This window comes from Arachidicoccus ginsenosidivorans (genome assembly GCF_007971385.1).
Lineage (GTDB): Bacteria > Bacteroidota > Bacteroidia > Chitinophagales > Chitinophagaceae > Arachidicoccus > Arachidicoccus ginsenosidivorans.
In genome coordinates this window covers 115,343-230,685 of record NZ_CP042434.1, presented here as the reverse complement: position 1 = coordinate 230,685, position 115,343 = coordinate 115,343, and the positions used below count along the sequence as shown (strand labels likewise).

Genomic DNA, 115,343 nt, shown 5'->3' with positions numbered 1-115,343 from the left:
AAGCCAAGTTGAGCGCAATTGTAGGATTGAGGGCAGTGAAAAAGCGAAAATGAAATTGTGTACATTATATGGAAGTGCCATTAAAAATGTAATCTGGCTGGAGCGGCATAGGGGCAATACAGTATAAATCGCCCTGCATTACTAAAATGGTAATAATTGGATAATAGTAAACAAAAGCGCATTCGCATAAGTTGATGTTGTTTTGCAGCTGAGCGTTTGACAAGTTGTTAAGGAAAGAAAAGATCTGTCGTAGACACCTAAGGTAAGCGGATTGAAAAGAGGCGAGCGCCACCGCCTTTAAAATCCAGGCATGGCTTGACATGCCAACTTATTTGTGGCGGCTTCAAATCTGACAATTAACCTATGAATTTGTAAGATTATATCATATAAAACACAGCACACCTGTAAAGGTCAAATATTACATTACTCTAATTTTCTCTATTTAAACACTAAAGCGTAAATTATGAAATTTACAATTGACAGCAAAAAGCCATCAGCTAAACTTTATTGCCATAGCAAGGCGGTGAGCAGGGGGCTATGGTTGATTTGCTTTTTGACGATTTATGTCACTGGTTTTGCCCAAGGCGGCGTGACTGGCAAAGTTCAGTCGGCAGTGGATGCAAGTCCACTTTCAGGCGCGACCGTTCATGTTGTCGGTGGTCGAGCCAACACCCTTACCCAAAGCGACGGAGGTTTTGTTATTCAGGCAAAACAAGGAGACTCTTTACTGATTACCATGATTGGTTATCTAAGTAAAACAGTACTGGTCACTGAATCCTCCATTGGTATTATCCGCTTACAGGAAGTAGAAAATGATCTTTCAAACGTCATTGTTGTTGGGTACGGCACGCAAAAAAAGGTAAATCTGACAGGAGCTGTAACTACAGTTGATATGACAAAGAAAGAAGGTCAGCCAATTACCAATGCCAGTAATGCCTTACATGGTGTGCCTGGTTTATTTGTTAACCTTTCCAATAGTCAACCGGGCGTGGACAGAGCCACGATCCGTATCCGTGGAATCGGCACCTTAAACGACAATGATCCACTGGTATTGGTAGATGGTATTGAGTATGATTTTAATGAACTTAACCCGAATGATATCGCATCCGTGACCGTACTTAAAGACGCCTCTGCTGCCATCTATGGTTCCAGGGCTGGCAATGGGGTTATTTTGGTGACCACAAAGTCAGGGCGTGGTAAATCTAAAATTAATTATAATTTCTATCAGGGAACACAAAAGGCCACCTATCTACCTGATGCTATCTGGGATCCGATAGCCTATATGAAATTAAAAAACCAGGCCCTGATCAACGAAGGTAAAGACGCAGTAGATTATTCTGACGCGGAAATCGCAGAATATGAGGCCGGCATGAAAACTGATCCGATTACCTATCCTTCCAGTAACTGGTTTGATATTGCATTGGGCCATGGCAGGATTCAAAAACATGATGTCAGTGTTTCAGGGAGTAGTGATAAGGCCTCTTATCGATTATCGCTGGGCGTTCTTGATAGAAATGGTATTATGTTTGGTCCGGGTAACCATGAGAAAAAATACTCCCTTGGCCTGAATACCAGTTTCCACGTTACCAAAAGGCTGACTGTTGGCATGACACTGGATGGATATTACAGAAATTATACAACGCCATTTTATACGAGTTTCTGGAGTTATCTGATGCGTGCACTACCGATTTTAACAGATACGCTCTCTGATGGCCGCTATGGTAATTCATGGATGCGAACGCCTGGTAGAAACAACTGGGAAAACCCACGTATGATAGCCTATACCGGTTATGGACATAAAACCGTACAGCGCTTTGTGGCTACTGTTTTTGCCAATTATAAACTTCCTTTTGATATTACCTATAATGTCAAATATGGTGTAGATAAATATGACGGTTTGCTGGAACAGTTTACCCCGCAAGTCAAGACCTGGAATCCCAAAGATCCTACGGCTTTTATCAACTGGAATAGCCCTTCAACGGCGCCCAGGTCTTCTAATACAGATTACAACAATCTGAATCTCCATTTTTATCAGACCCTTGACTGGGACAAGAATTTTGATAAGCATCATCTGACGCTTATGGTTGGAACCAGTTATGATAATTTCGAGACGAAGAATTTTGACGCCTCCATGACCGGGTATCTGGATGCAACCCTTACAGCCCTGGATGCTGGTACCGAGCGTTATGCCACAGGAGGAAACAGTACAAGAGATGTTTTAATCTCTTATTTTGGCAGGGTTAATTATGATTACGATGGAAAATATCTGTTGGAAGGTATTATCCGTACAGACGGCTCTTCCCGGTTTGCAGATGGCCGGCGCTGGGGGGCTTTTCCCGGAATCTCTGCTGGCTGGCGGCTGGATAAAGAAAATTTCTTTCCCTGGAAAAATACAATTAACCTGGCAAAACTTCGACTTTCCTATGGTAAGGTTGGTAATCAGGCGGTTCCTTTATACAGTTATGAAAATTCCATTAATCTGGGCAGAAATTATAGTTTTGGCGGCCAGCTGGCCTCAGGAGCTGCAGCAACCGCCTATACGGATCCCACCATTACCTGGGAGACAACGACCAATTATAACCTGGGGCTCGATCTGGAAATGCTCAATCACCGGTTAACTTTCTCAGCGGATATTTATAAAAAAGGACTTCGGATATTTTGCGTGCAGTAGATATTGCTGATCAAGTAGGTGGCCTTACAGGCCCACAGCAAAATATCGGGGTGATGGATAATAAGGGCATTGAGCTGACACTGGGTTATCATGATCACGCCGGTTCATTTACTTATGGTTTTAATGGCAATATCTCTTTTAATAAGAACAAAGTCGTTGATATTCATGGCCAGATACTCTATAAATATAGCACCAATCTGGCGACCATTACCAAGGCAGGGCTACCCATTGATTCCTATTATCTGTTAGATGCCATTGGTATATTCCAAAGTGACGCGGAAGTGGCTGCCAGCCCCTTCCAGTCAGTAACCACCAAGGCAGGGTATATTAAATACCGCGACGTGAATAATGATGGCGTCATCAATGCGGATGACCGGGTCATTATTAAATCCTCATCAGCCATGCCAAAGTATACTTATGGCTTCAACCTGGACTTTGGCTATAAAGGTATCACCTTGAGTGCCTTTTTCCAGGGGGTAGGGGGTTTGAAAATTTATCCGGAAGGCAACATGGTATTACCCTTTAAAAATGGCGCCGATGCTACCTGGGAGTGGGCCACTGATAGCTGGACACCGGAAAATCCAAATGCAAGATTACCTATTGTTACCACCAGTACAGATGGGGATGATAATTTCAAGGCCTCAGATTTCTGGTTAAGGGATGGTTCTTATCTTAGGATGAAAAATATTCAGCTGGCCTATGAGTTGCCACAAAAATGGTTAAATCGTGTGAAAATTACAGGCCTTTCTGTGTATATCAATGCAGAGAATTATCTGACCTTCTCCAAATTCAAGGACTATGATCCTGAGACGACTTTAAATGTTTCCTCATTATATCATTACCCGATGCTCAAGACCCTGAGTGCAGGTGCAAGGATCACTTTTTAAGTAGTAGGTGGTATATATAAGATTCATCAAAAAATTAATAGCAATGCAAATTAAAAATATAATGCTGATAACAGCAGTTGCTTCACTAATACTGTTTGGTTGTAGCAAAAGTCTGCTGGAAACATCGCCAGATAATAAATACGTAGAGGGGAACTTCTGGAAATCAGAGGCAGCCGTAAATGCCGCACTGACCGGTTGTTACGCCGTACTGACTTATTCAGGGCTCTATGGAGGGGATGCTACTCCTTTATGGGAAGAGACAGCCTCTCCTAATGCCTATAATTATGGTAACTCCATGGGTTTTAACGCAATTGCAGAGGGTACGCAGGAATCCTCCAGTTCCGGGATTATTCCTACGCGTTATCACGACTGCTATTCCGGTATTGGTCGCTGTAATACTTTTTTAGCCCATGCAGGTCAGGTGCCCTTGGATCCAGATACTTATGCCCGTATGAGAGGAGAAGTGCATTTTTTAAGGGCTTTATTTTATTTTAATCTTGAGAATTATTATGGTGGAGTGCCGCTTATTTTGGATCCACCCGATGTCGCTACTCAGGGCGAGTTGCCCCGTACGCCCAGAGAAGAGGTTGTAAAACAAGTACTCAGCGATCTGGACAGCGCTGCCGTTTTGCTGCCGCTCAAATACAGCGGGGCAGACATCGGTAGAGCGACCAAAGGAGCAGCCTTGAGTTTAAAGGCCAGGGTACTACTTTACGAGGCCAGCCCTTTGCTGAATACGGATAATAGCCAGCAAAAATGGCAGGAGGCCGAGGCCGCAGCCGAGGCGGTAATCGATCTGGCTCCCGCAGCCGGTTATGGTCTTTTTGACAATTACAGAGCACTATTTTTGCCGGAAAATGAAAATAACAAAGAAGTCATCTTTGATGTTCAATTTATCTATCCGGATCTAGGCACCTCCTTTGATTTAATTGGTCGTCAGTATAATTCCAATGCGCCCTTGCTAGATCTGGCAGAAGCCTATGAAATGAAAAATGGTCTGGCCATTGATGCGCCCAATTCTGGGTATGATAAAACTAGTCCCTATGAGAACAGAGATCCCAGGCTGTATGCGACAATTGTGTTTCCTGGGGATACTTTTATGGGCAAATTGGTTACCACATCCAGATTCGCCATCACTGGCTTTGGTATGAAAAAATATACAGTCTATGATAAGCAGCCTGCTTCTTCTGATGTTTCCGATCTGAAAGGGGGCCAATCTTATACCAATTTTATTGTTCTTAGATATGCGGGCATTCTTCTGATGTATGCAGAGGCCAGAAACGAAGCCACTGGCCCTGATGAAAAAGTACTGGCGGCGATCAATCAGGTCCGGGGCCGTGTGGATATGCCACCACTCACAGGGACCTATACAAAAGATTCCTTACGTAAGTTAATTCATCTGGAAAGGCGCATTGAGTTTGCTGGTGAGGCGCTGTATTATAATGATATCAGGCGCTGGAAAACAGCAGAGCAACAACTTAATCAAAAAATATATACCTATAATCATAGTCCGATAGAAACCAGAACATTTGATCCGGCCAGAGATTATTGGTGGCCAATTCCTCAGGTGCAAAGAGATTTGAATCCAAATTTGGACCAGGCGCCCGGTTACTAATAGTTGGATATTTCTGGGATCCTTAATAGGAGAATGATTAAGACAAGGACCTGTTTCAATGCATTTGGGGAGAAACCTGCCTATGGATCTGTGACAGATCCATAGGCAGTAAGGTTATATCTTTTCATTATTGTTTTTCATTATTGAATGGGATATCATAAAATGTAAACCAACCTTAAATAATGCAGCGGACATCCATAAATAATTGTATATTTAATCCACCATACAAGGACAAGCAAGTAAAATATGGTCAACATAAAATAGCAAACGCAATAAGAAATAAGCGACATTCGGTTAAAGCGTTGTGTTGCACAGCTTAGGTAGTTTATAAAATGTGGTATGGCGCAATTTGAAAAAAATCGAAACCCGCGCCAGGAGATCTTAATGTATTCTAATGTCTTCTGATGTTGCGAACCTGGGTAATACCGCGGCTGCGCCTGCGGTCAATAAATGTAATCGTTTTATTAAAATAAGTTATATAAAATAAGAAACAACTCAAGTTAGGTTGTGCTAGCTTATATAAAAATTAAAAACATGGATTCAAGAAGAGAATTTCTGAAAAAAGCGATGCTGCTTTCAGGGGCAGCCGGTGTGGCAACGGCTGTACCGGCCTCCATCAAAAAGGCACTGGAGATAGATCCAAAGGAGGGAAGTGATTTTTATGAGGCCGAACACATTGTCATCTTAATGCAGGAGAACCGGGCTTTTGATCACTGTTTTGGAGCGCTTAGAGGTGTTCGCGGATTTAATGACCCCAGGGTAATTACCCTGGGAAATAACAATCCCGTCTGGCTGCAAAGCAATAAAAAAGGGGAAACTTATGCTCCTTTTCGTTTTAGCATTGAGGATAGCAAAATTACCTGGATGGGGTCTATTCCACATTCCAGGGCCAGTCAGGTAGATGCAGATAACCTAAGTAGGTATGATGGTTGGCTGGAGGCTAAAAAATCGGGTAATCCGCAGTACAGAGACATGCCTTTGACCCTGGGGCATTATATCCGGGAGGATCTGCCCTTCAACTATGCAATGGCAGATGCTTTTACGATTTGTGATCAACATTACTGTTCTGCTATGACCAGTACCTGGCCAAACAGGTTATATCTGTGGGGAGGTACGATTCGTGAGGAGAAAAACAGCGATTCAAAAACATTTATCCGCAATGATATCCCTGGGGAGAAGCCAGATGGAAAACCATGCCCGAACATTTAGAAAGGCAAGGGATCTCCTGGAAGGTATACCAAAATGATTTGTCCAGCACAGGTGGTTACAAAGGCAACGAAAGAGCCTGGCTTTCTAATTTTGGGTGTAATCCTTTAGAATTTCTGGCGCAGTATAATATCAGGTACAGACCTGATTATCTCAAAACCGTACAAGAGAGGGCTGAGAAATTGCAAAAAGAAATCAAGGAATTGCAGTCGAATCTAGCTAATCTACAAGAAAATTCAGATAAATGGGATGCAGCCAGAGCGACCATCGCAAAGAAAAATGAAGTGCTGGCAGATGCCCGTGAGCAAATAGGTCGATGGACCAAAGGTCGCTTTGAAAAGCTGACTGATTTTCAAAAAGGACTCTACCGCAATGCCTTTGTTATTAATGACGCAGACCCCGATTACCGCCGTCTGATTCATCTGGATTATAATGATAACGGCCAGAAAAGGGATGTAGAAGTCCCGGCAGGGGATGTGCTCTATCAATTTAGACAAGATGTAGATAAGGGCAAACTACCCACCGTTTCCTGGTTAGTCCCTTCGCAAAATTTCTCAGATCATCCCAGTGCACCCTGGTATGGAACCTGGCTGACTTCTGAGATTCTCGATATTCTGACAAAAAATCCTGAGGTCTGGAAAAAGACAATCTTTATTTTGACCTATGATGAAAACGATGGCTACTTTGATCATGTACCACCGTATGTAGCCCCTGATCCTGAAAATCCCCTGACAGGTAGCGTTACTGCTGATATAAAAGAAACCGCGGCAGAACAGGTCCGTTTAGAAAATGAACTCCGGGACGGTATCTCAAAAAAAGGCGCACGTGGGGGACCGATCGGTCTGGGCTTTAGGGTACCTATGATAATTGCGTCTCCCTGGACTAGAGGCGGTAAGGTCTGCTCACAGGTACTAGACCATACTTCCTCTTTGCAATTTATCGAAAAGTTTATTCAGCGCAAATTTGGAAAAACTATTTATCAGGATACAATTACCGATTGGCGAAGGGCCATTTGCGGTGACCTGACTGCTGTGTTTACTAAATTTGATAAAACAGATAAACAACGATTGCCCTTTTTAAACCGAAATCAATTTGTGCAACGGATCTATAACGCTAAGTTTAAGGATGTTCCCAAAGGCTATAAAGCCCTGAGTGCTGAAGAAATGGACGTATTTAAAAATAATCCCACAAAATCCAAATGGAAACCACTGCAGGAACCAGGTGGACGACCTTCCCTTCCTTTGCCTTATGAACTCTATGCAGATGGTCATATAGATAAAGCCAGTAAAGTCGTTTCCATAGATATGCAAGCCGGTAATAAAATCTTCCAAGATAAATCCTGCGGAGCGCCATTTATGGTATATGCGCATGGAGGCTACCTGAGTATGGAGGCAGAGAAGAATCACTCCAAAGTCTATGAGCCCGTACGTGTCTGGCATTTTTCACTTACAGCAGGGAGCCGGCTTCGCTATGAGTGGCCATTAAATCATTTTCAGCAAGGCAGTTATGATCTCAGACTTTATGGTCCCAATGGTTTTTACCGTGGACTTAGCGGCAATCAAAAAGATCCTGACCTGGATCTAGAGTTGCAGTATGAACCCAAACGTCTAATGGTACACTCCTTGACAGGTAATCTGGTCTTAAAGCTAAGCAATAAAGACAAACATTTCTCGCATGAACTGGTGATCATCGATAAAGCCTATGGGAAAGCCCCATTGAAAAAAAGATTACCAGCAGGCGCGACAACTGATCTGGTCATTAACCTAAAATCTTCTGATGGCTGGTACGACTTTGTTGTAAAAGTAACCGGCAATGATCTTTTTGAGCGACATTACGCCGGCAGGGTGGAAACTGGTAAACTTTCAATTGCCGATCCACAACTCAGCGGATCATCCACTACTTAGCAAACAACATGCGTAATATAATTTACGCCACTTTGTTTTATAATTGGATATAAACCTAACAAAATGAAACGTTTATCTAACCTACCTCATTTCCCAGGACGCTTACCAGGGAAGACACCTAAAGCAAACAAAAGCCGCATATCAATTTATGCGGCAGGTTTGCTGCTTTTACTAATGGGACTTATATTGACCAGTAGTTGCAATACAAATTCCCAAAATAAGCCTTTAGATGGCTTTGACGCCCAGGCCCATCGTGGTGGTCGCGGGTTGATGCCGGAGAACACCATTGCCAGCGAAAAAAACGCAATCGATTATAATTGTACCCTGGAAATGGATCTGCAAATGTCTAAAGACAGCCAGGTAGTTGTTTCACATGACGCCTACTTTAATGCAGATTTTAGTCTGGATCCAGCCGGAGAAACGATGACTCAAAAAGATGGCAAAAGCAGGCTGCTGTTTAATATGCGTTACGATTCTATCCAAAAATACGACGTAGGGTTAAAGCCTTATCCCAATTTTACCAGGCAAAAGAAAATACCGGCCATACGGCCTTTATTATCTGTACTGATTGATTCTGTGGAAGCTTACGGTAAAATCAAAAATCACACTAATCATTATAATATCGAGCTAAAAACCAGCCCTAAGGCAGACAGTGTTCATTACCCAGATTTAAAAACCTATGTTTTAAGCGCGATGCATACAATCAATAACAAGGGGATTGCATCGCGGTCTATGATACAGTCCTTTGATGTCAGAGCTCTAAGGATGGTGCATGATTCCTTCCCTCATATTGCCACATCTTACTTGGTGGGCAAAAATGATACAAATTCTGTTCAAGGTTATATCAATGCCTTGGGCTTTACACCTACTGTTTTTAGTCCTGATTATCATATTGTTACACCAGAAATGATACAAGGATTCCATCAGCAGGGTGTAAAAGTCATCCCTTGGACGCCCAACACACTGGATGAAATGCAAAAACTTACGGACATGGGAGTGGACGGCTTGATTACCGATTTTCCTGATCTTTATAGCCAGTTAAAACATTGAAAAGAAAATATAAAACATTGGTAATTAATAAAGAAAGGATATTTTTTAATGCCTTTGAATTGCACGAGGTTTAATAATATAGTGGATTTTTAGGTTGCTGTAAAACATATATAAATAAAAAAAATGCACTGGATGTCAAATTTATTTCTACCATGTGCCCTTAAATTGTGTTGTTATCAATTTTCGTCACTTGTTAAATTTGAACATTATGCAGAACTTTTTAACAGCAACGCCCAGCCAGCGACAGGCACATATGAATATAGCCACCCTGCGCTCTGGTATTCCACACAATTTATTAGAACATGATTGGTGGCAATCCTTTGTACTCCAAAATTTATTTGAATTGCCATTTGCCTCCTTTTTAACCCTTAATGGCAGCCGCAGCCTTTGTGATCAATGAAGGACTACTCCGGTGTTGAGTAAAAGCATCGATTTAGTCTTGGCGCATGAAGCCGTAGGGAAACTCCCTCAGAAAAATCCTTCCCGTAATTATATTAAAAACCTCAGAAGACTTGGTTGTGCCTTTGTTGAAAAGGTACTCTGCAAGCAATTGGCTTATCGTCTTTACTGTAATTTACGCAATACCGGCATAAGTGTAGAGGTTCGGGCAGAACTGCTGCCCGCTGATGCACCGGATAAACCCTCCAGGGCTATTTATATTTATTATCCCTCCTTGTACAGCGGCTCTCATAATGCCAGAGGGGTCGTGAAAATCCATTGCAGTATGCTCTCTGCTGCCCTTCATCCTATTTGAAGTACACAACAGGATCTGTTATCCACCTATGCAGGTCCCATGACGGCGCAGTCTCCAAATGTACCTTTTGCTGTTAGGACGGTAAGCCCCATGCATTGTTTATTGGAGAAAATGTTATTACTCCATGAATTATACAGGATCCCTGAAATTCCCTCCAGATACATTCCTGGTACCTCCAGACACCTGTATGATATCGTTCATTTGTATGACAAACTACAAGGGGAAGGTGTAAAAATTGATTGGAATTTACTCAATAAGCTAAGGATGCATCGCAGTCGCTGGCTTGGCAGAGCCACCACGGTTTATAGGGAAAGTTGTCACCGAAAGCTTTGTTTTATCCCGCCATTCAGGCTGCTGGGGCCGCTTATGGATGATTACCGGCGCCTTCGCAAAGAGGTTATTTTTGATCCGTCCTGGGAATTTCCGGTACTCATCGGGAGAATTCAGCAGATCAATGCAAGTTTAAACGGTATTCAATGGCCTTATCTTGAAAATGACCGGCATCTGGCGCTGCTGACTAAAACAGCTTAAGCGGTTTAAATGGACAAAACGATTGAAAAAAGTCTTTTTTGTCGTTACATCGGGGAGTCACCTTTTTAAAAGGGACTCCCTTTATTATGGACTGTTTATCATAGTAGATTTGCCCACCCAAAATACTTTGTTTATTTTTGCCTGGTTAAGGGGCAAAAAAGCGTATGACAGAAATAACAACAAAACGCCTGTTTTAGGTCATCTCACCTGCTGCTAAAATCGGAATCTGATGACCTTAGCAAAAAGCTCCTTGGGATCAACGATCTGTTCAATTTAACGACCTATACCATTTATGAAAAGCAGATTTTTATTGACGGGCATGACTTTAGCTGCACTGGCCCTGCTCAGCCTGGCAGGTTGTAAACCGGCAGCCTTATACCAATATAGTGCTGCCAAAAACAGCATCAGTGCTAAAAGTATCTATGCCGATATGCAGCGTGCTGCGAATTGGCAGATGGATTCCATTAAACATAAAGGTTGGCGCCATCCAATGGGAAATTGGACCAGCGCTGCTTTATATACCGGCCTGCTCGCCTGGCAGGAGGTCTCCAAAGACTCTGCAACACTGGCATTTTTAAATCAGGTAGCAGATTCTTTGCAGTGGAAACTTAAATCAGGAGCAGATCGTTATCATGCAGACAACTATTGTATTGGACAACTCTACTGCGGGCTCTATGAATTGCATAAAGATCCTGTTAGAATCGCCGACTTAAAGGCACTTGCAGATACACTTAAGACCAGGCCTCATACAGAATCTTTGGCGTGGAAAAATAATATTTCCCTAAGAGAATGGGCCTGGTGTGATGCGCTTTTTATGGGACCGCCACCAATCGCTATGTTGGCTCATGTTACAGGTAACCGCAATTATATGAACCTGGTAGATAAACTTTGGTGGAAGACATCTGATTATCTCTATGATAAAAAAGAACGATTGTTTTACCGGGATAGCCGTTATTTTGACAAAAAGGAAAATAATGGGGCAAAGGTTTTCTGGTCCAGAGGCAATGCCTGGGTGATGGCGGGTCTGGCCAGAGTGCTTCAATATATGCCAGAAGATTATTGGGATAGGCGCTATTGGGTCGCTCAATTTAGGGAAATGGCCAGTAGAATTGCCGGGTTGCAGCAATCTGACGGTACCTGGCATGCCAGTTTATTGGATCCGGGTAGTTATCCTGGCAAAGAGACCAGTGGCACTGCTTTTTATTGCTATGCGATGGCCTGGGGAATCAACCATGGCGTGCTGGATGCCAGTTTATATACTTCCACGGTAGATAGAGCCTGGGAAGCATTGGTAGGATGTTTGCATCCTAATGGGATGCTGGGGTTTGCCCAGCCCATCGGTGCTGCGCCGGGTCATGTTAATTATGATGATACCGAATTGTATGCAGTGGGCGCCTTTTTACTCGCAGGCAAAGAAATGATCACCTTACATCAAGCATCAAAAGAAAAATAGGTTTCCTTAAATTTAAAAATGGTTTAAAAAGGCAGCCAAATTATTTTTTGTTGCTATATAATGTAAGTTGCTATCTGATCAAAAGGGTTATTTACCGATGAGTCCTGAGATGATATTTACACTAAGCGCAATGATTGCCGCATTAAAGGCAAATGAGAATAAACCGTGAATCATGGCAATGCGCCTGATGCGCCGATCTGTTATCTGTACATCAGATACCTGAAAAGTAGTGCCTAAGGTAAACGAAAAATAAGCAAAATCCATAAAGTCCGGCCAGGCGGGTGTATCATCCTCTGGATGGCTCGGAAAGTCAAGCCCGCCTGCATGCCTGTCTTTTCTACTCATATCTCTTGCATAAAATAAATGGGCATATCGCACGGCGAAAATTGTATGAACCAAGACCCAGGATAAAATCATGCAGCTGACGCCGCTTATTAGATTCAAGGCTTTATATACTTCATCTGATCCGGCGCTGAGCAGCATCTGTATCACTGAGAATATTGAAAACAAGGCGGCAAATAATGACAATACAAAAATATAGGCACGGCTGCTATCCTGGTGCTGCGCTTCCTGCCTGATGTCTTTTGAGGCTACCGGAAGCATGGACCACCAGATCAGCACCACCTGACTTAAGCAGAAAATATCCCAGCTAAATACAACATGAGAGGCTTTGGGAACCGGGATCAAAAAGAAAAATAAGACAGCCAGTACTAGACTGATGATCAGTTTAACCGTTCCGGAAAGTCGACTGATCATAGGGGTATGTGTGTTTTTTGATCCCTTATTTTGTTGGTGCTTAGCCATAGGAGAACAGGTTGTCTTTTATAAAGTTAGGCTTTTTTAGCCCCATGGGTTCAAAAAGAAAATAAAAATGTCCTGATTAATAAATTTTAATCTCATCCGTAAAGAGAAATCCACGAAAAACAGGAGCCACTACTCTTATGTACCGGGCTTTATTTCCCTGAAGATTAAAGTGATAATTTTCAAAACGCAGCCGGGTTTGGGTGGTGGGCGTGGTGGTTTTTATAATCCCTGCCGGTTGAAAGTTTTTGTTGTCATTTGACAAAAAAACAGCAACCTGAATAGGCATATAAACGCCCGGGCCTGTGAGTTGCATAAAACGGATATCCAGGCTATGTAGGTCCGTAGGGAGGTTCATGTCTACTGTTACGTCCATCTGTTTTCCTAAAAAGCCCTGCCACCGGTCATCGCTGTAAGTGAGTGTACCGGTTATACCATCCGTTAAGGTGCTGTTGCCTGCGCCAGGATAGCTTTTAGCATAGGGCGAATTATAATAGACAGTTTTGCCGATGGCCCGGTGATAATCTACTGTAAAGCTGTCGATTTTGATATTTCGAACCGTACTGTCCAGAACTGCCGCCTTTACGAGCGCATGGCCTTTTATGGGAAAAGGTGCTGTGTATAATATGCCATGTGTTAAGGGATCTGAACCATCTGTAGAATAATAAATAGCCGGACGGTTGTATTCACTGGAAAGGGTAACCATCATTTGCCTCTTTTGCTTATCTATGTATTCATCATGCAGCACGGTTGGATCTGGTCTGTGATAATGCACAAATGCTCGCTGTAATAACAGATACTGGCCTTGTATTCTTTTTAAAAAATCCTGGTAATGCTGGCTTTTATGGGGAGTCCATCCAATCTCCGCCAGCGCTAAGGCTCTGGGGAACAGCATATAATCGGCATGCTTTTCGGTGGGTACCCATTCTGTAAATAAATTTGCCTGCACACCCAGCATAAAGGGCTTTTGCCGCTCCGTTAAGCTGTCCTTGGGAAGTGGATTAAAATGATAGACCTTGGATAGAGGAATATAACCGCCAATGGCCTCCGGCTCGCTCATGGGGTCAGACTGGTAATGGTCCAGATATAAGTATTTGCTGGGCGCCTCAATGGCGTAATGCCCCTGCCTGGCAACTTCAATAGCGGTATGTGGATTACGCCAGACCATAACGGCGGCTCCAGGGGCGAGTCCTCCCTGGGTAATTTCATCCCAACCCAAGAGCTTACGGCCATGACTGGCTAAAAATTGTTCTAATCGCCGGATGCCATAACTCTGCAGCCCCGCCAATGTTTTGATATTCTCTTTTTTCATAAGAACCTTACAATCCTGGCAATCCTTCCAGGACTTTTTAGAGGCCTCATCGCCACCAATATGAATATAGGTAGAAGGAAATAGCTGCATTACTTCTGTGAGTAAATTTTCCATAAAGGTATAAGTCGCCTCACTACAGACATTGAGTTCATGAACACCATGAGCGGATCCGGTGGCTGATAAAAAGGGATAAGCGTGTAAAAGTTCTTCTGCGTGTCCCGGAAATTCTATTTCCGGGATGATATTAATGCCTCTGGCACTTGCGTAGGCTACAATATCTCTTACTTGCTGCTGGGTATAATACCCGCCATAGCTGCCTGGCTCGCCTTCTTTACTGTATTTTCTACCGGCTTTACTCCAGGCTGTCTGCGTGCCCTCCGGCCTGAAGGCAGCCTTTGAAGTCAGTAGGGGATATTTTTTAATCTCCAGCCGCCATCCGCCGCCATCGGTCAGGTGCCAGTGAAAATTATTCAATTTGTAAAGGGCCATTAGATCCAGCAGTTTTTTGATATACGCTGGAGGGAAAAAATTGCGGCTGACATCCAGCATCAGTCCTCTATAGGCAAACCTTGGATAATCCTGAATGCTAACTGCCGGCAATTGGTTTGACTGCCATTGTAGCTTTTCTAATTGCAAGAGGGTAAATAGGCCATGAAGGGCACCTGCTTTGTCTACCGCCTGAATCTGGATGGTTTTATCGCTAACCTTTAAAGAGTAAGCCTCAGCTATGTGCAAATTCAGATCATTTTGATGAGCAACACCAATTGAATCTAATATGATTTTAGATAACCTTGCGGCAGATACTTGAATAAATTGAATAGCAGGCTGGTGTTTGTTGACTTTTGATGTATTTTTTAAAATGACCGATGTAGCGGGTAAATGCCAGCTTGATGCCAGCAAATCAGCTGCCGCTTTCCACTGTGTTGGTGCCGTTATCCGCAGTTGATTGGTAATGTTAAATTTACCAGGCTGCGCTTTTAACCTGACAGCTTTAGGCACCAGGTCATAGTTGGGAAAACTACTTAGATCGCGCTGCGCCCAAGAAAAGCTGCCTAGTAAAATCATGAGTATCATAAGCCAGGATTTTTTCCAATAGCCATAGCTAAATGGTTGAATATCAGTTTTATTTATAGAAGGCATAGGGCTGCTTAAAATGAAAAAAGGTGCTAATAATTTGCTGAAAAAAGTTTTATAAGGCTCAAGAGGGTTAAAATTAGTAATTTTAAAGGGATAAAACAGCAGTAAAATACATTAGAATAATGAATCAGGACAATTACTGATGCACCATTGCAAAAAGGATAAGTCAAACAGCAAATGGTGATTGCCAGGACACAACATGCCTTACTTTAAAAAAATAATTATGAATCATTTACAAAGAGCGGCCAGATTTAAGGAATTACATTACCGACCTGGTATCTTTGTCTCGGCCAATGCCTGGGACGGCGCTTCTGCTCGTCTTTTAGAGAAAATGGGCTTCGATGCAATAGCTACCACCAGTGCCGGTATGGCTTTTGGCCTAGGTAAGCCAGATAAGGCCACAGAGATATCTAGAGAAGATGCACTTAAAAATGCCCAGCTGATTTTGGAAAATACCAATTTGCCGGTTTCTGCAGATCTCATGAACGGTTTTGGGGACAGCCCAGAGGAGTGCGCCATTACTATTAAGCTGGCCGCAGCAACTGGACTGTCAGGCGCTTCAATTGAGGATGCCAGCGGGAAACCGAGCCAGCCCATTTATGATTTTGAGCTATCTGTTGAAAGAATCAAAGCAGCTGTAAAGGCGGTCAGGGTATTAAACAAACCTTTTATGCTGACTGCAAGAGCTGAAAATTTTTTAAATGGCAATTTTGATTTAAAGGACACGATTGAAAGACTGGTGGCTTATGCTGAGGCGGGGGCTGATGTTTTATTTGCACCTGGAATCAAGACGCTAGAAGATATTGAGACAGTGGTAAAGGCTTTACAGCCTAAACCGATCAATGTGCTTCTGAATATGGAACAACAAGTATATGGACTGAAACAACTTGAAGCGATTGGTGTTAAAAGAGTGAGCCTTGGCTCCGGTTTGTTCAGGTTGGCTTATGGGTATTTACAGGAAGCCGCCAGTCATTATCTGCCTAAGGACAAACAAGCTGGATTTGCACCAGTGGTACAGCATGGTGAATATAATGCGCTTTTGAGCCAAGAAATAAAGCAAGAAACAAAGTAATATAAGCTTTGAGGTGCAGTGAGATCGTGGACGGTTGGTTTATATAACAGATTGATGTTTGTATCTTAAAAAAAAGGTCCGCTCCCTTAGCAATGGCTGGCAGAAATTTTAGGATTAATGAAAGGGTAAAACAGGCTCAAAATCGTTATTTAATGCGTTTGATTTTTGATTGAACTAGTCTTGGTATAGACTTTGTTATTAGTCACTGGCTGAATGTACGCTTCATGAGAGAAATGCCTGATCAGCCAAATAATCAGGCCCTAACAAAACATGGATGCATCGCATCAGATAATTTTAAACTTAAATATATAATAATCAAAAAACAACAAATGAAAAAGATCAATGGATTAATTGTGGCCGTTTGCGCCAGTTCTTTCATGTTTGCTTGCGGTTCCAATAACCAACAGGCAGATGCAATTACTGCGGATTCAACAACCATTGCTGGGCAAGTGGATACAGCAGCAGCTGCCACAGCGGCCGAGGTAGATACCGCTGCCGCCGCAGTAGGCGCGGCCGCTTCTGATGCAGCAGCAGCTACCGCTGATGCTGCTGATAATGTCGCTGATAAAGCTGAACAAAAAGGAAAAGAAGCGAAAGCCGCTGCGGATAATGCAGCAGAAGATACCAAATCGGGTGTTAAAAAAGCTTGGGATGGTACAAAAAAAGTAGCATCTGACGTGGGCGAAGGCGCAGCCAAAGGAGCTAAAGCTGTTGGAAAAGGCGTTAAAAAAGGAGCTGAAGCTGTAGGGGACGCCGCCTCTGATGGTGCTAAAGCCGTCAAAGATGCTGTCAAAGGCAAGGACGATAAATAAATAGCCAAAATTTAAATACTGGGCAAATGCAAATGATTTGTTTTCGCTCTGCTGTTTGCACAAAAAGATAAACCCAATTTTATTTAAATTGGGCGAAATTGGATAAGAAAAGGCCCGCAATTGCGGGCCTTTTCTTATCCAATTAGGCAGCGGAAAATTAATACAATAACAATTGTTAGGTTTTCTTGTCCGAGTCCAAAATATGGTTTATTTTAGTGTGTGGATTAATGGTAATAATATCGAATCTAAAAATAGGATTTTATGGAGACAGCCATCCCATTTATGCTTGTACCCTTTAAGGAACAAGATTATGCAGATTACCGTGCTTTGACCAGCAATCCAAAGATCATGGAGATGATTACCGGCAGGCCCTTGAGTGAGCAGGAAAGCCGGGCGCATTTTGACCGTTTATTGCAACAAAACCAGGTGGCAAAGGGGTTTGGCAATTTTAGAATTATTAGCGAGGAAAATAATGCGTTTATGGGGTTGGCCAAACTGGTCCGACAGCAATTGGAGGACAAAGAGGTGGAAATTGGATTTTTGCTGATGGAACAATTTCAGGGTAAAGGCATTGCATCAGCTGCTACCAGGCAACTCATTGATTTTGCCCGAAAAGACCGCAGTCTTTTAAGGGTTAAAGCCATTTTAGATCCATTAAACAGCGCTTCCAGAAAGATATTGGTGCGCGAAGGGTTTGTTTCTGAGTTTGTTGGAGAAATCGATGGATTACCAGGGGAAGTAATGAGTCTGGTTTTATAGACGGGAACCATTGCTAAGAAAAACCCAAAATAAGGCGAAGAGGACTTCCTTGGTTCAATTTAGGATTTTATTGCCACCAATTATTAGCACAGTAATGTAAATTGTGGCTAGAATCCATGCAAAGCTTAATTAATATTCAAAAGATCTCCCTGCTATATTGTACACTGCTGATAACGGTATTTAGTTGTACTGCCCAGGGAACAAAAAAACAACATATGGAAAATGTAAAAGAGCATACAGGCGCACTTTCAGGACATGAAAACAATCCTTATTATTCAAGAACAGATACCAGTGAACTACACGTTACAAATGATGAGTGGAAAAAAATTCTGCCTCCTGACTTATATAACGTAGCCAGAGAGCAAGGAACAGAAGCTCCTTTTAAAGGAAAATACTGGAACAGCGATCAAAGAGGAACCTATTATTGTGCGGTATGTGGCAATAAACTTTTTGACTCAGATGCTAAATTTGCCAGTTCCTGTGGTTGGCCAAGTTTTTTTGAGACCGACAGGAAGGACGCCGTCATTTATAAAGAAGATTATTCCCATGGTATGCACAGAATAGAAGTAGAGTGCGCCAGGTGTCACTCACATTTAGGCCATATCTTTGATGACGGTCCGGCGCCGACCCATAAAAGGTATTGTATGAACTCGGTTTCTCTGGACTTTGAACCCCACCATTAGCATTAAGTCTAAGCTTTATTGTTGAATGCGATTAGCTAATGGCAAGACTGTCCTAAGGATTGAGATGGTGACTATTAGCTCGGGTCTTTGTATTCATCGTATTCATCTGGCAGTCACCTTGGATAATTTACATTGACTGGCCGACCATTTTGTTATATTATATAGCAAAATGGTCGGCCAGTCAACATTTGGGAGGCAGTCTGGTAAAGCCTGCTTATAGGCCTCTGAGCTCCAGAACAAAAATCTTTGAGCCGTTAAGCAAAATCACGGCTTTAATTTGGCTGTAGTTTTGTCTGGTAATAAAAATAAATTTTTTATACCATAAAAGAATAAAACATATGGATATAGCATCTTTAAACAAAACAGTGGTTAAAAGATTCAATAGCGCATTCATGGAAAAGGCGGATCTGAAGGTTTTGCCAGAAATTGTGGCTGATGATTTTATCAACCATACAGCGGCCAAAATGGTCAGTAGTGACGTGGCTGGGCTTATTCGTTTTATTGAGATCCTGCATGGTGGGTTTTCAGAAATAAAAGTTGACATCCATGAGATGATCGCAGAAGGCGACCTGGTGGCAACTAGAAAAACAATCCATGCGGTGCATACCGGGATGATTTTTGGCCATGCACCTACCGGAAAAGCAGTAACGTTTAGCGTGATGGATTTTGTTAAGTTGCGCGGTGGTAAATATATAGCACACTGGGGGCAAAATAATGTAATGGAGGTAATTGGTCAGCTGTAGGGTAATTTACTAAAGCAGATTCCGCTCAATAGGCTATTAACCTTGGGTTTGAAAATAAATATTTATAGCTTGAAGTTATGCTGCATTTGCCTTGCCAATAAAAAATGGATTACGACAATTAGCGGCAAATATATGTTTGGGTGTAGACTGTTTAAAATGATATTACGGGCACTTTCTTACCTTTGGTAGAAATTAGCCGTCATGGAGGAAGAACAAATACACAAAAAACTAGGCGCAGCACTAAGTAATATTGATAACCAAGTAAACGATTCAGATAATTCTAACAATGAGAATCCATTAGGTTTTAGGCTTGACCAATGGGCGGGTATATTGGAACAGGTCAAGCAGGACGCTTTGGGATATCTTTTAAGAATGAAAGGGCAGCCTGTTAGCATTGATCCGCAATTACCGTTGCCTGAAAAGCTGCCTTTATCAGATACCGGAATGGGCATAGAGCAGGTAATAAAACAGTTTAAAGAAAACTGGACGCCGCATTTAGTGGGGGCCTCTTCTTCGCATTATGTAGGTTTTGTAACAGGAGGTGTAACGCCAGCGGCGCTGGCAGGCGACTGGTTTACAACCGTCTGGGATCAAAACACTCAAGCCGTGTCGGGGCAGGGTGATGTCTCCGCCAGACTCGAGCAAGTGACCATAGAACTGGTCAAAGAATTGCTTGGGTTACCAGACGCTTTTATGGGCGGCTTTGTTACTGGAGCGACTATGTCTAATTTTACATGCCTTGGAACGGCAAGGCAGTGGTGGGGTGCGCAAAAGGGAATCAATATTGCCATGGATGGGATCACAGCGCATATACCGGTTTTAACCGCCACTGCGCATTCATCCAGTATAAAATGTCTATCGATGCTAGGTATCGGCAGCAGGAATTTAATTCAGGTTAAAATTACGCAAGGGGATAGAGAGGTGATGGATATGGAAGATCTTGCAATAAAAATAAAGGCACTGGATGGCGCGCCGTTTATATTGATCTCTAGTGCCGGTACGGTGAATACAGTGGATTTTGATGATTTTAATGCGATAAATGCGCTCAAAAAAACGCACAATTTCTGGTGGCATATTGATGGGGCATTTGGTGGATTTGCTGCTTGTAGTCCCAAGTATAAGCATTTGGTGGATGGTTGGCAGGCAGCTGATTCTATTACAGTGGACGGACATAAATGGCTCAATGTGCCCTATGATAGTGGTATTTTCTTTATTCGTAAACGCCATCATTTATTATCTTATGAGACATACAGAAATTCTAATGCACCCTATTTGGGTGAGGTAGAAAATGGCGCCTTATTGGAGACAATGAACTTCCTGAATTTTCTGCCAGAAAATTCCAGACGCTTCAGGGCGTTGCCAGCCTGGTTCTCGCTAATGAGCTATGGTAAAAAGGGTTATCAGCAGATCGTAGAAAACAGCGTGGAAAGGACCAGGGAGCTTTCGGCGTGGATTGAAGGGCAATCTAAACTGATGCTGGTGGCACCCACCCGGCTCAATAATATCTGCTTTACGCTAAGAAAGCAGGATGATCCAAAAGTGGAGCAGTTCTTATATCAATTGAACAAAGACGGAAAAGTCTTTATGAGTCCCACTTTGTATCGTGGAAAAAAGGCCATAAGGGCCTCTTTTGTTAATTGGCAGACCTCAAAGGAGGATATTGATTTTATTAAGTCTGCGCTTGAAAAAACGTTGGAACAATTTTAATTTTACCTCCATTTACATTTGCTCAATCTAAAAATATAGAAATACATGCAACTAAAAAATATCACCGTTTTTTGCGGATCCAGTAGCGGCAAGGATCCGATCTTTTATGAGACGGCTTATAAATTAGGCGCTGTGCTCGCCTCCAAAGACATTGGCTTGGTTTATGGCGGTGCTAAAGTGGGTCTTATGGGTGCCGTAGCAAATGGTGTATTGGAAGCCGGAGGCAAGGCAATAGGCGTAATTCCTCAATTTTTAAAATCCGTTGAGATAGCCCATGAACAACTCACTGAATTAATTGTAGTCGAATCTATGCATCAAAGAAAAGCAAAAATGGATGCATTATCTGATGGGATTATTGCTTTGCCAGGTGGGTTTGGCACATTGGAAGAATTATTTGAAATGCTGACCTGGGGACAGCTCGGGCTGCATAAGAAGCCCGTAGGTATTCTCAACATAGAGGGGTTCTACGATTCATTAATGGCGCTTACTTCCCAAATGGTTACCGCAGGGTTTTTGAAGCAACAAAATCAAGAAATGTTGCTGGTAGATAATTCCATTCCTGGGTTACTGGATAAAATGCATGCGTATGAACCCCCACTTGTAGGTAAATGGGTGGAGGACCAATCGGCAGACATTCTAGATAAAATGTGAAAAGGAAAAGAATACAAAAGGATGTTGGGGTAAGAAGTAGTAAAATATGCTAAATAATTTTGCTTTAATTGTAAAATAATTAGTTTTAATTGATTTTTGTTTAGTATCTTTGCCTAAGAATAAGGCACTAAAACTGATTCGCCGGTTAGGTGCCTTAAATATAGCAGCGTTCAATATAATTTCATCAATAATTCTGGATGTATTGCGACACTACTTGGTAAGGAAAGTAAATAAGGTCCTATGCTTTGGTTGGCAATAAATTCAATTAAAAAAATAATTATGGAACAATTAAATCAGACGCCAAATATTCAAAATTCAGAAAAAAGGATCCATCACGGCCAAAATATAAAGCGTATTCGCCTTTTATTTGACTTGAGCCAGAAGGAGTTGGCCTGCCAGCTGGGTGGCACTTGGACCGCGAAAAGGGTTTCCAGGTTAGAGTGTTCTGAAAAAGTGCAGCTTGGGTGTCGTCGACAACTGGCAAAAGTTTTTGAAGTAGATATTGATCTATTTAATGAATTTGATCAGGCTGCTGCTCGCATGGCCATTGCACATATTATGAGAACCAGAAAAAAGATGAAACAAGCAGGCTTGATGGATGAGCAAATATTACTGGAAGAGATAAATGACTTGTTAGATAGTGCTGCCTTTTCAATACACCGGGAAAGTCAGAATATGCAGTTATTATTAAGGTTACTACAAGGAGCCAGGCAAAAAACGGAGGCTTGGAAGGACCGTAACAGTAGTGATAGCGAATGGGAAGTAAATGAGCCCCGCATGATTAATTGGCGCGTAGCTTAGTACAGTCGCGCGACATGCGTCTTGTTAGACAAATTAAATTATAAGGAACTGAGAACCTGCATTGCAGGTTCTCTTTCTAATTTGTCGAAATTTTTAAATACGGCAAAATAAAATAAAAGAAGGTTGTAATTAATTTTTTGAAGCAGGTTCGGTCGCCTCTATTGCGGCTAATAAATAAACGAGCGGTGCATTCCAATTAATGGCAACTTCATTAACACTATAAGCCTGATCATTGTCTATATAGGACAGATCAGCCTGCTCAGAGGGATAGCCTTTGACGCCGTCCTGCCTTCCTGGATTGGGACCGCCTACCAGCCAGCCTGGCACAGGTGCCTCTACCTTATCTGAAATACTGATCCTGTGATGTGGATGTAAGGGGGAGAGGGAACCAAATCCGGTTACAAAACAGTATCCTGTCGGGTTTTTGCCCAATAGGTAATCCAGATTACTAATGGCCGCTTGCCGGTAGTCAACCTTACCCGTAAGTCGGTATGCCTCCATCAGGATCCAGCCCTGATTGGCGCAGTTACTATTACTTCCCCAATTAAAATCTGTCTTTCTGCCTCCCATCACCGTATTAAAACCAGCATTGACCTGATGGATTAATTGATCTGCCAGGTAGATAATGGCCTGTTTGGCTTGTTGTTGAAGTGCAATTAACTGAGTGCGCTTTTGCAAGTTCCAGACAGTTTCATTTAGAAGGTTGGAAAAGTTGCTTTTGGTCAGATAGATACAGCCAATAGCGGCTACCTGACTCCAGGAGGGAATTGAAATATGTTGGGGGGTATATTTTTGCACTGCCGTCAGATATTTAGGATCTAGCGTACTTTGCAGCATACTGCATGCGGCCAGATACCATTCATCACTTAAGTTTTTATCACCGTAAGCGCCGGTTGTAATGTCGGGATTGAATTTTTTGTTCATGGCGTCCTGGTCATAGCGCACTGCCGGATTTGCCTCAGCCCACTTCCAGGCAAGCTGCGCGGCCTCTTGCAGGCTGTCAGTCAGCCCCGGTAAATGCGCTTTATAGGGCGCAAGTATTCTTGCTGCATTAGCCATGACGGACACGAAGTCCAATGTAGCCGCTGTTGATTTTTGTACGACATAACGCTTGTCGTGATCCTTGGCAGGCATTTCCATTTTGTCAAAACTGGCTGAGCTCAGTTTATGATAAACACCTCCATCTGCGGGGTCCTGCATGCGCAGCATCCAGCGCAGGTTATATAAGAGTTCATTTAGGATATCCGGTAATACCGCTGAAGCGCGTGGTATATCAAGCGCAGTTCCCTTAAATAATGCTGGATAATCTTCAAAAGCGCAAAATAAAGTATTCATCGTAATGCCCGAGTTCACTATATATTTATTATAGTCGCCAGCGTCATACCAACCGCCAGGAGCGCTGATAACAGCTCCCTTTGGTCTGGAACTGCTAGATGCAGATGGGTGGATATATACCATCGAGTCTGGATGACCTTCCTGCCTTGCCCAGATGCCTCCATAGGTATCTGAAATCTGCATTGAGGCGCGGTTATAATAATAGGCTTTCAGGCTGGCACTCAGCAGCGCTTTAAAAGGGTGTACAGCGATGGTAAAAGGGTAGGAGGTCCCTTGGCCTGGAATAGACAGATAATAATGACCAGTCTTCGTGAATTTTGTAAAATCTGCCTCCAGATTCTTTTTTCCACTATAGATATCTTTACCGGTAGGATGTAGCTGACCTGTAAAAACGGTATCCGCATTTTGATTCAGGGCAATAATATAAAAAGCAGGGATACGTTGTCCCGGGAATAGATCGCTGTCCAAAATAGCTGTTTTGTGATCATATTTGCCGTAACCAATTTGATTAATCCGGATTCCTCCAGTGGGTTGATCTGCAGTTAAGAATTGCGCTAATGACGCAGCTGGTTGTGTGAGAAGGAGCGCAAGGGTTAAAAAAGCAACCATGGGCCAGTTTATTATTTTTCTGTACCGGATTAAAAACAGACCGTTGCTTGGTATTGAGAGCTGGTGTATAGTCGAGCCCAGATGTAGACCATTTGCCGCCTTCTGAACTTCTTTTTTAAAGAGGTGATCCGTTTGTCTATGCCTGAGGCCAACGCTTTCACCTGGCTTAGGCCTTTTTGATCCCCTTACTTCGCTTAAAAACCCTTCCATGCGCATTTCCCGACAGATTTCTTTTTTTGTAGTAGCTAACTGGAAAATCAATAGATTTACCAGTTAAATTCTTGTACGTTCAGCTACTGCAATTTAAGAAAATCCGTTCAATTTCCTCTGTTCAAAGCTAAAATTATTATAATCCTACTTTCCCGGGAACCCAGTATGGCTCCGCATGGATCTGTCGGCGCTCGATGCCCAATCTGAGCAATTCTTTTTTGATCTTTTGAATATATAAACCATTGCCTGCCAGAATAAACTGCGCATGTGCCCATCTGCTTATGCTTTGGCTATCAAATATGGTAAATCCCGGGACATAAATGTTGGGTTCGTTGTCTGAACGCTGTACCAGTTCGTAACTGGTCAATCCCAGACAGGCGGGCATTTCTTGGTGGTGCTGCCCTAAATGAAGCAGGGTTGAGAAATGCTTGCCCAGGGCTTGGAAATGTTCCTGTAGAATACAGGCCAACCCTAAAGTGCTTTCATCACCGAATAAATAATAATTTGAAGCAGATTCTGTTACTTTCCTCCCCCTGGCCATACTGACAGGAATCTGTTGTCCAAGCTTAAGATCAGCGAAGAAACGGGCTCCAGGTCCATTGCCATGAATATGAGCCAGGATCTGGAATATATTTTCCTCTGCATCAATGTAGGAAGGCGTATAGTTTCTAAAGGCGTTTTGACTGACTCTGAAGGCAATGGCATAACCAGGTTTAAGGTTTAATTTCTCCAGGTTGCCTTTAAAGACGACAGAACGTATTTGCTCATTGATCCAGTCTGCGCCGACGACTTCAAAAACGGGCATCTTGGATCCCAGGGCAGTCTCCATTAGATCTGCCATCCATTTAGGTACGTTAGGCATAAAAAGCGCATTTTAAATTTTGACGGCAGTCCTAAAGCCAATTGCCGGTACCAAAAGTAATTGTACATCCGGCCGCAATTTTGCTTTTATTACTACTGCAATCAATATTGTTGATTTTAGATGATGCAAAGTAATAAGGGAACGGGCAAATAAAATAGGCCTATAACTTGGAATCTTAGTATTATTCTCGGATTTGTTTTCTGAATTCCAGTGGTGTGAGCTGGCAGTGTTTTTTAAATAGCTTACCAAAATGCACCGGATCATCATAACCCACCAAAAAACATATTTCTTTAATACTGAGATCTGTTTTATATAGATATCGCTTGGCCTGCAAAATACTGATCTGCTGAATGTGTGCTGTCACTGATTTGCCTGTCAGGGCTTTAATTGTATCACCAAGATGTGTTGTGGAAATATTCAACTGATCGCTATAAAAGCCGGGTCTTTTATGTTTGACATAATGCTCCTGCAAAAGTGATTTAAAGCCCAGCTCGATAAGACTGGCTCTGTCTGTGGCTTTGGTGGTACATGGACAACTATCCTTTAATTTGCCTGCGGTCCATTGCAAAAGACTGCTAAATAATCCCTGGACCGCAGCGGTTTGTTCGGTGCCACTGGCCTGTTCATACATATTGGTCAATAAGGATAGTAGTTGCATTAGCTCCTGATATAGGCTACTGGTGTCGTCAATGGGTAAAGGCGCACGAAAGATGCACTCCAGCGTTTTGGTCAGTTCTGCGTTCATCAAAATCGGGTCAAAAGCAATACTCCAGCCTGAAACATTCAGGCAATGTTCAATCTGATGAACCTGACCTGGAAAGACCATGACCAGCACAGGTGCTTTTAAAGCGTATTTTTCAAAGTCCAGTAAAAAACTACTGGAGCCCGTTGTTGCAAAATTAAATATTGCATGGGTGTCCCTGTGCGGCTCAAAGATATCATCCTCCCGGTTGAGATCCTCATTGTCGTACTGATGTAGTAAAATACCCGCCTTCGCCATGGGCGGCAAATGATGCTCTTTTAATATCTGCTTTTTTTTAGGCACTAATAGTTATTTTTCTGACGACCGGTTTGCCAAACGCATAGGGGATAATACCCTTTTAATAAGACCCTGCAAAAATAACTAAAATCTATTTGCAGGCAAACACGAACAGGATGAACGGCAAACAGATTTACTTGTTCCCAGGCTATAGATATTATCTATAAGTTGTAAAATAATCCTGATCAGTGGATGTGACGTGATGTTACAGAGATTTTCTGACATAGACCGTGGGGGAGTGTCATTTGCCCGTTTATTTTGTCCATTTACCGATAAGCGGAGAAATTTGCACCATTAATAATCTTCCTTTATTAATTTTACCATCTCAAAGGAAAGGAAAAATAATAGCGTGACACTTAATGTACGTGAGATTGTGGCTTAGATGTACAGAAATCCAAAAAAATTGTCGGGATTTATTATCGGGAATTAAAAAGCGTAGAGGGTAGAATGTAGCGCTGTTGTTATTAAAAATAATTTTTAAGAGCAGATTTGTCCAATTCCATTTAGTTGATTCGTTTTCATTTAATATAGTATAAAATAATCCAGTCATGCAGGCAATATTAGGAGCCGGCGGTGCCATTGGTACTGAGCTGGCAAAAGCACTTAGGATTTATACCAGGGAAATTCGCCTGGTTAGCCGCCATCCACAAAAAGTGGGGGCAGAAGATTTATTATTCCCCGCCGATCTTACGAAACGAGAAGAGGTGTCAGAGGCCGTAAAGGGAGCGGAAGTTGTTTATCTTACGGCAGGCCTTCCTTATGATTATAAAATCTGGCAAAGAGACTGGCCTGTAATTATGGAAAATGTCATAGAGGCCTGTATTAAGCAGGGTAGTCGTTTGGTGTTTTTTGATAACATTTATATGTATGACGGGGATAATCTTAATCAGATTATGGAAACACACCGAATTGCACCCAGTAGTAAGAAAGGTAAAGTGCGGGCTGAACTGATTCATATGATTTGGGATAATGTAAAACAAAAAGGACTAATAGCCCTTATTGCCAGATGTGCTGATTTTTATGGACCAGGTGTGAAAAATAGTATCCTTGGTGAGATGGTGATCAAGCCGCTGAAGCAAGGCAAACCTGCCAATTGGCTGGTTAATGAACACTACCGCCATAGTTTTACTTATACCGTGGACGCTGCCAGTGCTACTGCACTACTAGGCAATTGCCCGGAAGCCTTTGGCCATACCTGGCATCTGCCTACTGCCAAAAATCCGCCCTCAGGCAGGCAGTGGATTGAAATGGTCGCCAGTGAACTGGGGGTAAAACCCAAAAAACGTATTGTTGGTAAAACAATGACGAGTCTGTTAGGTATTTTTATGCCGATTATGCGGGAATCCAGAGAAATGCTCTATCAGTATGATAAGGATTATGTATTTAACAGTGATAAATTTGAAAAACGCTTTGCCTTTCAGCCAACTTCCTATGAAGATGGTATTAAAGAGATTATTCGCTTTGAGCCTGTAGCCCCAGTAATGGAGCGCAAGCGAATGAGTGCATAAAAATGCGCGCAATTCAACACGCACTATAGTCTTTGTTTACTTTTGATGGCCTTTGCCAAAATGTATGCGTTACATTTTAGGCAAAGGTCTTTGTTTATTGATCAGGTCATAATTAATCATAGCTCCTGCTGTAATGCCTGAAGCCATTGCTTGGGCAAGTGACCTAAAACGGTTACAATTATCGCCAGCCGCATATAAACCTTTGGTGGCTGTCCTACCAGCCTCATCTACTTCAATATGGCCAGAAGGCGTTAAATTATACCCTAAAGCAGCTTGCTGTTCCAAAGCCTGTCTGATTGGTGGCATAACATATAAAGCCTTCAAAGGGATACTACCAAGCTTTCCCGAAACGTCCCTTATGGTGACTGCTTCAAGATTGCCTGCCTGATGTTGAAGTCCCGTGACCTTTTCGGTGATTAGGCGGATTTTGTGCTGGTGGATAAAATCCAGCGCAGCAGGATTAAAAGAAAAGCCTTCCACCGTAAATATCGTAAGATTGCTGGTCCATTGCATCAGCATGTTGATCATATGCAGCGCTTCATTACTTGCGGCCAGGATGCCTGTTTGGCCTCCTTTGAATTCAAAACCATGGCAATATGGGCAATGAATAGCAGATTTGCCCCAACAGTCCAGAAGGCCTGGTATATTGGGTAGCGAATCTTTAAGTCCGGTTGCCAGCAGCAGATTTTCCGCCATGAATTCAGCGCCCTTTTTTGTTGTAACCGTAAACAGTGCCTTGTCTTTTTTAAAGGATATTGCATTATCCTCTATCAGTTCAATGGTACTATAAAGTTTTAATTGCGCACGGGCAGTTGCATGCAACTGCGCCGGAGCGATGCCGTCACTGCCAAGCAGATTGTGTGCATGAGGGGCAAAACGGTTACAGGGTTTGCCAGCGTCAATAAGGACCACCTTTCTTAGTGCTCTTCCTAGTGTCATGGCGGCTGACATACCACTATAACTGCCACCGATAATAATCACTTCGGACAGGGTTTGGGGTTTGCGCATATTCATTTTATTTTTTTGATACTTGGCAAAGTTAGGGAATAAAATTTAAATGCAACTGCGTTGCATAAAATAAATATTTTTATGAAAGGAGTGTGTTGGGAAGGGTAACTTAAGTTCATACAATAAAAGGAGAAAAATCGTGGTCGAGAAGGCATTCAAGGCAAACGGTTGCGTGGTCTGTATTCAATATATTTCTGTATTTTCCCACTGAATTATTTTTTACAATAAAATTTCAACCTGAATTAGATGCGTTTGTATAAACATATCCTCTGTTCCTTAGTTGGCTGTCTGGTATTCATGACTTTAGCGGTGCAGGTCGTGTCTGGACAACAGACAATCTTGAAAAACACGTATAGAGATACAACCGCATTGCTGGCAGCGGTGGGGCCGGTAAAAATCCCTGCTGCCCAGACGCTTTATGATGCAGGCAATAATGGAATAGCTCTTGAGTTGCCAGTCAGCCCTGAAGGCTATCATCTGGTACTGAAAGGTACAGATCATTCCCCCATTATTTCTGATAAGGGCATAGTTTATGCGCCTATTGCGGATACGAAGGTGTCCATATATTATCAGTTGGTGGGTGATAAAGACACTGATTTTCAGTTGGATCTATCCAAATCTGTTTTGGTGCCTGCTGTGCCCAATACAGCGGTGAATGCAGCACTTGAAATAAATACCCAGGCTCCTTTTGTCATACCAGCTTTAAAAGCATGGCGGGGCGGCCAGGGGAAATTTACCTTAACCAATCATTCCAAAATTGTATTGCCGCCGACTGAAAAAGAAATTCTGGGCAGCTTATCCGGCCAGATTCAAAAGGAAATTATGGATGTAACAGGACTGCAACTGGATATAAAAGTCGGAAAACCTGGAAAATCAGATATCTACCTGAGCATTACAAGCCAGCAACCTCGTTTAGGGGATGAAGGCTATCAAATGGAAATAGGCGATGTTTTACGCATAACGGCGCCAAAGTTTAAGGGCCTATTTTGGGGTACCAGAACTTTATTACAATTACTGGATCAGCATCTGGAAATTGTTCAGGGAATGGCCGTGGATTATCCTACCTACCGGGTCAGAGGCCTGGTGCTGGATTGCGGCAGGAAATTTTTCTCCATGGAGTTCCTGCGCAATTATGTAAAACTATTGTCTTATTACAAAATGAATGATTTTCAAATTCATTTAAATGACAATGGATTCAAAAAGTATTTTGGAGACAATTGGGATAGCACTTATGCCGCATTCAGGTTGGAAAATGATCGATATCCAGGACTCACCGCAAAAGATGGTCATTATACGAAACAAGAATTTCGTGAGCTGCAGGTCCTTGGTCGGCAGTATGGCGTCCTTATCGTACCAGAGATTGATGTGCCGGCTCATGCCTTATCGCTGACCCATGCAGTTCCGGCCATAGGTTCAAAAAAATACGGCATGGATCACTTGGATCTCCATAATCCATTGACGGATACTGTAGTGCATAATATATTCAAAGAGTATTTAGATGGACCGAACCCCGTTTTTACCGGACCAGTAGTAGATATTGGAACCGATGAATATGCCAAAGCGGATGCAGAGGCGTTCCGCGCCTTTACTGATCGCGTCATTAGCTGGATACAGGACTATGGTAAACAGGTCCGGCTATGGGGCGCACTTACCTGGGCAAAGGGAGAAACGCCGGTTCGGGTTAAAGGCGTTACCATGAATACATGGTATAACGGATATGCCGAGCCCAGAGCGATGAAAAAATTGGGTTATCCCCAGATCAGTACGCCTGACGGTTGGCTGTATATTGTACCTGCTGCAGGATATTATTATGATTACCTCAATCTGCATCACTTATATGATCACTGGATCCCGGCACAAGTAGGAAACGTCCGATTCGAACCCGGCGATACTGCCATTATTGGAGGCGCCTTTGCTGTGTGGAATGATATAGTTGGCAACGGCATAACTGCTGAAGACGTCACGGACAGAGTTTTTCCCGCACTCCAGGTCTTGAGCCAGAAAATGTGGGGAGGTGAGGATAAGCCATTGGATTTTAAGACTTTTGATCAAAAGCGAAAAACGCTGGGAGAAGGCCCTGGTTTAAACCTTAGAGGCAAAGTAGGAACTTACGTCGATGGTAAAGGGGGAGATTTGCCTGTTCAGAGAAATTGGTTATCAAAGCTGAATACTAAAGATTTTAAAAGTGTCGAAAAACAAAAGATCTCACAATTGCAAACCACTGCCGCTGTTTTAAAACAATCTGGTCTAAAACATGTTTGGCAATTTAATAACGTATCTGACAGGGTAACTTTGCCTACGGAGGAAATCGGTTATGATTATACCCTCTCTTTTTATTTATACCGGCAAGCAGGTAACACCAGCGCAAATCCAGATGAAACCTTATTTAGCAGTAAACATGCAAGTGTCGTTTTAAACCAAAGGGGCACCGGTCATCTTGGTTTTTCAAGAGAAGGGTATGCGCTGAGTTTTAATTATCAGGTGCCGAAAGAAAAATGGGTACATATTGTTATAACCGGAACCAATAAAGGAACTGCTTTGTTTGTCAATGGTGCACCTCAGGATAGTTTATACAATCACTTTTTGCAATTTAATGATAAGGATAAGTCCAAGGTTCGCAAAGTAGAAACCTTAATGTTTCCCTTAAGACATATTAGGGGTTTTACAGGGAAAATAACCGGGCTTGCGATTTACAATAAAGCCTGCAGTAAGGAACAAATTGCTGCCATGAATTAGCCTGGCTTTCAAAGCAGCCTTAATTTTATTATCTTTGTGATAATGAAGCAAGTAGAGATTCAGGGGAGTCATATTTTTGATATCGCTTCCTTTTACGAGGAAATTAACCGGGTTTTTATGCAGCAAGAGGACTGGAAATTGGGTCAGACCCTTGACGGGTTTAATGATTTGCTTTACGGTGGATTTGGGTTATTAAACCCGTCAGAGGAGATCTCCCTTATTTGGAAAGATATTCAGTCAAGTAAAGCTGCCCTAGGTTTAGAAACGACTCGTAAATATTATTTAGGCAAGCTTGCTCCCAAAAGTCCTTTCAATAAAAATCATTTTAAAGCGGCCTTGCAACAGTTGGAGGCTGGACAAGGGAAAACCTATTTTGATCTTATCATTGAAATTATTGAGGCGCATCCGAATATTCACCTGACCACTGCCTGAAAACTGATGAATGTCGTCCAAAATTAAAAAATCTGTTTCGCCTTAAATAAAATATCTACACGAAACCTAGCTTTGGGTTATGAGATGATCTTGCTGCTGCCGAGGCCTGATCGAAAGCAGCCCTTCGTAGCAGTTTTTTGCCATATGGATGCATCCCAAAGGGGATTGTGCCAGTAGTTATCTAAATTGAGATAGAGAACACACCTTTTATTAGCCAATAATTATCTGCTGCTTTTCTATATAAAGAGCTTTGTTTCAGATAGAAAGTCCATTGCCTTACAATAAGAAAATGAGAAGGGGCTTACTGTGCCATAGAAATTTACAATAATCAGCAGGGATTAAAAAGATAGTTTCATTTCAGTTCTTTTAGTTTGTGATATTATATAAAAGAAAGCGAATAGTTATTGAAGTGAAAATAAAAAATATAAAAAATAATTAATCAAAATAGAGGTTAAGCAATGGTTAGGTGACCTATAATCACGGTTAATCGTGTTGATTGTACATATATAGTATTTTAAATTATTGTAAATGAGGTATTTGTAGTGATTAATTGTTCTTTTTGTAAATGAACTAATTTTTTACCAGTAATAAAAAGGAACTAATGAAATACGATAAGTCTTCATATTGATTTCACTTTGCTGTTTTAGGGACAAAATAGTCGATATGAAAAGGTGACTACGTAACAATTAGTTAATCTTAAGAAAACATGGAGGATAAAATCGAAAGACACCTTTGCCCGACTTAAAACAGTTAGTGATGCCGTATTTAAGTGCACAAAGTAATGTCCTCAAATCCGAATTGAAAAAATATTAAACATTAACATTAAACATTAAACTAGAGCAGTATGAAAAAAAGATCGGGGAAAATTGGGTTTGCACACATTATGGCATGGGTCATAGGGTGTTGCTGTCTGTTGATATTGGCACCTGACCGCTTATTTGCCCAGACGAGTCCGGGAATAAACGGTCAGGTGCACAGTGATGTGGGGAGCGTGGTAGGGGTGCAACAATTGTTTTATACAATCAAGATAGTTCTTTTCACCGCCAAATGGTGGCTGATGAGACTGGCCGTTTTGCCTTTTACAATATTCCCCAGGATCATTATAATATCAGAGCCAGATTTGTCGGGTTTAAGGCTGCGGTTGTTTCTGATATTCCTTTCTCGGCCGACAGTACCTTACATGTAGAAATCGTGCTGAGTGCAGAGAATAATAGCCTGGATGAGGTCGTAGTGGTCGGTTATGGAAAACAGAAAAAAGCCAATTTGACAGGTGCGGTTGCCCAGGTTAGCGGTAAAGTACTGGAAGACCGGTCGTTGCCTAATATCAGTCAGGGATTACAGGGAATGGTTCCCAACCTGAATCTGGTACCTCAGGATGGCAAGCCCACCCAATCACCCAGCTTTAATATCCGGGGTAATACTTCCATTGGTCAAGGGGGAAGTGCACTGGTGCTTATTGATGGAGTCCAAGGGGATCCAAGTCTGTTAAATCCCAATGACGTCGCTTCGGTAACTGTGCTTAAAGACGCCGCCTCTTCTGCTATTTATGGCGCCAGGGCAGCCTACGGCGTAGTATTGATTACAACCAAAACGCCTAAAAAAGACAGAGTAAGTATCAATTATAGTGCGGATTATTCTTCCAAACAACCAACGGTTGTGCCAGATATCGTAGATAACGGGTATACTTATGCAACCATGTTTGATTCAGCCTGGAGTGCGTGGAATGATTACGCTCAGACTGCCCAGAATATTAATAAGACACAGCCCTTTTCTAAAGCCTATTTAGAAGAATACAAAAAAAGAAATGCCGATCCTTCCTTGCCTAAGGTGGAAACGGATCAAAATGGGAATTATGTCTATTATGGCAATACGAATTGGTACGATCTATTGTACAAGGATTATCTGGGTGCGACCAGTCAGAACCTATCAATTTCTGGGAGTAGCGAAAAGACCAGTTTTTACCTGACCGGACGCTATTATGGTCAGGGAGGGTTATTTAGATATAATTCTGATGATTATCATCTCTATAATCTGACAGGAAAGGGTACCGTTCAGGTGTTGCCTTGGTTACAGATTACGGATAATTTTCAGTTTTCCAGCAGATATTACCACAATCCCTTAAATGTAGGGGAAGGAGGCAGTATCTGGCGTAACCTGGCAGATGAAGGGCATCCTTCTTCCATGCTCTTTAATCCAGATGGCACCCTGACTTTTTCGGCGGCCTATACGGTCGGTGATTTTGTCTATGGTAAAAACGGGATCGATATGACCAAAACAGTGATACGCAACACATCGGGATTTGTGGCTGCTTTTTTAAATAATCAATTGCATATTCACGGGGATTTGACCTTTGAAAATACCAGAGAAGATCAAAAACAGATCCGGGTAAGAGTCCCCTATAGTACGACCGAAGGTGTGATTGCCTATGTGGGTACAGCTTATAATGATCTAAATCAGGATCAATATAAAACTGATTATCTGGCCACTAATATCTACGGGGATTATGAGACGCATTTAGGGGATCATTACCTGAAAGCCATGGTTGGATATAACTATGAACAGTCGGTTTATAATGCCTTTTCTGCCGGCAGAAACGGACTGATCTATGCAGATGCCACGGATTTAAATCTGGCGCTTGGTCAGAGTATAAATACGGGTGGAGGATATGAAAATGGGCTATTCTGGGTGGCTTTTACCGGTTGAATTATTCTTATAAGGACCGGTATTTACTTGAATTAGATGGTCGTTATGATGGTTCAAGTAAATTTCCTAGTGATCAACAATTTGCCTTTTTCCCTTCCGCTTCAGCTGGTTGGCGGCTGTCCAAAGAAGCTTTTTGGCATATATCTCCTAAAGCGATTTCTGATTTGAAAATCCGGGCCTCCTATGGTTCGTTAGGGAATGGTAATATTGCGTCCTATAATTATCAGGAAAGGTTTAATATTAGTCAATCCGGCAGGGTAATAGACGGGGTATTAGGCCAATATACCAGTGCTCCAGGAGTGATTCCCGCAGGACTTACCTGGGAGACTGCTACAACGGCAGATCTTGGATTGGACGGCACTTTGCTCAGTAATCGATTAAATATTACCGGTGATATTTATACCCGTAAAACCACCAACATGTTTACGGTAGGGCAGACATTGCCAGCTGTATTTGGCGCTACAGTTCCCAAAGGAAACTATGCCGATATGACGACAAAAGGTTGGGAAGCTTCCATTACCTGGGCGGATGCCTTTAAGCTGCATGACCGGCCATTTGGTTATAGTATTGGGGTATGGATGTCAGATTATATAGCTAAGATCGACAAATACAACAATGAAACCAGAAAACTATCCGATTATTATGCCGGTGAGACGGTAGGAGAGATCTGGGGTTACGTCAATGACGGTTACTGGACCGCAGACAATGTAGGAGATGCTAAGGCCGCTCAGGCTTTGTTCAAGGCGTCCAATTCAGGAACCTGGTTGCCAGGCGATATTAAATTTAAAGATCTGAATGGGGATGGAGTAATTAACAATGGAGATAACACAGTAGATAACCCTGGCGATATGAAAGTTATTGGTAACAGCACTCCTCGTTATAACTTTGGCATTACCTTATCAGCAGACTATGCAGGGTTTTATGCCAGCTTGTTTTTCCAAGGAGTTCTAAAACAAGACTGGTGGCCAGGCAGTGAGGCCGATCTTTTCTGGGGGCAATACAACAGACCCTATAATTATGCCTTCAAATCGCAGCTGGACGACATTTGGTCTGCGTCCAATCCCAATGCTTATTTTCCAAGATATCGCGGTTATGTCGCTCAGAACGGTTCTGGGGAACTACATGCTACCCAGTCTAAGTACTTGCAAAATGTCCGGTATATACGACTGAAAAATGCACAAATAGGCTATAACCTACCTAAAGATTGGATGAAACGCATGCATATCCAAAGCGCAAAAATATATTTATCAGGAGAAAATCTTTGGACCGCTTCGCCACTCTATAAATATACCAAGGCAATGGACGTAGAGGGTATTCATGGCTCAGATAGAGTGCTCACTAGTGGCACCAGCGGTAATGGCAATAATTACCCAATTCTGCAAAGCCTGACAATAGGCATGAGTGTTAATTTTTAAAGCTCCCTAAAAAAATGAAGATGATGAAAAGTAAAAATAAAATATATCTATGCTTGCTGGGATTGATTCTTGTTGGTTTCAGCTGCACTAAGCAGTTAGATCAGACCGCCGTGAGTACTGCCACGAAAGATGCAGTCTTCAGCAGTGAAGACGGTTTAAAACTATACACACTTTCTTTTATAATATGCTGCCTGGCATCAGTGATATTTATAAAACGGATGCTTCTCTATCTGATTTCGGAGCTACTAGTAGTGTTCCTGATTATATCCGGGAAGGGGCTTATTCATCCAGGCAAGGTAGTGGCTGGAGTTGGGGGATTTACGCAATGTGAACTATTTTATTCAGAACTGCAATAATCCGGCAGTACCAGCGGAAATACGCAATAATTATATTGGCCTGGCAAAGTTTTTTCGAGCTTACTTTTACTTTGATAAACTGGTGCGATTTGGGGATGTGCCCTGGTATAATAAGCCCCTGGATGTAGGTGATACAACTTTGTTGTATAAAGGCAGGGACAGTCGCACCGTGATTATGGACTCCATTATTGCTGATCTTGATTTTGCCGCCAGTCATATTACAGACATTTCAGATGCCTCCAGAAGTCAGGTGACCAAAACAGTTGTCTGGGGCTTTAAATCCAGGGTTTGTCTGTTTGCCGGTACATTCAGGAAGTATCAGACGACCTACAAACTTGGCAGCAGTGCGGATAAGTACCTGAAAATGGCTGCCGGCGCAGCTGACTCGGTGATCAAAAGTGGTATATATAGTTTAAATACAGCAGGGGATCAACCCTACCGTAACCTCTTTATCAGCGAATCGCCAGTCTCCTCTGAGATTATGTTAGCAGATGTAAGTAGTGTCTCCTTAGCCAAATACAATGATGCTAACTGGTATTTTACCAGTGCCACCTATGGCAGTCGCTTTAGTTTTACCAGGACTTTTATAAATACCTATTTGATGCGGGATGGAAAACCTTTTACGGATCTGCCAGGACATGATACAATGGTTTTTGCTTCTGAGGTGAAAAATAGAGACCTGCGATTGCAACAAACCATCCGGATGGGAGACTATCAAAGAATCTCCGGTGGAAATAAAGTAGCAGCACCTCCTGCCTTTTCTTATACTTATACTGGCTATATGCCAATTAAATGGACCTTGGATGATATGTATTATGACGGTGGTAGCCTAAATACCAATTCTGTTACTCTGATGCGCTATGCAGAGATTTTACTGAACTATGCAGAAGCCAAGGCGGAGCTAGGTACTTTGACGGATCAGGATTGGCAGCTAACCGTAGGTGCATTAAGAGCCAGGGCCGGAATCACAGGTGGACTCGACGCCAAACCCACCGCTATAGATGCTTATATGCAAAAGACCTATTTCCCAGATGTCAGCGATCCTGCAATTCTGGAGATTCGAAGGGAACGAGGAATTGAACTTTGCCTGGAAGGATTTAGAATGGATGATCTGATTCGATGGAAGCATGGAGAATTATTAGAACTTCCCTGGAACGGTTTTTATGTACCGGCTTTAAATAAGCCGCTGGATCTCAATGGAGACGGTGTATTGGATGTATCTTTTTATACTACAGCACCTTCCAGTAAGCTCAGTGGTGTAACTTACATAGATGTCTCCAAACAACCTCAGACGCTTTCTAATGGCACTAAGGGTGAATTGCACTGGCTGGATAATGTCCCAAGGGTTTGGCATGATTACCAATACCTTTATCCCATCCCTTATGCAGATTTGCAGGTCAATCCAGATCTGAAGCAAAATCCTGGGTGGGAGGAGTAAAGAGAGGTAAAAGCGACAGATTCAAAAAAATCGGCTGTCTGTATTATGTTTTAAAACAGATCAGATACATAGTGTTTGAGCAAGTGAAGATTTGATTTAGGTCGACTTATCGCTATATTAAACCTTGTATAAAGTTTAATATAGCGATAAGTTTTCCAATCAAGTGCATGGTTCCAGGGGCACGTTAATTTTGATTCGTCCCCCTGAAATTGACCATAAGTATCCCTAAGTTAACGCTCTACGAAATCCATCTGGAAATCTAAACAGAAACCTAAGGCGCTGGAAATTTTCGCTTCTATTGCAATCTTTATTTAACTTTAAAGGCAATGAATATAATCTTCATTACAAAAAAGCATCGGGCAGGAATAGATGCGATTTAATTTTTTTAAACTGTTCTCAAATTGGGAGAAGGTGGATAAATATAAAAAAAATAATATCTAAATAAATAAAAATGAGTAAAGTTATACTGCAAAACAAAAGTAAATCCGTCAAACATTGTAACAGGGGTATCATTCTGATGGCAGGAGCCGTTATGGCCTGTTTATTATTGGGGCTGGCTACACCTACGCTCCATGCGCAGACAATGCGTATTGCCAGTTATAATATTCGCAATGAAAATACCTACGATACAGGCAATCTCTGGAAAGACAGGGTAAGTCATGTGGCGGCCTTAATTAAATTTCATGAATTTGACATTTTTGGCGTACAAGAAGCCCTTGAGCATCAGTTAGAAACATTGCAAGCTGTGCTGCCAGGTTATGCCTATTATGGAATTGGCAGAGATGACGGGAAACTTGCAGGAGAGCATGAATCTATTTTCTACAGAAAAGACAAATTTAATGTGCTGGACAAAGGCGATTTTTGGTTATCAGCAACACCGGATGTTCCATCCAAGAGCTGGGATGCACCTTGTTGCAACCGGATCTGTAGTTGGGTTAAGCTAAAAGTGAAAGCCTCAGGCAAAACTTTTTATGTATTCAATGCCCATTATGATTATGAAAAAGACTATGCCCGCAATCAGAGCAGCATTCTGATGCTGAAAAAAATTAAACAAATTGCCGGTGCCAGCCCCGTTATTATGGTAGGAGATATCAATGGTGACAATAATAGCAGTTGGTATAAGACGCTGGAAGCCTCCGATAAATTGGAGGATAGTTACGTGTTGGCAAAAGATCCATATACGCCCAGAGGATCTTTTAATGAATTTGGTAAATATGAGGATGGACAATTTATTGATCACATTTTCTGCTCAAAAGAATTTACGGTAAGTAAATGGGGCGTTTTAAGTGACACATACGGCAAACTTAAATTCCCAGCAGATCATTGCCCTATACTGGCCGTGCTAACTTTGAAATAAACAAAAGAAGGTAGTATAGAGGGATTGGTAAGGTTACTCGGACTTTAAAATAACCCACCATGTTCTAAGTGGCTGATTTTTAAAAATTACAAATAAAAGGATCAATGCAAGGACTCAAAAGCCAGCATGGGTCCTTTTTTCTGTGTTGGATAATGAGTATGTTGTAAGGCTATTTGTTCAGGTTTAATAAAAGCCTTTCCAAATAGGGCTAATATTTTATGTTTTGGGCAATCAATAAATCAAGATGCTAAAGTCCAATATATTTATAGAGTAGATAGGGTGGGAGTTCCAAACAGCTTTACTATGCGGTAATCGGAATAGCAATTTGCTGTTTGCGTCTTGTTCGTACGCAATGGCTTTTAAAAATTTTCTTCGCTGAAACCCTTATAAACATTGATAGTTCAAAAATAATTTCAGAAAAGATATCAAATAAGTTTGGTAGAGTAAAAATTCCGCTTACCTTTGCAATCCCGAAACGGAAAAAGCAAACTGAATCGGTCAGCTCTTACGGTAAGATTAGTCTCTAAGCAAATGGTTAACAATAAGTTGTAAGACGTGAGCTGAAAAGAAAAATAAAAAAATCTACTTAAATAAATTTGGTTAGTAAAATAGAGTTTACTACCTTTGCACTCCGCCAGACGGTAAAGATCGTCACTAAAAAAAGCGGTGCCAATCTGCTGAGCAGCAGGGCTGTTAACGGAGAGGTTAATAGGAAAAAGGGAGCAGGGGGATTAAGTAACCGATACGATAAACCGCAGGGTTTATAGTATAGCAAAATAGGGGTAAAGTGGAAACGCTTTATTACTATAAAGATCTTTGAAAGGAAATTAAAAATAACAGTAAGGAAGACACTACGAAGCGTTGAAAAAGACAACAAATTTTGACGCCTATTTTTCGAGAGAAATTTAGTCAGTTCAAACAATACATTAACAATGGAGAGTTTGATCCTGGCTCAGGATGAACGCTAGCGGCAGGCTTAATACATGCAAGTCGAGGGGTAACAGTGAAATAGCAATATTTTAGCTGACGACCGGCAAACGGGTGCGGAACACGTGCGAAACCTTCCCTTATCTGGGGAATAGCCCGAAGAAATTCGGATTAATACCCCATAATATATCAGAGTGGCATCACTAAGATATTAAAACTCCGGTGGATGAGGATGGTCGCGCGTATGATTAGGTAGTTGGCGGGGTAACGGCCCACCAAGCCTACGATCATTAGCTGATGTGAGAGCATGATCAGCCACACGGGCACTGAGACACGGGCCCGACTCCTACGGGAGGCAGCAGTAAGGAATATTGGTCAATGGACGCAAGTCTGAACCAGCCATGCCGCGTGAAGGATTAAGGTCCTCTGGATTGTAAACTTCTTTTATAGGGGGCGAAACACTTTATATCTATAGAGCTTGACGGTACCCTATGAATAAGCACCGGCTAACTCCGTGCCAGCAGCCGCGGTAATACGGAGGGTGCAAGCGTTATCCGGATTTACTGGGTTTAAAGGGTGCGTAGGCGGACTTGTAAGTCTGAGGTGAAATCTCCGAGCTTAACTCGGAAACTGCCTTGGATACTATAGGTCTTGAATGTCGTTGAGGTCAGCGGAATATGTCATGTAGCGGTGAAATGCTTAGATATGACATAGAACACCTATTGCGAAGGCAGCTGGCTAAGCGAAAATTGACGCTGATGCACGAAAGCGTGGGGATCAAACAGGATTAGATACCCTGGTAGTCCACGCCCTAAACGATGATTACTCGACGTGCGCGATACACAGTGCGCGTCTGAGCGAAAGCATTAAGTAATCCACCTGGGAAGTACGTTCGCAAGAATGAAACTCAAAGGAATTGGCGGGGGTCCGCACAAGCGGTGGAGTATGTGGTTTAATTCGATGATACGCGAGGAACCTTACCTGGGCTAGAATGCGAATGACCGTACCTGAAAGGGTATTTTCTAGCAATAGACATGAAGCAAGGTGCTGCATGGCTGTCGTCAGCTCGTGCCGTGAGGTGTTGGGTTAAGTCCCGCAACGAGCGCAACCCCTATCATTAGTTGCCATCAGGTAAAGCTGGGAACTCTAATGAGACTGCCGTCGTAAGACGCGAGGAAGGAGGGGATGATGTCAAGTCATCATGGCCTTTATGCCCAGGGCTACACACGTACTACAATGGGAGGGACAAAGAGCAGCCACTTGGCGACAAGGCGCGAATCTCAAAAACCCTTTCTCAGTTCGGATCGCAGTCTGCAACTCGACTGCGTGAAGCTGGAATCGCTAGTAATCGTATATCAGCAATGATACGGTGAATACGTTCCCGGACCTTGCACACACCGCCCGTCAAGCCATGAAAGCTGGGTGTACCTAAAGTCGGTAACCGAAAGGAGCTGCCTAGGGTAAAACTGGTAATTGGGGCTAAGTCGTAACAAGGTAGCCGTACCGGAAGGTGCGGCTGGAATACCTCCTTTTTAGAGCGACGCGTCTACTTGCTTAGCGAGTAGAAGTATGGTTTGACTTATTGTTATTTTTTTTCCTTTTAAAATTATTAGTTCTTTAAAACAGATAGCACTGACGGCCAACTTAAAAAGGCTCAAGATTGGCGACACAGTCTCGTAGCTCAGTTGGTTAGAGCGCTACACTGATAATGTAGAGGTCCCCAGTTCAAATCTGGGCGGGACTACAAAGAATTCGGATGATTTCTGAAGTGCTATGCTGAAAGGTATAGAAATGGGGGGTTAGCTCAGTTGGCTAGAGCATCTGCCTTGCACGCAGAGGGTCATCGGTTCGACTCCGATATCCTCCACATTTAAAAAAGAGGGATTAAGAGATAAAAGCCGCGCAATTAAAAAGGCGCATAGTTCTTTAAGATAGATTAGATGTGTTACCGGGTTGTTTGATTAAAGGGTTAATCAAAGAAAAACAACAGCGGTGGTGGAATCAGATTCACAACACAAACAGATGTGCTGGAGTAACGGATGGGCTTATCAATAAGTTTTACGTTATGTTGAGAGCAGATAAAGATCTTTGACATATTGGGAAAGCAAAAACAATAAGAGTAACGAGACTCTATAGCGATATAGAGACTCAAACACATAGTGGTGGTAACATCACTACAATTTCTAAATTTTTTAAAGCGAATAAGGGCGCATGGTGGATGCCTAGGGTCTGAGAGGCGAAGAAGGACGTGGTAAGCTGCGATAAGCTGCGGAGAGTTGCACACGAGCGTTATATCCGTAGATTTCCGAATGGGACAACCTGGTATGTTGAAGACATATCACTCTGCAAAGAGAGCCAACCCGAGAACTGAAACATCTAAGTACCGGGAGGAAAAGAAAATAAGACAATGATTCCCTAAGTAGTGGCGAGCGAACAGGGAAGAGCCCAAACCAGTGAGGCGTGCCTCACTGGGGTTGTAGGACTGCATTTAGAAAGTATTATCAAGCAGAAGTATCTGGAAAGTTACATCATAGAAGGTGAAAATCCTGTAAGCGGAAATTAATACGGACGAGCAGTATCCTGAGTAGCGCGGGACCGGAGGAATCTTGCGTGAATCTGCCAGCACCATCTGGTAAGGCTAAATACTCCTCAGACACCGATAGTGAACCAGTACCGTAAGGGAAAGGTGAAAAGTACCCCGAACAGGGGAGTGAAATAGTACCTGAAACCGTGCGCCTACAAGCGGTCGGAGCATCATTAAGATGTGACGGCGTGCCTTTTGCATAATGAGCCTACGAGTTACTCCTCACTGGCGAGGTTAAGTTCTTAAATAACGGAGCCGTAGCGAAAGCGAGTCCGAATAGGGCGTTCAGTCAGTGGGGGTAGACGCGAAACTTTGTGATCTATCCATGGGCAGGTTGAAGTTTTGGTAACACAAAATGGAGGACCGAACCCGTTGACGTTGAAAAGTCTTGGGATGACCTGTGGATAGGGGTGAAAGGCCAATCAAACTGAGAGATAGCTCGTTCTCCCCGAAATGTTTTTAGGAACAGCCTCGGATAAAAAGAAGTGTGTTAGAGGTAGAGCTACTGATTGGGCTAGGGGGCTTCATCGCCTACCAAACCCTGACAAACTCCGAATGCTAACACATATCTCCGGGAGTGAGGCTACGGGCGCTAAGGTCCGTGGCCGAGAGGGAAATAACCCAGATTAGCGACTAAGGTCCCCAATCCACGTCTAAGTTGAATAAACGCGGTGGGACTTCTATAACAGCCAGGATGTTTGCTCGGAAGCAGCAATTCATTTAAAGAGTGCGTAACAGCTCACTGGTCGAGAGGTCCTGCACGGAAAATAATCGGGCATCAAGACGTGAACCGAAGTCCTAAAATTGCACTATGAGTGTATATTGGTAGGGGAGCATTGAAAACTGCGTTGAAGGTGATGGGCGACCATTGCTGGAGTGTTTTCAAAAGAAAATGTAGGCATAAGTAACGATAATTAAAGTGAAAAACTTTAACGCCGAAAGTCTAAGGGTTCCTGATCAACGTTAATCGGATCAGGGTTAGTCTGGTCCTTAGGAAAACCCGAGAGGGGTATCTGATGGAAAGAAGGTTAATATTCCTTCACCTGCATATCAATGAAAGTGACGGATCGCCGTGGCACTTGCGTCCTGACGGAATAGGTCGCTGAGCAGAACCTTCGGGGAAGCGAAAGTGTAAAAGTGGTTCCAAGAAAAGCGAGATATGCAGCCAGTACCGCAAACCGACACAGGTAGACGGGATGAGTATTCTAAGGCGCTCGGGTGAGCCGTGGAGAAGGAACTAGGCAAATTAATGCTGTAACTTCGGGATAAAGCATACCATAGCGATATGGTCTCAGTAAATAGGTTCAACCAACTGTTTAACAAAAACATAGGGCCCTGCAAAATCGAAAGATGACGTATAGAGCCTGATACCTGCCCGGTGCTGGAAGGTTAAGGAAGGATGTTAGCCTCAGGGCGAAGCTTCTGACTGAAGCCCCAGTAAACGGCGGCCGTAACTATAACGGTCCTAAGGTAGCGAAATTCCTTGTCGGGTAAGTTCCGACCTGCACGAATGGTCTAATGAGTTGAACACTGTCTCCTCCACGAGCCCGGTGAAATTGTAGTATCGGTGAAGATGCCGGTTACCCGCCACGGGACGAAAAGACCCCGTGAACCTTCACTACAACTTTGCATTGATTTTGAGCAACCGATGTGTAGGATAGTTGGGAGACTATGAAGCATGCACGCCAGTGTGTGTGGAGTCAACGTTGAAATACCAACCTTCTGTTGCTTAGAACCTAATCCTGAATAAGGAGACATTGCATGGTGGGTAGTTTGACTGGGGTGGTCGCCTCCTAAAAAGTAACGGAGGCTTGCAAAGGTACCCTCAGTACGGTTGGTAATCGTACATAGAGCGCATTAGTATAAGGGTGCTTGACTGTGAGGCAGACACGCCGAGCAGGGACGAAAGTCGGCTAAAGTGATCCGGTGGTTCTGTATGGAAGGGCCATCGCTCAAAGGATAAAAGGTACTCCGGGGATAACAGGCTGATCTTACCCAAGAGCTCATATCGACGGTAAGGTTTGGCACCTCGATGTCGGTTCGTCACATCCTGGGGCTGGAGAAGGTCCCAAGGGTTGGGCTGTTCGCCCATTAAAGTGGCACGTGAACTGGGTTCAGAACGTCGCAAGACAGTTCGGTCTCTATCTGTGGTGGGCGCTAGTAAATTGAGAGGACATGACCTTAGTACGAGAGGACCGGGTCGTATGTACCGCTGGTGAATCAGTTATGCCGCCAGGTGTAGTGCTGAGTAGCTACGTACAGCCAGGATAAACGCTGAAAGCATCTAAGCGTGAAACCTTCCTCAAGATGAGTTTACTTTTAAGGGTCGTCAGAGACGATGACGTTGATAGGCTATAGATGTAAAGGTGGTAACATCAAAGTCGAGTAGTACTAATTGCCCGTAAGCTTTATTTTTTAAATCTATAAATGCATGGAAATGGTATTTATAGTTGCTCTAAAGTTGAGCTTTTCCAATATGACCTTATTTAAGTGTGTAGCTAATGGTTAAAACCATGAGCTGAAGACAGCACACGACCGATTTATGGTGGTTATTCCGAGGGTCTTCACCTCTTCCCTTACCGAACAGAGAAGTTAAACCCCTCATGGCCGATGGTACTTGGGTATAATCCCTGGGAGAGTAGGTAGCTGCCATATTTATTTAAGAAAGTCTCAATAAGCAATTATTGAGACTTTTTTATGCCCATATGCGAAGGAAGGAGTAGGGATAGTTGGTAGGTGTGGGTGTTTTGTCTATTATACTACCCGATATTTGCTTGTCAGGATGTTATAAGTTTTTTCGGGCGTAATTGCTGTGGTTGCTTTTTGAGTTTCCTAAAGGTTGCTTCGGAAACGGTTGCGTAAATAATCATAGTTTGCTTATGAACTTTCGGTTAACTTAGCCAGCAGTTTATTTTTAGTTTAATTACTCAGCTTTAACGTCAGACCCTAAATACACTTAATTTAAGATGTTATTTTAGATTTTACAGCTATTCCCGTCATTTAGTGCTTACTGTTGGTTGCAGAGGCATTGAGATTGGATTGAGGTTTTATGAACTGAGTTTTTGATAAAAATAGACACATATATAAGACTATACACACATCAAAATCAAATTTATGAATCCCAAACGTCTTCCTTCCTTGAGTTGGTTGGTACTGACAGCACTTGGGCTGTTGCCATTATCAAACCTTAAGGCCCAACAAGGAGCAAAATCCAGCATATACCACATGGGCTGGATTGATTTTAATAAGAATGGTAAAATGGACGTCTTTGAAGATCCGGCCCAGGCAGTGGATAAAAGGGTTGAGGATTTACTCTCGCAGATGAATCTAAGTGAGAAGAGTTGTCAGATGGCCACATTATATGGTTACAGGAGAATCCTGAAGGATTCTCAACCCACGCCTGAATGGCATAATGAAATCTGGAAGGATGGCATTGCTAATATAGACGAGAATTTAAATAATGTACCCAATCATACAGGTAAACATACGAGTTTCGGGTATCCACACAGTGTCCATGCTACCTCGATGAATAATGTACAGCGTTGGTTTGTGGAGGATACCCGGTTGGGTATACCAGTGGACTTTACAAATGAAGGCATTCATGGTTTATGCTCTGATGGCGCCACTCCATTCCCTGCACCCATTTCTATAGGAAGTACTTGGGATAAACCTCTTGTGCATATGGCAGGAGATGTAGTGGGAAGGGAGGCAAAAGCCTTGGGCTATACCAATGTTTATGCACCAATTTTGGATCCCTCCAGAGACCCCAGGTGGGCAGGGTGGTGGAAACCTATGGAGAATCGCCTTTTTTGATTGCCTCGCTGGGAACTGAGATGGTCAAGGGTATCCAACAAAATGGAGTCGCTTCCACCTTAAAACATTTTGCTGTTTACAGTGTTCCTAAAGGTGGAAGGGATGGAGAAGTCAGAACGGATCCACATGTGGCACCTAAAGAAATGCATGAAATCTTTTTATATCCTTTTAGAAAAGTTATTGAAAATGCGCACCCATTGGGCGTAATGAGTAGTTATAACGACTGGGATGGAGAGCCTATTACGGGAAGCCATTATTTTCTGACAACCCTGCTTAGGCAGCAATTTGGATTTAAAGGATACGTGGTTTCTGATAGTAAGGCAGTAGAGTTTCTCTATGAAAAGCACCATGTCGCCCACGATTTTGAAGATGCGACCAGAGAAGCAGTAGAGGCAGGCCTGAACGTCTGGACCAATTTTAATCAACCAAAATACTATATCAATAACGTTCGTAACCTGGTAAAAGCTGGTAAATTGGATATTGCTACAGTAAACGACCGGGTGCGTGATGTGCTTCGGGTAAAATTTGAATTAGGCTTATTTGATCAGCCTTATGTAGCAGATCCAGCAGCAGCTGACCAGATCGTTCAAAATAAACAGGCAGATTCCATTGCGCTGGCATTAAACCAGGAGTCAATTGTACTTTTAAAAAACAAAGCCAACCTGTTGCCGCTAAAAACAGGACAATATAAAAAAATATTAGTGACTGGAGCGTTGGCAACTGATGGTAGTTATGCTACCAGTCGGTATGGTCCTAATAACAATAAAGTGACCACCGTACTGGAAGGGATCCAGCAATTTATACAAAATCAGCATGTTGGAACTGAGGTGAGTTATACCTTGGGTGCCAAGGTGCTCAGCCATGACTGGCCAAAGTCAGAGCTTATTGCCTCCCAACCAGATGCAGATGAAAAGGCGGCCATTGAGAAAGCTGTTCAGGCGGCTAAAAAATCGGATGTGATAATAGCCGTGCTTGGTGAAAATAATAAAACAGTAGGTGAGGGTTATTCCAGATCTTCGCTTGGTTTGCCCGGAAAACAACTGGATTTATTACGCGCCTTAAAAGGCACTGGCAAACCCATTGTTTTAGTGTTGATTACCGGTCAACCGCTGACAATTAACTGGCCTAATGAAAATATCCCGGCCATTATGACGGCCGGCTTCCCAGGCCCGCAAGGCGGAACGGCAATTGCTGAGGCGTTATTTGGGGCCTATAATCCGGGTGGCCGTCTCTCCATGACCTGGCCTAAGTCCGTCGGACAAATTCAGTTTAATTTCCCTTTTAAAAATGGTAGCCAATTAGATCAGAATGGCCCACATAAAAAAGAGGGCTACGGACATAGCAGGGTCAATGGTCCGTTGTACCCTTTTGGTTACGGGCTTAGCTATACCAGCTTCAAATATAATGATTTGCAAATTTCTCCAGAAGATAAGCACACCCAGGGAAATATCCATGTCACCTGTAAGGTCACTAACAGCGGATCTGTAGCAGGTGATGAAGTCGTACAGCTCTATCTAAAGGATCTCTATAGCAGTGTTACCACCTATAATTCTGTATTAAGAGGCTTTCAAAGGGTGCACTTAAAGTCCGGAGAAACCAAAACGGTAAGTTTTGAACTGGTGCCTGATGATCTGTCACTTATTAATCGTGATATGCACCGTGTTGTTGAACCGGGAGATTTTGAAATTCGGATTGGCAGTTCCAGTGAAGATATTCGCCTGAAACAAACCATTACGGTAAATGAATAGTCATCACCATTTTAAAAAGTGTATTGATTTGACAAAAAATCATGATTTGTCCCAAAAGTGTTGACCAGCGATGATCTTCATCTCAGGGGAACCTTCTTAACGGATCTTCGTTTCTTATAAACAAAAACAATAAAGCGTCTGGCAATATCTCCTGGAAATGGAAGGTAAATGTCGGGCGCTTTTGATTAAGTATGACTTTAGTGTCAATGTGTAAACTCATAAAAGAGCCGAATTGTAAATAAAAATATGGAAGGAAAGTGAAGTGAAGTAATGTATAGTAAAGTGAAGAAAAGAAAATAGCAGTGCAGAAGTGTAAAGAGCGGGAGAAAAACAATAAGGAAAATAGAGGAAAGGTTGGGAATGTTAGTAGCAGGCTGAATATCAGAATGATACCCCAAGTTGTACATGACCATACCACTGGCTATGCCACTGCGTTTTGGACTCCCGGCTGTCAAAAACCAATCCAAGGCCGATATTAAAGATTGGACCACTGTGCATCCAGCCGATGGTCTGTCGGTAGCGCAAATGATTCAATTTACCGGTATATGGACCTTTATCGGATCTAAATAAGCCGCCCTGTATAGTGGCATTATACAGACTCATCACCATTTCTGGGTAAAAATAAAAGAAAGACTCATTAGAATAACCGTTTAAATGACTCCCCCAAAATATTGTTTGGTTATTTTTGCCCATTTTGCCTAAAGAGAAGACTGGTCCTAAACTGGCACCGGTAAATGTATTACCAAAAGTGGCGCTAGCCACAGGCAATAACCTGAAAACAGGTGTTTGGTTATCTGATAGATTCAGGGAAGGGGACCAGGTAATATCTGCATTGGCACCTATTTCTGTTTTTAATTGATAATCCATTCCTCAGGCGTATACATATTAAATAATGAATGAATCGCCTGTTGCATTTGTCTACCCAAAGCAGGAGGGCCGATGGTGCCAATATTAATACCCCAAGCTAATAAATTATTGCTTTTTGTAAAATGTTGCTCCCATAGCGGGCATACAAAAAAGCGGTCACTGGCCTATCCAATTCCTCCTTTCTGCGGTAAGAACCATTTTTGGCATTATACATCAATTGGCCGATTTCCAGGGTGTGGATGGTGGTATTGGTGGTATCTTTATGGCTATTCCAACCATATACGAATTTCAATCCATTGGTATAGTACCCATCGTTGGCAGTTAACGTATAACTATCATTATCACTGATTATTTCTATATAATGATGTCGGCGCTGCTGGTATTGAAACTGTAACTTCATGGCTCTTTTTTGCGCAGCTAGGTATTGACTGTCTTGAGGATATTGCACGTCCAGTGACGGGCGGGTTATTTGTTGATTTTTATCAGAAAGTTGGCCCCGAATAGATGTATGCATTATAACCACAGATAGTAAGAGCAGTACCGACACCCTTAGGTGGCAGTATTTTTGCCTCCCTGCATCGGTAGTTATAAGTTTAAAAAATCTATAAAAATAATGCGATCGTATTAAATTCACGGTAGACCCTTGATAATGTATGGGCTATTGAGCAGGATTTTAGACCTACTAACAAATAGCTTGCTAAGTCGTTTCGGTTGCAAATATCTGACATTAGACGTAAAACCAAGGGATTAATTATATAGAAGTTAGCCTGCGTAGCTGTAATCAGCAATTTAAATCCAGATAAGCTAGGGGCTAAGGCGCCGATGACCTAAACTATTTACCTGATTTCAGGGGCCTGGAAGGTCATTTTGAGGTTAAAAACGCGAATTAAGGGCGTTTAAGGGTGATTAATAATATAAGACAATTTATACCCACGGCCTACCATATTTGTATAAGAATTGGTGCCACTGTAATTATAAGGGCATGCTTGTTAGTACCGCCAAAACCGCGGTTTGGCCCTGATTGTCAAAGGTAATAAAGGCGGGCCCAACAGCTGTAATGTCTCAATATCTGGCTTGAAACGGCGGAAAAGGCCTGCGACCTTCCCTGGATCGATATTGTTACTGCTTTTAGCATGATCAGGAGGTTCGGTGTTCAATATGTTGTAGGACCTCGCCCTTTGAAAGTCATCTTAGAAAGTTATCTAAGGGAGCTATTTGTGGGAGCGGAGGTTGTTTACATGCTATTATTTAGCCTTATCCTAATTAATTGCATCAACCGAGTATCAGCTCAGCGTTAAAAACACTATTTATGGAGAATAAAGCAATACTTAAATAAGCCGCTAACGGTTAAGTATTCTACCAAAATTTTATATTGTAAGATTTCATGAAATGGCTTTTAATTTTCATAGTAGAATTCTGTCTGGTTGTTTAATCTTTTAGCTATTTTGTAGCGTCAAATGGGGATTGTAAGGATTGGGTATAAATGATCATCAAAATAAGCACTACAATCCTATAAATACCGACTATTTAATTGTTGTTCCATTGAGCTTTGTTTTGCCTTTCCAGAACTCAATTGTGGGCATTTAATATTAGGTAGGCAAAGTATCCGGAGCAGCAGTGGATCTTTGCCTACAGTCACAAGACAATTATGCAGAAAAATGGTTTAATTAACAGCGTAATATAATTGGGCCAGTTAATTATATTGTTGAACAAAATGCGGTAACGACTATAAAAAATGATTAATTAGCATGGGAAGATTAATCGCTAGACACAAATAAGAAATTATATTTTAAAAATGATGTAAATCATGCAGGTATTTGTAAAAACAGGAATTAGCACGGTCAGTGCGCTTTTAATGGTGGCCTTCACCTTTAGCTTTACCTTAGGACAGCGGGCGATAAATCAACTGGATCCATCGCAAAGGGTACACAAAGTTGATACTGCAGTTATTCCTTACAGGCAAATACTGCGAAGGATTCACAAAGATCAGCTGCTTCCATTTTACCCATCAAGTCGACAATCCCAACTTAAACAAGGCTCAAGTCTTGGAGCCCTGGAAACACAGTTGCAGGCAGACTTTCAGTTACTGGATACGATTACAGGCAGATATACTGATCTGGATTACAGTGATCACAAAAGGATCGGTGTAGATTGGATGCCCGCCTTAATCAGGATGCGGCGGATGACACTGGCCTACAGTCATCCACAGAGCAAGTATTATCTGAATGCTGCGCTCTATAACGATATCAGCCGTGCACTGGCTTATTTTTGTAATTACAAACCACTGCCATATTGCAATAACTGGTATCAACAAGGCATTACCCGGCCTCAAACGCTGGCACTTTGTCTGATTAGTATGCATGGAACCGGTCATCAGGTACCAGATAGTACACTGGCTGTTACCATTCATGCGATTTGCAAGGACACTGCGGTGAACAGTCCTGGCAGAAACAACCCCTGCACCGGTATAATTCTGGGGCTAATAAATCAGAAATTGCCCTTGGTTGGATCTATATTGGGTGTTTAATTCAAAATGCGCATATGTTGTCAGTAGGTGCAAGAGAACTCTATCGCCCTTTACAATATACAACTGGTGAAGGCATACAATATGACCGGTCCTTTGATATGCACTATGGCTATTTATATAATGGCGCCTATGGCGCAGTATTATTAAAATCCATTACGAAAGGTGCATGGTTTCTTAAAGGGACTCGTTACGCGCTAAAGGGAGATCAATTGCAATTTTTCAGTGATTTTATTATCCCTTCCGTTTTTGATCAGATCAGAGGAAAGTCGATGGATTGGAATATTCTGGGAAGAAGCATTTCTCGATACAATGCCACAAGGCCAGATTTTACCCTTCAATTACAAAGACTACAAATTATCGACCCCGCCCATAAAAAAACGTATCAAAATAGTCGACAAAGAATGCTTGGGCAAAAACCTCCTTCCTATAAAGTGAAGCCTGATCATCAGCATTACTGGCATACAGATTTTACCGTTCATTGCCGACCAGGATTTTATCTATCCATACACGGCGTTTCTAATAGAAATCACGCCCAGGAAATCGGCAATCAAGAGAATTTAAAAGGTTACTGGGGGCAGAAGGCGTTATGGATCTGATGGTCACAGGTAAAGAATACGTAAATATTTTTCCGCTTTGGAACTGGAAAAGATTGCCTGGAGCTACGCTTCCAGACACCTTGATTATTCCCAAAGATAAAGCCCCGGGGAAGGAGACAGAAAAGGCACCAGTGCTTTTTGCGGAGGTGTTTCTGACAGTATAAACGGAATAACCGTTTATACTATACATAATGACCTGGGACTTTCTGCCCGTAAAGCCTGGTTTATGGCTGGAAATATTATTTATTGTCTGGGAGCAGGTATTCAAACGACACCTGACCTGGATAAAGAAGTACTAACGACACTCAATCAATGCTATTTTGATAGCAGCACGGCAGTTGTATTGGCAAAGGACGGCCGTACATACAAACTAGAGCAGCCAATAGATACTGTATTTACAGCGCAAAGCATGCCTGATTATATTATGCATGGTGCTGTAGCCTATTTTCCATTGCTTAATAAGCCGCTTTTGAATAAAATATCAGGCGCGAATAATGGCGAAGGCCAAAACTTAGCAGCTGATGCCGGCAATACCACAATGGAACTCAAAGTTGATCAACGCACCAGTGACTGGCGGGGGGTTAATTCAAGCAAATACCCGGCTGTTAGTGGAAAACTCTTTGAACTAAGTTTAAACCATGGGCGCCATCCCCAAAATGCCACTTATTGTTATGCAATATTACCTGGTATTACAAAAGGATTTAATGTGGGGAAATTCATGGCCTATCATGCACCTACTGTTGTAGCTAATACAGACAGTATCCAGGCTGTGTATTTTAGAGGATTGAATAGGGAAGATAACATGCACCAGATTATATTCTATAAACCAGGCGTCAGCTATCATTATAATGACCTACAAATAAAGGCGGACAAACCCTGCCTGGTGATGTTACGCAAAGTGCGTCCCCAAAAATTCAAGTATAAAATGGAAGACAAGCAAAGAAATGTTGCTTATAAACTCTCTGTATCAGATCCCAGTGGGCTGCAAAAATCAGTAAACATCCAGATATCGATGGACAATGAAAGCGGCCTGAGACTCCATCACACTTACCACATGTACCTTCCAGACAAACCTTTTAGTGGCAAAACGGTGGCTAAAATCATTGAATTTTAGCTGCCCAAAAAAGAAGACATAATTTAGGTATAAGACATTTGCTATCTTTGTAAGGAGATTAGATTGGTTAGTTTATGCTGTAAGGCAGCAACCGCAAGCAATATCATGGCAACAGGCAGGAAAAAAAATAAAAAAGAAAACCAGACAACCGTAGGAGGTACCATAAAAGTAAGCGGTGGACTTGGCTCTCGAAGCCTTCCAGATGGGCCAAAGAAAGCCACGGCTACCTTTGCCGATAAAATCATAAAGTTTCATGCGAACTTACGTTATGATGAACCATTGCCACCTGGGTTCGGTGTATTAAATCCCATGCAGGAAACTGCAGGTGTTCTGGATATCATGGGCCAGTTCTACCATAAATTTTATAATGACCATAAAATCAGAAAATTTATTGTCGGTATTAATCCAGGCAGACATGGTGCAGGGACAACAGGAATACCTTTTACGGACTCCAAAAGACTTAAATCGCTTTGCGGTATTGAAACGAATTTGCCTTCTACCCATGAGGTTTCGGCGCATTTTGTATATGATATGATTGCCGCTTATGGGGGCGTAGAGGCTTTTTATAAGGATGTGTATATTCAATCCATGTTCCCGCTAGCTTTAGTCAGAGAAGGGAGCAAAGGTGGTTGGGTCAATTGCAATTATTATGATGATCCAAGGCTTATTGAGGCTTTAATGCCATATATGAGCAGGCAATTGAAAGCACAAGTAGCCTTTGGCGTAGATCAGTCTACGGCGTATGTACTAGGAAAGAAAAATGCCATTTTTTTTAACAGGCTCAACGAGCGGGAAAAACTTTTTGAAAAGGTGGTGGTATTGCCCCATCCGCGCTATATCCAACAATACCGTTCCAAAGAAAAAGACCTGTTTATTGATGAATATATCCAGGTGCTTCGTTCCTAGTCAATGACAAAAAAACATCAAGGGTTTTCTTTATTCCAATAGATTTCTCGAATGGCCGTCTCATTTTGCAATCTGGACAGCACTGTTTTCATCTTAACGCCATCCATCTGATCAAAATGGAATTCAATAGTGCAGTACTCCCTGTTCTTATCGAAGGAGAAACTGGCAATATCGAGTGCCTCTTGCCCAAATAGTTGCGTGATAATCTCCGCAGGGTTCGCATTGGTATCAATGGTTATTTTCAGGTATTTTCTTTTAAATCTTTTAGAAAAACGCTTCTCCAGGGGTTGCAGCCCCCATAGGATGATCAATGCCAAAAGCGTTGCGGCAACTGCTGCCACATACATCCCACTGCCAATGGCCAGACCAATGGCAGACACCGCCCACAAACCGGATGCCGTGGTTAACCCTCTGATCAACCCCGGTTTTAAAAATAATATGGTGCCTGCTCCCAGAAAGCCGATACCACTGATGACTTGAGCCGCAATACGGCTTGGATCCAGGGTGACATTAGGCGTGCCCAGGATATCAGTAAAACCAAAGGCAGAAACAATCATGGCAAGCGTTGCCCCAACACATACCATCATATGGGTTCTGAGGCCTGCTACCCAGTCCTTTCTTTCCCTTTCCAGTCCGATAGCGGCTCCTAAAACGGCCGCTAATGCCAGACGCAAAATAATTTCTTCTCTACTGATCATAAGATTATATTACGGCGCTATCCCTCTTTATAAATCAATGCAATGCAACTAAATAGGTACCTGCGCCATTCCAAGGTAAGCCAAATTTTCAAAAAAAATAAGCAGTACCATAATAAAAACAGGTTAAATGGCCAATATAGATACCTCATTAACTGAGTATACACGATTCGTAGAGATCTGATCCACCAGCACCAGCATGAGCTACAGCTATAGATATAAAATAATTATATAAATATCCGTTCAAAATGCAAGGCGATCCATTGAGAAGGATTGTAAGGTTAAAGACCGAATAGATAGGACAATACCTCCCGATATCATTATTTTGAAAAATCAGCTTTTACGCGCCTGGCGTTTTGGTGCCTTTTTTGGCACTTTCTTTTTGGGAGTACCGGTGCCTTGTTTAGATTTGGCGGCTTTTGAGGCTTTGGCTGGTTGGGGCGACTCAGCAGATTTAGCCCGACGGTGTGCTTTTTGAGGAGCTTCATTAGCCGCTACATAAACGGTTTTGATATTGACAAATTCATGGATGCCATGCAAGCCAAGCTCTCTACCGTAACCAGACATTTTAATGCCACCAAAAGGTAGTCTGGGATCAGATTTGACCAGGCTATTGACAAAACATGCGCCCGCCTGCAGCTGTTCACGGGCGATTTTATTCCCTTTTTTTGTATTGCTGGTAAATATAGCGGCGCCCAATCCAAAGCTGGTATCATTAGCTATACGGATGGCATCTTCTGAGTCCTTTGCCCGAATAATGGTTGCCACAGGCCCGAAAATTTCCTCAGAATAAGCCGACATGCCCGGAGTAACATGACTTAGTATGGTCGGTGGATAAAATGCATTATTTGTATGGTCTTCAGGAAGCTCACCTCCCAATATGAGTTTAGCACCTTTTTTAATATTTTCTTTGACCTGCTTGTGCAACTGGTCCCTGAGATCAATGCGGGACATGGGGCCAAGATCAGTGGCTGGATCCATAGGGTCACCCATGACTTTTGCTTGCATGTTTTGTTTGAGTAGTTGAGTGAATTTGGCAGCGACATTTTTTTCTACGATAAACCGTTTGGCCGCAATGCAGCTTTGTCCGTTGTTAATCAGCCGGCTGTTGGCACAAATAGAGGCAGCCTCTTCCAAATTGGCATCAGATAGAATCAAATAGGGGTCACTACCGCCAAGCTCCAATACAGTTTTTTTAATAAGTGAGCCTGCTTTGGCAGCTACTGCCTGCCCCGCTTCAGTACTACCGGTAAGCGTGACTGCTTTTATGCTAGGTTGGGCAATGATTTTATCTACCAAATGACTGCCTACCATTAGATTTTGAAAAACACCCTTGGGAAACCCAGCGTCCAGCATGGCCATCTCAATGGCCACTGCACAGCCAGGCACATTGGATGCATGTTTGAGTAGGCCACAGTTACCCGCAAATATAGAAGGTGCTATAAATCGGAACACCTGCCAAAAAGGGAAATTCCAGGGCATAACTGCTAGAACCGTTCCGATGGGCTGATAGCTCACATAACTTAACGCTGCATCTGTTACCACGGGTTCATCTGCTAAAAAGGCAGCACCGTTCTGCGCATAATACATACAGACCCAGGCACATTTCTCAATTTCTGCAACACCCTCTTTCAAGGGTTTTCCCATTTCTATTGCCATAAGTTGAGCCAGACTGGTCTTCCTTTTTAGCAGCACAGTAGCGACATTTTTTAATAACCGGGATCTTACAGTAAAGCTGGTTGTTTTCCAATGCAGCCATGCCTTGTCAGATAAAGCTATTTTTTCTTTAACAGCATTCCAGTCATCATTTTTGAATGTTTTAAAATGCTTGCCGTTCGTGGGGTTGATAGATCGCATCGTGATTTTTTTTTGATCGTGCTTTTACTCAAAAGCCGAGGTGTTTAACAAAATATAATTAATAAACAACGCATGTTTCTAGATTGATATTCTGCAATTTACATAAAATGTACCTTTTTTTTAAACTGCAGCTGTTAAAGTTAAACTGCTGATTTAAAACAACCATTTAACGGCCAACTTGTCCATAAGCTATTGTTACAAAATATCTTCATAGGCCCGATAGGCAGAAATTCCCAAAAGCGGTGTTCTTTTTCCCAAAATGATAAACCAATAACACCAGTCTGTCTTTAATTTTGTCTGGATCGTCATCAACATACAGTCGTCATCAGCCGGCAGGAATATAAAATTACTGTGTGCCGTTTGACGAACCGGTCATTATTTTAAGAACCATTATATTTAAAAACTTTATTATGAAAAAAGCAATACTGACTTTTATTGGTTTATTTATGCTAGGATTGGGCTTTAGTTATGCACACGCCATCTGGATTGAAACCTCCGCACAAGGGCAAAAAGGAACCGCCCAGGAAGTGAAAGTTTATTTTGGAGAGTTTGGTACGGAGGAAATTAGCCAGACCAGCGAATGGTTTGCTGATTTAAGCCAGTTTGAGTTACAGCTGCTCGCTCCAGATGGCAATACAACAACGCTGCCATTTAAAGACGGCAAAGATCATTTTTTTGCCAGTTTTACCCCTGAACAAGAGGGCTTATATAAAGTTGTGCTGCATAAAATTGCCAGTGAAGTGTATTACGGGTATAAATTAGATTATATGGCCGCAGCGCATGTCCAGGTAGGCAGTAGCTCCAGTGATTTTAGTCAACAATTGCTGCCAATTACTTTGCAGCCCCAAACCGGTAGTTATATAACGGGTAAACCCATTGATTTGTCTGTACTGGTAAACCAGGAGCTGAAAGGAGATAAAGAAATTACAGTGATCAGTCCCAACACCTGGACCAAAAAGCTTTATACCAACGATCAGTCAAGTACTCGTTTTACACCCCTCTGGCCTGGAAAATATCTGATAGAAACCACCCTTACAGATAAAAACAAAGGCACCTTTAATGGAAAGGAATACACGGTTGATTACCATTGTCATACCTATGTATTGGAAGTGAAATAATGATGAAATAATGATTTTAAAGCTGGATGTTTAAGAAGGCGAGCCTAGTGTACCTTTAATTTAAGTACCTGCATTAAGTATCCTTTTAATCTCGCTATTTTTTAAAAATAATTAAAAATTACAGTTTGTAGGTGGGGAGGATAGTGGCCTATTCTAAGGAGAACTAAAGAAAAAAATACAGAATAGTAATCTTCTGAACCCTTCCGTTTTGTTTGATGTATCCCTGCCAGGCTTGCCTGGCAGGGATTTTATTTAAGAACTACCCGGGCAAACTCATATAGGATTCAAATGTGGATTGGGTAAATTAACGACAGGTTAACACGGCTTAATGGATATAAGAGGGCCGGCAAATAGTTGTTAAAAATGGCGAGGGTTCAATTAAATTGTTGATTTTTGTTCGGAAGAGGAAAAGTTAATATTATTCATCTGGCAAAAGCAAACTGGTAAATCATGCGAATCTTAATTGTAGAAGACGATCAGATAATTGGCAAAAATATAGAAACCGCTTTTTTGGATCAAGGTTTTGAAACACTATTGTGTAAAGATGGCCTGACTGGTGAGCGCGCATTAAAAGAACAATCTTTCGATTGTGTAATATTAGATATTAATCTCCCGGGTAAAAGTGGGTTTGAACTTTGTCAGGCATTCAGGCAACAAGAAGGCACCACCCCTGTTTTATTTTTGACCGCATTTGATGAATTAGAGGATAAAGTCCAAGGCTTTGAACTAGGCGCAGATGATTATTTGACCAAACCCTTTTATATGAAGGAACTCTCTCTAAGAGTTCAGTCCTTGATTAAAAGGAGAGGGGCTTCAGATAAAAGGCACAATCTGGATGACGTTCCTATAAAAGCCACAATCAGCATTGAAGATCTAACACTGGATCTCAAAGATAATCGCGTAACCAGAGCAGGGATTCCCATAGAATTGACCCCTAGAGAATTTCAGATATTACATAGATTGGTCCAGGCAGGTGGAGTGTCCGTTTCCAAAAAAGAGCTTGTCAAAGAGATCTGGGGAAGTCTTTTTGATCACAACACCAATACTATTGAAGTCTATATTAATTTTCTGCGCAATAAAATTGATAAACCCTTTGATAAACCGTTGATTAAGACTAGAATTGGTTATGGCTATTATATAGAGATGGGCAGTGAGTCAAAGAAAGATACAAAGCCAATAATATGAAAATCAGAAATAAAATCATCCTATATTTTTCTGTCACAACCATTGCGTTAACCGGACTGGTGTTGTACATTATTTACACACTTTTTGGGGCGTATAGAAGAGAGGAATTTCAGCAGCGACTTAGTGAAAAGATTACTTTTTCGCTGAAGTTTTTGGGTGAAGTCCAACAGACCAGCCAGACCTTGCTCAACAACCTGGACAGGATTACCATCAATGACTTATATGATGAGAAAATGCTTCTTTTTGATGGCAACAAACAGCTCATTTATGCCAGTCTGGATGATACCAAAATTCATCGGTCGGTCTCTATATTGGGTAAACTAGGGCCTGGCAGAACTTGGTTGGAATCCAAAGAAGGGAAATTTGATGTAGTCGGTGTTTATGTGCAGATGAATGGAAAATCCTATTATGGTATCTATAAAGCCTATGATACCTTCGGTTATACGCAAAAGCGGATTTTGGCTTATATTCTATGGGGTGCATTTGCTTTTATCACGATTATAACCCTTATTGTCACCTTTTACTTATCCAGGGAGATATCCTCACCCATTAACAAGATGGCCAGGGAAATGAATCAAATACAATTGGGCTCCGCGAGTAATGGCATCACCGTGCCAGATACCAAAGATGAAATCAATTACCTGGCTACCCGTTTCAATGAACTCATGCAACGGCTCGACAATTCCTTTGCCTTTCAACGCCATGCCGTCCATCATATATCCCATGAGCTAAAAACGCCCATTACCATTTTGGTGTCTAATTTTGATCAAATGGAAAAACAGACAGATCCTGAAAAACTCAAGGCCCTACTTCTTGCGCAAAAAGAAGATACACGCTCCTTAGGTGATATCATTAATGCCTTGTTAGAGATCTCCAAATTAGAAACGGGTAATCAACCACCTACAAAGCCACACAGAATCGATGAATTGCTTTTTGATGCCATTGAAAAGGTGCGCGCACTTGCACCCGATTTTGAATTTCAGGTTTCCTTCGCAGGTGAAATCGACTCAGAAGATGGCCTAATGGCTAGTTGCAATCCAAAACTGATGCATATTGCTTTTTCGAATCTGCTGTTAAATTGCGTCAGATACAGCCGGACAAAACAGGCCCAGATTAAAATCAAAACCGAAAAAAAGACCATTTATCTGACATTTGTAAACGACGGTGCTACTATACAACCCGAGGAACAAAAATTCTTGTTTAATTATTTTTTCAGGGGCCAAAATAGCAAATCGAAAGCTGGCTTTGGCCTGGGACTGGTCATGGTACACAAAATCATCCAACTCCATAAAGGCCAAATTGAGTACAAGGATCAGCCTGTGGCCGCGCACCTCTCCGAGCAAAAAAACAATGAACAGCATTTTTCTAGTCAATCAAGGCCGGGTCAAAGCGCAAATATTTTCCTAATATCCATGCCCTTAAGTTGATTTTTATCCATCTTAAGGTCTTTTTAAGGTCTTAAAATTCACATTTGCACCTCAACTTTGGTAGGTGTATATGCGAATATTATTAACATTAATAGGCTCACTATTATTCATAACAGGGGTTCAGGCTCAAACCAGGGACACCATTAAACTGACTTTACAACAGGTAGATAGCCTGTTTCTTACAAATAACTTCCGGTTGTTGGTCAGTCGTTATCAGGTTCGATCAGATTCTGCCTTAATTAAACAGGCCAGATTATGGGATAATCCTGAATTTACAGCAGAATTTGGCATGAATAGCTGGTCACATCCAAAATTAAGTGTAGGAAATCAAGGGCAAACGGCCTATTCAATTGACCAGGTAATCAAATTAGCAGGCCAGCGCAATAAGAATATTGCATTGGCTACATTAAATGCGGATTACAGCGAGGCCAGCTTTGAGGAATTGATGCGCACCTTAAAATGGGAACTTCACAAAGCCTTCACTGAATATTACTTTCAAAATAGAACCATAAAAGTATTAAAAGAGCAACAACTGGTATTAGATCGTATTGTGTTGGCTTATAGCAAGGCCGACTCTAGTGGCAGTGTGGCTCATGCAGACTATATTCGACTGGCTCAACTACAAATGAGCCTTAAAAACGACTATCTATCAGCGCTTAGTCGCCTGATGGATCAGCAGCAGATATTACAACAGTTGCTGGGCACGGCGCGACCTGTTAATCCAATCATGGAAGCCAAACAATACAGCGTCCCAGTTCTCTCAGAAATAACGCTAGAGCAACTCATTGGGCAGGCACTTAAGGAAAGACCTGAAATACGCCTCTCTGGGATTGATCAAAAAACAGCCGCCATCAATTACAGCCTGCAAAAAGCATTAGCCGTCCCCAATTTGCATGTCGGCGTTATCTATGACAAGAACTCCAGTGTTGTTCACAATTATATGGGGCTTACCATGGGAGTGGAACTTCCTTTTTGGAATAGAAATCAAGGGAATATCCGGCGTGCCAGCTTGCAAATTGAGCAAAGTGCAATAAAATGGCAGCAAACACAAAATGTCATCACAACCCAGGTTATCAGTGCTTTTAATAAATTTCAGCAATACAGAGAAGCCTTTACGCCAGGCGCGCTCAGTGCTTTTCAGGATTCATTTAGCATTTTAATTGATAAAGTAGCACAAAATTTCACCAAGGGTAATATTACCCTTTTGCAATTCATCGATTTTTTCAACAGTTACAGCGATAATTTTAATGACCAAAACGGTTATTATAGTGCACTATATGACGCCTTAAACGATTTAGAATATGCCGTAGGGGCGCCTTTTATAAACCATTGATCCTGCATTTATTAATAATAATATTATGCAATGTGCTGTTTTCCGAAGCAAACAATAAGCCTGAAATTATTTAAAGTAGCCTCATAAAATGAAAGTTCAATTTTTAATCCTAATTAATTTTTAATCATCCATAATGGCAAATACACCAAATAAGTGGGCATCTCTTTTTTTATTCTCGCAATACTATTGAGCCTGGGCGCCTGTTCTGGCAAGGAAAAGAATGAAAACAGTGAAAACAATGAAAAGAAAAATAATATCCTACAAGCAACTTCTGCTAATTTACCAATTAGCCACAATATGCTAAAGCAGGCACAGTTCGATACGGTCCATTACCAGAAGGTAGAAGGTGTGTTGACTGTTAATGGGAAAGTGGCTGCCGATGACAGCAAACTCATCCAGGTATTTGCAACCCTTACAGGATATGCCACTCAAGTCAATGTACAATTGGGAGATTACGTCCGCAAAGGGCAATTACTCGCTGTTGTACATAGCGGAGAAATAGCCACCTATGAAAATCAGCTCTCAGATGCCAGGTCTAATTTGTCTGTGGCTAAAAAGAAACTGCAGATAGAAATGGATTTAAAAAATTCTCAGTTAGCCACAGACAAAGATGTCACAGATGCACAAAGTGAAGTCAGTAAAGCACAGGCGGCAATAACACAAGTGATGAATCTTTTTCAAATCTACAAAAAAGGAGAAGGATCCACTTATCAGATCCTGGCTCCCATATCCGGATATATTATTCAAAAAAACATCAATAATGGGATGGAAATTACCAGTGACAATAATCGAAGTCTTTTCACCATTTCTGAAATCAATGATGTCTGGGTGATCGCTAATATTTTTGAAACGGATATACCTAAAGTAAAAGAAGGGTATAAGGCGGAAATCACCTCCATAAGTTATCCTGATTCAGTATTTCATGGGACCATTGATAAGGTCTATAATTTTTTAGATCCGGCCAGCAAAACGATGCAGGCACGTATCAAAATAGACAATAACCACGGCTTGTTAAAACCAGAAATGTTTACCTCCGTAAAAATCCATTATCCTGGCAAGGACAGTATGATCGCTATAGCTTCCTCTGCGATCATATTTGACAACAATGCTTATTATGTCCTGGTTAAAGGTGGCGGTGATAGCCTGTCAATTCGGGAGGTGCTTCCAAGCCTCTCCCAGGGCAATACGACCTATATCAAAACCGGACTAAGTCCTTCAGAAATCATAGTTACAAAGGATCAGCTACTGTTATATAATGCTTTATTGCAATAATGTAAAGTAATGGGAAAAAGACAAGCAAGAAAATGACTGAAAATCGGAACAAAAAAGCAGTTGCCAAAATTTATTTCCAAACATTATTGATCGGCTCCATTATAAATTAAGCAAATGAATAAATTAATAAAAGCTATTATAGGCACTTCGCTTAAATACAAATACTTTACATTTTTTCTGGTTGTATTATTAGTTATAGTTGGCATTGTCAGCTTTAAAAATACGCCGATCGATGCCTTTCCTGACGTCACCAATACAAGTGTCACCATTATATCCCAATGGCCCGGCAGAAGTGCAGAGGAAGTAGAAAAGTTTGTGACCATTCCCATTGAGATTGCCTTAAATGCTGCCCAGCAAAAAGTACATATCAGAAGTACCAGTATTTTTGGCTTGTCCACCGTAAAAGTAACTTTTGACGATCATGTAACCGATAAAGATGCCCGTATTCAAATAGGTAATTTAATTGGGAATGCTGATTTACCAAATAGTGTAAAGCCTGCTATACAACCACCTACAGGACCCACAGGAGAAATCTTCAGGTATACGCTTAAAAGCAGCGTCTATGGCCCCATGGAGCTCAAAACTATTCAGGATTGGGTTATTGACCGGGAACTTAGATCTGTGCCTGGCGTGGCGGATGTAACCGCCTTTGGCGGTATGGTAAAGACCCTGGAGATTCAAGTGCAACCGGAGAAAATAAAAAGCTTAGGGATCAATCTACTCAACGTATATGACGCCGTGGCCAGTAGTAATATCAATATTGGTGGTGATATGATTGAAAAAAATGATCAGGCATATGTGGTCAGAGGAATTGGCCTGATTAATAACATTGACGAAATCAAAAATATTACCGTAACCAATATAAATGGCGTACCGGTCGTTATAGGAGATATCGCAAATGTCGTTATAGCACATTTACCCAGACTTGGTGCTGTGGGGCGGACGGATGCCATTGATTCTATGGGCAAGCGGCTGGGTACAGTCAATAATGACGATGCCGTAGAAGGCATCGTATTAATGAGAAGAGGAGAGAATCCAGAAGATATTATTCCCTTATTGAAAACTAAAATAAAAGAATTAAATAGTAAAAAACTACCTGCCGGTGTTAAGATAAATCCCTTTTATGATAGAGAAGATCTGGTGAATTTAGCGACCCATACAGTACTTCATAACCTAATTGAAGGCATGCTGCTGGTAACGATTATTGTCTCTGTTTTTATGTTTAACTGGCGGACGACTTTAATCGTCTCCATTATTATTCCCTTATCGCTTTTATTTGCCTTCATCTGCCTGCGGTTAATGGGCATGCCGGCTAATTTGCTTTCAATGGGAGCTATTGATTTTGGGATAATCATTGATGGTGCTGTCGTGATGGTCGAAGGACTATTTGTTATAATGGATCAGAAAGCCCGGGAAATAGGCATGGAAAGGTTCAATAAGCTGGCAAAAATGAGTCTGATCAAGAAAAAAGGGGCAAAATTGGGTAAAGCCATTTTCTTTTCCAAACTCATTATTATAACAGCACTGTTGCCCATTTTTGCTTTCCAAAAAGTGGAGGGAAAGATGTTCTCGCCACTGGCTTATACATTAGGTTTCGCCCTGTTAGGCGCTTTGATCTTTACCCTTACCCTGGTACCCGTGATGGTAGGTGTCTTATTAAATAAAAATGTTCGGGAGAAACATAATCCGATAGTAGGTTTTCTTACCGCTGCTATCATGCGTGCATTTCATATTACGCTTAAAAACAAGCGATTGACTTTTATTCTTTCCATAATCATTATGGTGGCAGGACTATTCAGCTTTAAGTTCCTGGGAACGGAGTTTATGCCAGAGCTCAATGAAGGGTCATTATGGATACGAGCCTCTTTGCCATATAGCGTAGCACTTGGAAAATCAAAAAATGTGGCAGATGAGATTCGTCAAAAGCTCATGGCTTTTCCTGAAGTTAAAAAAGTAGTCTCTCAGACTGGCAGACCAGACGATGGTACCGATGTAACGGGGTTTTATAATATTGAATGTGACGTGGCCCTCTATAGTCAAAAAGACTGGAAAAGCGGCGAAAGCCTGGATCAACTTATTGATCATATGCATCAGTCATTAGCCGTTATTCCCGGCATAGAACTGAATTTTCCCAGCCCATTATGGACAATGTGGAAGAGGCTGTGTCAGGAGTGAAAGGGTCTATTGTAGCGAAGATTTATGGAGACTCTTTACCCTATATGGAACAACAATGTGCACAAATTGCCGCAATATTGAAACAGATTGATGGCATTACAGATGTAGGCGCTATTAAAAATATTGGTCAGCCTCAGTTGCAAATAGAGTTAGACCAGACAAAAATGGCCATATACGGGATTACCACGGCTGAGGCCAACGCAGTAATAGAAACAGCCATTGGCGGAAAGGCCGCCACCGAACTGTATCAGGGGATCAGAAAATTTGATATTCGTATCCGCTTCCCGCAGTCCTATCGAAACGATCTAAATATGATCAGCAATGTATTAGTGCCTTCCATGTCTGGGGTTCAGATTCCTCTGCATGAAATCGCCACCCTAAAAACAACCATTGGGCCAACACTTATCTTTAGAGATGATCATGAGCGTTATGCTGCCGTTAAATTCTCCGTCAGAGGCAGAGATATGGGTAGTGCTATAAATGAAGCCAGGCGCCAAGTCAGCAAACAAATCCATCTAAATAAAGATTATTCACTCATATGGCAAGGGGACTTTGAGAACCAACAACGCGCCCAACACAGATTGGCCCAAGTGGTGCCCATTAGTTTACTATTGATATTCCTGTTATTATTTGTCATGTTTGGTAATTTTAAAGATGCAGGATTGGTTTTCCTCAACGTCCCCTTTGCACTGGTAGGAGGCATATTGATGTTACTGCTTACAGGTACCAATTTTAGTATCTCAGCAGGGATAGGATTTATCGCCTTGTTCGGCATATGCATATTAGAAGGCGTTCTTTTGATATCAGCTTTTAAAGACAACCTTGAACACAAAGAAAGTGGGATTCGGCTGCCACTATCCCAAGCCATTCATAAAGGGGTTAGCGTCCTTTGCAGACCGGTACTGATGACAGCACTAATGGCAATTATTGGACTTCTTCCTGCTGCCATGGCCACAGGTATTGGCTCTGAGAGTGCGAGGCCACTGGCTAGAGTTGTTATAGGTGGCCTTATCTGTGCTACTATCTTTTCACTCCTGGTATTCCCTGTCATATTCAATAATGTTTATGCGCATATTGATAAAAAAAAGCGACGATTAAAATAGAGAGATCGTAAAAATAATAGGGTAAATGAGTACTATCCTATACAAAAGGGGGCGACGCTACTAGTTAGATTGCCCCTGTATTGTATAGTAAAAATGTATAAGTATTGCTCCTTTATAAAAAATATATATAATTCAATAGGATGGAAGCTGCTTAGCCCGTCTGCAGAAGCGAATACATGCTTTAAGCGCTATGGCAGATTATGTAAACAACATGTTTAAGGTGGAGACAGAAACAGAAAATTATTGTAGCGGATTACTTTTCCGTATTATTTTTAATCGCCATTGTTCTTTGATAAAATGACTGTCCCGTCAGCTGCTTTTCTGATTGATTGATCGCCAGCAGTAAGTTATGTTCATTATCCCCAATCTGCTCCAGTGCCTGTGACATTATTTTCCAGACAGGCTTCATCCTTTCCACCAATGCATGCCCCTTAGTCGTTAAATGAAGCAACCTTTTTCTTTCGTCTGTTTTATCTTTACTGGATTGAATAAGCGATTGTTTTTCCAGCTCTTTTAAAAGCGTAATCGTGGAGGGGTGGGTATAGCCAATTTCATTGGCAATTTCCACTACACTTAGATTTTGATGGTTACAAAGCGTAAGAATAACAGGAAACCATTTAGGCTCAAAATCTATCCCATAGGCCTTATAAATCATGGCGCCTTCTTTGCGCAATTGTTCACTCAATCTTTGGAGCCTGGTGGAAAGGGCAAGAATGCCTACCTCGTTTATTGTATTCATTGCTCAGACTTTTGTTAATTTTCGTGCATAAAAAGTATCATCTGCGCCCATTACCGGGAATTTTGACGGAAGACTGTCTTTTTCAATAATGGCAAATTGGTTTCGTTCATAAAACCGCTTTGCAGCCTGCAAAGTAGAAACTGTTCCTAAATACAGTCGGTCAATACCCGCATTATGGCAATAAGCCATTAAAGTGTCCAGCAAACGCTGGCCAACGCCAAAGGCTTTACCCCGAAAATCACTTTTTACAAACATCTTTCGTATCGCACCACTGTGTGTATCAAATTTTATCAATCCAATGGTGCCCACTAATTCTCCCGCACAAAAGGCACCCCAGAAATGTCCCCCAGCTGCAAAATAAGCCGACTCTATTGAACGCAAATCAGGTTGATCCTCTATTGTAATTGGAATATTGAATTCATTTTGCTGGATATTCAAAATAAGCCTAATCGCCTGTTCGGCAAACCTATTATTCAGTGGTTTAATTATTATTTCCATTTGGGTAACTTTTATTGTACAAAACTACGTAGGTTGCTACATATAATTTGTCTTTTATTATAATTAACAAAAGATTGATGAAGGTGGCTGGCTAAGGAAAGGGGGCTGAACCCCCTTGGGCAGAAGTGGGTGACGCTATATACAACCAGACCACATAAAAAGCGTTTGCCAGTAATATTACGCCTTTTGATGCCATCCTCCATATAGGACCTGGGTAAGTGCTCAGACAAATAGGTGTTTCGTATCTTAAGGCTGCCCGGTTGCCAGGTAATTTCTTATGATACCGCCCAAGGTGGTCAGTCCAGCCTTTATTTTATCTTCGGACATATTAGAGTAGTTCAACCTAAGGGTATTTTGTCTTTCATTATTCGGGAAAAAGAGCCACCCGGTACAAAAGCAATTTTAGATTGCAAGGCCAGATCCAAAATATCTCTGGCACAAACATTTTCAGGCAACTCCACCCACGTAAACAAACCACCTTCAGGATGCGTGTAATGCACGTTTTTAGGAAAATGTTCCTGAATGGTTTGCAAGGCTATATCCCGACGTTTTTTATAAAGCGCCACAATTTTTAAAATATGGTCATCAATATTATACAACTCCAGGTATTTGGCGATGACCATCTGTGCAACTGTATTACATTGCAGGTCAGTGCCTTGTTTAATCAGCACATATTTACGTATCAACTCCTTGTCACCGGCAATCCAGCCAATTCTAAATCCAGGACAGAAAATCTTAGAAAAACTTCCGGTACAAAGCACTTGGCCGGTTTTGTCAAAAGACTTCACTGAAGGCAGATCTTGCCCTTCAAAGCGAAGTTCGCCATATGGATTATCTTCAATTACCGCCACATTGTAACGGGAGGCAAGCTGGGCCAATTGTTGCCGCTTTTGCAGATTCCAGGTTTTACCCGTCGGATTCTGAAAGGTAGGAATGACATAGATCAGTTTAACGTTATCTGTAGATTTTAAGGTATTTTCCAATACGACCATATCCATGCCATCTGCATCAGTCGGGATTTCTATAAACCGGCATCCGTAGGCTTTAAAAGCACTGATTGCCGCCAGATAAGTAGGGCTCTCGCACAAAACGACATCTTCCGGATCTAAAAACACTTTCCCGGAAAGATCCAATCCTTGCTGTGATCCATGCGTGATTAAAACATTATCCAGGTCAAAAGAAGTGCCGAGTCGGCTATTCATTCGTTTGGCAATCCAGCTACGTAAAGGTGCAAAACCTTCCGTGGTGGTATATTGCAGCGCCTGAGTCCCAGCTTCCTGCAAAACAAGATGCTGCACACGATCAATTGCCTCCACAGGGAATAGCTCCGGAGCAGGCAATCCGCCTGCAAAAGAAATGATATCAGGTTGTTGTGTCACTTTTAAAATCTCTCTGATCTCTGAGTGCTTGATACTGGCCATCCGCCTGGCCAATTGGAGTGTCATACTAATTTATTTAATGGATGAGTTGTAGCAGCATAAAAAGATGCAGCTTCCTGAAAAAATCAGAAAGCCTGGGCCCACATATGCAAATGCCAGTAACCAAAAGTAGACAAACAATCATAAAACATAAAATCCATTCCCATTTAATTTGGTCAATTTTAGTTAAGCAAATTTAAGACCCCTGGTAAGCGTTCGCTAAATAACTCGAAAGCCATGCGTCCTCAAAGCAAAGCCTGTTTTTTGGCTGTTTTTAAAACGGTCATCGTCAAGCAATGCATTTGTGCAAATTTTTGCGTAAATCGGCATTTAGTAATAGTTGATTTTGAAATAATTAAAGCCAAAATGGCAAATTTTATCATGAAAAGTGACTAAATATGTAAAATAAAAATGGCATATTTAGATTGTTTTAACTATTTTGCATGCCGTACAATAAGGGTTAAACAATATAACAGGCCTATAGGGCATGAGTCATCAACACGACCAATCTGAGCAATATAAGGATGTAGAAACGCAATTATTCACGGAGCTATTTCGTGAATATGAGCAGCGTTTATTTGTATTTGTACTGCGTATATTGCGTTCAGAGGTGATGGCGCAGGATATCGTTCAAGAGGTTTTTTTAAAACTCTGGTCCATTAAATCCAGGATTGCAGATATTGAAAATATTAATGCTTTTCTCTATAAACTTGCTGAAAACAAAGTATATGATCATTTACGTCATGCGGCTGTAGAGAAGAAAGCCAGGGAAGAACTATGGCATAGAATACAAAACAGCATACAAGATCACAGCCAAACCCTGATAGACAGGGAATATAATGCCATCATTGAAACTGCAATTGACCGGTTGCCACCCCAAAGAAAAGCCGTTTATCACCTCAGCAAAAGAGAAGGGAAAAGACATGCACAGATAGCAGAAGCATTAAAAATATCACCCAATACGGTTAAAAATCATTTGTCTGAAGCCTTTAAACAGATAGGACTGTATGTTCGCCAGAATTTAAGCAGTTGGCATTTATTCTAGTTAAGCTAACAAAGAAGGACTAAATAAGGTAGGTAGTTCTTTTTAAAATGGAACTTAATTTGTTGATTTTTATATTTTTAGAGAAAAAACTTTAATTTTTTTTAATTTTTTTCAAAATTGACTAGTCATTTTTAAAAGCCAATGCGTCTTATTGGGTAATGGAGCAAAACGCTGAACAATTATTTGAAAAGTTTTTAAAAGGAACTTGCAGCAAAGAAGAGCTGGACAGGTTGATGGAGCTAATACAGCAACATGAACAAGAGGCCACCTTCCGGTTGATGCTAGAAAAGGTTTACCAGCAAGTAGATCAGTCCATCACCTCCGACATTTTCGTTGGCACACCAGCCGGAGTACCGTCAAAAAATGAGTCGGAAGCATTATGGGAAGACACAGCACGCAATGGCCAATTAGGGAACAGTCCTTTTTCTAAAAATCACAAAACAGCAATTAAAAGCATTCGGTATTTAATAGCTACAGCTGCGTGTCTGTTATTGGCAATGGGGATGATATATTATTGGCATATTACTAAAACCGGCCAAAATAGCCAGGAATACAGTAAGATCGCTTTAAATCCTAGCAAAAAGCAACAGCCGAAAATGACCTTTCTGCCCGGAACATACAAGCATCAAACTACCAACCGGGCCGAGCAAAAATACCTGCTGTTACCTGATGGTACACAGGTATGGCTGAATGCCGAAAGCACCCTAATTATACCCGATCAATTCGATAGCCTAAAAAGAGTCGTGTACCTGGAAGGGGAGGCGTATTTTGACGTAAAACATGCAGATAAAATTCCTTTTATTATCCATATGCCCAGTAATGTGACAACCACAGTGCTAGGCACTGCCTTCGATATTAAAGCCTATGCAAATCAGGATTATAGCGTAAGCGTCAAAAGAGGTAAGGTGCTGGTCAGCAAAGATCAGAAATCACTAGCCACCTTAACAGTAGGTCAACAGATAAAAATGAATGTTGCCCAGCAACTACAACCAGTGGTAAAAACGGTAAAACAAGAAGATATTGCCATGTGGAAGGAAGGAAAGCTAGTATATGATGCGCTGGATCTTCAAGATATTATTCAAGACCTGGAAAGAGTCTACGACGTTCGTATTGAATTAAAAAACAATAAGTTATCTAATGAAGTAATTACGACTTCTTTTAATAGAGGAGATAACCTGGATAGTGTTCTGGAGACCCTTGCCGTATTGACAGGCACCCAGATCCGTAAATCCGGTGATGTATATTTAATACAATAAGCTGGGTGGCAAACAGAAGTGAATAATTAAAAAATAAAGCTTTATTGCCAGGTGCAATCGCGGCTTAGATAAACAATAAGAAATTATAAAACATAAAACATAAAAAACAATGTAAAGCCAGAAGATATTTAATGACAAATAATGTCAACAGCCAATAAAAAACCGTTACAGGCGGCCACCTGCAACGGCTAAGTGTTTATTAATTCTATTCCTTGAACTAAAAACTAGATAAAATTATGATTTTATCCGCTGTTCGCCAAAAATGCGAAGCGTTTTTTGCTACCCCTTTCCCTACTGCCTTCAAAAGAAAATGGCTTATGCGCATCTCTATACTATCCATATTGGTATTGGCACTTTTTGTGTCCTATGCCAACACTGGAAAGGGCCAGGACTTGAATGATAAGAGATTTTCTGTCCGGTTCGATAATACCTCATTAAAGGACGTTTTTACAAGGCTCAGTGAGCTAACGGAGTTCAACTTTGCCTATAGAAACGCCGATATCCGCCCTGCTAGCCATGTAACTTACAGTGACCGCGAAGTGACCCTAGGGGATGTGCTGACAAATATACTGCCGGCCAGGGCCTTAAGGTATGTACAAAATGGCTATAATGTCATCATCGTAAAGGCAAAAGATACGGTGCCAAGTAATTATTCCAGATACGGCAACAGGGCCATGGTGATCCCCGCCAGTCTTCGGTTACTGAAAGGCCAGGTATTGGATTCAATCACCGGTTTACCACTGGCAGGAGCGGTAATACGTAGCAAAAGTGCACATGGACTTGCTACCACCTCAGACAATCAAGGCAGATTTGAATTAAGGGTCCCAAAACCTAGTCAATATATTACCACTGAATACATTGGATATACCACCAAGACCACCAAATTACAATCAGGCATAGATCATTACACGATTTTATTGGCTTCGGCAGAGGCCACTTTAAACAGCGTAGTGGTCAACGGAATTTTTGATCGCCCGATGGAGAACTTTACAGGCGCAGCCACCCAGGTGACGGCAGAACAGTTAAGGCAAGTGAGTAACCGCAATGTCCTGGACGCCTTAAAGTCCATTGATCCATCCTTTAGAATACCGGAAAACTTGAATTTTGGCTCGGATCCTAACCATCTGGCATCTGTTGAAATAAGAGGAGGTAATAGCATAAATTCAGCGGTGTCCGGTTCTAGTGGCATCAACCTCAAACAAGATTATGAAAGTGACCCTAATCTACCCTTATTTATCCTGGATGGGTTTGAAGTTAGCCTGCAAAAAGTATATGATCTGGATATGACCCGGATTAAATCTGTGGACTTATTAAAAGATGCGGCTGCCACCGCTATTTATGGCTCCAAAGCCGCCAATGGCGTTTTGGTTATCACCACCTTTGCCCCTAAACCAGGTAGACTTCGCTTAAGCTATAATGGCAACTTTACCCTAAATATGCCAGATTTAACCAGTTACGACTTGTTAAATGCCATGGAAAAAGTACAGTTTGAAAAAGCAGCCGGTGTCTATACAGATATCCATCATATAGGCGCGTCACAGGAAAATCTGGATATTTTATATAGCCGGCGATTGGCAGAAGCCCAAAGAGGGGTGAATACCTATTGGCTGTCACAACCACTGAGAACTGCTTTTGGCCAAAAGCATTCTATCAATGTAGAGGGGGGCGACCAGGCCATGCGCTATAGTGTGGATCTGTCTTATAATAACGATGCAAGCGGCGTTATGAAAGGCTCTGGCCGTACCAATTACAGTGCCGGTGTTCAACTTGTTTATAATGTTAAGAAATTTCGTTTCCAAAACAGATTGTCCGTTGCTTATAACCACAGCGTAAATTCTCCTTATGGCAGTTTCGGTGATTACTCAAAACTTAATCCTTACTGGAGACCTTATGACAGTTTGGGTAATATACAGCAAGTGATGGAAAATTACGACGATATAGGGGTGAGTCCGGTTTACAATCCAATGTATGATGCAACACTACATTCAAAAGACCTTTCACAATACTTGAATATAACAGAAAATTTTCAAGCCGAGTGGAATATGGGGGCTGGATTTAAGACCAGAGCACAGTTCAGTCTGCAAACCCAAAAAGATCAGTATGATAAATTTGTATCTGCTCTGGCTAACCAGTTTGCTTCAGGATATTCCGGAGAGGATTATTTTAAAAGAGGATCCTACACGCTGGAAAATGGCAATAGCCTAAGATATCAAGGAACGCTGACCTTAAATTACGGAAAAGCCATTGGAAAAAATACACTTTACGGAACAGCCGGTTTTCAGGTCGAAAATAGTGAAAACAAGGTCGTTGGTATAAGAGCCGTTGGCTTTCCCAATGACCGGCTAGACGATATAAACTATGCGAATTTATATGAAAAGGATAGCAGACCATATGGTACAGATGCCAAATCCAGATCTGTAGGTTATCTGGCAAATGCCAGCTATGCATATGACAACAGATATTTACTAGATGCCTCTTTTCGGATGGACGGCTCCTCAAAATTCGGGACGGACAGCAGGTATGCTCCTTTCTGGTCCTTAGGTTTAGGCTGGAACATGCATAAAGAAGCCTTTATGCAGACCTTAAAATGGATCAATCAATTAAAACTGAGGGCTTCCTATGGACAGACCGGCTCACAGAACTTTGACTCCTATATGTCACTTACGACCTATAAATATCTGGTAGATGAAAGGTACAGGACTGGGGTAGGCGCAGTATTGCTTTCTTTGGGGAATTCGGATTTGCAGTGGCAAAAAACCCCAAAAATGAATATTGGCGCCGACATGGCCTTCCTTAATAGCCGATTACTGATCAGTGGTAATTATTTTATCGAGAAATCTGATGGCCTGATTACTTCCATTACACTGGCTCCCTCCAGCGGTTTTAGTAACTATGTCGCAAACCTGGGTAAAGTGCAAAATAAAGGTGAAGAAATCTATTTGACAGGGTTTTTAATAAAAAACACCAAAAAGAATATATTCTGGTCCATAACGGCCAATCTCTTTCACAACGAAAATAAAATCCTAGAGATCTCCGATGCATTAAAAGAACTTAACGAGAAAAATCTGGAGAGTCAGCAAGGCTCAGGTGGTACTACAGCCCCTGTCTTGCTGTACAGAGAAGGATTATCCACCAATACCATATGGGCGGTCAGATCTTTAGGCATTGATCCCAGCAACGGTTATGAAGTTTTTATCAAAAAAGACGGAACATTGACCAATACCTGGGATCCAAGAGATGAGGTGCCGGTAGGTAATACTGATGCAGATATCTATGGAACTTTGGGACCAATGTCATGTACAAAGGTTTTAGTATCAATATTCGTATGCGCACAAATCTGGGGGCGGACGCCTATAATACAACCCTTGCTGACCGCGTAGAGAATGCAAATTTTAAAAACAATGTAGACAGAAGAGTATATGAAGACCGTTGGAAACAGCCTGGGGATGTAACAATGTTTAAAGGCGTAGTAGATATTGAAGGCAAAACCCGAACTGATGTAACCAAGGCCACATCCAGATTTGTGCAAAGTAGCAATAGTCTTTATTGTGATGCGATTACTTTAGGTTATGAATTCCCGGCAAATCTCATTAAAAAATGGACACTCAGTCGATTACAGACCTATTTATACATCAATAACCCATTTGTTGTGTCCTCTATTCGCCAGGAACGCGGACTTAGCTATCCATTTGCGAGAACCTATTCACTAACCATTCAAGCCTCCTTTTAAGGCAAATCGATAAATCATGATTATGGAATCAAAATTTAAAAAATTAAAGCATAAGAACAGGGCTCATTGGGGGATCTTTATTATACTGTTTATCACTTTTAATAGTTTGTTTTCCTGCAATAAGTTTCTGGATGTGAGCCCTAAAAGCCAGATAAAACAAGATGAATTATTTACCAGTAAACAAGGGTATATAGATGCATTGACAGGCGTTTATACCCAAATGACCCACCGGTCCCTTTATGGGGAAAACCTGACTTTTGGATTTATGGATGCACTTGCACAGTATTATGAGGCCAGCACCTATACAGATCACTATTTTTACAGAAGCACACTCTATGATTATCAAGACGATGGCGTAAAAACAAGGATTGCCAGCATCTGGCAAAATATGTATAATAACATAGCCAATGACAATAACCTGCTGGCACATATAGATCAAGGCAAGTCCTTACTCTCCGATCTGGATTATAAAATAATCAAAGGAGAAGCACTTGGCCTTCGAGCATTTATGCATTTTGATTTGCTAAGAGCCTTTGGGCCGGTCTATATTACAGGCAAAGAAAAGTCAGCCATCCCATATGTTACGAACCTCTCCAGAAATGTCCATAAAATATTACCAGCTAAAGTCGTGGCAGACAGCATTATTGCAGATTTGCGCGAGGCAGAGACACTGCTGAGCGTATATATGCAAATGGATAAAATTACGTCCCCTAATGAGGATCCCAGTGATCCACTATTAAGCTTTCGACAGAATCATTTTAATTACTGGGCTGTAAAAGCCGTGCTGGCAAGAGTATATTTATATATTGGTGATAAGCAAAAAGCACTAGAAGCGGCAAAAGAAGTTATTGAAAATGGAGGCTTTAGTTTTGTGCAACAAGCGGATTTAACTACTGCCAAAACCAACAAAAACCGCACCTTTTCCATGGAGCAGATCTTCTCCTTGTACGATTTTGACCTATCAACTCCAGTGGATACCTATTTTAAAGGCGCTGCCAATAACGCCATCCGGCTGACGATGACTTCAACTGTCAGAGATCAGATATTTGAGGTGAGCGCGGGTGGAAGTGCCGATTACAGGTATGCCTATCTCTGGGAAACAGATGAGAGTACTTTATATCCATCCAAGCTTTGGCAAGAAGACGACAACCAGGATAAATACAAATACCTGTTACCCCTGGTAACACTGCCAGAGATGTATTACATCGCTGCTGAATGTACACCAGATATCCCCAGCGCGGTTCAATACCTGAACAAAGTCAGAGAAAACAGAGGGCTGGAAGGCCTGCCTGTGGACCTGGACGAACTGAAATTAAAGGAAGAGATCTTCAAGGCCTATCAGAAAGAATTCTTTTTGGAAGGACAGCTTTTCTTTTATTATAAGCGTTTGGACCTGACCCATATTGAAAGGTCATCCACGACGGGTTCTGAAAAAGTATTTGTGTTCCCGCTGCCAGATAATGAATTGCAGTTCGGAGACCAAACCAATCATTAATGTTTAAATATCATCAATCGTCATGCATCTAACTAAGACAATAAAATCCAATAAAATCCATACAGTTTTATTAATGCTGGTGGCTCTGGCACTGGTTAATTCCTCCTGTAAAAAGGAAGCACTAAGCCCTTATGAGGGGCCGGCAGGGATTTATTTTTATGAAGATCAATATAGCCCAGTAAATGATAGCGTAGATTATTCATTTGCAATTAAAAACTCAGAAATTCATCAAGATACCATTTGGTTACCGGTAAGAATTATGGGACTTGCCAGCTCCAAAGACAGAATTATTAATCTTGAGGTAGTGGATTCATTAACAGACGCCGTAAAAGGAACCCATTATAAATTATTAATACCTTACAGTATGCCCGCGGGAGCCTACACGACGGAACTTGGCATAGTGTTACTTCGGGCATCTGACCTGCAGGATACGACTTATCGACTCACCTTGCGTCTGGAATCTTCCAGTGATTTTACAGCCGGACTCAGTGGACAGATGCAATACCAGATTAAAATCAATGATATTTTAACCAAACCTTCTAATTGGGATTCCTTTCTAATTTACATCTTTGGTACCTATAGCCAGGTGAAATACAGGTTTATCATTGATGTATTAGGCCGGGGAGAGTTTCCTACTTCGGGCACGGGTGCATTAGGATACGGTGATTTGCTTTATTATGCCTCCGTGCTTAAAAATGCCCTGGAAACATATAACGATGCGCATCCAGGCGCCCCATGAAAGACGAATATGGTAATTTAATAACTTTCTAGATCACCCCTAAACCATGTCAGGAGCAAGGAGATTTACATCCCTCAGGAGCATGGTTGTAAAACGATATTAAAATGAGAAAATGTTTATTATGGAACCTTGCAGGATTGCTACTGGCAGTTGCGCTTTTTAGTAGCTGTTATAAGGATAAGGGTAATTATTCCTATCATCCCATCAATGAAGTGAAAATTTCTGCGGATACAAATTTCTATAGCCTGATGCAGTTTGATAGCCTCAAAATAACACCAGTTTTGAATCAAAGCATCGCCGGCAAAGACGCATTAACTTACACTTGGGGAATTTATAATTCACATATCAGCCCCGTATACCCAGGTGCATTACCTGAAATTATTTCTACTGAAAAGAACTTAAACGTAGTGATCAGCCAGCCACCAAGGGCAGAGGCTTATACACTGGTATACACTGTTACTGATACGACAACCGGTGTCAGTTTTAAATATAACTTTTCTGTCACCATCAGTGCCGCATTGTCAGCAGGCTGGATGGTATTAACACACCAGGGGAATAAAAGTGATATCGATTTTATATTACCCGATGATCAGATACGACATAATGTTTATAGTACTTTAAATGCTACCTTTCCATTACCTGAAGATGCCTCCAAGGTCTACCAGGTCAAAGGGTTTGCCACCGACCTAACCTTTGTTTTATGGGATAATGGGGGTATATACTAGATAAAAATACCTACCAAGTAATTGGTCAATATGCAGACCAGTTTTACGGAGCGCCCGCTGAGTTGCATCCTGAGCTGATCTATTTAGGTCCTGGTGCTACTACGGCCTATATTATCAATAATGGCCGTTTACACAGTGAGCAGCTTATTTCTGGAGCCAAAAAATTCAGCGATGCATTTGCCGGTAAGTATAGTTTGGCCCCTTATGTCATTACTGGCCTGCGTCAGGATGTATTTTTTGATAAACAAAATCATCGATTTGGGCGGGTACCAACATATGGTACTTCCATAGAGGACTTTCCGGTTAAATCAATGGAAGATGCCTTTGATCTAAATAATATACCCGGTGAGTTGCTAACGATTCAAAGCACAACAAATGATCAGTACATTGCCCTGTTTAAAACAAGTGCGGATGACAGCACGGCTATATATACGCTGGAACCTGATCAAAACATTGTTGCTGCCGATTTTAAAAAGGCTGCACCGGAAACGGGATTAAATAAGGCAGGCTCCTTTGCCTGTTCCCCAATTTTGCCGCAACTTTATTATAGCAATGGTAATTCGATTTATTTGTATGATATTGCCGCTAATAAAGCAAGAGAACTATATAGCTTTCCAGATTCAGAAAAACTCGAGATCTTTAAAATGAATGGAAATGACGGGTTAGTGGCAGCTACCTATGATGGAAGCCATTCAACTGTGTATTTGTTTAATTTGGCCTCCACAGGGAATATCGAGGGTGGTGCGCCCACAAAAACGTTTACTGGTTTTGATCATATTATTGATATTAGTTATAAAAATAAATAATGAAACACCTGTTTTGTTAGGACTGATTAATAATCAACGCGGGGCAGGCGGTCACTTTTTAGATTTCTGCCAGGCTGTATCCTGCAAGTGAAATTGATTGATCCTACAAGTACAATTAAAAATTGAAAAATGAAAAAGCAAATTAAATGGTGGATGTCGGCCGCCTGCGGTTTAATGAGTATGGCAGTCATGGCACAAAAGCCCGCTACTATCTCTGGAAAACTAACCATGGACACAAACCTGCAAATACCTGTGAAACTCTTTAAAGTGACCGAAGGTAGGCTACAACAAATAGCAGTTTGTAATGGTAATCAAACGGGCAAGTTTGGCTTTTTGTTCTATCCAGATTATACGGGGATTTACGTTATTGGCATTGGCAATACCATGTCAGCTCAAGGTAATTTTAGTTTTTATTTTAAACCCGGAGATCATCTCAATTTAAAAATGGGTCCATGGGATTATGCATTGACTAGCCCCGATAACACTAAAGAGAATCTAGCTATGTATCATTGGCATCAACTGACGGACAGTATTTATGGCAAATCCATAAATTTTATGCACGGTATCAGCACCTATGTTGATTTTTTCCCGCAATTAGAGGCGACTGCAAAAAAAGTACAAAGTTGGCTTCAACAAAATAAAACAGGCAATGAAACTTTTGATAACTATATGAAGGACTATGCTAGAATGGATATGGCCTTGATTGCCAGCAATTTTTTACAGACCCCAAGAACAGCCCATCCATCAGTCGAAGAATACAGTCCTTATTATCAGCGTCTACATGCCAAAGATTTTACTAAATCAACTGACCTTATTTATAATTATCCCTATGGGTTCAGGACCATGCAGGCACTCGCTAATCTTGATTTCAGAACATCAGGCAGGAAATATGAACAAGGTATGGATATGATAAAAGCATTCAATGGTTATATTATTAATGATACCCTTAAAGGAGATATGGTTCTAAACCGTGCCAGTGGAATCAAAGATTATGGTCAATTCAAAGAAATGATGGATAATTATGGAAGGTACATATTGACGGATAGTCAGAAAGTTCGGGAAGCTGCTATCAGGCAACCCTTGCTCAAATTTAAAAAAGGAGACGATGCATATAATTTCTCCTATGTGGACAATCATGGCCAAAAAACCAGTCTATCCGATATGAAAGGTAAAGTTGTATTAGTGGATGTATGGGCAACCTGGTGTGGACCATGTAAGGCGCAGATTCCCTACTTAAAACAATTGGAAGCAGAAATGAAAGGAAAAGATGTCCAGTTTGTTAGCATTTCTGTTGATGAGTTAAAGGATAAAGAAAAATGGCTACATTATATAGATACTGCTAAATTAGGAGGTACCCAGTTATTTGCAGGCGGATGGAATCAGAAATCAGGTTTGGCCCAATATTATGAGATCAAAGGGATACCCAGATTTATGGTGTTTGATAAAATGGTAAGATCGTCAGTGTAGACGCACCAAGACCTTCCCAGCCTGAATTAAAAGCACTTCTGGAAAAGACACTCGCTGAATAGTCATAAATCTTCACCGAGTGCTTTGAAGAGATTTGAATGATCATGTACTTGCCGTCGTAGCTGAAGTAAATGGCTAGCCTAGTTAGCCTATTACCCGTAAGTTATGGCGGCTTTGTTTTGGCTTGTCTGGCTAACTCTGAAGCTAATACACCAAATTATCAAAAAGATATTATGAATAATAGTTATAATGTAAATAAGAGTTCCAAAATTGTAAGATTTAAGCGAAATGCTTTGATAAATCTATTGCTGTTTACTTTGCTGACAATGCTTAGTGATGGGGTATTAGGGCAGCGCCCAACAAACTCCGTTATTGCAAATAGACTGGAAGTTATGACAAAATTGAGCTCTGCAGATACTTTAAAATCTTTATGCGCCGAAAATTTTTCGGTTGGTGCTTACAGCGGCCCGTCGGCTTTATCATGTTTGCAAACCCTTGCCAAGCGGTTGGATTTTAACAAGGTAAGGATTAAAAAAAGCAAAGATAAATATGGCCATCAGGGGGTGAAGTTTATTTCACAAAAAAAGCTACAAAGGAAACGAAAGGAAATAATCATGAAAAGATTGAAGGATTTATCGCATTCAATGATAGTGGAAAGATCCTATTTGTAGATTTATTTGACAAGATGTATGGCATGGATAGAAATGCACATTCAAGGCTGGTGGCAACCATTCCATTTGAATCGGATCAAAATGGCAGCATTATCCTTCAAGTAAAGCTCAATAAAAGTGATCGTGTCTTAAAACTTCTTTTTGATACTGGGGCAGATGGCATGGCCTTATCCAAATCACTGGCAGATTCAATAGGTATAAAAAGCGATGTCAAACAGTCGGCCTCTGTTGTAGGCGGAAACGCCCAGATAGAAATCTCCAGAAATAATACCGTACACTTGGGAGACTTCTCCTTCCCACACCAAAGTATTGCTTTATTTGATAAAATGGACAGTTATGATGGTATCATGGGCAATGCGCTGATAAAACAATATATCACAAAGGTTGATTATGATAACAATATGATTTCTTTATATAGCTTTGGCGATTTTGATTTAAAAAGTGAAGTGGGCACAAATGGACATTTAGTCAATGTCACTATGCCTTCTGGGCTGGTGATTATTTCTGGTAATCTTAGCGTTACGAAAGGGAAAATGTATACCGGTGACTTTGTTTTTGATCTGGGAGCAGCCTATAGCTTAATTTGTTTCAGACCTTTTGTGAAGCATAACCGCCTACTGGTGGACGGATTTCAATCAGAATATATGAGTACTACCAGAAGTCTGGGAATGATAACACCTACTTTCACTGGTGCCGCCAATAGCTTTCAAGTGGGAGATATGCCGCCGATAAACGATTTGACGGTTACCCTGATGAGTGGGGGAGGACAGAGTGAAAGCTGGAATCCGGGTTTTGATGGATCAATTGGTAGCAAGTTGATTAGCAAATATAATTTTATCATTGATATGCAGGCAAAGCAAATTTTATTCAGCCCCAATCACAGCTTCCATTACCCGAAAAACTTTATACATTCAGGGATGTTATTTGGATTTTCACCTGATGGGAAATTATATTTTTTGCATTCTGTAGGCACAACTGTCCCTAAAGATGGTATTGAAGAGGCATCTGAGATTATAAAAATAAATGGCCTGCCTTCTCAGCTATTGCGGGATCAATCGGGTGCGCTTCAAAATTTATTAGAAAAAAATGACGGGCATAAATGGACGATAGAATGCCGCCAGAATGGAAAAATAGTTCAATTAGAAATATAGTATAAAAGTAAAATGATATTTTTGGGGCTCCAGTTGGGTTCATGAACCTTTTTCGTTAAACTTATTTTTAAGGTTTAAAACAGTTGCTTTGGAAGAGAAGCAAGTTCCTATAATTAAAATGGTCTCCTTCCGTTTTTTTGAACCACTATTTATAAAAGGTTTGTTGCATTAGCAATAACAGAAGACAAGAGCAAAGCTAAGCTAAGTACTACAACCTGTTTATATAGCTTAAAACGAATGAAATGCTACCAAGTATTCGTTATTACACTAGGTATTTATGAATATATAGAGTTTAATATAAAGAGTGCTTTTTGGACTGAAAAAGAAAAGACTTTTTGTTGTGGAAAATAATTATGTCACTAAATTACTTTAATGATGAGTTTTGATACATATGCCTAACAACATTCCCTTTGTGCTATATCCTTCTATAAAGGTGATCAGATTGAATACGAACTTGAGTAAATTTTTATACAATTGGGGGCAGATTACTCAAATTTCCCGTCGTTTTGTCGCTGCTGGGGTCAGGTACATAAAATCTAGTCCAAAGTCAGATATTAAGGGATTTTACTAAAATAAAAGGGGAAATAGTGAATTTTAGGCAACTTCTCCTCCCAATTTTAATAAAAAGCCATCTATTGATGGATTCTGGCTTGTAAATTGGTTGACTTTTAAGAGTTATGTGTATTTAAGCAATGAATTTTATTAACCCCATTCTTCCACAAATATAAAAACGAACCAATCATGAAAGGTCTTTTATTTATTATCGGTATTATTTTAATAATTGGGTGGATATTTGGCTTTGTGGTCTATCATGTAGCCGGCTTTCTGATTCACTTACTCTTGATTATCGGCATTATCATGATTATTGTGAATCTAGTAAAGGGTAAATCGACCGATTAACCATTAAGCAAAATAAACGTGGCTTTAAAAATAAAGGGCAGTAAATGGGATTTTTAATCCCATCTACTGCCCTTTGTATTTTTGACACCGGCAATTAAATTTCAGGCAAAATATATTATTACGCCTGTGGTTATGACCTAACCATCACGGTTTATTTATTGCCAACCTGGATTCTGCTGGATTTGTCCTTTACTTAGCAAAATCTGATCTCTTGGAATGGGTTTTAGATAAAGCTTGTCGTTCCATTTGCGCATGGCGACTGTGTAAGGAGCTACGAGCTTTTTACTGCCATCCCAATCATCATAGGTGACCACATTTACGCCACTAAAGATATCAGAGCCAAAATAGTTATCATACTCCTGTTGAACAGCAGCGCTAGCTACAATACCATAGACGGTGTTGGGGTTTTCCAGCAGCTTACCCGCTTTCCAGCGAACGATATCATCCCATCTGAAACCTTCAAATGCCAGTTCAACCCTTCTTTCCCTACGGATTTCATAGATAAGAGGGGAGAGCTGATAGCCATAGCGAGGTTGACCATTGATTAATGCATTAGGGTCAGCTGGAGGATTTAAGGTAAGCCGCCCCATTTTACCGCCCGGTAAATCTGGTTCATCCAATCTTGCTCTTAGCTGATTGATGCTGATATCCAAATCGCCCTGCGTAATGCTGCCTAATTCTGCTTTAGCCTCAGCATAAATCAACAAGACCTCCGCATACCGAAAGACATACATATCGTAAGTTGTCTGGTTCGCCTCATTTTGCGCCGGCACCGGGCTTCTGAATTTAGAAGACATAAACCCAGTGGGCGTCGTGCTATTTACATTTGTCAAATAATTAGAGATAGGCGCAGTCCCATTCAGATAATTGGGTAGATAACGGTTATCTATTTCATTTCTCAGGCGTGGATCTCTGTTTAAAATTCCACACTGGCTGAATCATCCCCTTTATAAAGAGAGCTAAGGGCTATTGGTTTGCCATCTGCACATAAAAATGCATCGATTAAATCTTTACTGACTCCAGTTCCCGATTCATTGACAGAGCGGGACAGTTTACTGGTGAGCTGATCCAGACGGTAGATTTTAGGCAGTACACATTCAGGATTTTTAGTCAGATCCTCCTGGATAAACTGTTCTTTATAGGATAGGGGATAATCCTGCGTTGCCACCGTATTGGTTTTAGCGTCTACCAGATCACCTGCCTTGTAATAATAAGCCGCCTCCGGTTTGTAAATGGAATAACCACCATTGTCCATAATATCCTTAGCTGCAGCCGCCGCCTGATCAAGATAAGTCTCCCAGCCAGATTGATTTCTGTATTTCATCCAGGTACCTTCATAAAGGCATACTCTGGCCAGCATTTGCTCTGCTGCATATTTGTGCAACCTGCCAAGTTCAACCTGGTCAGGCAAAGGCAGTTTTGCAACGGCTATTTTCAAATCAGCAATAATACTGTCCGTGACAATTTTGCGGTCTGTTCTGGGGGCATACAAAAAGCTACTGTCATTGACATTCAGGTCCTTATTAATCCAGGGAACATCGCCAAAACTTTTCACCTTATTAAAATATTCATAAGCCCTGAAAAAATGAATTTCCCCCAAATATTCATCAATCTCCTCAACAGAGCCTGTAGCCGTTTGATAATGCGTAAGGAAATAATTGGCACTGCGGATATATGCCCAATCCGTATAGGCCCAACCACCACCACTGGAAGGCACCGTTGTCAGACCATACAACCAGCTATTAGGAGAATTTGGCACACAGTTATCACTTTGATCATCAGCAAATTGATCCGGGACATATAGCTCGGGATAAAAATTATTGCAGTATAATTTTAGCTCATCCGCTGTCTGCCAATAGTTCAGATCAGATATAGAATCCTGGGGTTTCCTGTCCAGCACCTTTGAACAGCTGACAGCTGTCGTTAAAAGACTACCCAACAATAAATAGAATAGAATATGTTGATTTTTCATGTTATATATTATTTAAGCGTTATATTAATACCCACAGAATATGATTTGGTATTTGGATAATTCATGAGACTTAAGTTTTCCGGATCATAGAGCTTAGAAAGGCTAGTAATCGTCAGAATATTCTGACCGGTTGCATAAAGCTGGATATTGTCAATCATCGCTTTTTTCATCCAGGGACATCTAAGCGTATACGCCACAGATAACTGTTTTAACCGGATATAGGCGGCATTTTGCAGATATCTATCCAGCGTTCCATTCAAGCCGCCCCTGTTTCCATGACCGCCATTAATATAGGGGCGGGGCAGATAACCGTTAGTGTTCGCATAACTCCAGAAATCACTGGCTAACTGCATAGGCACATCCCATTCACTGTTGATCCCGTAAAAACGGCTATCTGGAACAAAATCCTGTTTACCTACACCTTGAAAGAAAAAGCTAAAGTCTAGATTTTTCCAGGTAAATCCACCATTAAAGCCAAATAGTAATTGGGGTTCGCTGTTACCAATAATGCGCATATCACCAGTCGAATCCGACGTATAATTGCCATTACTAATCACCCCATCTCCATTGAGATCCATATATTTTACATCACCTGGGTTCCAGGTGCCACTATATAGCAGTGACTGATCAGCCCAATTATTGATCTGCTCTTGAGATTGGAACAGCCCGGCTGTTTTAAAGCCCCAGATTTCTCCGATTCGCTCACCTTTATAATAATCGCCTAAATAATTAGTGGGATTGTCATATTTGGTGATATAGGATTTTGAGTTGGACAAGTTAAAACTCAGGCGGTAGGATAAATCGCCTGAGATCTTATCATGCCAACCCAGCGTCAACTCAAAACCCTTAGTTTTCAGATCGGCTGCATTTTCCACAGGAACCGCAGCGCCCAGCGTTGCCGGTAAAGACTGACCCGGTGTCAACATGCCGATTGTATAGCGACTATACACATCTATGGTAGCAGAAAGACGGTGCTTCAAAAAGTCCAGATCCGCACCTACATTCCATTGTTTAACCTTTTCCCAGGTAAAATTAGGATTGACAAGTGCGCCAGGTGCCACAGACACCGGCAGTGTGTTCTCAGTACCTAAAATGTAAGGCAGTGCTGTATTAATACTATAATTGGAGACATAAGGGAAATAGTTACCATTATCAGTCAATTGATTGCCCAAAGTGCCGTAGGATCCCCTGATTTTAAACTCATTAATGAAATCAGAGAGACCAGCGTTGTTTTTCCAGAAGTTCTCCTGAGAAATACGCCATGCGCCAGATACAGAGGGTGCCATTACATACCGGTTGCCTTCCTGGAACCTGGAAGAACCATCATAGCGCCCGTTGAATTCCAGAAAATATCTGTCAGCATAGTCGTAATTAAGGCGTGCAAAATATCCTTGTACGGCCCAACTGGTAATGCCACCATCTACAGATTGAGGCCCTGTTGCCCTGTTTATAGCAGGCAGATCATTATCAATCAGATTTGTTCTGCCAGCTGTATAGTTCTTATACTGTTTTACCTCCTCGTTATAACCTACCAGCACTTTAAAATGGTGTAGACCGAAATTTTTGCTATAATCACTATAGATATTAAGTGCATGATAATAATCATTAGCATTGTACAGATCAATTTCATTTGGATTGGTCCAGGGGTAATAATTGAAAGTACCGTCCGCATGATACTCTTTAAATAAACGCGAAGTGAACTCGTTGTTATTTGAGTAGGGATTAAAAGTATAATCCAGGTTAATATTCCAATCCTTTAAAGGCCGGACCGTCACAGCTGCCGTTAGCCAGAGGTCATTTATCTTCGTTTGGTTATGCCCGCCTTCAGCACCTACCGCAAAAGGGTTGGTAAAAGAACCCTGACCTGCCCAGTTGCCATCTGGATGCCTAATAGGCATCAAAGGCCGCAGATCATTTTTGAGCTCCCCACTAATGGCCGTTATCCCTGAGTTACCGTTGCCCCCACCAGAGGGATGATCCTCAAAAGAATAGGTATAGCGTAATTTACCATTGACTGTCAACCAGGGCGTAATATCAGAGGCTATATTCATATTGATATTGTGGCGCTGATAATAGTCGTGGTAGGCGGCCAGCATCCCATTTTGCCTGGAATTGCCATAAGACATATAATAAGACGTCTTATCTGAGCCCCCACTCAGTGAAATGTTATTTTGTTGAAGGCTACCGGTTTTGTATAAGGCATCCGTCCAGTCAGTATTACCTACATAAGTATAATATCCCGTCACATCAATACTCGGGTCATATAATACATAAGGATTATTAGCAGGATCTTTAAAATAAGCGGTCACCCCATCTCTGATCCTTTGAGAAAAATACGCCCCGTTGCCAGCATTAATACTTGCCGTATCCATATAATTAATATAATCCATAGAGTTCATATACTTCGGGTTAACCAAAAGCTTATTAGTGGCATATGAACTGCTGAGTTTTACTGTAGGCTTCTGATTGTGTTTGCCGGTTTTAGTCGTAATCAGGATAACACCATATGCAGCTCTGGCACCATAAATGGCAGCAGATGCAGCGTCCTTTAAAACCGTTACACTGGCTACATCATTTGGATTGACCAGATTCGGATCCTGAACGACCCCGTCTACCAATATCAATGGAGAACCGCCATTAATGCTGGTAAAACCCCGGATGTTAAAGCTCGCCCCCTGACCTGGCGCCGCACTGTTTTGGGTAATCTGCAGGTTAGGAATCACCCCCTGCAGGCCAGCGCCCAGATTTGCAATGGGACGGTTATCAAGCACTTCCCCTGAAACCTGTTGAACGGCACCAGATAAATCCACCTTTTTTTGCGTGCCATACCCCACAATGACCACATCTGACAATGCTGCATTATTTGGATGCATACGCATCATAATAGTGCTTTTCTCTCCACTGGTGACCAGAAAATTGGTGATAGAGTCATTGTCATACCCTACATAAGTAAAATACAGATTATAGGGATGTCCTTGTTGCATATCAATGGTAAAAGTACCGGTAGAGTCACTGGTAACATAACCCGTTTTTTGGGTTTGCTTATCCAGTATCCTGACGGATACCCCTTGCAGCGTGGTTCCTGACTCCGTTAGAACCGTGCCCCTGACCGGGGTGGACTGTTGTGCGTACAGTCCCATAGAACAAAGCATAAAAAATGTACCTAATCCTGTTTTAAGCTTCATGGGTTTAAATTTTAATTGGTGATAGGACAAAAGTTGTACTCCACCTACTTTTGCAGGTGTGTTTAAAATGTCAAAAAATAAAATGAAGGTTACTTAGTTACCAGAATCTTATTCCCCTTTCTGGTATAGCTTAGATGATTTAAATTACATATTGCATCCAATAAAACATTTAAAGAATCACTATACATGATCTTTCCTGTAAATTCTCTGTTATCTAAAAGCGCCGGGTCTACCTGAATTTCGACCTGATAGCGGGCGGAGAGCTGATCAAATACCTTGCGCAGTGGCGATTTTGAGAAGCTGTAAGCCTGATTGGTCCAGTTGGTGATAGCTGTCTTGTCTGATAATGCGCTAGGATCAACTCCCTTAATTCCAATTACTTTTGTGGGGTAGAGATTACTGACCAGGTAATGCCCCTCCCTTTTAAATATCTTGATTTGCTGTCCTGGTTGCAGATAAATATTTTTATCAGGAAAACTATTCTCCAGAGATTTCACCGCTATACTGCCCTCGAGTAATTTGATAGTAATCTCTCCCATTTTCTTATTGTTATCAACCCAGAACGATGTACCGATATCCAGTGTACCGATGCCACTGGCAATTACCCTAAAAGGCTTTGACGGGTTATGTTTTACATCAAATCTGGCCTGACCATCCAGATATACAAACCGGTTATCTTTATAATTATCCTGATAGCTGATCCTGGCCCCTGGTTTTAACAAGACACCAGAACCATCTGGCAGATGAATATACCTTTCTGTGCCCGTATTATTGGCAACAGATTTTCTAGTCAAATCAAAAGTCACAGGAGATAAAACTTCCTGGCTGACGGTCAGTTTTAATAGAAAGTGTCCTGCCAATAAAAAGCCAATCAGACAAGCGGCAATAAGCAGCGGCTTTCTCCAACTGCCATCATTTCCTTTAACCGCTTTTTTAACCTGCTTACGCATCACACCTTGGATGGTCCCGGGAATTTCTACAGGCGTACCTTCTAAAAACGCCGCATCCGGAAGGAGCTCATCCAAAGCTTCACTGGATAAGCCATGCAGGTAATCGGCGATCACAGCTGCCTTTTCACTGTCCCCGTCCAGTTCATTATTTAGGAACTTCTTAATCTCCTCAGGTGTAAATGCGCTATTCATCTGTTATAAGAGTAGTAACGTTTGTTAGAAAAAAATCCCCTACTCAGGGCCATAAATTTTAAAGAAATTTGGAAAATAATAGCAAAATGAATAGCAGACTACTCAAAATCTGACGTAATTGTTTGAGCGCCTTATGAATATGATTATCGACTGTTTTTTCAGAAATATTCAGTTCACGAGCGATTTCTTTATAGGCATATCCCTGCAAGTGGGAGAGCCGAAGTACTTTTTGACGCATAGGAGGCAAGTGACTAATAGCCTTTTCCAATCTTTCCGGAATAGATGCTCCACCATTTTGGCCTGCATTCGATTCAATTGCTTCCTTTTGGAATGCATAATTCTCCTCCGCCGCTTTACGCTTACGTAAAGTAATCTGCATCCGTAACCAGTCAATATAAATCAGCTTCGCTTTTCTAAACAACTGAGTTTCTATATTATAATCAGTGCTAAGTGTGGATCTGTATTCCCAGATCTTTATAAAAGTATTTTGTGTCAGCTCCTGGCTTTGGATATAATCACCGGTTCGATTCAGGAAATACGTATAGATCCGCGCCTCCCACAAAAGGTAAAAGTCGCTGAATGCTTTTTGATCCCCATTCATTATTTTTTCGAGCAAAATCCGGTTCAATTTAGACAGGTGAAATTAACACGTTTTACATTATTTAACAATTTGATAATTGGGAAAGTTATCAACTGTTTGTTTTAAATCCTTTATAAATAGAAGATAATCTTATTTTGTATGATGTTTACAAAAAATAGTAAAATATTGACGGTGCTTTTTGCCAAATAAACACAAAGAATTAATTTGCACCCGCTGGCAGCATGTGCCAGTCAGCCATATTAAACGTTCGATTTAGTCTTTAAAGTAGAAAATTGCCATGGAATTAATTGACAACCTTCAGGAGTCATTTGTTATAGAAGATAGTACAAAAGAAATAGTGCGCATGCCAAATGTTATTTGCCAGCCAAATCAGATACGTTTACAAAATGCGCCCGACACTGTCCTCCCCATAAGTGATGGACAATTGCCGCTGGCGCAAGTAAATCAAATAATACCTATAGATAAAATCCGCTCCAGATTATTACAACTCAAGTTTTTAATGGAAGATCACCTTGAGGTAGATTATTATGATCCAAAGTATCATTTTGGCTATTTTCTCGGTCAATATATTGAGCGGCTAGGTGTGAAGCATAAAGAATTTGCCCGTTCCATAAGTTTATTGCCAACGGAAATAAGCCAGATTGTCCATCATCACAGAAGACCCAAAGATAAATTAGCCTTCAGGTTAGATATACATTCCGGAGGAAGTTTCCCGGCGCTTTTATGGTTTAGAATTATCCAAAAAGACCGCCTTTATGAACTTTTCCTTGATGATAGCTACCTCCAAAGAGAAAAGGCATTTGTGGAATGCACAAAGAATATTTTGCAAGCGTAAAATGTAAAATGATCCGATTTGCTTCCATCCATAAATACACTGTTATGGACGAAATAAACAATGCATGTCTAATTCCTGTTGAATCAGATTTTCAGAATTGAAATTGTGTTGTAGTGGGGAACCAGTGGTTTAATTCAACTTTTGGCCACTTATAATTTTTTATAAGTGGCCAAAAGTGAGTATCTCTTGTTACGTACTAATAATCATTTTGTTACAGTTTTATTTTTTTTAGTTTAAATCATATTCCTGCAATAAGAATAGCCAGTGGTTTATCCCCAACTTTTGGCCACTTATAAATTTTTATAAACGGCCAAAAGTGAGCAGCTCTTGTTATGTATTTAAAATCATTGTGTTACGATTGTATTTTTCTAAATAAATATCATATTCCTGCAATAAGGATAGCAAGTGGTTTATATTCAACTTTTGGCCACTTATAATTTTTTATAAGTGGCCAAAAGTGAGCAGCTCTTGTTATGTACTAATAATCATCGTGTTACAATTTTGTTGTTTTAATTTAAATATCATATTCATGCAATAAGAATAGCCAGTGGCTTATATTCAACTTTTGGCCACTTATAATTTTTTATAAGCGGCCAAAAGTGAGTAATTCTTATTTGTGATTAATAATCAATAAGCTGTGTACATATTGGTCTTATCGGAAAATATAAAATTTCCTCATCCTTTATTAGATTTGATTTTCTGTTCAGGTATTGCGAATAAATGCCTTTTTCGGTCAGGCTATTTTTTTCTCTAACCTAATTACCTAGGTATTTATTTTGCCGTTCTATATTGATTTGAGCCCTGTGTGGTAATTGTAAATTTGAGATCAAACCAGTGTAAAATATTATATCACCAGCCATAGGGGTGAGAAGCCACTTAAGTGTCTTACTTCAAATTGGAAAGATTATGAATTCAACTAGTGCTTTACAATCAATGGTTTTGACTGAAGTAACCTCTACTAGGGATGAGAAAGCCTTTTTGGAAATGCCTGGCAATATATATCGATCTGATTCCAATTATATTCGTCCCCTAGATAAGGAAATCATGGACATATTTGATCCCATGGCTAACCCTTTGTTTAAAACAGGCGCTTGTAAGCGGTGGCTATTATGGACTGAGGATGGTTTATGTATTGGACGAATTGCGGCCTTTTATAAAATTAGAATGGAAGGCATGCATATTCGCCATGTAGGCGGCTTAGGCTTTTTTGAATGCATTGATGATCAAATGGCCGCTAATTTGCTAATAGACCAAACAAAATACTGGCTGGAAGAAATGGGCGTTAAAGTCATTCATGGACCTGTAAATTTTGGCAATCGGCAATGTTGGTGGGGGCTATATATTAATGGCGAGGGCAAACCTAATTATTGCACCAATTACCATCCTCCCTACTACAGGCGCCTCATTGAAAATTACGGATTTGTCGTAAATTACCGGCAATTTACCTTTAAATTTGAGCAATTTGAGCCACCTAATTGCTTTTTTAAAGCAATTAAGAACCATTTTATGCAAGATGACCGTTATGAATTTAAATCTGCAGATCCTGCTAAATGGCTGGATAACGCCGCAAAATTCAAATCACTTTTCAATAAAACATGGGCCACAGAAGAAAAGCAATCGCCATTAAGTTTAGATCAGGTTTTAAATTATATGGATAGGCTAAGAGAGGTGCTTGATTGGCGGTTAATTTGGTTTGCTTATTTTGAAGGAGAGCCAATTGCATTTTTTGTTGGAATTCCTGAATTGAATCATCAGATTCTGCAACACATTAATGGCAAAATTAAATTCATTGACAAATTTAAACTGGCCCGCAAAAGATGGGTTAACGCTTATGATAAGGCAAATGGCTTATATTATGGCGTACTGGATGCGTTTAAACGTAAAAATGTAGGCCTTGGCCTTATTGCTGCGATGCTGGACGCATGGAAAAACGAGCTCAAAATCCCATATCGTAGTATTGAGTGTGGCTGGGTGGGAGATTATAACCCTAAGATGATCAAAGTGATGAAAAAGGCAGGTGGAGAAATAAGCAAGACCCACCAGACTTACAGGTATTGGCTGTGAGTTGTAGATATATTAAAAAAAACAATAACTAGTTCATACTTTTTTTAATGATGGATTTCATAGAACAGGAAATGATAACACTTATCCAGGCAGGAGATGAAAAGGCTTTTGAACAAGCTTTTAAAAAGTATGCCAGGCCACTCCACGCATATGGATATACTTTATTAAACGATAGTCATATTGCAGAAGAATTGATACAGGATTTATTTTTAAAGATTTGGGACCAAAGAAATACGCTGACAATTCACACTTCCCTAAAAGCATATTTGTACAGATCCTTGCATAACGATTGCATGAATCATATCAGACACCTCAAAGTAAAAAGGAATTATGAATCAATAATGAAAAACGCGTCGGATAAGATAAATCAACTTCAACCAGACAATGGATTAGAATTCAAAGAAATACAACAAAAATTAAGAACTGGTATGAACAAATTACCAGAAGCATGTCGCACCGTATTTCAATTAAGCAGATTTGAGCATTTAACTTACAGGGAGATCGCAACGCAATTAGGGATATCAATAAAAACAGTAGAAAATCAGATGGGAAAAGCTTTTAAAATACTCCGGCTAGAATTTCACGATTACCTCGTTTTGATATTATTATTAATATTAATGTCAGAGATTTTTTAATAAAAGGCCAGGAGGCGCATTTTAAACCAATAGTAATGAAAGACGAAATACTTATAAAATATTTTTTGGGTGAGGCGACTGTAGAAGAAATTGATTTTATTGAGGATTGGCTCCACAAAGATGGTCGTAACCAGCAGTATTATTTACAACTACAAAGGATTTGGGAGAAAAGCGAATCGCTTAGGCTTGAGCCTGACCATATATATGATACCGACGCTGAATGGGAACGACTCCGAAAAAAAATACAAAGGAATTCACAAACGACGAGAGATGGGCAAGCTAAATTAACAACCGAAATTGCCCCTAATGAACCAGTCCATGCGGAAAAAAGTAAGGTTTTGCCTTTAAAAATATGGAAATGGGCCGCAGCAATTGTTATTTTGGGGATGGGGGGCTGGTTTGCTTTACATTCAATTCAATCCTCAAAGACCAAGAATAGACAATTAGTTTTGACCGCCGCAGCTTCTCCAGTTACAGACACCTTGTCAGACGGTTCCATTATCACGCTTAATCGTTATTCCAGCCTACTTGCACCAAGTAAATTTAGCGGTAAGACCAGAGAGGTTACTTTGCAGGATGGCGAAGCTTTCTTTGATGTAGTGCATAATTCCAAGCGACCTTTTCTGGTTCATGTCGATGGAATGGAAGTAAGGGTTCTTGGCACTTCCTTTAATATACGAAGAAACGGGAACCAGTCAATAATTGACATAGCGACGGGCAAAGTTCAAGTTAGTTTTAAGAGAGAAAAGCTGATTTTACATGCCGGAGAAAAAATATCCATTGATCCGACAACAACAAAGTTGGTTAGTCAAAAAAGTGAAAGCCTTTTATATAACTATTATGTCACTAAAAAGTTTATTGCTAATAACACCAGGCTGGAAGATCTTGTAAATATTTTAAATAAAGCATATAATCGACATATCGTTTTTGCAAGGCCAGAAATAAAGGACATGCGTATTACGACCGTATTTTCTAAAGAACCCATAGAGGTTATTTTGAAGGTAATCTCTGAAACCCTTGGGATCAGGGTAATATATAAAAAAGATTCTATTGAATTACAGTAATTAATTTATTGATTTAAATCAAAGTATTGTCAACATGATTGACTTAACGATATAACTAATGTATTCCAGAAATAAAAAATATTTATTAGCCTATTGTATAGTATTAATACTTGTATTATTACAGGTAAAAGGCAGATCACAGGGCTATTTGACCCAACAGATAAAGCTGAACGTTAATCATATGCCACTTCGGGCAGTCCTGGATTCAGTTGGCAAAAGAGCAGGCTTCATCTTTTCTTATAACAGCTCTGATTTACCGGGGGATAGCCTAGTGAGTTTTAAAAGTAGTGATCGTCTGCCTGTTGGAACAATATTGGATCAATTATTAAATGATAATTATGATTACAAAGTAATGCCGGGGTATTTAATTTTAAGGTATGCACCCAATTCCTTTAGGGTCGAAACTCAACCACCAATAATTACAAGAAAAGGCGTCTTATTGTCTGGGGTAATTATTGATGAGCTCACCGGCAAAAAAATAAAAAATGTAAGTATTTATGAAAAGACCAACCTAGTTTCAACATTAACGGATAAGAATGGTTATTTTCAAATTCCACTGACCAGTGATTCAAGTAGTATCACACTTACGGTAAGTAAACAGTGGTACCACGAAATTATAATCACCATTTTACCTACTGTAAAAGTAGCAACAAAATTAAATCTGACGACGATCACTTATGCTGATACAGGCGAAGGCGCCGCTGTCAATCGCTCTTTTTTAGGTAAGATGTTTATTTCTACCAAACAACACATCCAGAGCCTGAATATCAAAGATTTTATGGCCAATAGATCCTATCAATTCTCCTTTATTCCAAAATGGAATACAAGAGGAGCTATGAGTGGTCAGGTGATTAGCAAATTTTCTATCAACCTTCTAGCCGGATATAACGCTGGCGTACATGGCTTTGAAATGGGGTCAATTGCCAATATCAACAGAACCGAAGTAAAAGGGGGTCAGCTTTCAGGAGTTGTGAATTTGGTTGGTGGAGAGATGTGTGGTTTTCAGGCGGCAGGAGTTGCCAATCAAGTCTACCAGCAAGGTCGTGGTATTCAATTGGCAGGTTTGCGTAACAAAGTAAACCGTTCATATTCAGGATTTCAGGCGGCTGGGTTGAATAATAAAGTAGGAGGAACACTACAAGGGGTGCAATTGGCAGGCCTATTAAATAATGCTGGTCACCTGAAAGGAACACAAATTTCCGGACTGATCAATAAGGCGAACACTTCTTCTGGGCTTCAGCTTGGCCTCATTAATCTATTGGATAGTGCTTCGGGCACCAGTATAGGACTAGTGAATTTGGCCAAACATGGGGGCTTTTATCAACTAAGTATATTCGCCAATGAATCCTCCCTGGCCAATATTTCATTTAAAAGCGGGCGGGAAGCCTTTTACTCTAAAATAGTCTTTGGGTTAGGCAATCTAAACAGCAATGATTATTATTTTGGTTTTGGCTTAGGACATATATTTCCCTCTAATAATAAGATGAAAATATCTATAGATGCGACTATAGAAAATTATACACGCCCGCATGATGATAAAATAAACTTGTTGTATAAGTCGTCTCTTGACTTTCATTTCCCAATGACTAGTGGTTTGGGCCTGTTCATTGGGCCGTCCATTAATGTGTTTCGTAATGGACAGGATCCAAGACGGCCCATTAAACTGCCTATCAAAGACTATCCAGCTATCAACCGCGGTCATAATATTAGTGGCTGGATTGGTCTAAATGCCGGTATAGACATTTTTTAAAGCGCGTTTTATTTGAACATTATATAATTGTATGCTGCTCAAAGTATACGCATTGTATACCCAACGTATACCCACAATAAAACTCCAGAATTTCTATGCTGTTAACTGCTAAAAATTTATTGGCTATCCCATAGGGGGCTCTCCCTATCTAAGTGTCTTAGTTAAAATCTCAAAGCAATATTGGATTTAAAATTTCATTCCCAACTATATTAAAAGTCGGGATAGGGGCTATCTATTGCCCCACATTTAAACGAATAACCTAAATTTTTCCCAATCAAAAAAAAACTTACAAAATGATAAAATGTAACCTTACTTTCAAAATAAGGCCGCTTATATGCCTTTTGCTGCTTATATGGGCCTACCAGACAAAGAGTAGTGGACAAACAATTACTCAAAATATAAGTGGAACCTTCCAAGACGGCGCAACAGGAAAACCAATACCCGGTGCAACGATCACTATACAAGGGGCTTCTATTGGAATGGTAGCCGATTCCATGGGACATTTTTTAATTAAGCATATTCCGGTTGGCAGGTACAATATTTTATGTAGCGCTGTGGGTTACGAATCAATTATATTAGAAAATATTATTGTTTCTTCTGTAAAGCAGCCGGAGTTATCAGTGGTCTTAAATGAAAAAGTTGGACAACTAGATGATATTGTCATTCAAACCTCCTCTAGAAGTGGAGCTGGAGACAATATGGCTATTAGTAGTTCCAGTCAGTTGACGCCAGAACAGGCTAGTCGATTTGCCGGAGGTTTTGATGATCCAGCAAGACTTGTCGCATCTTTTGCGGGTGTTTCCAGCAGTGTTAGTTCCAACGGAATTGTTGTGAGAGGTAATAGCCCGAATTCATTACAATGGAAAATGGAAGGAATAGAGATTCCTAATCCGAATCACTTTGCCGATTTGGACGGTTTTGGTGGAGGCGCTTTAACTGCACTTAGTTCCAGATTACTTTCCAGTGCAGATTTTTTGACAGGGGCATTTCCTGCGCCCTATAACAATGCGCTATCTGGTGTGTTTGATGTGCACATGCGAACAGGAAGCAATAAACAGCGTGTAAGTATGGTGGGGTTAGGATTAATTGGTTTGGACCTCTCCTCTGAGGGGCCTTTCAAAAAAAGCGGCAATTCTTCCTATCTTTTTAATTACAGGTATTCTACTTTAGGATTAATAGGACCTATTATCGGCAATAATGCGGGTGTGAATTTTCAAGACTTATCGTTTAAACTGAATTTTCCCTCAAGAAAAGCAGGCACTTTCTCACTTTGGGGGATAGGGCTCCTGGATCACTCGGGAGACAAACCTAAAAAGGATCGAAATAAGTGGGAATACCAGGATGATCAGGAAAAAACAGATGTAAAACAATATATGGGGACACTTGGATTGACACATGAAATGCCTTTTTCAAATAAATTCATCTTAAAAACAACCTTAGCGGCCACGTCAAGTGGTATTCATTTAAAGTCCGATAGCTTAGACAAACAAAATGTTTTTATACCAGAGGACCGGATCAAAAACTGCTATACAAATTTTGTACTGTCTTCTTCGCTACGGACTAAATTTAATGCTAGACATACCAACCAAACAGGGTTTACCATTACGCAAATGGAATATAATCTTTTAATGCGCACCCAACCAGTACTAAATGCGCCATTGAAAACAATTGCTGATGCAAAAGGGTCCAGTACGTTATTGTCAGCTTATACGCAGTCTACCTTAAACCTGGCAAATAGATGGACCATGAATGCAGGGGTTAATGGCCAGGTATTTATGCTTAACCATCAATATACAATTGAACCACGATTAGCCTTTAAGTATAGCGTAGATGACAGACAATTTTTCACCTTAGCCTATGGATTACATAGCCGATTAGATCGTATAAGTAATTATTTTGTAAAGGGAGGATTAAATAATGACCTAGTCAATAAAAGTTTGGATTTCACAAAGGCACATCATTTTGTTCTGGGATTTGATAAAAGCCTTTCCGCTGCTTTACACTTTAAATTAGAAGCCTATTATCAATATTTATTTGATGTACCTGTAATCAAAGACAGCTCTTTCTCCTTAATTAATTTAGAAGATGACTGGTTTTTTGATGCACCATTACAGAACACAGGAAAAGGCAAAAATTACGGCGTGGATCTCACGCTGGAAAAAAATATGACCCGTGGGTTTTATTGGATGTTTACCAGCTCAGTCTTTAAATCTAAATATATGGGTGGAGATAATACATGGAGAGATACTAGGTATGACCGCAACTATGTTTTTAATTTATTAGCGGGAAAAGAATGGCAACTGGGAAAATATAAACAAAAATCATTAGGTGTCAATGGACGCATAAGCTATCAGGGAGGAGATCATTACAGCCCGTTAGATATGGCAGCATCTCTTTCACAAAGGGAGGCTGTATTTAATGAACATGAGGCGTTTACAAGACAATATGATCCTGCCTTAACAACACACCTGACCATCAATTATAAAATAAACCGTAAAAAAAGTACACATGAGATATCCTTAAAAATTATAAATGCCAATGGATATAGGGAACATTTTGGATTTGCTTATAATTATTTGAATCAAAAAATAGAAGATTATAGGGAGGCGTTGGTTATTCCTAATCTCAGTTATACTATTACGTTTTGATGGACAATTTGGGTGATGTTCGGTTATTTGCCAAAAATTATTTTCCAAAACATTCAAATTATTATTTATTAGTACGCTAAAGGCCACTCGTATGGAATTACAAGTGGCCTTTAGCTGTGTTTGTAAAAACAATAATATATAATTGATTGAACGTTAGTTGTTTTTCTAAACTGAGAAGATGCTTATGCACCGCCAAAGTAATTATGCAATTATTAAAGCTTGCTAATTAACGCATTGGCACACCAAAGTATCGGAGCCTGACCATGCAAATCACCGGTATTTTGTTTCCTGTCCAAATAATATTGGTGACTGTTTTTCTTATTTGTACCCTCACAGACATTGGTTATATCATTATTGTCATTAATAAACGAAATGAGTCCCAGCCATGCTTTTCTTGCTGCCGGACCATATATATCCTTATCAAGCCAGCCTTCCTTAACTCCTGTTATGAATGCATAAGTGAACATGCCTGTAGAAGAGGTCTCTTCCCACGCCTTAGGGTCATCAATTAATTGATGCCATACCCCTTTGGCATCTTGAAATTTTAATAAAGAGCGCATCATTTTATGGTAACCAGCCAGTATTGCTGCTCTATCTGGGTGATTTTTTGGTAAGACCTTAAGCACTTCAGTCATGCCAACGGCCATCCATCCATTTCCTCTTCCCCAATAATAAGGTACATCTGGAGCGTGATAAAACAACCCATTTGGTTGTTGCAAAGAATCAAGATAGTGGACCATCTCCTTGGCGGCCCTATTCAAATAGACTTTTTTGCCTGTGGTAATATACGCCTGGGTCTGTAGTGCAGTGATCATATACATATCATCAATCCACATTCTGGTTTCAAAAGAAAGTCCATTGTTGTAATAGTAATATGAACTACTATTTACGTGTCGGCCAAAGGGCTTACCCCACTGCTTATCAGCATATGAAACAGCAAAATCCAAATATTTTTTGTCTTTTGTTTGTCTGTAAAGGGCAAATGGGACGATACCAAATACTGCAAAGTCTACGTGATCGGGTTTGGGGACCATTTTTTTTCTGTCCCCTTCCAAAGGTTGATAGGCGCCAGCTAGCTCCTTTTGAAGCTTTTTATCTTTGGTAAGCTTCGCGAACTCCAAGGCACCGAACCAAGTACAAGTAACCGGATAATGTATATAATGCGGACGCTGATCCTCGCCAATAAATTTATTGAGTGTGCCGACAAAATGATTGGCAATACGTTGGCCAATTTCCTTGGGCGAGTCACCTTCAGGGAAGTTTTTCAGGTAGTGCTTGCTTTTTTGGGCAGAGGCCGATGAATAAAAAAATGTGAGTAAGGCCAGGGCGACCAAACAGCGACTGATACGAATGTACTTTATCATAATGTATTTAATTTTTATGGGTAAAAGATTGTCCGTTTTATCGTTTGAATGTAAAATATGAACTCATTTAGGTCTTTTCCACTATAGAGAAATGCATTAAATCAGACGATTTCTTATTGTTATAAGATATTAGCCGGCAAAATGTTGTATTTTTTAAATTTGCAAGTTTAGATTCTTAATCTTTTGATACTTAATATTATAACTTTGAAAAACCGATATTTCAAAACGAAAATAGTCAATTTAACAACACTGATTTTAATTATTAAGAAAATGATAAGATAAATTGAATCAATGAGAATATTTGAAGGCCTTTTAAAAAGATAATGTTACAAATTTGCTTTAGAAAATAAGGATAAAAAAGGTAAATATTGTTCAAAATAAATGTTTGATTTTAAATAAAGGCAGGCAATTATTGAATGGTATTTATTTTAATATTAAACTTATTTTTTATGAAAAAGTAATTATTTCACTAGTAAGTAAATCAATTAGTTAGATTTTTAAATTTTTCATCGATTGCCAATGCGAATGAAAATAGGAGATGAATTGTACGAACTGATTCAATAACCTCTTTTTTATCAAGTTCTAAAGTGCGATGCTTTTGTTGGTTTTGGCCATGATTTTATTGCCTATAATAAAATGAGACTTATAGCAAAACGAAAAAGACGGATGAAATAGCAGGGAGGAGAAATAAAGTAGGTTTTACAAGGGCTTTGCTGATTGTTATTTACAGCGTTACGGGGTATGCTATGCTTAGGCCCTGTAATAAGAGTTGGGATATATACGAAGCATAGAAAAAGTTGGGTTTAATGGGTCGATCATCAAAAAAATCAAAAACGTGAAGCAATTTAAATTTTTAATTTGTCTGTTGCCGGGGATACTTATAGCGATTGCCGGTTATTCGCAGCAAAAAACCTATTCTGGAACCGTCAGAAACAATGACGGACTTCCATTAAGAGGGGTTTCCGTATTACTAAAGAATACGAAAACCGGGACCATGTCTAATGACAATGGCCATTTTAGTTTAAAAGCAAGTTCAGGCAACTCCCTAGAGTTTTCTATGATAGGTTATATGCCTAAGGTAGAACTATTAGGGGAGGATTCTATTGTAAATGTCGTTTTAGCGGCAACCAGTGACAGTTCCTTAAACGACGTAGTCGTTATCGGTTATGGAACATCCACCAAAAGAGATCTGACTGGTTCTATTTCCCATTTAGACAAAAAGGTATTGGATACCAAAGTAGCCACAAGCTTTGTTGATTTTCTAAAAGGTACAATACCTGGCGTAAATGTTTCCATTAATAATAATGCTGCAGGTGGCGGTAGCCTTCAGGTTAGAGGTCCCGCCTCACTGACTGCTTCTACAACGCCTTTGATTATTTTAGATGGGGTGACTTTTAATGGTAATCTTAACGATATCAATCCCAATGACATTGCGAGTATTGATGTACTCAAAGATGCGAGTTCAACAGCCATATATGGCGCTAAAGGGTCTGCTGGCGTTATTGCCGTTACGACAAAACGGGGTACCTCAGAAATACCCAAAGTGGAATTCAGCTCCAAGCTGGGTGTGGCAAAAATGCTTGGTTTACCCCCTAGCCCCACACCAGCACAGTATATTCAGCGCAGATCAGATTATTTTAAAACCATAGATTATTTTAATCCAGCATCTTCCCAAAAGGGTAAAGGGTATTATGATAATCCAAATAATCTCCCAGATGGAGTGACCAAAGAACAATGGTCTACCTATGATGGTGAGTTTGATGGAGATTATATTGAAACATGGTTATCTAGGCTGCAACTAAGTGATATAGAGATTAAAAACTACGAAGCTGGCAAAGCGGTGGACTGGAGAGATGCAGTCTATCAAACCGGTTTCAGACAAGATCATGACGTAGCCGTTTCCGGAAGAAGCAAAAGCACTTCTTACTATACCTCTATTGGTTATACAAATAACAAAGGTTTTATAGTAGGAGATGACTTTAAATCCGTGCATGCGAGAATCAATCTTGAATCTAATGTGACCAAGTGGTTACAAATTGGTACAACGACCCAATTTGCTGATCGAACAGATAATACACTAACCGTTAATGAAGGAAATGCAGATGTAATGAGCCCCTATGGCAATATGTACAATGATGATGGCTCCCTGGCTATTTACCCGACAGGGGATGCCAGAATTGCCAATCCATTATATGCCTCTACTGTCAATAGCTATTTTTATAAAGTGCAGACATTAAATGCCACACTATATGGTAAATTGACCCTACCTTATGGTATCACATTCAGGACAAACTGGAATAACCGGTATGGTTGGATGAAAACCTATAATTATACTTCCGATAAGAATGCAGGGGTGCCCACCGGAGGCAAAGCCTCCCGTAATGAATACTCTGATTATGAGTGGAGTGTAGAAAATATCCTCAATTGGGATTACCGCTTCAATAAGATCCATCATATAGAGTTAACAGCAGTAGCAGGAGAAGAACAGTTTAATACCTACAATACCATTGCCTCCAACGAAGGATTCTTACCCAATGGAAACCTTATTTATCATCAGTTAAATACAGGTATCAATCCGTTAACGAATTCAGACGATCAGGTCCAGACAGGAACTTCCTTATTAGGCAGGGTTAATTATAGTTTTAAAGACCGATATTTATTAACGGCTTCTATTCGTAGAGACGGATTCTCCGCCTTTGGTCAAAACAATCCCTATGGGACTTATCCAGCATTTGCGGCAGCCTGGAGAATATCACAGGAAAATTTCATGAAAGGGTCCATATTTAATGACCTTAAATTAAGAGCTTCCTGGGGAACAAGTGGTAACAGAGATATTGGTAGATATGCAGCTTTAGGTACACTGGCCATCTTAGATAATATAGAAGGAGGCGAAAATGTTAAGGGTGTTTACCAGACCAGACTGGCCAATGAAAACATTAAATGGGAAACCACACACGCTACCGATATAGGCATTGATTTTGGTTTATGGAATAACCGTTTATCTGGGACAATCGATGGCTATTATAACAAAACAACCGATTTAGTACTCAATAGGTTATTGCCTGGATTTACAGGTTACACCAGTGTACTGGCTAACCTGGGACAAGTAGACAATAAAGGCCTTGAAATATCACTAACCAGCCTAAATATCAATATACCTGATAAAGTAGTTTGGTCTACCTCACTGATTTTCAGTATGAATCGTAACGATATTGTGCATTTGTATGGCACAACGGATACGACTACAGGCAAAGAGGCAGATGATATCTCCAACGGTTGGTATATCGGACATGGCTTAGACGATATTCGTGATTATAAGGTGACGGGTATATGGCAACTAGGGGAAGAAGATGATGCCAAAGTTTATGGAAAACAGCCCGGAGATCCCAAAGCGCTGGATGTGAATAAGGACGGCGTAGTAAATAATGATGACAAAGTCTGGCTGGGTTCTTCAGTGCCTAGATACAGAGCTTCCCTTAGAAGTGACCTTCAATTGTTTAAAAATTTCGATTTCTCCTTTGTTATAAGAGGTGAGTTTGATTACTGGGGCAGAAATAATATGCGACGTAATGAAGATAACCGATATTTTCAGAGTTCAAATTCCATTTGGAATGATTACTGGACGCCTACTAATCCCTCTAATACCTATGGAAGATTGGCCTCAAATTCCAGTAACCCATCCGTTTATTTTTACGAAAAACGGGATTTTTTAAGGATGCAAAATGCCAGCCTTACGTATAATTTTCCTGAAAAGATCTTGCGCAAATATTCCATTCCTGCATTAAGAGTCATGGCAAGTGTTGATAATGTATTTGTTATTACGAAATGGAAATATTACGATCCGGAAACTATGAGTAGGGTGCCTCGTATTTATACCCTAGGTGTTTACGTTACCCTTTAAACTTATTATACAATAACAAGAATATGAAAACGAGATATAATATAATAAAAGCTGCCCTGGCCATCTGTATACTGGCTAGTACGGATAGTTGTGTGAAATTAAAACCGGAGCCCTTATCCTTTTATGCTCCAGAAAATGTCTTTATAGATCAGGCGGGATTGGAATCAGCGCTTGTTACCTGCCGAAAACAACAGAAACTTGAATGGGTGGGTGACGCCTTTGATGCAGGTACCTGTCGTACACCCATTGTGTATGAATATGCCTTCTCGGATCTGTCTGTAATAGGTAGTCCGGAAACCAAGGAGATTCATAACTTGGAAACGCAGCTCACACCAACCTCCAATTATAATTTGTATATGCGCTATTGGTTGCTTGGGTGGGATGGTATCACCTATGCCAATACAGTTATCAGTAATGTACCAAAAGCGACATTTGATTCAGAAGAAGCCAAAAATGCCATCCTAGCAGAAGGTTATTTTCATAGAGCTTATTGGTATTATCTGTTAGTCAATGAGTTCGGTGATGTGCCATTATCTCTTGACGAAGTGACCTCACCGAAACTTGATTTTAAAACGGCTTCCAGGACAAAAATCCTAAAACAGATGAAATCTGATATGGAGTTTGCAGTGCAGTGGTTACCTTTGGACGCGCAGCCAGGCGCAGTTGGCCGGGCAGCAGGCGAACATATGCTAGCAAAAATTGATCTCGCTTTAGGTGATTTTCAAGATGCAATTGATGCCTGTACCAGGTGTATTAATAATTATGGCAAAAAACTAATGACAGACCGTTTTGGTGTCAATGCCAGCAATCCCAAACTAGATGTATTCAATGACCTTTTTGATCCAGATAATATCAGTGCGCCAGAAAATAAGGAAGGGTTGTATGTAGTACAGGAGCGTTACGGTGTACCAGGAGACGGATCTGTAAATGGTTCCTACAGAATGCGCAACTTTGTCCCTTATTGGAGCAATGGCGGCGTAGTAAAAACCCCAGATGGTAAACAGGGTACTACCTATGACGCCGCTCCATATGATGGATATGAAGAAGTGGATAGCCTTGGTCGTGGTATCGCTAAAATACGTCCTTCTAATTACGGACAGTACGAGATTTGGGAAAATTGTGGTGCAGATCTTAGACACGATCCAAATAACTGGTTTGATAAATCCAGGTTATATTATAATCGGCCTGCTTCCAAAGGCGGAAGTGCTGCATGGTTCGGTAAACCTATTCAGGCAAAATATGTAGGAGATACCATCCGGTGTTATTTTTCATTTCCTACTGTTAAAGTGTTGATATATAAGGATGATATTAATAAAGGGAAGGCTCCTTCTGGTGGGTTTACTGATTCATATGTCTTTAGACTGGCAGAAACCTACCTGATAAGAGCAGAAGCCTACTGGTGGTTGAATAATATCTCTAAAGCGACAGAAGACGTAAACACCATCCGTGCGCGCTCCAAGGCACCTCTTTTGGCAAATGTAAACTTAGATGACATATTGAGTGAACGTGCAAGAGAATTATATTTGGAAGAACACCGTAAATCTGAATTAACCAGAATCGCTTTCCTTATGGCACAGGAAAAAAGAAATGGTTATTCCTTGGATAATTTCAGTCAAAAGAACTGGTATTATGATCGCATCATGAAAAAGAATAACTTTTATGCGACCCAATACTTCTATTCAACCAATGCCTATGTTATGAAACCCTATCATGTGCTTTGGCCGATTCCAGAAAACTGGATATTAGCGAATTCAGAAGGGCATATCAATCAGAATATAGGTTACCCGGGTGCTGAAAGCAATGTTGCTCCAGAACAGTAGGTGTTTTGAATTGGCAACACCATCTTTTTATTACTTACTTACTTACTTAATTAAGTAGTTACAGGTCGTCGCCTACAAATAATAGGCCTTATACCTTTTTTAAAATGGGGAGAATACACTCCCCATTTTTGTTATTACTATTACTATTACTTCATTACTTTAGTCACCGGCTTAGAGGAATGTTTAGTATTGATGAGTGCAGACAGGCAGACAGATAGACAGACGCATCATCACATTTGGACAAAGAAGAAAAAGTAGCCATGAAGCAAAGAATTTACAAGCTGGTGGTAATATTAGCCATTTTTTCAGTTTTTAACCTGGGCGCAGTGCGCGCTGAAAACGGATATAATCTATGGTTAAGATACATGCCAATAGAAAATGGGCAACTCAGACAGGCCTATCAGCATCAACTAGCCAGCATTGTTGTTTGTAATCAAAGTCCAACAATAAATGCTGCCCTTAAAGAGTTAATAAACGGCATAAATCTGATGATAGGTAAGGTGCCTAATGTATCTTCCATAACGGGCAATGCTGCCATTGATTTCAAGACCAACCGTTTAGTATTAGCCAAACTGGATCAACCAGCAATTGCAGCTCAATTTTCTACAGTTGAATTAAGACAGATCGGGCAGGAAGGCTACCTTATCAAAACCGTTAGGCAGAACCGTGTACCGCAAATTCTAATTGCCGCAAATACGGATATTGGGTTACTTTATGGCAGTTTTCACTTGCTGAAGCTGATGCAGACACACCAAAGTTTGCAAGCGCTCAATATACAGCAGTGGCCCAGATTAAAACTTCGTATTTTAGATCATTGGGATAACCTGAATGGCACTGTTGAAAGAGGTTATGCGGGATATTCTCTCTGGAACTGGCAAACCTTACCTGGAATAATCCAAAAAAGATACATTGATTATGCCAGAGCCAATGCATCCATTGGGATCAATGGTGCAGTACTCAATAATGTCAATGCCAGTGTAAAAAGCTTGACCAAAGAGTATTTAATCAAGACGGCCGCACTAGCAAAAGCCTTTAAGCCCTATGGCATAAAAGTATATCTGACTGCCAAATTTAGTGCACCCAAAGAACTTGGACACCTTAAAACGGCGGATCCTTTAGATCCTGCCGTCATTAAATGGTGGAAGGATAAGGTGGCAGAGATTTATCATTATATCCCTAACTTCGGCGGTTTTTTGGTAAAAGCCAGTTCAGAAGGACAGCCCGGTCCGGGTGATTACGGCAGAACACATGCTGATGGAGCAAATATGATGGCCGCAGCCTTAAAACCATATGGTGGCATTGTTATGTGGCGCACGTTTGTGTACGAAAATAAAAAAGGCGCTGACCGGGCAAAACAAGGCTATGACGAGTTTAAGCCGCTGGATGGTAAATTTGATGAAAATGTATTATTGCAGGCTAAATATGGCCCTATTGATTTTCAACCCAGGGAGGCCTTTAATCCACTGTTTGGCGCCATGCCCCATACCCATATGATGATGGAATTTCAAATTACGCAGGAATATTTTGGCTTTGCCACCCACCTGGTATATTTAGGTAGTCTTTTTCAGGAATATTTAAGAAAAGATACCTATCAAAAGGGGCCGGGTACCACTATTGCGAAGGTGTTGGAAGAGCGCGTTAATCCAGGAACTGACGACAATAATAGATTGACAGGCATTGCAGGAGTCGCTAATATAGGAACGGATGTTAATTGGTGTGGTCATCCCTTTGGTCAGGCAAATTGGTATGCATTTGGCAGATTTGCCTGGAATCCTATGGCATCTGCCGACAGTATTGCAGCAGATTGGCTCAAAATGACTTTTACCAATGACCCCGGTTTTGTAAACCCCATAAAAAAACTGATGCTGGGTTCCAGAGAAGTAGCGGTGAATTATATGACACCATTGGGCCTGAGCCACCTTATGAAATTTGCCCTGCATTACGGCCCGGGTCCTTGGTCTAAATCCGCTGAGGTATACCATCATGCAGATAGCGTAGGTATAGGTCTAGACCGAACAGTAACAGGTTCAGATGCGGTTAGTCAGTATGCACCCGCATTAGCTTCAAAATACAGTAATCTAAAAACGACGCCACTCAATTTAATCTTGTGGTTTCATCATATCGGTTGGGATCAAAAAATTGCCACTGGCGAGACCATGTGGAATTCCCTCGTACATTACTATTATCAAGGCGTGAAGCAAGTGGCCGCCATGCAGCAAATCTGGCAGTCCATGAAAGGTAAGATTGATGAAGATCGTTTTAATTATGTCACCCAACTATTAAAACAACAACATCTGGAAGCTAAATGGTGGAGAAATGGCTGTGTACTTTATTTTCAACAGTATTCAAAAAGACCGTTGCCTAAGGATTGCAAAGAACCGGGTAAAGCGTATTGGAATTATCCGACATTCAAACCTGATTTACCCTTTCCCTATCATTTAGACGATCAGTGATTGGATAAATAAAGCATATTGTAGAGCGTATTGCTAAACCTTGCGCAGGGTAATTAAAGAAGCTATTTTGATGCCTTAACTAGTGATATCCTGCACAAATTAACCGGATCATTCTAGCAGTTAGCACATAAATTTGAAAAAGCATAATCGGACAGTATTTTGAAATAAATGGATTCAGGTAATTTTGAATTCGTTTACTACAGTTATCATTTTATTGAGTATCCCCCGTTGATAAGAACTTACTCGGGCTCATGCCAAACTGTTTTTGGAAACACCTTCCAAAATGGGTAGCGGAATTAAAGCCAACCATAATAGAAACTTCATTAATGCTGTATTTTTGTTCAGAAAGGTATTCCGCAGATTTCTTTAGACGTGTGAGATTGATCAATTCGCCTGGTGTCATATCAGAAATTGATTTTATCTTTCTATATAAGGTAGGTTTACTTATGAACAATTTACTGGAAAGTAGATGAACATCTAAATTCGGGTCATCGATGTGCTGGACAATTACTTGATGCAATTTATCCAAAAATTGTTCATCAGCAGCGTTGTGAGCCATACTGTGAATAGTAGAAAGCGGAAAGCTGGAAAAATAGGAACGCATCCTGCTTCTGTTATCTAGTAAGTTGGCAATCTGTACTTGTAGATACTCAGGTGAAAAAGGTTTCTCAATATAGGCATCTGCCCCTTGTTCTAATCCCTCAATTTGTGCAGGAATTCCATTTTTAGCTGTTAAAAGGATAACTGGAATATGACTCAGCTCCAAATTTGTCTTTATTGTATTGCAAAAAGTTAGACCATCTGTCTCGGGCATAAGAATATCACTGATTACCAGCGAGATCATTTCATTTTCGAAATATGGCATTGCCTTTTTGACAGAGGTTGCTATGAGCACGTGGTAATGTTCCTCTAAGTCATCCTGCAAGAATTCTAGAATTTCAGTATTGTCATCGACAATCAGAATAGTGGCCTTATGTGTATGTGTATCAAAAAAATGCATTGTCCCTATTGATTTTGAGTAACTTTTGTATTTAACCTTAATTTGACTTTATTTTAATGCTAAAGTTAAAACGAATTTAATAAATCTTGCTGATATGGCAAGTTTCAATTGATCTTGATGTGATTTTTGCAAAATTTATGATTAATCAGGAACTTTTTTCTCTGGAGCGGTACGCTGTATTAACGGTTAAAGAATAATTATGCTTGCCTTTAGTGTTCACCTGAATACAATTTTAAGAAGATCCTATTTTTGGTGGATCGGCCTTTTGTAAGTCTACTAGGGTTCATCACCTGAATATTCTGTAATTTTTCAGAAAATCGAAACAAGAAAGATCACCGCTTCTAATGGAAGATTTATTCTCAAATAAGTTAATTGTTTAACAATTGGCGGTGTCAGTAATTAATAAAATGATAAAATTAGTAGATTTTATGAGAAGAATGATCGTTCTATTATAATTATTCTGTTACACATTTGTCAAATAAAAATTAGCATCTTCGATAAAGAAGATGGATCAGCTTTAAGAAAGAAAATAAAGCCTTTACTTTTATTTGGGAGGGTAGGGAGGTGCGCCAATAGTCATTAGGGGTTTTATTTATAGGTCACTGCATCATTTTAATTGCTTCTTGTTTACATAAAAACTGTTGTATAATATATTCAATAAATTTACAGAGGCTCATTAATCGGATAATTATTATGGGAATTAAAAGAACTAAAAATAGCATTAAAGTAGTGCTGCATCCGTTCATAAACGCCTGCCTTAATATTAAAAAGCATTTGCCCTTAATTACCTTTACTGCGCATAATAGAAAGGTAATTCGGTCAGTTATAGGGGCGAGCTGCTTTATTTTCATATTTGGTATTTTGGTTAGTGCTTGTTTTGAATTGAGTAATGCTGCAGAGAATAAATCGGTTAGAGCGACTTTGTCTACAAGAACAAACTTTAAAAATTCAGTGTGGTCTGTTGAAAAGGCAGGTGAATGGTATTCACTGTCAGGCTGGAGAATTGGAGCTAACTATATTCCTAGTAATGCAATTAATCAACTGGAGATGTGGCAAGAAGAAACATTCAGCCCAAGTTTGATTGATAAAGAATTTCAGCTTGCTGAGGATATTGGTTTTAATACTATGCGTGTTTTTTTGCATAGTATTGCGTGGAAAGAGGATCCAAAGGGGTTTAAAAAGCGAATGGACCAATTTTTGACTATTGCGGAAAGGCATCATATTAAACCCATGTTTGTTTTTTTCGATGATTGCTGGAATAAACAGGGCTATCCTGGTAAACAACCTGAACCCAAAGTCGGTATACACAATTCAGGATGGTTACAGGATCCAGGACAACCCACTTCAGAGGACCCATCTACATTTTCAGAATTAAAAAGATATGTTACAGACATTTTGACTTCATTCAAACATGATGATCGTGTGTTGGCCTGGGATTTATATAATGAACCAGGCAATAGTGGAAAGGGAAATAAATCACTACCCTTACTGAAGGCAGTTTTTAAGTGGGCACAGGCTGTTCGGCCAGATCAGCCAATTACTGCTGGCCTTTGGAAATGGGATTTAGATGAACTCAACAAATTTCAAATGGCCAATTCAGATATCATCACCTATCATGATTATGAGAAACCAGAATGGCATAAAAGAGTGATAGAATTATTAAAAACGAATGGTAAACCATTGTTTTGTACAGAATATATGGCCAGAACAAAAGGCAGCCTTTTTAGTAATACCCTTCCGATGCTTAAGAGAGAAAATGTTAGTGCTATAAATTGGGGTTTTGTCGAAGGTAAAACCAACACTAAATATGCATGGGATACACCAATGCCGGATGGAAGGGAGCCTGATCTATGGTTTCACGATATCCTGAGGAAAAATTATACACCTTACAATCGACAAGAAGTTGAACTAATTAAAAAGTTGAATGGGAAAATTGTAAGATGATTCTAATTTAAGTGCTTAAAATACAACCCATTAGAAGGTGTCTTGATGTTAATGGGTAATGTGTGTTGATATATATGAACTGTATTATTGAAATTATGTGAGAATAGGAAAATGTGGCAGTTTATGAAATAGGCTGATATATTATCTTCAAAAAATATACTATGACTAAGTGTAAAAATGAGGGAGATATTTTATACAACCAAGGATTTGATTTTGACTATTTGTTTATCCTTAATGACTAAACTGTCTAAAAGATTTGAATTTGAGTGTGGAGTAGTGTAAGGCGGCTCTTGCAATTGCAGGTCGCCGCCTTTAACTTGACATGTAATGCTAGATTCATTAGCTTTTATTTTTGTGTAATCATGTTTGATGATTTCTGATCTTTTGGTAGACTTTCAGTTGTTGCGCATAAATTTTTAATCTAAAGAGTTATTCGTTAATATTTAATTTTTTATTGTAAATATTTCAATTGCCATACCACTTAAATGTTTTAAGCAAAATGGGATTATTATACGTTTTTATGTCAAAAAATAGTCGTTTGGGACGTAGATATATTGCGCATTTCATCAAGTTGATAGGCCTCTTGTTGTCTCTGTGCATTACAGGAACAGTGCTGGCCCGTGGAACTATTGCCACTGGGCCAGACAGTTCCTTTCATATTTATCTTTTGATGGGGCAGTCTAATATGGCAGGAAGGGGCTATCTGACAGATGAGAATAAGGCTATTCATAATGACCATGTACTTGCCTTGAATCAAAATATGCAGTGGGAAGTAGCACATAACCCGCTGCACTATGAGAAGCCTAATCAGGATGGTGTAGGCCCTGGGCTTGCCTTTGGTATGAAAATGTATGATGATGCAGTTAATCCTAATATTAAGATTGGGCTTGTGCCTTGTGCCGTGGGCGGTTCTCCGATTGAACACTGGCTGCCGGGTGCTTATGATGCAGCCACTAACACACATCCCTATGATGATGCCATAACGCGTATCAAAGAAGCAATGAAGGCGGGGATAATCAAAGGGGTTATCTGGCACCAAGGGGAATCGGATTGTACGACTGATCTTGCCCCAAATTATATGCCGCAACTTTACCAGTTGATTGCCAATATCAGGCAAGAAGTTGGAAATGCTAAATTGCCGTTTATTGTTGGTGAACTGGGGCGTTTTTATGCGCCACATAATATGATTAATACTCAATTACCGCAGTTAACTGAACATTTGAGTGATGTAGGTGTCGTCTCCTCCGAAGGATTGTCGGACAGAGGGGACGCACTTCATTTTAATGCAGTATCTGCGGATACCTTAGGCAAACGCTATGCGGTAAAGATGGAACAATTAGAGGACTATGAGCCTGCCAGTATCTCAGTTGATGCCAGCACGGGTGACTATTCAATAACTTCTAATATAACTGGCTGGCATTTTTCGGGATCCATAGGGCAGGCGCTAACAGATATCACCACAGCTAGCGGCAATGATGAGGTGGGAGACTACACCAAGACCAGCTTCAGCTGGGATGGCGGCAATAAAACCGGTTCCATCCGTTGGTACAAAAACAGTCCTGTTGTTATTTTTGATATCAGTCTTCCCAATGGCCAGAGTGGTGCACTTAAAGGTTTCCCAAACTTCACATCCATGCCCTCCGGCATGCATCCATTTAGTTATCATAATGATCATTTTTCCTGGCCCGAGTTCCAGCTAAATGAGACTTCTACACCTTGGCTTTTCTTTGATGATAATAAAAACGCTTGTATTATATCGCCTGCATCACACTTTATGGTTGCTAAGATGGAAGGAGACGGCGCAAGTAAAATTACCAGCACCCTTAATGAGGATATTACCAGTTATCCAGCAGGATTTTCCTATTCCACCATTATGGTCATGGATAACGGGATAAGAGAAAGCTGGGATAGCTGGGGCGCCTCTCTTAGGGATATATATGACCGATCCTTTCCGGATAAAGATCAGGATCCGCTGCTTAAATATTATGGCTATTGGACCGATAATGGGGCAGCTTATTATTATAACTACGATACCAATCTGGGCTATGAGCAGACACTACTTAATCTAAAAAAATATTATGACGATAACGATATCCCCATTGGTTATATGCAACTAGACAGCTGGTGGTATGAAAAAAGCAATTATAGCGCCACAGGCGTAAAAGGCCCCGGATATAAAAACTCAAAACTACCTACGGGGGCCTGGAACCTGTATGGCGGTCTGATGGATTACGTGGCAGACCCATTTGTATTCCCGGATGAGCTAAAAGGTTTCCAGGGGAAACTAGGTGTGCCCCTGGTTACCCATAACCGTTGGGTAGATCCCAGAAGCCCTTATAACGAGCAGTATCAAGTATCGGGAATTATGTCCCTGATCCTGCCTTTTGGCAAGACATCATGAGCTACCTTAAAGCTGCAAATGTTAGCTGCTATGAGCAAGATTGGCTGGATTATATCTACCGCGGTTCCCCTGAGATGCAAAACACATTAACTGTAGCAGACGCTTTTACAGACAATATGGCCAGCCAGGCAGCCAGCCGAGGCATCAACCTTCAATATTGCATGGCCATGCCCCGTTATTTTCTCCAGGGATTAAAATACAATAACCTCACCACTATCCGCACCAGTGACGATCGTTTTAAAAACAATAAATGGTTTAAGTTTTTGTTTACCTCCCAGTTAGCCTATGAGACAGGCACGATGCCCTGGAGCGATGTCTTCAAGAGCACAGAAATGGGCAATATGGTGTTTTCCGTACTCTCTGCCGGGCCAGTAGGCACAGGAGACGCTATTGGCAAAGAAAACAAGGGTAATATTCTGATGGCTGCCAGAAAGGACGGTCAGATTGTGCGCCCAGATGTACCCATCCTACCTTTGGATCAAAGCTACCTGTCTATGGCGGCAGGAGACAGTAAACCGGTGCTAGGTTATACCTATACCCACACTGCAACAGGCAATATCACAACCGATTACCTGTATGCATTTTGCGATGATACGCATACAGTCCGTGATTTTTCCTTTAAACCCACGGAGCTGGGGGCAATAGGAGAAGTAGCTATTTACAACCCCATCGCCAAAACAGTCAAAGTACAGGCCGCAACCACTGCTTTTACCGATCAGGTATCCACGGATAACTTTAATTATTATATTATAGCCCCCGTGACCAGTTCCGGCATTGCCTTTTTGGGTGATGCTGGCAAGATCGCTGCTACTGGTGCGAAAAGAATCCTTGCTATCCAGCCCATGGGCAAAGAGCTGCAGGTGACCGTCCAGTTTGCTCCCGGTGAATCCTCTGTTGTACTACAAGGATATTGCCCTCAGTTTGTCAGAGCCGATAAAGGAGATGTGCAAATGGATGCAGCCACCCATGTGTTCAGTGTACAGTTGGATAAACCAACAGACAGTGACCAGGCGACCATTACCTTTACCCCTACTAAGGTAGCAGATGTGACGCCGGGCTCCTTTGCCACCACCTGGAAAACAGACAATGCGGGCGGCACAGCGACCAATATCCAGTTCAA

At 41.0% G+C, this 115,343-nt stretch carries 80 protein-coding genes, 2 tRNA genes, 3 rRNA genes and 3 pseudogenes (1 of these 88 cut by a window edge); 68 read left to right on the top strand and 20 right to left on the bottom strand.

What is annotated here, in order from left to right; all coding sequences use genetic code 11:
- Positions 1-463: 463 nt before the first annotated feature.
- The 10 genes from FSB73_RS00830 (at position 464) to FSB73_RS00790 (ending at position 12,071) form a co-directional block, all read left to right on the top strand.
- Positions 464-2,671, top strand: a complete 2,208-nt coding sequence (locus tag FSB73_RS00830) for a SusC/RagA family TonB-linked outer membrane protein (RefSeq protein ID WP_146779730.1) — start codon at positions 464-466, stop codon at positions 2,669-2,671.
- Positions 2,659-3,558, top strand: coding sequence for a SusC/RagA family TonB-linked outer membrane protein (locus tag FSB73_RS26115; protein WP_158639363.1), 900 nt, complete (start codon positions 2,659-2,661; stop codon positions 3,556-3,558). Before FSB73_RS00830 ends, FSB73_RS26115 begins: the two co-directional genes overlap by 13 nt.
- A 43-nt stretch (positions 3,559-3,601) precedes the next feature.
- A complete protein-coding gene (locus FSB73_RS00820) occupies positions 3,602-5,173 on the top strand; it encodes a RagB/SusD family nutrient uptake outer membrane protein (protein WP_225974338.1) in 1,572 nt (523 codons plus the stop codon).
- Between the two features lie 534 nt (positions 5,174-5,707).
- Complete coding sequence (locus FSB73_RS23610) at positions 5,708-6,382, top strand: alkaline phosphatase family protein (RefSeq protein ID WP_225974337.1); 675 nt, start codon at positions 5,708-5,710, stop codon at positions 6,380-6,382.
- On the top strand, positions 6,367-8,283 hold the full coding sequence (locus FSB73_RS00815; protein ID WP_225974336.1) for an alkaline phosphatase family protein: 1,917 nt from the start codon (positions 6,367-6,369) through the stop codon (positions 8,281-8,283). Before FSB73_RS23610 ends, FSB73_RS00815 begins: the two co-directional genes overlap by 16 nt.
- A 63-nt stretch (positions 8,284-8,346) precedes the next feature.
- Positions 8,347-9,333 carry a glycerophosphodiester phosphodiesterase family protein gene (locus FSB73_RS00810; protein ID WP_146779728.1) on the top strand — a complete coding sequence of 329 codons (987 nt, stop codon included), beginning with the start codon at positions 8,347-8,349 and terminating at the stop codon, positions 9,331-9,333.
- Between the two features lie 208 nt (positions 9,334-9,541).
- On the top strand, positions 9,542-9,733 hold the full coding sequence (locus FSB73_RS00805) for a hypothetical protein (RefSeq protein ID WP_146779727.1): 192 nt from the start codon (positions 9,542-9,544) through the stop codon (positions 9,731-9,733).
- 39 nt (positions 9,734-9,772) lie between these two features.
- Positions 9,773-10,087, top strand: coding sequence for a hypothetical protein (locus FSB73_RS00800; RefSeq protein ID WP_146779726.1), 315 nt, complete (start codon positions 9,773-9,775; stop codon positions 10,085-10,087).
- Positions 10,088-10,126: 39 nt separating this feature from the next.
- Positions 10,127-10,618 (top strand): nucleotidyl transferase AbiEii/AbiGii toxin family protein, encoded by a 492-nt coding sequence (locus FSB73_RS00795; RefSeq protein WP_146779725.1) that lies wholly within the window; start codon positions 10,127-10,129, stop codon positions 10,616-10,618.
- A gap of 292 nt (positions 10,619-10,910) precedes the next feature.
- Positions 10,911-12,071: a glycoside hydrolase family 88/105 protein gene (locus FSB73_RS00790; protein WP_146779724.1), complete on the top strand. Its 1,161-nt coding sequence runs from the start codon at positions 10,911-10,913 to the stop codon at positions 12,069-12,071.
- Between the two features lie 87 nt (positions 12,072-12,158).
- Here the strand turns inward: FSB73_RS00790 and FSB73_RS00785 are convergent, their stop codons facing one another.
- Entirely contained in the window at positions 12,159-12,875 is a 717-nt protein-coding gene (locus FSB73_RS00785) for a DUF1345 domain-containing protein (protein ID WP_146779723.1), read from the bottom strand.
- 76 nt (positions 12,876-12,951) lie between these two features.
- Complete coding sequence (locus FSB73_RS00780) at positions 12,952-15,258, bottom strand: beta-N-acetylhexosaminidase (RefSeq protein ID WP_158639362.1); 2,307 nt, start codon at positions 15,256-15,258, stop codon at positions 12,952-12,954.
- Positions 15,259-15,544: 286 nt separating this feature from the next.
- Between FSB73_RS00780 and FSB73_RS00775 the strand changes: the two genes are divergently transcribed.
- The 8 genes from FSB73_RS00775 (at position 15,545) to FSB73_RS00740 (ending at position 22,549) form a co-directional block, all read left to right on the top strand.
- Entirely contained in the window at positions 15,545-16,393 is an 849-nt protein-coding gene (locus FSB73_RS00775) for an isocitrate lyase/PEP mutase family protein (protein ID WP_225974335.1), read from the top strand.
- Positions 16,394-16,722: 329 nt separating this feature from the next.
- Positions 16,723-17,205: a hypothetical protein gene (locus FSB73_RS00770; protein ID WP_146779720.1), complete on the top strand. Its 483-nt coding sequence runs from the start codon at positions 16,723-16,725 to the stop codon at positions 17,203-17,205.
- A 261-nt stretch (positions 17,206-17,466) separates the two neighbouring features.
- Positions 17,467-17,964 carry a GNAT family N-acetyltransferase gene (locus FSB73_RS00765; protein WP_146779719.1) on the top strand — a complete coding sequence of 166 codons (498 nt, stop codon included), beginning with the start codon at positions 17,467-17,469 and terminating at the stop codon, positions 17,962-17,964.
- 116 nt (positions 17,965-18,080) lie between these two features.
- A complete protein-coding gene (gene msrB / locus FSB73_RS00760; protein ID WP_317132818.1) occupies positions 18,081-18,647 on the top strand; it encodes a peptide-methionine (R)-S-oxide reductase MsrB in 567 nt (188 codons plus the stop codon).
- Between the two features lie 338 nt (positions 18,648-18,985).
- Positions 18,986-19,390, top strand: coding sequence for an ester cyclase (locus FSB73_RS00755; protein WP_146779718.1), 405 nt, complete (start codon positions 18,986-18,988; stop codon positions 19,388-19,390).
- Positions 19,391-19,591: 201 nt separating this feature from the next.
- Entirely contained in the window at positions 19,592-21,097 is a 1,506-nt protein-coding gene (locus tag FSB73_RS00750; RefSeq protein ID WP_225974334.1) for a pyridoxal phosphate-dependent decarboxylase family protein, read from the top strand.
- Positions 21,098-21,142: 45 nt separating this feature from the next.
- On the top strand, positions 21,143-21,748 hold the full coding sequence (locus tag FSB73_RS00745) for an LOG family protein (RefSeq protein WP_146779717.1): 606 nt from the start codon (positions 21,143-21,145) through the stop codon (positions 21,746-21,748).
- A gap of 279 nt (positions 21,749-22,027) precedes the next feature.
- Entirely contained in the window at positions 22,028-22,549 is a 522-nt protein-coding gene (locus FSB73_RS00740; RefSeq protein WP_146779716.1) for a helix-turn-helix domain-containing protein, read from the top strand.
- Between the two features lie 129 nt (positions 22,550-22,678).
- On the opposite strand, the gene FSB73_RS00735 is transcribed toward FSB73_RS00740, so the two are convergent.
- From FSB73_RS00735 to FSB73_RS00725, 3 genes are all read right to left on the bottom strand, one after another.
- Positions 22,679-24,754, bottom strand: a complete 2,076-nt coding sequence (locus tag FSB73_RS00735) for a glycoside hydrolase family 9 protein (protein ID WP_146779715.1) — start codon at positions 24,752-24,754, stop codon at positions 22,679-22,681.
- Positions 24,755-24,839: 85 nt separating this feature from the next.
- Positions 24,840-25,565, bottom strand: coding sequence for an SIP domain-containing protein (locus FSB73_RS00730; RefSeq protein ID WP_146779714.1), 726 nt, complete (start codon positions 25,563-25,565; stop codon positions 24,840-24,842).
- Between the two features lie 181 nt (positions 25,566-25,746).
- The gene (locus FSB73_RS00725; RefSeq protein ID WP_146779713.1) at positions 25,747-26,610 is read right to left on the bottom strand and encodes a helix-turn-helix domain-containing protein; all 864 of its coding nucleotides are present in this window, start codon (positions 26,608-26,610) and stop codon (positions 25,747-25,749) included.
- A gap of 542 nt (positions 26,611-27,152) precedes the next feature.
- Between FSB73_RS00725 and FSB73_RS00720 the strand changes: the two genes are divergently transcribed.
- Positions 27,153-28,112 carry an NAD-dependent epimerase/dehydratase family protein gene (locus FSB73_RS00720; protein ID WP_146779712.1) on the top strand — a complete coding sequence of 320 codons (960 nt, stop codon included), beginning with the start codon at positions 27,153-27,155 and terminating at the stop codon, positions 28,110-28,112.
- A 69-nt stretch (positions 28,113-28,181) separates the two neighbouring features.
- On the opposite strand, the gene FSB73_RS00715 is transcribed toward FSB73_RS00720, so the two are convergent.
- Positions 28,182-29,120: an NAD(P)/FAD-dependent oxidoreductase gene (locus FSB73_RS00715; RefSeq protein WP_158639361.1), complete on the bottom strand. Its 939-nt coding sequence runs from the start codon at positions 29,118-29,120 to the stop codon at positions 28,182-28,184.
- Positions 29,121-29,366: 246 nt separating this feature from the next.
- On the opposite strand from FSB73_RS00715, the gene FSB73_RS00710 reads away from it, so the two are divergent.
- The 14 genes and pseudogenes from FSB73_RS00710 (at position 29,367) to FSB73_RS23585 (ending at position 48,629) form a co-directional block, all read left to right on the top strand.
- Positions 29,367-31,856 (top strand): family 20 glycosylhydrolase, encoded by a 2,490-nt coding sequence (locus FSB73_RS00710; protein WP_146779710.1) that lies wholly within the window; start codon positions 29,367-29,369, stop codon positions 31,854-31,856.
- A 42-nt stretch (positions 31,857-31,898) separates the two neighbouring features.
- Positions 31,899-32,288, top strand: coding sequence for a barstar family protein (locus tag FSB73_RS00705; protein WP_225974333.1), 390 nt, complete (start codon positions 31,899-31,901; stop codon positions 32,286-32,288).
- 1,047 nt (positions 32,289-33,335) lie between these two features.
- A complete protein-coding gene (locus tag FSB73_RS23605) occupies positions 33,336-34,991 on the top strand; it encodes a TonB-dependent receptor plug domain-containing protein (RefSeq protein ID WP_146779709.1) in 1,656 nt (551 codons plus the stop codon).
- Complete coding sequence (locus tag FSB73_RS23600; protein WP_158639360.1) at positions 34,988-36,406, top strand: SusC/RagA family TonB-linked outer membrane protein; 1,419 nt, start codon at positions 34,988-34,990, stop codon at positions 36,404-36,406. Before FSB73_RS23605 ends, FSB73_RS23600 begins: the two co-directional genes overlap by 4 nt.
- A 184-nt stretch (positions 36,407-36,590) precedes the next feature.
- Entirely contained in the window at positions 36,591-36,737 is a 147-nt protein-coding gene (locus tag FSB73_RS23595) for a hypothetical protein (RefSeq protein ID WP_225974332.1), read from the top strand.
- Positions 36,734-38,200, top strand: coding sequence for a RagB/SusD family nutrient uptake outer membrane protein (locus FSB73_RS00690; protein ID WP_225974728.1), 1,467 nt, complete (start codon positions 36,734-36,736; stop codon positions 38,198-38,200). Before FSB73_RS23595 ends, FSB73_RS00690 begins: the two co-directional genes overlap by 4 nt.
- Before the next feature lie 451 nt (positions 38,201-38,651).
- Positions 38,652-39,557 (top strand): endonuclease/exonuclease/phosphatase family protein, encoded by a 906-nt coding sequence (locus FSB73_RS00685; protein WP_225974331.1) that lies wholly within the window; start codon positions 38,652-38,654, stop codon positions 39,555-39,557.
- Positions 39,558-40,486: 929 nt separating this feature from the next.
- Positions 40,487-42,016: ribosomal RNA gene (locus FSB73_RS00680) — 16S ribosomal RNA — on the top strand.
- 138 nt (positions 42,017-42,154) lie between these two features.
- Positions 42,155-42,228, top strand: a tRNA-Ile gene (locus FSB73_RS00675).
- Between the two features lie 49 nt (positions 42,229-42,277).
- Positions 42,278-42,351: transfer RNA gene (locus tag FSB73_RS00670), tRNA-Ala, on the top strand.
- A 324-nt stretch (positions 42,352-42,675) separates the two neighbouring features.
- Positions 42,676-45,483 (top strand): 23S ribosomal RNA (locus FSB73_RS00665).
- A 126-nt stretch (positions 45,484-45,609) separates the two neighbouring features.
- Positions 45,610-45,723 (top strand): 5S ribosomal RNA (rrf, locus tag FSB73_RS00660).
- Together the 16S, 23S and 5S rRNA genes with 2 tRNA genes alongside form the textbook arrangement of a ribosomal RNA operon.
- A 459-nt stretch (positions 45,724-46,182) precedes the next feature.
- A pseudogene (locus tag FSB73_RS27340) lies at positions 46,183-47,342 on the top strand (glycoside hydrolase family 3 protein); the annotation flags it as partial.
- Between the two features lie 39 nt (positions 47,343-47,381).
- Complete coding sequence (locus FSB73_RS23585; RefSeq protein ID WP_225974911.1) at positions 47,382-48,629, top strand: glycoside hydrolase family 3 C-terminal domain-containing protein; 1,248 nt, start codon at positions 47,382-47,384, stop codon at positions 48,627-48,629.
- Positions 48,630-49,010: 381 nt separating this feature from the next.
- Here FSB73_RS23585 and FSB73_RS26105 read toward each other — a convergent pair.
- Positions 49,011-49,555 (bottom strand): annotated as a pseudogene (locus tag FSB73_RS26105) (lipid A-modifier LpxR family protein).
- A 38-nt stretch (positions 49,556-49,593) separates the two neighbouring features.
- Entirely contained in the window at positions 49,594-50,010 is a 417-nt protein-coding gene (locus tag FSB73_RS26100) for a lipid A-modifier LpxR family protein (RefSeq protein WP_146779706.1), read from the bottom strand.
- A gap of 1,293 nt (positions 50,011-51,303) precedes the next feature.
- On the opposite strand from FSB73_RS26100, the gene FSB73_RS26095 reads away from it, so the two are divergent.
- The 5 genes from FSB73_RS26095 to FSB73_RS00615 all read left to right on the top strand — a co-directional run bounded on the left by FSB73_RS26095 (position 51,304) and on the right by FSB73_RS00615 (position 54,639).
- Positions 51,304-52,023 (top strand): hypothetical protein, encoded by a 720-nt coding sequence (locus FSB73_RS26095; RefSeq protein ID WP_146779705.1) that lies wholly within the window; start codon positions 51,304-51,306, stop codon positions 52,021-52,023.
- Positions 51,912-52,619 carry a polysaccharide lyase family 8 super-sandwich domain-containing protein gene (locus FSB73_RS26090; protein WP_146779704.1) on the top strand — a complete coding sequence of 236 codons (708 nt, stop codon included), beginning with the start codon at positions 51,912-51,914 and terminating at the stop codon, positions 52,617-52,619. The genes FSB73_RS26095 and FSB73_RS26090 overlap by 112 nt, the downstream gene beginning before the upstream one ends.
- Positions 52,610-52,783 carry a polysaccharide lyase family 8 super-sandwich domain-containing protein gene (locus FSB73_RS26085; protein WP_146779703.1) on the top strand — a complete coding sequence of 58 codons (174 nt, stop codon included), beginning with the start codon at positions 52,610-52,612 and terminating at the stop codon, positions 52,781-52,783. The genes FSB73_RS26090 and FSB73_RS26085 overlap by 10 nt, the downstream gene beginning before the upstream one ends.
- The gene (locus FSB73_RS26080; protein ID WP_317132891.1) at positions 52,780-53,733 is read left to right on the top strand and encodes a polysaccharide lyase family 8 super-sandwich domain-containing protein; all 954 of its coding nucleotides are present in this window, start codon (positions 52,780-52,782) and stop codon (positions 53,731-53,733) included. Before FSB73_RS26085 ends, FSB73_RS26080 begins: the two co-directional genes overlap by 4 nt.
- A 105-nt stretch (positions 53,734-53,838) precedes the next feature.
- Positions 53,839-54,639 carry an SMUG2 DNA glycosylase family protein gene (locus FSB73_RS00615; RefSeq protein WP_146779701.1) on the top strand — a complete coding sequence of 267 codons (801 nt, stop codon included), beginning with the start codon at positions 53,839-53,841 and terminating at the stop codon, positions 54,637-54,639.
- Between the two features lie 17 nt (positions 54,640-54,656).
- Here the strand turns inward: FSB73_RS00615 and FSB73_RS00610 are convergent, their stop codons facing one another.
- Positions 54,657-55,337, bottom strand: coding sequence for an MgtC/SapB family protein (locus tag FSB73_RS00610; RefSeq protein ID WP_146779700.1), 681 nt, complete (start codon positions 55,335-55,337; stop codon positions 54,657-54,659).
- 330 nt (positions 55,338-55,667) lie between these two features.
- Complete coding sequence (locus FSB73_RS00605; RefSeq protein ID WP_146779699.1) at positions 55,668-57,191, bottom strand: NAD-dependent succinate-semialdehyde dehydrogenase; 1,524 nt, start codon at positions 57,189-57,191, stop codon at positions 55,668-55,670.
- Positions 57,192-57,601: 410 nt separating this feature from the next.
- Between FSB73_RS00605 and FSB73_RS00600 the strand changes: the two genes are divergently transcribed.
- From FSB73_RS00600 to FSB73_RS00575, 6 genes and pseudogenes are all read left to right on the top strand, one after another.
- Positions 57,602-58,309: a DUF4198 domain-containing protein gene (locus FSB73_RS00600; protein ID WP_146779698.1), complete on the top strand. Its 708-nt coding sequence runs from the start codon at positions 57,602-57,604 to the stop codon at positions 58,307-58,309.
- Positions 58,310-58,759: 450 nt separating this feature from the next.
- The gene (locus tag FSB73_RS00595) at positions 58,760-59,494 is read left to right on the top strand and encodes a response regulator transcription factor (RefSeq protein ID WP_146779697.1); all 735 of its coding nucleotides are present in this window, start codon (positions 58,760-58,762) and stop codon (positions 59,492-59,494) included.
- Complete coding sequence (locus FSB73_RS00590) at positions 59,491-60,921, top strand: HAMP domain-containing sensor histidine kinase (RefSeq protein ID WP_146779696.1); 1,431 nt, start codon at positions 59,491-59,493, stop codon at positions 60,919-60,921. The genes FSB73_RS00595 and FSB73_RS00590 overlap by 4 nt, the downstream gene beginning before the upstream one ends.
- Before the next feature lie 70 nt (positions 60,922-60,991).
- A complete protein-coding gene (locus FSB73_RS00585) occupies positions 60,992-62,254 on the top strand; it encodes a TolC family protein (RefSeq protein ID WP_146779695.1) in 1,263 nt (420 codons plus the stop codon).
- A 153-nt stretch (positions 62,255-62,407) separates the two neighbouring features.
- Entirely contained in the window at positions 62,408-63,526 is a 1,119-nt protein-coding gene (locus tag FSB73_RS00580; protein WP_146779694.1) for an efflux RND transporter periplasmic adaptor subunit, read from the top strand.
- Between the two features lie 114 nt (positions 63,527-63,640).
- Positions 63,641-66,804, top strand: a pseudogene (locus FSB73_RS00575) (efflux RND transporter permease subunit).
- 253 nt (positions 66,805-67,057) lie between these two features.
- On the opposite strand, the gene FSB73_RS00570 reads toward FSB73_RS00575, so the two are convergent.
- The 3 genes from FSB73_RS00570 to FSB73_RS00560 all read right to left on the bottom strand — a co-directional run bounded on the left by FSB73_RS00570 (position 67,058) and on the right by FSB73_RS00560 (position 69,486).
- Positions 67,058-67,543 carry a MarR family winged helix-turn-helix transcriptional regulator gene (locus FSB73_RS00570; RefSeq protein ID WP_146779693.1) on the bottom strand — a complete coding sequence of 162 codons (486 nt, stop codon included), beginning with the start codon at positions 67,541-67,543 and terminating at the stop codon, positions 67,058-67,060.
- 3 nt (positions 67,544-67,546) lie between these two features.
- Positions 67,547-68,041, bottom strand: a complete 495-nt coding sequence (locus FSB73_RS00565; protein WP_146779692.1) for a GNAT family N-acetyltransferase — start codon at positions 68,039-68,041, stop codon at positions 67,547-67,549.
- A gap of 338 nt (positions 68,042-68,379) precedes the next feature.
- Positions 68,380-69,486 carry an aminotransferase-like domain-containing protein gene (locus FSB73_RS00560; RefSeq protein WP_225974330.1) on the bottom strand — a complete coding sequence of 369 codons (1,107 nt, stop codon included), beginning with the start codon at positions 69,484-69,486 and terminating at the stop codon, positions 68,380-68,382.
- Between the two features lie 460 nt (positions 69,487-69,946).
- Between FSB73_RS00560 and FSB73_RS00555 the strand changes: the two genes are divergently transcribed.
- The 12 genes from FSB73_RS00555 to FSB73_RS00500 all read left to right on the top strand — a co-directional run bounded on the left by FSB73_RS00555 (position 69,947) and on the right by FSB73_RS00500 (position 83,444).
- The gene (locus FSB73_RS00555; protein ID WP_146779691.1) at positions 69,947-70,504 is read left to right on the top strand and encodes an RNA polymerase sigma-70 factor; all 558 of its coding nucleotides are present in this window, start codon (positions 69,947-69,949) and stop codon (positions 70,502-70,504) included.
- 158 nt (positions 70,505-70,662) lie between these two features.
- Positions 70,663-71,760 (top strand): FecR family protein, encoded by a 1,098-nt coding sequence (locus FSB73_RS00550; RefSeq protein WP_146779690.1) that lies wholly within the window; start codon positions 70,663-70,665, stop codon positions 71,758-71,760.
- Between the two features lie 236 nt (positions 71,761-71,996).
- Positions 71,997-75,140 carry a SusC/RagA family TonB-linked outer membrane protein gene (locus FSB73_RS00545; protein WP_146779689.1) on the top strand — a complete coding sequence of 1,048 codons (3,144 nt, stop codon included), beginning with the start codon at positions 71,997-71,999 and terminating at the stop codon, positions 75,138-75,140.
- On the top strand, positions 75,086-75,490 hold the full coding sequence (locus tag FSB73_RS00540; protein WP_146779688.1) for a hypothetical protein: 405 nt from the start codon (positions 75,086-75,088) through the stop codon (positions 75,488-75,490). Before FSB73_RS00545 ends, FSB73_RS00540 begins: the two co-directional genes overlap by 55 nt.
- A gap of 22 nt (positions 75,491-75,512) precedes the next feature.
- Positions 75,513-76,985, top strand: a complete 1,473-nt coding sequence (locus FSB73_RS00535; protein ID WP_158639359.1) for a RagB/SusD family nutrient uptake outer membrane protein — start codon at positions 75,513-75,515, stop codon at positions 76,983-76,985.
- A gap of 22 nt (positions 76,986-77,007) precedes the next feature.
- Positions 77,008-77,724 carry a DUF4843 domain-containing protein gene (locus FSB73_RS00530; RefSeq protein ID WP_146779686.1) on the top strand — a complete coding sequence of 239 codons (717 nt, stop codon included), beginning with the start codon at positions 77,008-77,010 and terminating at the stop codon, positions 77,722-77,724.
- Between the two features lie 104 nt (positions 77,725-77,828).
- Positions 77,829-78,449 carry a PKD-like family lipoprotein gene (locus tag FSB73_RS00525; protein ID WP_146779685.1) on the top strand — a complete coding sequence of 207 codons (621 nt, stop codon included), beginning with the start codon at positions 77,829-77,831 and terminating at the stop codon, positions 78,447-78,449.
- Positions 78,450-78,511: 62 nt separating this feature from the next.
- Positions 78,512-79,255 carry a hypothetical protein gene (locus FSB73_RS00520; protein ID WP_146779684.1) on the top strand — a complete coding sequence of 248 codons (744 nt, stop codon included), beginning with the start codon at positions 78,512-78,514 and terminating at the stop codon, positions 79,253-79,255.
- 129 nt (positions 79,256-79,384) lie between these two features.
- On the top strand, positions 79,385-80,722 hold the full coding sequence (locus FSB73_RS00515; protein ID WP_146779683.1) for a TlpA family protein disulfide reductase: 1,338 nt from the start codon (positions 79,385-79,387) through the stop codon (positions 80,720-80,722).
- Positions 80,723-80,955: 233 nt separating this feature from the next.
- Entirely contained in the window at positions 80,956-81,393 is a 438-nt protein-coding gene (locus FSB73_RS00510) for a hypothetical protein (protein ID WP_146779682.1), read from the top strand.
- Positions 81,394-81,416: 23 nt separating this feature from the next.
- Positions 81,417-82,544 (top strand): retropepsin-like aspartic protease, encoded by a 1,128-nt coding sequence (locus FSB73_RS00505; protein WP_158639358.1) that lies wholly within the window; start codon positions 81,417-81,419, stop codon positions 82,542-82,544.
- Positions 82,545-83,285: 741 nt separating this feature from the next.
- On the top strand, positions 83,286-83,444 hold the full coding sequence (locus tag FSB73_RS00500; RefSeq protein ID WP_146779680.1) for a lmo0937 family membrane protein: 159 nt from the start codon (positions 83,286-83,288) through the stop codon (positions 83,442-83,444).
- Positions 83,445-83,599: 155 nt separating this feature from the next.
- Here the strand turns inward: FSB73_RS00500 and FSB73_RS00495 are convergent, their stop codons facing one another.
- The 5 genes from FSB73_RS00495 to FSB73_RS00475 all read right to left on the bottom strand — a co-directional run bounded on the left by FSB73_RS00495 (position 83,600) and on the right by FSB73_RS00475 (position 90,344).
- Positions 83,600-84,346 carry a RagB/SusD family nutrient uptake outer membrane protein gene (locus FSB73_RS00495; protein ID WP_394344863.1) on the bottom strand — a complete coding sequence of 249 codons (747 nt, stop codon included), beginning with the start codon at positions 84,344-84,346 and terminating at the stop codon, positions 83,600-83,602.
- A 14-nt stretch (positions 84,347-84,360) separates the two neighbouring features.
- Positions 84,361-85,416 carry a RagB/SusD family nutrient uptake outer membrane protein gene (locus FSB73_RS00490; protein ID WP_146779678.1) on the bottom strand — a complete coding sequence of 352 codons (1,056 nt, stop codon included), beginning with the start codon at positions 85,414-85,416 and terminating at the stop codon, positions 84,361-84,363.
- Between the two features lie 8 nt (positions 85,417-85,424).
- On the bottom strand, positions 85,425-88,601 hold the full coding sequence (locus FSB73_RS00485; protein WP_146779677.1) for a SusC/RagA family TonB-linked outer membrane protein: 3,177 nt from the start codon (positions 88,599-88,601) through the stop codon (positions 85,425-85,427).
- Positions 88,602-88,690: 89 nt separating this feature from the next.
- The gene (locus FSB73_RS00480) at positions 88,691-89,743 is read right to left on the bottom strand and encodes a FecR family protein (protein WP_146779676.1); all 1,053 of its coding nucleotides are present in this window, start codon (positions 89,741-89,743) and stop codon (positions 88,691-88,693) included.
- Between the two features lie 58 nt (positions 89,744-89,801).
- Entirely contained in the window at positions 89,802-90,344 is a 543-nt protein-coding gene (locus FSB73_RS00475) for an RNA polymerase sigma factor (protein ID WP_158639356.1), read from the bottom strand.
- 277 nt (positions 90,345-90,621) lie between these two features.
- On the opposite strand from FSB73_RS00475, the gene FSB73_RS00470 reads away from it, so the two are divergent.
- The 6 genes from FSB73_RS00470 to FSB73_RS00445 all read left to right on the top strand — a co-directional run bounded on the left by FSB73_RS00470 (position 90,622) and on the right by FSB73_RS00445 (position 99,340).
- On the top strand, positions 90,622-91,179 hold the full coding sequence (locus tag FSB73_RS00470; protein WP_146779674.1) for a hypothetical protein: 558 nt from the start codon (positions 90,622-90,624) through the stop codon (positions 91,177-91,179).
- 906 nt (positions 91,180-92,085) lie between these two features.
- Positions 92,086-93,243 carry a hypothetical protein gene (locus tag FSB73_RS00465; protein ID WP_146779673.1) on the top strand — a complete coding sequence of 386 codons (1,158 nt, stop codon included), beginning with the start codon at positions 92,086-92,088 and terminating at the stop codon, positions 93,241-93,243.
- A 47-nt stretch (positions 93,244-93,290) separates the two neighbouring features.
- Positions 93,291-93,878: an RNA polymerase sigma-70 factor gene (locus FSB73_RS00460; protein ID WP_225974329.1), complete on the top strand. Its 588-nt coding sequence runs from the start codon at positions 93,291-93,293 to the stop codon at positions 93,876-93,878.
- A 35-nt stretch (positions 93,879-93,913) separates the two neighbouring features.
- Entirely contained in the window at positions 93,914-94,942 is a 1,029-nt protein-coding gene (locus FSB73_RS00455; RefSeq protein ID WP_146779672.1) for a FecR family protein, read from the top strand.
- Between the two features lie 58 nt (positions 94,943-95,000).
- Complete coding sequence (locus FSB73_RS00450; RefSeq protein WP_146779671.1) at positions 95,001-96,692, top strand: carboxypeptidase-like regulatory domain-containing protein; 1,692 nt, start codon at positions 95,001-95,003, stop codon at positions 96,690-96,692.
- A 293-nt stretch (positions 96,693-96,985) separates the two neighbouring features.
- Positions 96,986-99,340, top strand: a complete 2,355-nt coding sequence (locus FSB73_RS00445) for a TonB-dependent receptor (protein ID WP_146779670.1) — start codon at positions 96,986-96,988, stop codon at positions 99,338-99,340.
- Positions 99,341-99,552: 212 nt separating this feature from the next.
- Here FSB73_RS00445 and FSB73_RS00440 read toward each other — a convergent pair whose 3' ends face one another.
- Complete coding sequence (locus FSB73_RS00440) at positions 99,553-100,704, bottom strand: glycoside hydrolase family 88/105 protein (protein ID WP_146779669.1); 1,152 nt, start codon at positions 100,702-100,704, stop codon at positions 99,553-99,555.
- Between the two features lie 835 nt (positions 100,705-101,539).
- Between FSB73_RS00440 and FSB73_RS00435 the strand changes: the two genes are divergently transcribed.
- The 3 genes from FSB73_RS00435 (at position 101,540) to FSB73_RS00425 (ending at position 108,878) form a co-directional block, all read left to right on the top strand.
- Positions 101,540-104,605, top strand: a complete 3,066-nt coding sequence (locus FSB73_RS00435; RefSeq protein ID WP_225974328.1) for a SusC/RagA family TonB-linked outer membrane protein — start codon at positions 101,540-101,542, stop codon at positions 104,603-104,605.
- Between the two features lie 23 nt (positions 104,606-104,628).
- Complete coding sequence (locus FSB73_RS00430) at positions 104,629-106,425, top strand: RagB/SusD family nutrient uptake outer membrane protein (RefSeq protein WP_146779668.1); 1,797 nt, start codon at positions 104,629-104,631, stop codon at positions 106,423-106,425.
- Between the two features lie 260 nt (positions 106,426-106,685).
- Positions 106,686-108,878: an alpha-glucuronidase family glycosyl hydrolase gene (locus FSB73_RS00425; protein ID WP_146779667.1), complete on the top strand. Its 2,193-nt coding sequence runs from the start codon at positions 106,686-106,688 to the stop codon at positions 108,876-108,878.
- A gap of 211 nt (positions 108,879-109,089) precedes the next feature.
- Here the strand turns inward: FSB73_RS00425 and FSB73_RS00420 are convergent, their stop codons facing one another.
- Positions 109,090-109,878 carry a response regulator gene (locus FSB73_RS00420; protein ID WP_146779666.1) on the bottom strand — a complete coding sequence of 263 codons (789 nt, stop codon included), beginning with the start codon at positions 109,876-109,878 and terminating at the stop codon, positions 109,090-109,092.
- A gap of 693 nt (positions 109,879-110,571) precedes the next feature.
- Here FSB73_RS00420 and FSB73_RS00415 point away from each other — a divergent pair.
- The 3 genes from FSB73_RS00415 to FSB73_RS00405 form a co-directional block, all read left to right on the top strand.
- The gene (locus FSB73_RS00415; protein WP_146779665.1) at positions 110,572-111,822 is read left to right on the top strand and encodes a cellulase family glycosylhydrolase; all 1,251 of its coding nucleotides are present in this window, start codon (positions 110,572-110,574) and stop codon (positions 111,820-111,822) included.
- Positions 111,823-112,360: 538 nt separating this feature from the next.
- Positions 112,361-114,223 (top strand): sialate O-acetylesterase, encoded by a 1,863-nt coding sequence (locus FSB73_RS00410; RefSeq protein ID WP_158639355.1) that lies wholly within the window; start codon positions 112,361-112,363, stop codon positions 114,221-114,223.
- On the top strand, positions 114,220-115,343 hold the 5' portion of the coding sequence (locus FSB73_RS00405) for a hypothetical protein (protein ID WP_146779663.1). Its footprint extends 76 nt past the window's final position; only the first 1,124 of its 1,200 coding nucleotides appear in the window; it begins with the start codon at positions 114,220-114,222; its stop codon lies off the right edge, out of view. Before FSB73_RS00410 ends, FSB73_RS00405 begins: the two co-directional genes overlap by 4 nt.

Excerpts from the sequence above, each read along its gene's own strand:
- FSB73_RS00830 (WP_146779730.1), top strand. The coding sequence starts at position 464 with ATGAAATTTACAATTGACAGCAAAAAGCCATCAGCTAAACTTTATTGC.
- FSB73_RS00820 (WP_225974338.1), top strand. The coding sequence starts at position 3,602 with ATGCAAATTAAAAATATAATGCTGATAACAGCAGTTGCTTCACTAATA.
- FSB73_RS23610 (WP_225974337.1), top strand. The coding sequence starts at position 5,708 with ATGGATTCAAGAAGAGAATTTCTGAAAAAAGCGATGCTGCTTTCAGGG.
- FSB73_RS00815 (WP_225974336.1), top strand. The coding sequence starts at position 6,367 with ATGCCCGAACATTTAGAAAGGCAAGGGATCTCCTGGAAGGTATACCAA.
- FSB73_RS00810 (WP_146779728.1), top strand. The coding sequence starts at position 8,347 with ATGAAACGTTTATCTAACCTACCTCATTTCCCAGGACGCTTACCAGGG.
- FSB73_RS00805 (WP_146779727.1), top strand. The coding sequence starts at position 9,542 with ATGCAGAACTTTTTAACAGCAACGCCCAGCCAGCGACAGGCACATATG.
- FSB73_RS00795 (WP_146779725.1), top strand. The coding sequence starts at position 10,127 with ATGACGGCGCAGTCTCCAAATGTACCTTTTGCTGTTAGGACGGTAAGC.
- FSB73_RS00790 (WP_146779724.1), top strand. The coding sequence starts at position 10,911 with ATGAAAAGCAGATTTTTATTGACGGGCATGACTTTAGCTGCACTGGCC.
- FSB73_RS00785 (WP_146779723.1), bottom strand. The coding sequence starts at position 12,875 with ATGGCTAAGCACCAACAAAATAAGGGATCAAAAAACACACATACCCCT.
- FSB73_RS00780 (WP_158639362.1), bottom strand. The coding sequence starts at position 15,258 with ATGATACTCATGATTTTACTAGGCAGCTTTTCTTGGGCGCAGCGCGAT.
- FSB73_RS00775 (WP_225974335.1), top strand. The coding sequence starts at position 15,545 with ATGAATCATTTACAAAGAGCGGCCAGATTTAAGGAATTACATTACCGA.
- FSB73_RS00770 (WP_146779720.1), top strand. The coding sequence starts at position 16,723 with ATGAAAAAGATCAATGGATTAATTGTGGCCGTTTGCGCCAGTTCTTTC.
- FSB73_RS00765 (WP_146779719.1), top strand. The coding sequence starts at position 17,467 with ATGGAGACAGCCATCCCATTTATGCTTGTACCCTTTAAGGAACAAGAT.
- msrB (WP_317132818.1), top strand. The coding sequence starts at position 18,081 with ATGCAAAGCTTAATTAATATTCAAAAGATCTCCCTGCTATATTGTACA.
- FSB73_RS00755 (WP_146779718.1), top strand. The coding sequence starts at position 18,986 with ATGGATATAGCATCTTTAAACAAAACAGTGGTTAAAAGATTCAATAGC.
- FSB73_RS00750 (WP_225974334.1), top strand. The coding sequence starts at position 19,592 with ATGGAGGAAGAACAAATACACAAAAAACTAGGCGCAGCACTAAGTAAT.
- FSB73_RS00745 (WP_146779717.1), top strand. The coding sequence starts at position 21,143 with ATGCAACTAAAAAATATCACCGTTTTTTGCGGATCCAGTAGCGGCAAG.
- FSB73_RS00740 (WP_146779716.1), top strand. The coding sequence starts at position 22,028 with ATGGAACAATTAAATCAGACGCCAAATATTCAAAATTCAGAAAAAAGG.
- FSB73_RS00730 (WP_146779714.1), bottom strand. The coding sequence starts at position 25,565 with ATGCCTAACGTACCTAAATGGATGGCAGATCTAATGGAGACTGCCCTG.
- FSB73_RS00720 (WP_146779712.1), top strand. The coding sequence starts at position 27,153 with ATGCAGGCAATATTAGGAGCCGGCGGTGCCATTGGTACTGAGCTGGCA.
- FSB73_RS00715 (WP_158639361.1), bottom strand. The coding sequence starts at position 29,120 with ATGCGCAAACCCCAAACCCTGTCCGAAGTGATTATTATCGGTGGCAGT.
- FSB73_RS00710 (WP_146779710.1), top strand. The coding sequence starts at position 29,367 with ATGCGTTTGTATAAACATATCCTCTGTTCCTTAGTTGGCTGTCTGGTA.
- FSB73_RS00705 (WP_225974333.1), top strand. The coding sequence starts at position 31,899 with ATGAAGCAAGTAGAGATTCAGGGGAGTCATATTTTTGATATCGCTTCC.
- FSB73_RS23605 (WP_146779709.1), top strand. The coding sequence starts at position 33,336 with ATGGTGGCTGATGAGACTGGCCGTTTTGCCTTTTACAATATTCCCCAG.
- FSB73_RS23595 (WP_225974332.1), top strand. The coding sequence starts at position 36,591 with ATGCTGCCTGGCATCAGTGATATTTATAAAACGGATGCTTCTCTATCT.
- FSB73_RS00685 (WP_225974331.1), top strand. The coding sequence starts at position 38,652 with ATGAGTAAAGTTATACTGCAAAACAAAAGTAAATCCGTCAAACATTGT.
- FSB73_RS26100 (WP_146779706.1), bottom strand. The coding sequence starts at position 50,010 with ATGCATACATCTATTCGGGGCCAACTTTCTGATAAAAATCAACAAATA.
- FSB73_RS26095 (WP_146779705.1), top strand. The coding sequence starts at position 51,304 with ATGCAGGTATTTGTAAAAACAGGAATTAGCACGGTCAGTGCGCTTTTA.
- FSB73_RS26085 (WP_146779703.1), top strand. The coding sequence starts at position 52,610 with ATGGATCTGATGGTCACAGGTAAAGAATACGTAAATATTTTTCCGCTT.
- FSB73_RS00615 (WP_146779701.1), top strand. The coding sequence starts at position 53,839 with ATGGCAACAGGCAGGAAAAAAAATAAAAAAGAAAACCAGACAACCGTA.
- FSB73_RS00610 (WP_146779700.1), bottom strand. The coding sequence starts at position 55,337 with ATGATCAGTAGAGAAGAAATTATTTTGCGTCTGGCATTAGCGGCCGTT.
- FSB73_RS00605 (WP_146779699.1), bottom strand. The coding sequence starts at position 57,191 with ATGCGATCTATCAACCCCACGAACGGCAAGCATTTTAAAACATTCAAA.
- FSB73_RS00600 (WP_146779698.1), top strand. The coding sequence starts at position 57,602 with ATGAAAAAAGCAATACTGACTTTTATTGGTTTATTTATGCTAGGATTG.
- FSB73_RS00595 (WP_146779697.1), top strand. The coding sequence starts at position 58,760 with ATGCGAATCTTAATTGTAGAAGACGATCAGATAATTGGCAAAAATATA.
- FSB73_RS00590 (WP_146779696.1), top strand. The coding sequence starts at position 59,491 with ATGAAAATCAGAAATAAAATCATCCTATATTTTTCTGTCACAACCATT.
- FSB73_RS00585 (WP_146779695.1), top strand. The coding sequence starts at position 60,992 with ATGCGAATATTATTAACATTAATAGGCTCACTATTATTCATAACAGGG.
- FSB73_RS00570 (WP_146779693.1), bottom strand. The coding sequence starts at position 67,543 with ATGAATACAATAAACGAGGTAGGCATTCTTGCCCTTTCCACCAGGCTC.
- FSB73_RS00565 (WP_146779692.1), bottom strand. The coding sequence starts at position 68,041 with ATGGAAATAATAATTAAACCACTGAATAATAGGTTTGCCGAACAGGCG.
- FSB73_RS00560 (WP_225974330.1), bottom strand. The coding sequence starts at position 69,486 with ATGACACTCCAATTGGCCAGGCGGATGGCCAGTATCAAGCACTCAGAG.
- FSB73_RS00555 (WP_146779691.1), top strand. The coding sequence starts at position 69,947 with ATGAGTCATCAACACGACCAATCTGAGCAATATAAGGATGTAGAAACG.
- FSB73_RS00550 (WP_146779690.1), top strand. The coding sequence starts at position 70,663 with ATGGAGCAAAACGCTGAACAATTATTTGAAAAGTTTTTAAAAGGAACT.
- FSB73_RS00545 (WP_146779689.1), top strand. The coding sequence starts at position 71,997 with ATGATTTTATCCGCTGTTCGCCAAAAATGCGAAGCGTTTTTTGCTACC.
- FSB73_RS00540 (WP_146779688.1), top strand. The coding sequence starts at position 75,086 with ATGCGCACAAATCTGGGGGCGGACGCCTATAATACAACCCTTGCTGAC.
- FSB73_RS00535 (WP_158639359.1), top strand. The coding sequence starts at position 75,513 with ATGGAATCAAAATTTAAAAAATTAAAGCATAAGAACAGGGCTCATTGG.
- FSB73_RS00530 (WP_146779686.1), top strand. The coding sequence starts at position 77,008 with ATGCATCTAACTAAGACAATAAAATCCAATAAAATCCATACAGTTTTA.
- FSB73_RS00525 (WP_146779685.1), top strand. The coding sequence starts at position 77,829 with ATGAGAAAATGTTTATTATGGAACCTTGCAGGATTGCTACTGGCAGTT.
- FSB73_RS00515 (WP_146779683.1), top strand. The coding sequence starts at position 79,385 with ATGAAAAAGCAAATTAAATGGTGGATGTCGGCCGCCTGCGGTTTAATG.
- FSB73_RS00510 (WP_146779682.1), top strand. The coding sequence starts at position 80,956 with ATGAATAATAGTTATAATGTAAATAAGAGTTCCAAAATTGTAAGATTT.
- FSB73_RS00505 (WP_158639358.1), top strand. The coding sequence starts at position 81,417 with ATGGATAGAAATGCACATTCAAGGCTGGTGGCAACCATTCCATTTGAA.
- FSB73_RS00500 (WP_146779680.1), top strand. The coding sequence starts at position 83,286 with ATGAAAGGTCTTTTATTTATTATCGGTATTATTTTAATAATTGGGTGG.
- FSB73_RS00490 (WP_146779678.1), bottom strand. The coding sequence starts at position 85,416 with ATGAAAAATCAACATATTCTATTCTATTTATTGTTGGGTAGTCTTTTA.
- FSB73_RS00485 (WP_146779677.1), bottom strand. The coding sequence starts at position 88,601 with ATGAAGCTTAAAACAGGATTAGGTACATTTTTTATGCTTTGTTCTATG.
- FSB73_RS00480 (WP_146779676.1), bottom strand. The coding sequence starts at position 89,743 with ATGAATAGCGCATTTACACCTGAGGAGATTAAGAAGTTCCTAAATAAT.
- FSB73_RS00475 (WP_158639356.1), bottom strand. The coding sequence starts at position 90,344 with ATGAATGGGGATCAAAAAGCATTCAGCGACTTTTACCTTTTGTGGGAG.
- FSB73_RS00470 (WP_146779674.1), top strand. The coding sequence starts at position 90,622 with ATGGAATTAATTGACAACCTTCAGGAGTCATTTGTTATAGAAGATAGT.
- FSB73_RS00465 (WP_146779673.1), top strand. The coding sequence starts at position 92,086 with ATGAATTCAACTAGTGCTTTACAATCAATGGTTTTGACTGAAGTAACC.
- FSB73_RS00460 (WP_225974329.1), top strand. The coding sequence starts at position 93,291 with ATGATGGATTTCATAGAACAGGAAATGATAACACTTATCCAGGCAGGA.
- FSB73_RS00455 (WP_146779672.1), top strand. The coding sequence starts at position 93,914 with ATGAAAGACGAAATACTTATAAAATATTTTTTGGGTGAGGCGACTGTA.
- FSB73_RS00450 (WP_146779671.1), top strand. The coding sequence starts at position 95,001 with ATGTATTCCAGAAATAAAAAATATTTATTAGCCTATTGTATAGTATTA.
- FSB73_RS00445 (WP_146779670.1), top strand. The coding sequence starts at position 96,986 with ATGATAAAATGTAACCTTACTTTCAAAATAAGGCCGCTTATATGCCTT.
- FSB73_RS00440 (WP_146779669.1), bottom strand. The coding sequence starts at position 100,704 with ATGATAAAGTACATTCGTATCAGTCGCTGTTTGGTCGCCCTGGCCTTA.
- FSB73_RS00430 (WP_146779668.1), top strand. The coding sequence starts at position 104,629 with ATGAAAACGAGATATAATATAATAAAAGCTGCCCTGGCCATCTGTATA.
- FSB73_RS00425 (WP_146779667.1), top strand. The coding sequence starts at position 106,686 with ATGAAGCAAAGAATTTACAAGCTGGTGGTAATATTAGCCATTTTTTCA.
- FSB73_RS00420 (WP_146779666.1), bottom strand. The coding sequence starts at position 109,878 with ATGCATTTTTTTGATACACATACACATAAGGCCACTATTCTGATTGTC.
- FSB73_RS00415 (WP_146779665.1), top strand. The coding sequence starts at position 110,572 with ATGGGAATTAAAAGAACTAAAAATAGCATTAAAGTAGTGCTGCATCCG.